The 115,343-nt window shown below is 55.5% G+C and carries 99 protein-coding genes and 1 other RNA gene (2 of these 100 running past the window's edge); 25 read left to right on the plus strand and 75 right to left on the minus strand.

Going from position 1 to position 115,343, the window contains the following annotated elements:
• Positions 1–13: the 5' end (the start) of a hypothetical protein gene (locus MJO47_RS12685; RefSeq protein WP_253961486.1), read on the minus strand. The gene continues 179 nt to the left of window position 1, outside the view; only the first 13 of its 192 coding nucleotides appear in the window; it begins with the start codon at positions 11–13; the stop codon falls past the left edge of the window.
• 94 nt (positions 14–107) lie between these two features.
• Positions 108–1,985 carry an aldehyde ferredoxin oxidoreductase N-terminal domain-containing protein gene (locus tag MJO47_RS12690; protein ID WP_253961487.1) on the minus strand — a complete coding sequence of 626 codons (1,878 nt, stop codon included), beginning with the start codon at positions 1,983–1,985 and terminating at the stop codon, positions 108–110.
• 186 nt (positions 1,986–2,171) lie between these two features.
• Here MJO47_RS12690 and MJO47_RS12695 point away from each other — a divergent pair, with 186 nt between their 5' ends.
• Positions 2,172–3,509 carry an SH3 domain-containing C40 family peptidase gene (locus MJO47_RS12695; protein WP_253961488.1) on the plus strand — a complete coding sequence of 446 codons (1,338 nt, stop codon included), beginning with the start codon at positions 2,172–2,174 and terminating at the stop codon, positions 3,507–3,509.
• Between the two features lie 66 nt (positions 3,510–3,575).
• Here MJO47_RS12695 and ssrA read toward each other — a convergent pair.
• The 16 genes from ssrA to MJO47_RS12775 all read right to left on the minus strand — a co-directional run bounded on the left by ssrA (position 3,576) and on the right by MJO47_RS12775 (position 22,688).
• Positions 3,576–3,931: a transfer-messenger RNA gene (gene ssrA, locus MJO47_RS12700) on the minus strand.
• A gap of 114 nt (positions 3,932–4,045) precedes the next feature.
• Complete coding sequence (gene smpB / locus MJO47_RS12705) at positions 4,046–4,507, minus strand: SsrA-binding protein SmpB (protein WP_253961489.1); 462 nt, start codon at positions 4,505–4,507, stop codon at positions 4,046–4,048.
• Positions 4,508–4,512: 5 nt separating this feature from the next.
• Positions 4,513–4,974, minus strand: coding sequence for a SoxR reducing system RseC family protein (locus MJO47_RS12710; RefSeq protein WP_253961490.1), 462 nt, complete (start codon positions 4,972–4,974; stop codon positions 4,513–4,515).
• Between the two features lie 93 nt (positions 4,975–5,067).
• On the minus strand, positions 5,068–6,336 hold the full coding sequence (locus MJO47_RS12715) for an amidohydrolase family protein (RefSeq protein ID WP_253961491.1): 1,269 nt from the start codon (positions 6,334–6,336) through the stop codon (positions 5,068–5,070).
• Between the two features lie 9 nt (positions 6,337–6,345).
• Positions 6,346–8,007: a pyridoxal-dependent aspartate 1-decarboxylase PanP gene (panP, locus tag MJO47_RS12720; RefSeq protein WP_253961492.1), complete on the minus strand. Its 1,662-nt coding sequence runs from the start codon at positions 8,005–8,007 to the stop codon at positions 6,346–6,348.
• Between the two features lie 17 nt (positions 8,008–8,024).
• A complete protein-coding gene (gene panC / locus MJO47_RS12725) occupies positions 8,025–8,912 on the minus strand; it encodes a pantoate--beta-alanine ligase (RefSeq protein ID WP_256502638.1) in 888 nt (295 codons plus the stop codon).
• An 8-nt stretch (positions 8,913–8,920) separates the two neighbouring features.
• The gene (gene panB, locus MJO47_RS12730; protein WP_253961493.1) at positions 8,921–9,724 is read right to left on the minus strand and encodes a 3-methyl-2-oxobutanoate hydroxymethyltransferase; all 804 of its coding nucleotides are present in this window, start codon (positions 9,722–9,724) and stop codon (positions 8,921–8,923) included.
• Between the two features lie 335 nt (positions 9,725–10,059).
• Complete coding sequence (locus tag MJO47_RS12735; RefSeq protein ID WP_253961494.1) at positions 10,060–10,638, minus strand: flavin reductase family protein; 579 nt, start codon at positions 10,636–10,638, stop codon at positions 10,060–10,062.
• A 26-nt stretch (positions 10,639–10,664) separates the two neighbouring features.
• On the minus strand, positions 10,665–15,425 hold the full coding sequence (locus MJO47_RS12740) for an NAD-glutamate dehydrogenase domain-containing protein (protein ID WP_253961495.1): 4,761 nt from the start codon (positions 15,423–15,425) through the stop codon (positions 10,665–10,667).
• A gap of 210 nt (positions 15,426–15,635) precedes the next feature.
• On the minus strand, positions 15,636–16,514 hold the full coding sequence (locus tag MJO47_RS12745) for a peptidylprolyl isomerase (RefSeq protein ID WP_253961496.1): 879 nt from the start codon (positions 16,512–16,514) through the stop codon (positions 15,636–15,638).
• A 36-nt stretch (positions 16,515–16,550) separates the two neighbouring features.
• Positions 16,551–17,357 (minus strand): 16S rRNA (adenine(1518)-N(6)/adenine(1519)-N(6))-dimethyltransferase RsmA, encoded by an 807-nt coding sequence (gene rsmA / locus MJO47_RS12750; protein WP_253961497.1) that lies wholly within the window; start codon positions 17,355–17,357, stop codon positions 16,551–16,553.
• 10 nt (positions 17,358–17,367) lie between these two features.
• Positions 17,368–17,814 (minus strand): DUF2062 domain-containing protein, encoded by a 447-nt coding sequence (locus tag MJO47_RS12755; protein ID WP_253961498.1) that lies wholly within the window; start codon positions 17,812–17,814, stop codon positions 17,368–17,370.
• Positions 17,815–17,859: 45 nt separating this feature from the next.
• Positions 17,860–18,885: a tRNA (adenosine(37)-N6)-threonylcarbamoyltransferase complex transferase subunit TsaD gene (tsaD, locus tag MJO47_RS12760; RefSeq protein WP_253961499.1), complete on the minus strand. Its 1,026-nt coding sequence runs from the start codon at positions 18,883–18,885 to the stop codon at positions 17,860–17,862.
• Positions 18,886–18,920: 35 nt separating this feature from the next.
• Entirely contained in the window at positions 18,921–20,237 is a 1,317-nt protein-coding gene (locus MJO47_RS12765; RefSeq protein ID WP_253961500.1) for a PhoH family protein, read from the minus strand.
• A 35-nt stretch (positions 20,238–20,272) separates the two neighbouring features.
• Positions 20,273–21,424, minus strand: a complete 1,152-nt coding sequence (locus MJO47_RS12770) for an aminotransferase class V-fold PLP-dependent enzyme (RefSeq protein WP_253961501.1) — start codon at positions 21,422–21,424, stop codon at positions 20,273–20,275.
• Between the two features lie 205 nt (positions 21,425–21,629).
• Entirely contained in the window at positions 21,630–22,688 is a 1,059-nt protein-coding gene (locus MJO47_RS12775; RefSeq protein ID WP_253961502.1) for a diguanylate cyclase, read from the minus strand.
• Between the two features lie 241 nt (positions 22,689–22,929).
• Between MJO47_RS12775 and MJO47_RS12780 the strand changes: the two genes are divergently transcribed.
• The 3 genes from MJO47_RS12780 (at position 22,930) to MJO47_RS12790 (ending at position 27,051) form a co-directional block, all read left to right on the plus strand.
• The gene (locus MJO47_RS12780; protein WP_253961503.1) at positions 22,930–25,158 is read left to right on the plus strand and encodes a vitamin B12-dependent ribonucleotide reductase; all 2,229 of its coding nucleotides are present in this window, start codon (positions 22,930–22,932) and stop codon (positions 25,156–25,158) included.
• A gap of 68 nt (positions 25,159–25,226) precedes the next feature.
• Positions 25,227–25,514 (plus strand): hypothetical protein, encoded by a 288-nt coding sequence (locus MJO47_RS12785; protein WP_253961504.1) that lies wholly within the window; start codon positions 25,227–25,229, stop codon positions 25,512–25,514.
• Between the two features lie 238 nt (positions 25,515–25,752).
• Positions 25,753–27,051 (plus strand): MFS transporter, encoded by a 1,299-nt coding sequence (locus tag MJO47_RS12790; RefSeq protein ID WP_253961505.1) that lies wholly within the window; start codon positions 25,753–25,755, stop codon positions 27,049–27,051.
• 2 nt (positions 27,052–27,053) lie between these two features.
• On the opposite strand, the gene mtaB is transcribed toward MJO47_RS12790, so the two are convergent.
• The 8 genes from mtaB to MJO47_RS12830 form a co-directional block, all read right to left on the minus strand.
• Positions 27,054–28,349, minus strand: a complete 1,296-nt coding sequence (gene mtaB / locus MJO47_RS12795; protein ID WP_253961506.1) for a tRNA (N(6)-L-threonylcarbamoyladenosine(37)-C(2))-methylthiotransferase MtaB — start codon at positions 28,347–28,349, stop codon at positions 27,054–27,056.
• Positions 28,346–29,419, minus strand: coding sequence for a tRNA 2-thiouridine(34) synthase MnmA (gene mnmA, locus MJO47_RS12800; RefSeq protein WP_253961507.1), 1,074 nt, complete (start codon positions 29,417–29,419; stop codon positions 28,346–28,348). Before mnmA ends, mtaB begins: the two co-directional genes overlap by 4 nt.
• Positions 29,420–29,502: 83 nt before the next feature.
• On the minus strand, positions 29,503–29,871 hold the full coding sequence (gene nifU, locus MJO47_RS12805) for a Fe-S cluster assembly scaffold protein NifU (protein WP_253961508.1): 369 nt from the start codon (positions 29,869–29,871) through the stop codon (positions 29,503–29,505).
• Between the two features lie 65 nt (positions 29,872–29,936).
• The gene (gene nifS, locus MJO47_RS12810) at positions 29,937–31,145 is read right to left on the minus strand and encodes a cysteine desulfurase NifS (RefSeq protein ID WP_305882443.1); all 1,209 of its coding nucleotides are present in this window, start codon (positions 31,143–31,145) and stop codon (positions 29,937–29,939) included.
• A gap of 16 nt (positions 31,146–31,161) precedes the next feature.
• Positions 31,162–31,614 carry an Rrf2 family transcriptional regulator gene (locus tag MJO47_RS12815; protein ID WP_253961509.1) on the minus strand — a complete coding sequence of 151 codons (453 nt, stop codon included), beginning with the start codon at positions 31,612–31,614 and terminating at the stop codon, positions 31,162–31,164.
• Positions 31,614–32,306 carry a serine O-acetyltransferase gene (gene cysE, locus MJO47_RS12820; protein ID WP_253961510.1) on the minus strand — a complete coding sequence of 231 codons (693 nt, stop codon included), beginning with the start codon at positions 32,304–32,306 and terminating at the stop codon, positions 31,614–31,616. Before cysE ends, MJO47_RS12815 begins: the two co-directional genes overlap by 1 nt.
• Positions 32,307–32,445: 139 nt before the next feature.
• On the minus strand, positions 32,446–33,954 hold the full coding sequence (gene ilvA, locus MJO47_RS12825; protein ID WP_253961511.1) for a threonine ammonia-lyase, biosynthetic: 1,509 nt from the start codon (positions 33,952–33,954) through the stop codon (positions 32,446–32,448).
• Between the two features lie 41 nt (positions 33,955–33,995).
• On the minus strand, positions 33,996–35,255 hold the full coding sequence (locus tag MJO47_RS12830; protein ID WP_253961512.1) for an acetyl-CoA C-acyltransferase: 1,260 nt from the start codon (positions 35,253–35,255) through the stop codon (positions 33,996–33,998).
• A 209-nt stretch (positions 35,256–35,464) separates the two neighbouring features.
• Between MJO47_RS12830 and MJO47_RS12835 the strand changes: the two genes are divergently transcribed.
• Positions 35,465–37,084 (plus strand): fumarate hydratase, encoded by a 1,620-nt coding sequence (locus MJO47_RS12835; protein ID WP_253961513.1) that lies wholly within the window; start codon positions 35,465–35,467, stop codon positions 37,082–37,084.
• Positions 37,085–37,262: 178 nt separating this feature from the next.
• On the plus strand, positions 37,263–38,948 hold the full coding sequence (locus MJO47_RS12840) for a Na/Pi cotransporter family protein (protein ID WP_253961514.1): 1,686 nt from the start codon (positions 37,263–37,265) through the stop codon (positions 38,946–38,948).
• A gap of 81 nt (positions 38,949–39,029) precedes the next feature.
• Here the strand turns inward: MJO47_RS12840 and MJO47_RS12845 are convergent, their stop codons facing one another.
• The 11 genes from MJO47_RS12845 to MJO47_RS12895 all read right to left on the minus strand — a co-directional run bounded on the left by MJO47_RS12845 (position 39,030) and on the right by MJO47_RS12895 (position 52,471).
• The gene (locus MJO47_RS12845) at positions 39,030–41,825 is read right to left on the minus strand and encodes an MASE3 domain-containing protein (protein ID WP_253961515.1); all 2,796 of its coding nucleotides are present in this window, start codon (positions 41,823–41,825) and stop codon (positions 39,030–39,032) included.
• 238 nt (positions 41,826–42,063) lie between these two features.
• Positions 42,064–42,957 carry an SPFH domain-containing protein gene (locus tag MJO47_RS12850; protein ID WP_253961516.1) on the minus strand — a complete coding sequence of 298 codons (894 nt, stop codon included), beginning with the start codon at positions 42,955–42,957 and terminating at the stop codon, positions 42,064–42,066.
• A 102-nt stretch (positions 42,958–43,059) separates the two neighbouring features.
• Positions 43,060–43,548, minus strand: coding sequence for an NfeD family protein (locus MJO47_RS12855; RefSeq protein ID WP_253961517.1), 489 nt, complete (start codon positions 43,546–43,548; stop codon positions 43,060–43,062).
• A 100-nt stretch (positions 43,549–43,648) separates the two neighbouring features.
• Complete coding sequence (mutM, locus tag MJO47_RS12860; protein ID WP_253961518.1) at positions 43,649–44,470, minus strand: bifunctional DNA-formamidopyrimidine glycosylase/DNA-(apurinic or apyrimidinic site) lyase; 822 nt, start codon at positions 44,468–44,470, stop codon at positions 43,649–43,651.
• Position 44,471: 1 nt separating this feature from the next.
• A complete protein-coding gene (locus tag MJO47_RS12865) occupies positions 44,472–45,833 on the minus strand; it encodes a sodium-dependent transporter (RefSeq protein ID WP_253961519.1) in 1,362 nt (453 codons plus the stop codon).
• A 21-nt stretch (positions 45,834–45,854) separates the two neighbouring features.
• On the minus strand, positions 45,855–46,367 hold the full coding sequence (locus MJO47_RS12870) for a YchJ family metal-binding protein (protein WP_253961520.1): 513 nt from the start codon (positions 46,365–46,367) through the stop codon (positions 45,855–45,857).
• Between the two features lie 38 nt (positions 46,368–46,405).
• The gene (locus MJO47_RS12875) at positions 46,406–47,263 is read right to left on the minus strand and encodes an ABC transporter permease (protein ID WP_253961521.1); all 858 of its coding nucleotides are present in this window, start codon (positions 47,261–47,263) and stop codon (positions 46,406–46,408) included.
• Positions 47,264–47,317: 54 nt separating this feature from the next.
• The gene (locus MJO47_RS12880) at positions 47,318–48,292 is read right to left on the minus strand and encodes an ABC transporter permease (protein ID WP_253961522.1); all 975 of its coding nucleotides are present in this window, start codon (positions 48,290–48,292) and stop codon (positions 47,318–47,320) included.
• A 39-nt stretch (positions 48,293–48,331) separates the two neighbouring features.
• A complete protein-coding gene (locus tag MJO47_RS12885) occupies positions 48,332–49,948 on the minus strand; it encodes a peptide-binding protein (RefSeq protein WP_253961523.1) in 1,617 nt (538 codons plus the stop codon).
• Positions 49,949–49,964: 16 nt separating this feature from the next.
• The gene (locus MJO47_RS12890; protein WP_253961524.1) at positions 49,965–50,756 is read right to left on the minus strand and encodes a DUF4292 domain-containing protein; all 792 of its coding nucleotides are present in this window, start codon (positions 50,754–50,756) and stop codon (positions 49,965–49,967) included.
• A gap of 20 nt (positions 50,757–50,776) precedes the next feature.
• The gene (locus tag MJO47_RS12895) at positions 50,777–52,471 is read right to left on the minus strand and encodes a tetratricopeptide repeat protein (RefSeq protein WP_253961525.1); all 1,695 of its coding nucleotides are present in this window, start codon (positions 52,469–52,471) and stop codon (positions 50,777–50,779) included.
• Positions 52,472–52,679: 208 nt separating this feature from the next.
• Between MJO47_RS12895 and MJO47_RS12900 the strand changes: the two genes are divergently transcribed.
• From MJO47_RS12900 to MJO47_RS12920, 5 genes are all read left to right on the plus strand, one after another.
• Entirely contained in the window at positions 52,680–54,221 is a 1,542-nt protein-coding gene (locus tag MJO47_RS12900) for a bifunctional aminoglycoside phosphotransferase/ATP-binding protein (protein ID WP_253961892.1), read from the plus strand.
• Positions 54,218–54,472, plus strand: a complete 255-nt coding sequence (locus MJO47_RS12905) for a hypothetical protein (protein ID WP_253961526.1) — start codon at positions 54,218–54,220, stop codon at positions 54,470–54,472. Before MJO47_RS12900 ends, MJO47_RS12905 begins: the two co-directional genes overlap by 4 nt.
• Entirely contained in the window at positions 54,473–57,688 is a 3,216-nt protein-coding gene (locus MJO47_RS12910) for a SpoIIE family protein phosphatase (RefSeq protein ID WP_253961527.1), read from the plus strand. It abuts the gene before it with no gap.
• A gap of 94 nt (positions 57,689–57,782) precedes the next feature.
• The gene (locus MJO47_RS12915; RefSeq protein ID WP_253961528.1) at positions 57,783–58,118 is read left to right on the plus strand and encodes an STAS domain-containing protein; all 336 of its coding nucleotides are present in this window, start codon (positions 57,783–57,785) and stop codon (positions 58,116–58,118) included.
• A 26-nt stretch (positions 58,119–58,144) separates the two neighbouring features.
• Positions 58,145–58,564, plus strand: a complete 420-nt coding sequence (locus MJO47_RS12920) for an ATP-binding protein (RefSeq protein ID WP_253961529.1) — start codon at positions 58,145–58,147, stop codon at positions 58,562–58,564.
• On the opposite strand, the gene MJO47_RS12925 is transcribed toward MJO47_RS12920, so the two are convergent.
• The 11 genes from MJO47_RS12925 to pheA form a co-directional block, all read right to left on the minus strand.
• Positions 58,561–59,181 carry an HAD family hydrolase gene (locus MJO47_RS12925; RefSeq protein WP_253961530.1) on the minus strand — a complete coding sequence of 207 codons (621 nt, stop codon included), beginning with the start codon at positions 59,179–59,181 and terminating at the stop codon, positions 58,561–58,563. The two genes, MJO47_RS12920 and MJO47_RS12925, sit on opposite strands and share 4 nt — an antisense overlap.
• Positions 59,168–59,962, minus strand: a complete 795-nt coding sequence (lgt, locus tag MJO47_RS12930) for a prolipoprotein diacylglyceryl transferase (RefSeq protein WP_305882444.1) — start codon at positions 59,960–59,962, stop codon at positions 59,168–59,170. The genes MJO47_RS12925 and lgt overlap by 14 nt, the downstream gene beginning before the upstream one ends.
• A 46-nt stretch (positions 59,963–60,008) precedes the next feature.
• Positions 60,009–60,932, minus strand: coding sequence for an RluA family pseudouridine synthase (locus MJO47_RS12935; protein WP_253961531.1), 924 nt, complete (start codon positions 60,930–60,932; stop codon positions 60,009–60,011).
• Positions 60,933–61,137: 205 nt separating this feature from the next.
• A complete protein-coding gene (locus tag MJO47_RS12940; RefSeq protein WP_253961532.1) occupies positions 61,138–61,419 on the minus strand; it encodes an integration host factor subunit beta in 282 nt (93 codons plus the stop codon).
• A gap of 12 nt (positions 61,420–61,431) precedes the next feature.
• Entirely contained in the window at positions 61,432–62,190 is a 759-nt protein-coding gene (gene sppA, locus MJO47_RS12945) for a signal peptide peptidase SppA (RefSeq protein WP_253961533.1), read from the minus strand.
• Between the two features lie 203 nt (positions 62,191–62,393).
• Positions 62,394–64,130, minus strand: a complete 1,737-nt coding sequence (locus MJO47_RS12950) for a 30S ribosomal protein S1 (RefSeq protein WP_253961534.1) — start codon at positions 64,128–64,130, stop codon at positions 62,394–62,396.
• 102 nt (positions 64,131–64,232) lie between these two features.
• On the minus strand, positions 64,233–65,072 hold the full coding sequence (gene ispH / locus MJO47_RS12955) for a 4-hydroxy-3-methylbut-2-enyl diphosphate reductase (protein ID WP_253961535.1): 840 nt from the start codon (positions 65,070–65,072) through the stop codon (positions 64,233–64,235).
• Positions 65,073–65,089: 17 nt separating this feature from the next.
• Positions 65,090–65,770: a (d)CMP kinase gene (cmk, locus tag MJO47_RS12960; protein WP_253961536.1), complete on the minus strand. Its 681-nt coding sequence runs from the start codon at positions 65,768–65,770 to the stop codon at positions 65,090–65,092.
• A gap of 68 nt (positions 65,771–65,838) precedes the next feature.
• Entirely contained in the window at positions 65,839–67,131 is a 1,293-nt protein-coding gene (gene aroA / locus MJO47_RS12965) for a 3-phosphoshikimate 1-carboxyvinyltransferase (RefSeq protein ID WP_253961537.1), read from the minus strand.
• Between the two features lie 46 nt (positions 67,132–67,177).
• Complete coding sequence (locus MJO47_RS12970; RefSeq protein ID WP_253961538.1) at positions 67,178–68,050, minus strand: prephenate dehydrogenase/arogenate dehydrogenase family protein; 873 nt, start codon at positions 68,048–68,050, stop codon at positions 67,178–67,180.
• 22 nt (positions 68,051–68,072) lie between these two features.
• A complete protein-coding gene (gene pheA, locus MJO47_RS12975) occupies positions 68,073–69,152 on the minus strand; it encodes a prephenate dehydratase (protein ID WP_253961539.1) in 1,080 nt (359 codons plus the stop codon).
• Positions 69,153–69,359: 207 nt separating this feature from the next.
• On the opposite strand from pheA, the gene MJO47_RS12980 reads away from it, so the two are divergent.
• Together MJO47_RS12980 and MJO47_RS12985 are read left to right on the plus strand one after the other, a co-directional pair.
• The gene (locus MJO47_RS12980) at positions 69,360–70,547 is read left to right on the plus strand and encodes a pyridoxal phosphate-dependent aminotransferase (RefSeq protein WP_253961540.1); all 1,188 of its coding nucleotides are present in this window, start codon (positions 69,360–69,362) and stop codon (positions 70,545–70,547) included.
• Positions 70,548–70,570: 23 nt separating this feature from the next.
• Entirely contained in the window at positions 70,571–71,380 is an 810-nt protein-coding gene (locus MJO47_RS12985; RefSeq protein ID WP_253961541.1) for a formate/nitrite transporter family protein, read from the plus strand.
• Positions 71,381–71,390: 10 nt separating this feature from the next.
• Here MJO47_RS12985 and recJ read toward each other — a convergent pair whose 3' ends face one another.
• The 8 genes from recJ to MJO47_RS13025 all read right to left on the minus strand — a co-directional run bounded on the left by recJ (position 71,391) and on the right by MJO47_RS13025 (position 79,212).
• A complete protein-coding gene (gene recJ / locus MJO47_RS12990; protein ID WP_253961542.1) occupies positions 71,391–73,058 on the minus strand; it encodes a single-stranded-DNA-specific exonuclease RecJ in 1,668 nt (555 codons plus the stop codon).
• Between the two features lie 139 nt (positions 73,059–73,197).
• Entirely contained in the window at positions 73,198–73,770 is a 573-nt protein-coding gene (locus MJO47_RS12995; RefSeq protein WP_253961543.1) for a c-type cytochrome biogenesis protein, read from the minus strand.
• Between the two features lie 18 nt (positions 73,771–73,788).
• Positions 73,789–74,703, minus strand: coding sequence for a protein translocase subunit SecF (gene secF, locus MJO47_RS13000; protein ID WP_253961544.1), 915 nt, complete (start codon positions 74,701–74,703; stop codon positions 73,789–73,791).
• A 10-nt stretch (positions 74,704–74,713) separates the two neighbouring features.
• The gene (secD, locus tag MJO47_RS13005; RefSeq protein WP_253961545.1) at positions 74,714–76,312 is read right to left on the minus strand and encodes a protein translocase subunit SecD; all 1,599 of its coding nucleotides are present in this window, start codon (positions 76,310–76,312) and stop codon (positions 74,714–74,716) included.
• A 66-nt stretch (positions 76,313–76,378) separates the two neighbouring features.
• The gene (gene yajC / locus MJO47_RS13010; protein WP_253961546.1) at positions 76,379–76,705 is read right to left on the minus strand and encodes a preprotein translocase subunit YajC; all 327 of its coding nucleotides are present in this window, start codon (positions 76,703–76,705) and stop codon (positions 76,379–76,381) included.
• Between the two features lie 61 nt (positions 76,706–76,766).
• Positions 76,767–77,888, minus strand: a complete 1,122-nt coding sequence (gene tgt, locus MJO47_RS13015) for a tRNA guanosine(34) transglycosylase Tgt (RefSeq protein WP_253961547.1) — start codon at positions 77,886–77,888, stop codon at positions 76,767–76,769.
• Between the two features lie 18 nt (positions 77,889–77,906).
• On the minus strand, positions 77,907–78,938 hold the full coding sequence (gene queA / locus MJO47_RS13020) for a tRNA preQ1(34) S-adenosylmethionine ribosyltransferase-isomerase QueA (protein ID WP_253961894.1): 1,032 nt from the start codon (positions 78,936–78,938) through the stop codon (positions 77,907–77,909).
• A gap of 88 nt (positions 78,939–79,026) precedes the next feature.
• Positions 79,027–79,212 carry a DUF2065 domain-containing protein gene (locus MJO47_RS13025; protein WP_253961548.1) on the minus strand — a complete coding sequence of 62 codons (186 nt, stop codon included), beginning with the start codon at positions 79,210–79,212 and terminating at the stop codon, positions 79,027–79,029.
• 302 nt (positions 79,213–79,514) lie between these two features.
• On the opposite strand from MJO47_RS13025, the gene MJO47_RS13030 reads away from it, so the two are divergent.
• Positions 79,515–81,560 (plus strand): HD domain-containing phosphohydrolase, encoded by a 2,046-nt coding sequence (locus MJO47_RS13030; protein WP_253961549.1) that lies wholly within the window; start codon positions 79,515–79,517, stop codon positions 81,558–81,560.
• Positions 81,561–81,587: 27 nt separating this feature from the next.
• Here the strand turns inward: MJO47_RS13030 and MJO47_RS13035 are convergent, their stop codons facing one another.
• The 11 genes from MJO47_RS13035 to MJO47_RS13080 all read right to left on the minus strand — a co-directional run bounded on the left by MJO47_RS13035 (position 81,588) and on the right by MJO47_RS13080 (position 92,432).
• The gene (locus tag MJO47_RS13035) at positions 81,588–83,399 is read right to left on the minus strand and encodes a YgiQ family radical SAM protein (protein WP_371926702.1); all 1,812 of its coding nucleotides are present in this window, start codon (positions 83,397–83,399) and stop codon (positions 81,588–81,590) included.
• Between the two features lie 92 nt (positions 83,400–83,491).
• The gene (locus tag MJO47_RS13040) at positions 83,492–84,343 is read right to left on the minus strand and encodes an HDOD domain-containing protein (protein WP_253961551.1); all 852 of its coding nucleotides are present in this window, start codon (positions 84,341–84,343) and stop codon (positions 83,492–83,494) included.
• A gap of 178 nt (positions 84,344–84,521) precedes the next feature.
• The gene (locus MJO47_RS13045) at positions 84,522–85,169 is read right to left on the minus strand and encodes a metal-dependent transcriptional regulator (protein ID WP_253961552.1); all 648 of its coding nucleotides are present in this window, start codon (positions 85,167–85,169) and stop codon (positions 84,522–84,524) included.
• A gap of 178 nt (positions 85,170–85,347) precedes the next feature.
• Positions 85,348–87,309: a ferrous iron transport protein B gene (gene feoB, locus MJO47_RS13050; protein ID WP_253961553.1), complete on the minus strand. Its 1,962-nt coding sequence runs from the start codon at positions 87,307–87,309 to the stop codon at positions 85,348–85,350.
• A 51-nt stretch (positions 87,310–87,360) separates the two neighbouring features.
• Positions 87,361–87,795 (minus strand): Fur family transcriptional regulator, encoded by a 435-nt coding sequence (locus MJO47_RS13055; RefSeq protein ID WP_253961554.1) that lies wholly within the window; start codon positions 87,793–87,795, stop codon positions 87,361–87,363.
• An 80-nt stretch (positions 87,796–87,875) separates the two neighbouring features.
• Positions 87,876–88,625 (minus strand): cytochrome c biogenesis CcdA family protein, encoded by a 750-nt coding sequence (locus tag MJO47_RS13060; protein ID WP_253961555.1) that lies wholly within the window; start codon positions 88,623–88,625, stop codon positions 87,876–87,878.
• A gap of 1 nt (position 88,626) precedes the next feature.
• Positions 88,627–89,076 (minus strand): redoxin family protein, encoded by a 450-nt coding sequence (locus tag MJO47_RS13065; protein ID WP_253961556.1) that lies wholly within the window; start codon positions 89,074–89,076, stop codon positions 88,627–88,629.
• Between the two features lie 204 nt (positions 89,077–89,280).
• Entirely contained in the window at positions 89,281–89,742 is a 462-nt protein-coding gene (locus MJO47_RS13070) for a PaaI family thioesterase (RefSeq protein WP_253961557.1), read from the minus strand.
• 110 nt (positions 89,743–89,852) lie between these two features.
• Positions 89,853–89,951 carry a hypothetical protein gene (locus tag MJO47_RS15670; protein WP_371926678.1) on the minus strand — a complete coding sequence of 33 codons (99 nt, stop codon included), beginning with the start codon at positions 89,949–89,951 and terminating at the stop codon, positions 89,853–89,855.
• A gap of 18 nt (positions 89,952–89,969) precedes the next feature.
• On the minus strand, positions 89,970–91,328 hold the full coding sequence (locus tag MJO47_RS13075) for a sigma-54 dependent transcriptional regulator (RefSeq protein ID WP_256502645.1): 1,359 nt from the start codon (positions 91,326–91,328) through the stop codon (positions 89,970–89,972).
• A 3-nt stretch (positions 91,329–91,331) separates the two neighbouring features.
• The gene (locus MJO47_RS13080) at positions 91,332–92,432 is read right to left on the minus strand and encodes a nitrogen regulation protein NR(II) (protein WP_253961558.1); all 1,101 of its coding nucleotides are present in this window, start codon (positions 92,430–92,432) and stop codon (positions 91,332–91,334) included.
• 166 nt (positions 92,433–92,598) lie between these two features.
• Here MJO47_RS13080 and MJO47_RS13085 point away from each other — a divergent pair, with 166 nt between their 5' ends.
• The 9 genes from MJO47_RS13085 (at position 92,599) to MJO47_RS13125 (ending at position 102,614) form a co-directional block, all read left to right on the plus strand.
• Positions 92,599–93,543: an AEC family transporter gene (locus tag MJO47_RS13085; protein ID WP_253961559.1), complete on the plus strand. Its 945-nt coding sequence runs from the start codon at positions 92,599–92,601 to the stop codon at positions 93,541–93,543.
• Complete coding sequence (locus tag MJO47_RS13090; RefSeq protein WP_253961560.1) at positions 93,540–94,550, plus strand: glycosyltransferase; 1,011 nt, start codon at positions 93,540–93,542, stop codon at positions 94,548–94,550. The genes MJO47_RS13085 and MJO47_RS13090 overlap by 4 nt, the downstream gene beginning before the upstream one ends.
• Before the next feature lie 29 nt (positions 94,551–94,579).
• A complete protein-coding gene (locus tag MJO47_RS13095; protein ID WP_253961561.1) occupies positions 94,580–95,197 on the plus strand; it encodes a 50S ribosomal protein L11 methyltransferase in 618 nt (205 codons plus the stop codon).
• Positions 95,198–95,320: 123 nt separating this feature from the next.
• Positions 95,321–95,887, plus strand: a complete 567-nt coding sequence (locus tag MJO47_RS13100; RefSeq protein ID WP_253961562.1) for a TetR/AcrR family transcriptional regulator — start codon at positions 95,321–95,323, stop codon at positions 95,885–95,887.
• 78 nt (positions 95,888–95,965) lie between these two features.
• Positions 95,966–96,538 (plus strand): TetR/AcrR family transcriptional regulator, encoded by a 573-nt coding sequence (locus tag MJO47_RS13105; protein ID WP_256502646.1) that lies wholly within the window; start codon positions 95,966–95,968, stop codon positions 96,536–96,538.
• Positions 96,539–96,643: 105 nt separating this feature from the next.
• The gene (locus tag MJO47_RS13110; protein ID WP_305882458.1) at positions 96,644–97,819 is read left to right on the plus strand and encodes an efflux RND transporter periplasmic adaptor subunit; all 1,176 of its coding nucleotides are present in this window, start codon (positions 96,644–96,646) and stop codon (positions 97,817–97,819) included.
• On the plus strand, positions 97,819–100,992 hold the full coding sequence (locus tag MJO47_RS13115; RefSeq protein ID WP_305882446.1) for an efflux RND transporter permease subunit: 3,174 nt from the start codon (positions 97,819–97,821) through the stop codon (positions 100,990–100,992). The genes MJO47_RS13110 and MJO47_RS13115 overlap by 1 nt, the downstream gene beginning before the upstream one ends.
• A 1-nt stretch (position 100,993) precedes the next feature.
• The gene (locus MJO47_RS13120) at positions 100,994–102,400 is read left to right on the plus strand and encodes an efflux transporter outer membrane subunit (RefSeq protein WP_253961565.1); all 1,407 of its coding nucleotides are present in this window, start codon (positions 100,994–100,996) and stop codon (positions 102,398–102,400) included.
• A gap of 1 nt (position 102,401) precedes the next feature.
• Positions 102,402–102,614: a hypothetical protein gene (locus MJO47_RS13125; protein WP_253961566.1), complete on the plus strand. Its 213-nt coding sequence runs from the start codon at positions 102,402–102,404 to the stop codon at positions 102,612–102,614.
• Positions 102,615–102,718: 104 nt separating this feature from the next.
• Here MJO47_RS13125 and MJO47_RS13130 read toward each other — a convergent pair whose 3' ends face one another.
• The 3 genes from MJO47_RS13130 to MJO47_RS13140 form a co-directional block, all read right to left on the minus strand.
• The gene (locus MJO47_RS13130; RefSeq protein ID WP_253961567.1) at positions 102,719–106,165 is read right to left on the minus strand and encodes a pyruvate carboxylase; all 3,447 of its coding nucleotides are present in this window, start codon (positions 106,163–106,165) and stop codon (positions 102,719–102,721) included.
• Between the two features lie 319 nt (positions 106,166–106,484).
• A complete protein-coding gene (locus MJO47_RS13135; RefSeq protein ID WP_253961568.1) occupies positions 106,485–107,264 on the minus strand; it encodes a slipin family protein in 780 nt (259 codons plus the stop codon).
• A complete protein-coding gene (locus tag MJO47_RS13140) occupies positions 107,261–108,643 on the minus strand; it encodes a nodulation protein NfeD (RefSeq protein ID WP_253961569.1) in 1,383 nt (460 codons plus the stop codon). The genes MJO47_RS13135 and MJO47_RS13140 overlap by 4 nt, the downstream gene beginning before the upstream one ends.
• A gap of 153 nt (positions 108,644–108,796) precedes the next feature.
• Here MJO47_RS13140 and MJO47_RS13145 point away from each other — a divergent pair, with 153 nt between their 5' ends.
• Positions 108,797–110,224: a sigma-54 dependent transcriptional regulator gene (locus tag MJO47_RS13145; RefSeq protein ID WP_253961570.1), complete on the plus strand. Its 1,428-nt coding sequence runs from the start codon at positions 108,797–108,799 to the stop codon at positions 110,222–110,224.
• 35 nt (positions 110,225–110,259) lie between these two features.
• Here MJO47_RS13145 and fetB read toward each other — a convergent pair whose 3' ends face one another.
• From fetB to MJO47_RS13160, 3 genes are read right to left on the minus strand one after another with little or no spacing between them, the layout of a single operon-like run.
• On the minus strand, positions 110,260–111,060 hold the full coding sequence (fetB, locus tag MJO47_RS13150) for an iron export ABC transporter permease subunit FetB (RefSeq protein ID WP_253961571.1): 801 nt from the start codon (positions 111,058–111,060) through the stop codon (positions 110,260–110,262).
• 1 nt (position 111,061) lies between these two features.
• Positions 111,062–111,835 carry an ATP-binding cassette domain-containing protein gene (locus MJO47_RS13155; protein WP_253961572.1) on the minus strand — a complete coding sequence of 258 codons (774 nt, stop codon included), beginning with the start codon at positions 111,833–111,835 and terminating at the stop codon, positions 111,062–111,064.
• Entirely contained in the window at positions 111,832–112,569 is a 738-nt protein-coding gene (locus MJO47_RS13160) for a uracil-DNA glycosylase family protein (protein ID WP_253961573.1), read from the minus strand. The genes MJO47_RS13155 and MJO47_RS13160 overlap by 4 nt, the downstream gene beginning before the upstream one ends.
• A gap of 137 nt (positions 112,570–112,706) precedes the next feature.
• On the opposite strand from MJO47_RS13160, the gene MJO47_RS13165 reads away from it, so the two are divergent.
• On the plus strand, positions 112,707–113,543 hold the full coding sequence (locus MJO47_RS13165) for a zinc dependent phospholipase C family protein (RefSeq protein WP_371926680.1): 837 nt from the start codon (positions 112,707–112,709) through the stop codon (positions 113,541–113,543).
• Between the two features lie 12 nt (positions 113,544–113,555).
• Here the strand turns inward: MJO47_RS13165 and coaBC are convergent, their stop codons facing one another.
• On the minus strand, positions 113,556–114,761 hold the full coding sequence (gene coaBC, locus MJO47_RS13170) for a bifunctional phosphopantothenoylcysteine decarboxylase/phosphopantothenate--cysteine ligase CoaBC (RefSeq protein ID WP_253961575.1): 1,206 nt from the start codon (positions 114,759–114,761) through the stop codon (positions 113,556–113,558).
• 29 nt (positions 114,762–114,790) lie between these two features.
• Positions 114,791–115,343, minus strand: partial view of an MBL fold metallo-hydrolase gene (locus MJO47_RS13175; protein WP_253961576.1) — the 3' portion only. It continues 77 nt past the right edge of the window; 553 of the gene's 630 nt are visible here — the last part of the coding sequence; the start codon falls outside the window, past its right edge; its stop codon occupies positions 114,791–114,793.

A 115,343-nucleotide genomic window follows, 5' to 3' on the forward strand; every position in this document is an offset into this window, starting at 1 on the left:
TCAGAAAGAGCATGAAAAAGAAACCTCCCCAAGAAACTTGGGGGACGATAGCACAGAGCCTTTTTCCCTGGCAACCCCTGCCCTGCCCGCAATCTTACGCTCCGTCTCTAAAAAAACTCCCGCAGGCTCTCGTCGATCCCCATGAGCGTCTCGTACCAGAACTCCCGGGCCGCTTCCACTTTGTCCGTGGCAAACCTCTGCAACCACTCCTCCAGACGGGGGTCCGTCTCGCCATCCACAGTTTTTTTTCGTTTTAAAAAGGTGTGCAGGTAATCGATATTGCGCTCCGACTCCCAGAAGATGGGGCTGTTGCGGCTGTTGAGACGGCTGGCCAGTACGGAGACGGCTCGCTGGTAGGCTTCTTTGCACTCATAGAGCGCCCCCATGACCTCGGGGAGCATTTCTTCGGCCCAGCCCCGGTGGAAACGACAGGTGCCGAGATTGTCGAGGATGAGTTCCTGCTTCATGCGCTCGGCGCACATGCGTCCCAAGGTCCGCGGCGGGATGAAATCGTAACTGTAGATCATGTAGTATTTGCCCATGATGGCCATGGGCGTCAGCACCCCGGCTACCCAGTACTGGTTGGGAACCATCCAGCCCCGACGATTGAAGGCGACATGGACCAGACTGTCATGGAGCTTGACCCCCTTCCGGCGTGAATGCAGGCGGCTCCATTTGCGCACCCCCTCGCGGAAATCGAGGATCCCCCGCCGCTCCAAAATGGCGTCGATAAGATCGCAGCCAAGTGCCGCGTTGTGGAGGGAATCGGCCACGACGTCGAAGGCAGACCAGGTCCAGCGGGGTTTGTCCTTTACACCAAGTTCGGCTGGCGTCAACACCCCTTGATCAAGGAGATCCATCAGCCAGGCCAGCACACCGCCGCCGGAAATGGCATCGAAACCCATGGCGTCGCAATGTCGGTTGAGTTTTTCGGCCGCCCGTTGATCAAAGATTCCGCAGAGGGGCCCCAGGGTCTGATAAGGTTCGTAATCCTTTTTATACTGCCCGTTCAGCTTTTTGCAGACAGCAACACAGGGTTCACCGCAAGTAGCCTGCTGTTTTTTACGGATGGTCTCTTCGTTGAACTGCTTCAGGTAGTGATTCAAAACCAGATTTTGGTGCAGGGCCAGGCGTTCTTCTTCGCTCCAGAAAATGGTGCGGTAGTTAAAAGCCAGAATCCGTCCCCCCATGCCGGCATAGTTGACCCCGAAGGTGCCCCCTGTCTGCAGTTTTTCGTCGTATCGATATTTGGTGGTAACCTCCAGATCCTTCTGCATCAGATGAAGGTTGTATTTGTTACGGAACCATTCGTCGACCACCTTGCGGTCGCGAAAATCCTCGTTGACCGAAGTGCCACCATAAATGATGGCCACGATACCGTGCTGCTGCACCATGGCGCTGCCGAATCCGCCACGCCCGGCCCAGGTATCGACGTGGCTGATTTTCCCTTTGTTGATGGGCACAGACATGATGCCACCCATGTCCGTGGAGGCGGCAGCCGGACCGGCAACCAGAATGCGCGGGTCCTTCTCGTAACGTTGGCCGAACATCTCATAGACCCGGTCGGTCATGGCGTAAACGCCCTGGCGTCCAGATTGCCAGATTGCCATCGCTTCCACCGGAACCACCTCGACCTCGATCTCTTCCCCATGATTGCGGTTGAGAAAAAGCACCGAGGGAACCGGCGCTTTGCCAACGAGGCTGAGCATGTTGATACCCAGATTATCGAAAACCAGTCCTGCTCCCCCCATGGAACTGATGTAATACCCTTGCCAGCAGGGAGAATAGCCCGTCACCATCAGTCGGTTGGATCCAGGAAAAATCGAACCGGCAAAGAGGCCAACGCCGAAGTTGAGACTGCGATACGCCTCAGCCATATGGATACCAAGATCGACCGGCCCAAAATAACGATCGAATCCATACTTTTTAAGGCGATAAAAACCGCTGGCTGCATCGACCAGAAGAACACGCTGGAATTGAGACATCAAACACCTCGGGGTAAAATGCAGGGTGGTTAACTTCCTTAGCCGATATTCTATCCCCTCCTGAAAAAATGGCCAGCCATGATTTCAACAAGAGGACAGTAGCCAAAGCAGAACGAAGGATTTATCATGTTGAGGCAGGCGGTTCTGTTTCCCATCTGCATCTTTCAGCGACAAGGATTCGTCCCGATGATACGCCTATCACGATTTTCAGTCACAATCCTTCTGTTGGTTCTGTCGTTGACGGGATGCCAGCCCAACCTCTCCCAGAGCATCGTCCGGGACCTGATCCTACTGCCCCAAAGCCCTCTCGCCTACCTGCAGGACGACGATAAACAGCGGCCTCTTCTCCCGGAAGAGAAACAACGGGAGCTGGCGGCGCAATTTCTAGAGGAGCATTATCGCCCTTGGCAGACAGAAGAAAAGCGCATCGGCGCCAACCACCCTTTCTGGGCCATTGATTGGATGAGCAAAGGCGAGGTTTACGCCGCCAACCTGCAGCCCCTCGACGCAGAACGCCGGGAGACACTCACTCGTCAGGCCAATGCCGGACAATATCCCAGCCTTGATCGTCGCGCTGTCACCCTGCGGCGGGTCGATGTGCGGGCCCTGCCTACCCACTCCCCCCTGTTTAACGACCCAGGTCAAGCCGGTCAGGGCTTTCCCTTCGATCTGCTGCAGCATGGTGTCCTGCCCGGCGGCACTCCTTTGCGAGTTACCCATCAGAGTCTCGATGGCGATTGGGTTTTCGTGGATACGGCCCTACTCTACGGCTGGATTCCCCTCAGCCAACTGGCCTGGATCGATGTACCCCCCGGTCAGATGACCGCCTCAGCCAGACATGTCGTTATCACCCAGGATGAGGTCCCCCTGCAAGACGCCAACGGCGCCTACCTTTTCAGTGCCAACATCGGCACCATTCTGCCAGTAAGTGACAGCACCCTGTCGAGTGACACCGTGCTTGCTCCCGTGGCCGACCTCAATCGACAGGCCCATTGGGTTGAAGTCACAATTCCCCACGACCAGGCCGAACCCTTCCCGCTGGTGCTGACCCCACACAAACTGGCCAGCCTGGCTGAACGTTTCATGGGACAGCCCTATGGCTGGGGGGATAGCTACGAGGGCCGCGACTGTTCAGGAACCATCCGGGACCTCTTTGCCCCCTTCGGGCTCTGGCTGCCGCGCAATTCCGCCGATCAGGCCCAGGTGGGCAGAGTCGTTCCCTTGGCAGAGCAGACTCCCAAGGATCGCGAAAGGACTATCCTCACAGAAGGAAGGCCCTTTCTTACGCTGATTCAGCTACCGGGCCACATCATGCTCTACCTGGGTGAATACAAGGGGCACCCCGCCCTGCTGCATACCTTCTGGGGCGTGCGCACCAGAACCTTAACCGGTCGGGAAGGTCGCTGGATTGTCGGAAAAACCGTGATCACTACCCTGCAGCCAGGCGCGGAGAAAAACGGCCTCTTCTTAACGATAGGTAGTCTACGCGACCGGGCCATGAACATGAATTTGCTATTTGACTGAGGAAGTTCGTTCAAACTGCCCAAATGCACAAAAGGACGACCCCGGCTGGGATCGTCCTTTTGAATTTGGTGGAGGTGGCGGGAATCGAACCCGCGTCCGAAAACCTTTCACGTAAGGCTTCTACATGCTTAGTCGGTGTTTTGAGTTTAACCCGGAGCCGCTCCCACAGACAGGATTTGAACCGGGCGAGTCTGCTTTATTTCGCCCCTGCACCGCAGTCACTTGCAGAAGCTAGCCCACTAAATTGACGTCTCAGACCCTACGCGGGCGATAAGGAAAGAGACGAGGCAGCAATTAAGCTGCCAGTGCGTACGAAACGTCAGAGTCGGCGTTTGTATTGTTGCCAGTTTTTTAACGAGGCCCACTGGCGTCCCCGGCATGCCACCTTCGCTTCCGATCCCCGTCGAAACCTTGACACCCCCTTTGAAATATACGGAGTTAAGCGAATTGGGTGAGGTGCTACGTCAACACCTCATAAACTTGTTTAACATTTATATCACAAGTGTTTGAAAAACGCCAGAAAAGTTTTACTGGACCTACTCCCCGTGCCTCACGTTCTTAAAGGCCTTGGCCATCTCGCGGTCGGCTTCTTTCTGCTTGAGAGATTCGCGCTTGTCGTGCAGCTTCTTGCCCCGCCCGATCCCGATCTCCAGCTTGACACGGCTGTCCTTGAGATAAATCTTGGTCGGCACCAGCGACAGGCCTTTTTCTTCGACCTTGCGGATGATTTTGTTGATCTCTTCGCGATGCAGCAGCAGTTTGCGTACCCGCGTGGGGTCGACGTTCTCGCGATTGCCCTGCTCGTAAGGACTGATGTTCATGTTGTTGATGAAGATCTCCCCGTCCTTGATGCGGCAGAAGGATTCCTTGATATTGACCTTGCCCAGACGCAGAGACTTGACTTCGGTGCCGGTAAGGACCATGCCGGCCTCGTAGACCTCGTCGATGAAATAGTCGTGGTAGGCCTTTTTGTTATTGGCGATAATCTTGATTCCCATAAATCCTATCCGCCCGCAGGCAGGTCTTCGTCGTCAACAATCTGGGTAATGTGAGGCATGAAGGATTCGCGAGCCAGGGTGCGGGTTCCTATCCGGATAATCAGGAACGATCCGACTAGAAAAGCGACCCCGATGATCGCGGAGAGAAGATTGGGATCGGGACCGTTTTCCAGCCATTCACCGACGGCCAGACCGGCGACAGCGCCGATAACCAGCGCAATCAGGGGAACGATATACAGCATGAAGGACGACTGCAGAAACGTCTTGGTGCTGGTAACGAGACGTACCCGGTCCCCCACCTGGGCACCGAGGCGATTATGCGCTTCGACCAGCATGGACTTGTTATCGTTGCCGACCTGGCACAACCCGTTGGAAGCGCAGTGTTTGCAAAAGGAGCCTTTTTGGCACAGGACAAGGGCCACGGCCTTACCCTTGATCTCGACAACGGTACCAACCTCTTCCATCATGGGACACCTCAGAATATCGTCGGGTTCCAGCGGCGAAGTCAACTTCCACCCTGCCTCAACCCGGTTTTACGAAGGTCGAATTATACGGGGTGATCAGGCTTTTTGCAAGACATCCCTGCCACAGAGGTAGAGGCTGCTGACCTCTTCACTGCGGCCAGGCTGGCAGAGAAAATCAAGGAGCCCAGCCGCGCAAGGCAGCCGTTGCGGACGGAGAATCTGGAAGTGTGCTCCGTAGCCCGCCTGCAGACAGCCCATCTCGCCCTCAAGGCCAAGGGCACGAGCTCCTTCGCTGGTAGCCATGCGCAACAATTCGGCTGGGGTAAGAGTCCTGCCGAACCAGTCGAGGGCGAAGACCATTTCGTCCCAGATGGACAGGGTGTCGCAACTGGCCAGACTGTCGGTGCCCAGCACAAGAGGCACCCCAGCCTGCCGATAAAGAGCCACGGGGGCCTTGCCCACACCCAGGCGGGCGTTGGAGCGGGGGCACAGAGCCAGAGTCACCTTTTTTTGACGCAGCAGACGGATGTCCTCTTCATCCACCTGAACCCCATGCGCCAACAGGGTTGATGGAAGCAGACCACCACGCTCGTTCAGATAGGAGGCAGGGGTGCGATGGGCTGGCGGAGGAACTTCCTGATGCCAGCCGACATAAGGATAGAAAACATTCGCAAGATCGCCGACAGAGGAATCGAGAAAGGCTCTTTCCTCGGCCGATTCCCCCAGATGGATGGACAGGGGAGCCTGCTGACGCCTGGCAAAAGCCACCACCTCTTCCATGTACCGGTCGGATAAAGTGTAGGGTGAGTGAGGCGAGAGCCCGAGAGTCAGGTGCCCCGCCATGCCCTCGCGCAGAATATCGCCGACGGCATGCAGCAGCCGCCGTCCCTGCTCAGGATGACGGCCGAGGGTTTCCAGAAAGAGGGTGCCAAACAGGGGAGCCTGTCGGTAGGCAAGGCGGGCGGGAAACCAGGAAAGGATATCGCCCACGGCACCGGTGCCGGCGGCCAGGCACCGCTGGATGCCGTCTTCCAGGGAAGGCAGATAAAGCTGCGGGTCGAGGCCGCGCTTGACCCGGACGACCTGCAGAATCCAGTCGACAAAGGACGCCGGGGTGGCAGTCTCTCCCTTGCGCCTGGCCCAGTCGGAAAAATGGGTCAGTTCGAGGTGAGTATGGGCGTTGACCAGCGGCGGCAGCAGGATACCATCGGGAAAATCGACTTTATGGGCCTGGGGATAGACTGCCGCCAAATCCGGACGGGAACCGACGGCAAGCAGGCGTCCATCCCGCACGGCGATGGCACCATCCTCCAGCGGTGGCGCACTGATAGGCAGAACAAAGCGAGCAGCATAGAGAGTAACCATGACGAGCGATCAACCGGCTTTTTGGGCCGAGTGCGGCAACCGCAGAATGTCGCGGATCTGCCGCAGCAGCTCCTGAGTCTCCTCATGCTGCACGAGGTCGCACTGTTCCTGCAGGACCTCATCGAGGATGTCGTCGGTAGTCAGAGGATTGGCCAGCACCACCCGGAAGACGGTAAGCGTCGCATGGCCATAGCGGGCAAAGCGAAGACTGGTGCGCGAAACAAAGGTGTTGCCCACTTCACGCTGCTCTTTCTGAATCAGGCGGGTGATCTGGTCGAGCAGATCGTTGACCTGCCCCTGGCTCTCCGGCGTTGCCTGGGCCAGAACGGCCTGCACATCAGCCGGATTGTAGCGATAGGTCAGGATGTTCAACTCCGGTTCGGACATGAGTTCGAAGTCGGGATGCCGGCGAATCTTGTCGGCAAAGGTGCGGGCCCGGGCGAGGCCCATATCGATGAGAAGTTCGTAGCCTTTGCGTCCAATGATGGACAAACCGGCATGGACCAGCATCGACTTGCCGGGCCGGGAACCTTCCAGGGTATGACTGCCCAGATCCTTGGAGCCATGGCGCAGGATATAGGCGGCATGGTGTTCGATAGCGGTCAGGGCGGCGGGGTCCTTGAAGAGCACCATGCCGGCGCCCATGGGGACGTAGAGCTGTTTGTGCGCGTCAATGGTAACCGAGTCGGCTCGTTCAATCCCCCGGAGAAGATGCCGGTGGTTTTTGGAAAAGAGGGTGGGCCCGCCCCAGGCCGCGTCCACATGAAAATGGCAGCCGATTTCCTCGGCATAGTCAGCCATGGCCTCCAGAGGATCGACATTGCCCGTCTCGGTGGTACCGGCGATGCCGATGAGCGCCATAGGACGAATATTTTGGCCCCGCAACCGCTCGACCTGCAGGCGCAGATGACCCATATCCATCCGGTTGTTGTCATCCGTTTCAACCAGCACCAGGTTGTCGCGTCCAATACCCAGCACGTCGGCGGCCTTCCCCAGGCTGTAATGTCCCCGACGTGAGACCAGGATCGCCAGCCCCTGGCAGCCCAGATGCTGTATGGCCCGAAATAGGCCTTCCTGGGCAATGCCGCGAAAATCGCCGGACGGACCGCACAGACGGTTGCGCGCAGTCCACAGGGCCGTGACGTTGGCAATCGTCCCCCCGGAACAGAAGGCACCCAGCGCATGGTCGCTGTCATGTATCCAGCGCGTATAGAACTTGTCGTCTTCGGCGTAAATGAGACGGTGCAGCATCGCCAGCACCTGGCGTTCCATGGGCGTAAAGGCCTTGGAAGTCTCCACCTTGACGAGATTCTGATTCAGTGCCGTCATGATCCGTGACAATGGGAGCATGAAATAGGGCAGCGCCGAGGTCATGTGACCGATGAAGCTGGGCGAGGCCGTGTGAACCGACTGGGCCACCAGCTTCTCCTTGACGAAGTCGGTATAGTCGGAAACGTAGGTTGGATCTTCAGGAATGTGGGAATCGGAAAAATCTTCCTCGATCTCCTCCAGACTGCGTTCCAGGGCGACGATGTGCTCCTGCAGAAAACCGGTAACGTTGTCGGTAATCGCCCTGTCAACCTCGCCGAGGGTGGAATCAGGGCTTTCAGGAACCGTAAAAATACGGTACAGGTTTTCCAGGTTGGCCTTGGCGAGTTCTCGCGGTGTCATCGCATCCTCTTCGGATCTCAGCCTTGGGATGGGGCCGAATCCAGCAAAAAGCCGTTGTCGATCAGGCGGGTCTGTCCGATAAAAACAGCCAGCAGCAGGACGGAATCAGGGTCGACGGTGGCTTGCTGCTGCAGGGTTCGTTGATGGCAGATCTGAAGGTAATCGATGCGGGCGTCGGGCATGGCGGCAATAAGCTGCGTCAGCTCAGCAATAACCGCATCGGCAGCGATTTGGCCCTGGGCAGCCATCTCTCTGGCCATTACCAGAGCGCGGGAAAGCACCAGAGCCTGGCGGCGCTGCTCGGCGCTCAGGTAAACATTGCGTGAGCTCATGGCAAGCCCATCCGCTTCGCGCACAATAGGCATGCCGACGACTTCAACAGGCAGATTGAGGTCGACCGTCATGCGGCGGATCACGGCTAGCTGCTGAAAATCCTTCTGACCGAAGAGCGCCACATGAGGCTGCACAATGGTGAACAGCTTGGTCACCACCGTCGTGACGCCGCGAAAATGGCCGGGACGGCTGGCGCCGCACAGCACCTCTGTCAATCCTTCGACATCGACATAGGTGGCATAGCCGCGGGGGTACATGTCGCTGGCTACGGGCGCGAAGATCAGGTCGGCTCCCGCTGTGGCGGCCAGGGCGGCGTCCCGGTCGAGATCACGGGGATAGTTGTCGAAGTCTTCGCCGGCGCCAAACTGGGTCGGGTTGACGAATATCGACAGAACCAGCACATCCCCTCGCCGGCGGCCTTCCCGCAGCAGGGAAAGGTGTCCTTCGTGCAGCCAGCCCATGGTCGGCACAAAGGCAATGCGCTTACCCGCTTCACGCAGCGCCAGGCAGCGCTGCTGCATCTGGTCGACAGAACGGACAATCTCTGGGGTCTTATTCACGGCGCTGGTCATGCCTGTCCTCACTTGAAGCTGTGCTCGGGGCCGGGAAAAGTCCCGTCCTTGACTTCACGGATATAGTCGCCGATGCCCTGGCTGATGGTGTCGGAGACATCGGCAAAGCGTTTGACGAACTTGGGCGAGTATTTCTCGCAGAGCCCGAGAATATCGTGGATGACCAGCACCTGTCCGTCACAGTGGACCCCGGCGCCGATCCCGATGGTCGGGATAGAAACCGCCGCCGTGATCTGCCGGGCCAACTCGGACGGTATGCCCTCCAGCACCAAGGCGAAGGCACCGGCCTCTGCCACCGCCTGAGCGTCGGCCAGCAATTGCCGGGCCTGTTCATCCTGGCGCCCCTGGACCCGGTAGCCACCCATGCGATGGATGGACTGGGGAGTCAGGCCGATATGACCGACCACGGGCACATCCATGGCAACGATGGCGGCAATGGTCGCGGCGATGTTCTCGCCGCCTTCCAGCTTGACGGCGTGGGCCCCTCCCTCTTTCACCAGGCGACCGGCATTGAGACGGGCCTCCCGTAGATCAACCTGGTAGGACAGAAACGGCATGTCGGCAATAATGACCGCGCTGGAGCTGCCGCGCACCACGGCGCGCGTATGATAGATCATCTCATCCATGGTGACCGGCAGGGTGTTGTCGTAGCCGGCGACCACAGAACCGACGGAATCACCGACCAGAATCATGTCGATGCCGGCCTGATCCATCAACCGGGCGAAGGGATAATCGTAGGCCGTCAGTACGGTGATTTTCTCACCGGATTCCTTCATTTTCTGGATATCGAGAATGGACTTCTGTTTATTCACGCCAACTGGTTCCTTTCGACAATTCAGGCGACCGCCACAAAAAAAGCCTTCCGGACGGGATCCGAAAGGCATGGGGTCAGCAAGGGCGGCAGACGCCCGTCTTCTTCGTTGCTTACCTTCCGTCCCGGTCCAAAGATCCAGGCGGTATCTATTTATGCGGCTTTTCTGACGTCGGGTTCCCCCGGGCTCCGGTACGGGTTCCGGGCCTTAATGAAATCGTAAAAAAGCGTTTCTCCCTATAACATACTGAAAAGTGGAGTGTCCACCGCTATATTGTCCCGACAGACTTCAAACGAGGTTCTTATCGAAAAAAAACATTAAAAATCGGCCCTGTTTCAAGGTTTGAAAAATTTCTTGCCATCACGGTAGGCCTGGGCCTTTTTCTCCCCCAGACTCCAGTATTCGCGAATCCCCCCCAAATAAACCAGAGGGTCAAATGCCAAGGCATCCATCCTCCCGTCGTCTTTAAAAGCCTCCTCACAGGCGTGTATTTCGACAATTTCCCCCAGCAGCAGGCTGTATTCGCCCAAGGGAATTTCGGAGATCAGACGGCACTCCACGCTGAGGGGGGATTCAGCCACTAAAGGCGCCTCGACCAAAGAAGCGGATTCCAGGGTCAGTCCGGTGACAGACGCCTTCTCATCTTCGCGCCCAGATCTAAGCCCGCAATAATCCGCCTCAACCGCAAGAGAAGCCGGTACCATATTGATCACAAAGGATTGAGTCGCTTTGATATTCGCGTAGGTTTTTCGTGAATGGTTCAGCGACAGCCCGATGGTGGGCGGGGTCTTGCTGACAATCCCCACCCAGGAGGCCGTCATCAGGTTGGAGGTCCCTTGGCCGTCCACAGAAGAGACGAGGGTGGTCGGTTGCGGGAAGAAGGTCACAGAGGGACCGAGTTTTCTTTTGAGCATTCATCATCCTTTCTTTGTTTCAGAATTCAGACACACAGCCCTTCAGCAGCGTTCAACAGAACCGTAAAGGGATGGAAGTTAACGGCAACCTGGCCACGCAAACTCTCCCGCAGCCCCTGGTAGCGGCGCAATTTCTGCTTGCGAAGGGAGCAGAGGGCGTCGAGGTTGCCCTGATGTTTGTCCATAACCCCCCGTACTAAATCATAGACGACGGCCTCAAAACCTTCCTGAAGAGAGCGCCGCGCCATGCGGTCCCAGCGGTCGCGAAGAGGCACCCGTTCCACCTCCTTGAGCAGGTCCCCATAACCGAGAAGCTGACGGACCTCCTTGAAAGCTTGGGCGACGGCATAAAAATCTCCCCCAGTCTCCTCCGCGAGGGTCATCAGCGGCAGGAAATCGGCGGCGTGATCCAGCAGGGACAGGTGGTGGGCGACCTCCTCATCCAGCCCGGCTTCAGTCAAAGTCGCCGCCTCGTCCTTGCATCCGGCCCAGATCTCGGCAGGCAGCACACCGCCAATGGTTTTGTAGAACAGGGCGAGATTCTCACGCAGGGTTTCGATCCCCTTTTCAGCCAGAGAGTTCCATACATCGTGCAGAAGCGACCAATGACACAAGGACTGCAGAGCCCCTTCGAGACGAATGAGAAGAGCCTGCTGGCGTTCGGCGGGCAGCACGTTGTCCAGGGCGTATAGGCCCGTACGCAGGCGCTCGCCTTCGAGCATGCGGTCGAAGGTCAAATAAGCGGCGGCCGCGTCGATCAGGGGCTTGCCGGTCTGCTGAACCAGTGTGTTGAGAAAAGCGCTGCCCGCCTGATTAATGATGGTGTTGGTAATGACCGTGGCCGTAATTTCGCAGGCGAGAGGGTGATCGGGAAGCTCGGTCAGGAAAGATTGCCGGATGGGGCCCGGGAAATAGCGCAGCAGAAAATCCCTGGCTTCCGGGCTCTGGGGAAGATCGCTCTCGAGAAGCCCCTGGTAGAGCTGCATTTTACTGTAAGCCATGAGGATGGCCAGCTCAGGCCGGGTCAGCTTCTGCCCCTGCCGCGCCTGAATATCTTTGACGGAGGGGAGGAATTCGCCGCGTCGGTCGAGCAGGCCGCTCCGGGCGAGACTGTCGATCAACTGGACATAAGGTTCGACTTCGCCCTGACTGCGGCACAGATCCAGGGAGAGGCAAAGGTGCTGCTCATAGTTGTTGGCCAGCACCTGGCAACAGACCTCGTCGGTCACTTCGGACAGAATACGGTCACGCTCGCCCTGGGAAGCAATTTTCCCTTTGTCTTTAAGGTATTGCATGAAGATCTTAAGGTTGACCTCATGGTCTGAGGTGTCCACTCCGGCGGAGTTATCTACCGCATCGGTATTGATCCGGCCGCCGTTCTGGGCAAACTCGATACGGGCCCGCTGGGTAAAGCCGAGATTGCCCCCCTCGCCGACAACCCGGGCCCGCAGTTGATTGCCATCGACCCGGACCGCATCGTTGTTGCGGTCACCGGCGTCTTCGTGTTTTTCGCCACTCTCCTTGACGTAGGTTCCGATGCCGCCGTTCCAGAGCAGGTCGACCTCGGCCGTCAGCAGAAGCTTGATCAGGCCGTTGGGATCGATGCTCTCCTGACGGATTCCCAAAAACTTGCGGACTTGCGGACTTAAAGGAATTTCCTTGGCGGAACGAGCGAATATGCCACCCCCTTCGGAAAGAAGATGCCGGTTGAAATCGTCCCAGGAGGAGCGCGGCAGATTGAACAGACGCCGGCGCTCGGCAAAAGTGGCGGTAGGATCGGGATCAGGATCCAGGAAGATATGACGGTGGTCAAAGGCGGCCACCAGGCGAATGTGCGGAGACAGGAGCATGCCGTTGCCAAAGACGTCCCCGCTCATGTCGCCAATACCGACAACGGTAAAAGGCTCCTTCTGGATATTCTGCCCCAGTTCTCTGAAGTGAGATTTGACGCATTCCCAGGCCCCACGTGCCGTAATACCCAACTTTTTATGGTCATATCCGTGGGAGCCGCCGCTGGCAAAGGCGTCATCGAGCCAGAATCGGTATTCTCGGCTGACCGCGTTGGCCGTATCGGGCAGATGCGCGGTCCCTTTGTCGGCAGCGACAACGAGGTAAGGATCTTCCTCGTCGTACGCTACGATCCCTTCGGCGCGAGCCACCGTATCTCCTACCCTGTTGTCCGACAGGTCGAGCAGGCCACGCATGAGGGTCTGGTAGGCAGCCTTGGAGAGCACGGCCCCTTCGTCCCTGTTACTGTACGGGGTCTTGACGATAAACCCACCTTTGGAGCCGACCGGGACAATCAAAGCGTTCTTGGTCATCTGGGTCTTCATCAAACCGAGAACTTCGGTGCGAAAATCGTCGGGGCGGTCTGACCAGCGAATGCCGCCGCGGGCGACCCGACCGCCGCGCAGGTGAATGCCCTCCATGGTGGCGCTGTGCACGTAGACTTCAAAGAGGGGGCGGGGCGCCGGCATGTCGATGATACCCATAGCGCTGATCTTGAACGCGAAAAAATAATCCTTGCTGTCAACCCGTCGATAAAAATTGGTCCGCACGGTCGAATCGATGAGGTTGAAGAGAGCCCGTAGAATATTGTCTTCGTTGACATCCGATACGTCCTGCAAGGCCGTGATCAATTGCATCCGGATGGGAGACAGGGCCTCCTCCTCGCGTGTGAGGGGATCGTCCCAGTCCGGCTTGTCCAGAAAACGCGCTTCAAAATAGCGATACAGCAGATGCGTGACTTCCGCATTGTGAATCAGGGCCATGGCCACCCTTTTTTTGGTATAGGGACAGCCAATCTGGAAGTAATAGTTTCGATAGCCGCGAAAAACGTCGATCTGCTGCCAGGAGAGTCCTGTTAGAACAAGAATGCCGTGGAGATAATCGTTTTCGACATGGCCGCGACGCAGAGCTTGCAGGGCGTCGAGCAGGAGAGGCTTGACCTCGGCCAGAGCCAGGGCGTTCGGGGGCGACGTCCGGATGGTAAAGCTCTTGATGAAGACCTTTTTGCGGTCGAGGGTGACGGTAAAGTCGATTTCATCCTCAACGCACAGATTCAGGTTTTCCAGAAAAGGGATCAGTTCGTTGAGGAAGCTGTTGTGGAGACTGTAGAACTGCAAACGGTATGTTTTACCATCGAAAGGGCCCCACAGATCGAGGACTTCTTCGCCACTCTGCAGAACCTGCTCGATGCCGCGGATGTCCCTCACGGCAAAACGGGGATGCAACAGCGCTTTGTATTCGAGAGGGAAGACATCCTGATAGCGCTTGGCCAGCGTCGCCCCAGCTACCTCACCGAACCGATGCTCCAGCTGGGTGCGGATTTTAAGATCCCAGGGCCGGATTTTCCGGCTCAACCCTCGCTCAAGGCGATCCATATCGAGGACGATTTTCGGTTGATCAATGTGAATATGGACATGAAGACTGATAAAGTCCGGACTGATGTGAATCACCTTGGAGACGACCCGTTGGGTCTGAAAAAAGAGGGAAAGATAATGTTCGATACGGTTCACCCGTTCGGATGAATAATAGTCCCGCGGCATGATGACCAGCAGGGTAATCCCCTGCACCGCCAGACTGCGCGTCGCCACAATCTTGATAGCGTCGTGCCGGTAAAGCAGAGCGAAGGAACGGACCGTCTGGGTCAGTTCTTCGTCACTCATGAAGAAGAGTTCGACCTTGGGGAAGGTATTGAAAATCTCATGGGTTTTACGGTAATCGTGACTACCCGGCAATATGTGAAGACGGCTTAAAACATCTTCGAAGCGCTGCCGAAGCGCCGGCACGTTAAAGGCCAATTCGTCGGCACTTTGGGACGAGAAGAGTCCGAGGAAGATGTGTTCCAACCGCCGCCCGTCGGCCATCTCTTCGCGAACGCCGATATAGACAAGTGGATCCGCCCGGTAGACAAGGCTCACCCGCTCCAGCGTATCCACCACGACATCGCGGTCCCGCTGCAGACGGGCGCAGGTCGGTTCATGACAGTCGTCCAAAGGCCGGGGAGAGGAGAGGTCCACCTCCTCCGGGTCAAAGGGGATGCCAAGGGAATCTTCCACCTGCAGATGCACGGTTGCTGTCCCATGACGGTCTTTGGACAGGACCAGGCCATGGTAGCCGAAAGGCAAAAAGTTGCCGTCCTGCAGCCAGCTCCAAAAATCGGCGAAGCCACCCTTTTGCGCCAGATCCTGCATGTCCTGCAGACGGGACTTCATGGCGGCGCCGTCCTGGTGAACGGCCAGGGTGGCCAAGAGCGCCTTGCGCACCCCTTGTTCGATCCGCAGATAGGTCTCGGAGGATGCGCCTTCGATTTCAATGATGATGAAAGATTCCTTCGGCCCAGCGGCCTCGATGGAGTCGATGGCCACCAGGTGATCCTGCTGCCGGTGGACGGTCAGAATGGGGTGAGCGATCAGGCGAAAATCAATATGATGGCTGAGAAGGTACGATTGCACCGAATCGAGCAGGAAGGGCGCATCCGGAGAATTGGTCACCAGCAGAGCGTGTCCTTCCACCTCCAGAGGCTCAAGGGCGACAACCAACTGCTGCCGCGGCGCTTCAAGCAGACCGAGAAAAATTTCGAGCCACGAAGCGATCTGGTCCTCTGAAGCCGCGGCCATATAAGACAGCGGCGTGGTTGCACGCAGGGACTCGGCCAGGGCGGCCAGACACTGGTACTTTGTATCCTCTACCTTGGCTCGATAACCGCGCAATACGGCGTCGATGCGTTGATCCATTTCCTGGGGCGATACACCTTGGGTTCCGGATACGACCTTGATGTCCATGCAAAATCTCCAGTGGTTCCGGCAAAAGGTCCGGTTCAGCTCAAAGGACGCCTTTGGCGCAGTAATTAACGAGGATATCCGCAGACGAGTCTCAGGCTAAGACTAATGCATGACGGCGGCTTTGACAAGGCAAGCCACCCTGGCCAGCCATCTAATCAAAAAAAGGCGCCAGCTTTGACAGCGGCGCCTTTGGTAAAGAATCAAGTTGCACTAACGAGACATGAATTCAATGGTTGCTCTGGCCTTAAGCTCGCCGACCCATTCCTGCAGGGCATCGGCGCCGGCCTCTTCCTGAAGGAATTGGCGAATCTTGGGGGTCGCCTCCTCCAGCGTCAGGGTTTGCGCCTGCTGGCGGGAAAGCACCTGGATAAGATGGAAGCCGAACTGGGTTTCCACGATGTTCTGCACAATGCCCTTTTCCTGAGAAAACGCCGCCTCTTCAAAAGGCTTGACCATGTCTCCTCGTGAAAAGTAGCCGAGATCGCCCCCCCGTCCCGCACTGGGACAAGCCGAATGTTCCCGGGCCAGAGCGGCGAAATCCTCTTCGGTGGCTTTGTCCAGCAGGTCACGGGCCTGGGCCAGGGCCCCTTCCCGATCATCCTCCTTGACTTTTATGAGAATGTGGCTGGCGCGGACCTTTTCGGGCGACTGCATCTTCTCAGGGTAGCGATGATAGATTTCTTTGACTTTGTCAGCCCCTGGTTCCGGCAGTTTGGCCAATTTTGCGGCGATCATGCGGTTGACCGTCAGATCCTGCTGAATCATGCGCCGATAGACCGCCGGTTCAATGCCGGCCTTCTGCAGCGTGCCGTAGAATTCGTCCTCCGTCGGGAAGTTCCGGACAATCTTGGCCATCTCCTCGGAGACCGCCTTTTCATCGGCAACCGCGCCCTGGGAAAGGGCTTCCTGAAAAATCAGCTCACGGGCGAGCAGTTTTTCCTCGGCGAGTTCTTCCATGGCGTGCAGTTCATCGGCCGAGAGCTGATCCATGGTTTTACGGTAACGGTCCATGGCGTAACCCTGAATGGCGTTCTGGTATTCAAAGGCGCTGATGGGACGCCCATTGACTTTGCAAAAACAATCGGACACGTCATATCCTCCTGCCGCCACCATTTGGCGGGGCGGTTATGGGTTAAAAGATGCCTTGAGTTCACGGGCCAGTTGGCTGAATTCGGACAGGGTCAAGGTTTCACCGCGACGGCCGGGATTGATTTCAGCCTGTGCCAGCGCCCCATCCACCTGCGCGGCCGCGAAGCCGGAACCCGTCAGAGAGTTGCGCAGGGTCTTGCGGCGCTGGGCAAAAGACGCTTTGACCACCTTACGAAAGAAGACGGGGTCATCAATAGCGACCCTCGGTTCTGAGCGAGCCTGAAACTCCAGAACGATGGAATGCACCTTGGGGGGTGGGTTGAAGGCTCCCGGCGGCACGTTCACCACCTTATGGATATCGAACCAGACCTGACAGAGCACCGAGAGAATGCCGTAGTCGCGCGTGCCGGGTCCCGCCGCAAGACGATCGCCCACCTCTTTCTGAAACATCAGCACCAGCCGGGAGAAGAGCTGGCGATGATCGAGAATTTTGAAGAGAATCTGGCTGGAAATATTATAGGGAAGATTGGCCACCAGCTTATAGGGAGGTTCGGTGAGAATATTGTTCCAGTCCAGATGCAGGGCGTCCCCTTCAAAGACGGCCAGGTTCACTTCGGTTCTGTGCTTGAGCCGTTCAACCAGGTTGCGATCGACCTCCATGACCACCACCTGCCCGGCCACGGGCAGCATCCGGTCGGTCAACACGCCGAGACCAGGGCCGATTTCCAGCACACGATCCGCTGAGGACAACTCGGCAGCGGCGAGAATCCGGTCGATTACCTGCACATCGTGCAGAAAGTTCTGCCCGAAACGTTTTTGAGGGCGATGATAGGATTGTTCCATGTCAACTCATTCAGAAAGGACGACGGGGTCTCGGCCAGCGAGAAATCCGTATCGTCTTGACAATAGGGATAAGACGCAGGGTCAGCGCATAGGTCAGCGAAGCGCAGAGGAATCCATAGATGATACTGCCGACAGACAGGGGCAGCAGGACTTCAAATCCCAGACTTTTAAACGCGGCGAAACTGAATTCAGCAGGAAGCCTGGCGTGTTCCATACCCAGCAGAAGTCGACCTGATTCGTATTCAAGGGCGTAGATGATCGGCGCCGTCAACGGATTGGTGACCCACACGCCGACCAGGGCGGCAATGCGGTTTTCACGCAGCAGAAAAGCCAGAAAAACGGCGATAATCATCTGAAACCCGAAAGTCGGGGTCATACCCACCAGGACTCCAAGGGCCAGGCCTTTGGCAATCTCGTCCGGCGACTTGCGTAGGCGGACAAGCAGAAGCAGATTCAACTTAAGTTGCCGGACCAAAGAAAAACGCCGCCACATAAATTAGGCTCAATCTCCAGAAAGCAGGCCGGCCTGATCCAGGGGCCAACTGGCGACAGCGTTGAGATCGAGGGTCCCCCTGCACCCGGACTCCAAGTAGGCATTGCCGGCGACGGCCAGCATGGCGGCGTTGTCGCCGCAGAGACCCGGCGAAGGGAAAAACACCTCGAAACCTTTTTCCACACCCTCTTTTTGAAAGGATTGGCGCAGCCCCCGGTTGCAGGCGACCCCACCGGCGACGACGATGCGCGAGAGTCCGTGTTCTTCTGCCGCCCGCAGGGTCTTGCGGGTGAGAACCTCGACAACGGCGGTCTGGAACCCGGCGGCGATATTTCGCAAAGTCGCTTCATCCACCTGCGATTTCAGGTGGCGAACGTGATTCAGCACAGCCGTCTTGATGCCGCTGAAGCTGAAATCGAGATTTTTCTGGTGCAGGAGGGGGCGCGGGAAAAGGATGGCCTCGGGGTCGCCCTCGGCTGCCAGCCGGTCGATGACCTGACCGCCGGGATACCCCAATCCCAGCAGCTTGGCCACCTTGTCAAAGGCCTCGCCGGCAGCGTCATCGAGGGTCCTGCCTAGCACAGTATAGCGACCGATGCCGTCGACCCTATAAAGGTGGGTATGCCCCCCGGATACAGCCAGCGCGAGAAAAGGAAAATCGATTTCCTGCTCCAGCAGGGGCGAAAGAATGTGCCCCTCAATATGGTGAACCCCCACCATGGGAATGCCGCGGGCAAAAGCCATGGCCTTGGCCACGGAAAGACCGACCAGCAGGGCGCCCACGAGGCCGGGACCGCGGGTAACGGCAATCCCCTCAATCTCCATCAGGGAAACCCGGGCTTTTTCCAAAGCCTCGTCAATAACCACGGAGATGGCCTCGACGTGCTTGCGCGAGGCCAGTTCGGGAACGACCCCGCCATAGCGCGCGTGGATATCGACCTGGGAGGCGATGACATTGGATAAAACCTCGCGGCCATGGCGCACCACGGCGGCGGATGTTTCATCGCAGGAAGATTCAATGGCGAGTACAAGCATTCTTAAAACGTCTTCACAAGGTCTAAGGGTCAGTCCTACAGCAGGTTGGCCGCCAATTCGGCCAACTGGGAGCGTTCCCCCTTGGTCAGGGTGACATGCCCGGCAATTTCCTGGCCCTTGAATTTTTCAACCGTGTAGGTCAGGCCATTGCTGGACGAATCGACATAGGGATTGTCGATCTGGTACGGGTCACCGGTAAGGACGATCTTGGTCCCCTCCCCGGCCCGCGTGATGATGGTTTTTATTTCGTGGGGAGTCAGGTTCTGGGCCTCGTCGACGATCATGTACTGCTTGGGGATGGAACGGCCGCGGATATAGGTCAGGGGTTCGATCTCCATCAGCCCCATGTCGACGAGTTCCTTGTAGCCCCTTTTGCGCTTGCCACGCTCCTCCACCGCCCCCAGCAGCAGTTCGACGTTGTCGAAAATGGGCTGCATCCAGGGCGCCAGCTTTTCTTCGACATCGCCCGGCAGAAAACCGAGATCCTTCCCCATGGGAAAAACAGGACGCGACACCAGCAGCCGGCTGAAGGATCCTTCATCGGCGGACTTGAACAGGCCGGCGGCAATGGCCAGCAGGGTTTTGCCAGTGCCAGCCTTACCGACCAGGGTCACCAACTGGATGTCGTCATCGAGCAACAGGTCCAGAGCGAACTGCTGCTCCCGATTACGAGGCAGAATGCCCCAAACGCCGTCCTTAGGAGGGCGAACCAGGGGATTGAGGCGTTCCATCTTGGCGTTGTAGCGACCAATGGCGGTATGGGAAGGATTGGACGCCTCTGCCAGGGTGATGCCCTGGTTGGGATAATAGGGTCCCGAAAAATCAAGGTAGCCCTGACCGTAGAAGCGGTCGACCTCGTCCTTGTTGACCACAACCTGGGCGGTGCCCGAATAGAGTTCCTCGATGGAGACCTTATCCGACTCGTAATCCTCGGCCCGCAGACCGATGGCATCGGCTTTGATGCGCAGGTTGGTGTCCTTGGTGACAAAGATAACCGGACAGGAACACTGCTTTTTCATGTCCATGGCGACAGCCAGAATTCGGTTGTCACCACGATCCGCCCGCAGTTCGGGCGGCAGGAGTTTCATCGAGCCGTCAGTGTAGAGTTCCACCTTGAGGATGCCACCGCCTTCAAGGGGTACGCCGTCGACCAGGGGAGCCTTTTGCCGAAAGGAGTCGAGAATACGGGAAATCTGGCGCGCATTGCGCCCGGTCTCACTGAGATCTTTTTTGAAATTATCGATCTCCTCGATGACCGTGATAGGGACGATGACGTCATTGTCTTCAAATTTAAAAATAGCCTGAGGATCATGGAGAAGCACGTTGGTGTCGAGGATGAAGGTCTTTTTCATACGATCCTTTCTTTGATCTGGGCAGCCAGGCCGAATCAGGCCTCGGGGCGTGACAGAATGGCATCCACCGCCGTGAGAAAACAATCGATATCGTCAACTGTGTTGAAAAAACCGGGGCTCACGCGCACGGTCCCCCGCGGGAAGGTGCCGATGGTTCGATGCGCGGCAGGCGCGCAGTGCAGGCCGACCCGGCAGCAGATCTGGTGCTCGTGATCGAGCAGAAAACCGACTTCGGCCGGATCCCGCCCGATCAGATTAAAGGAAACGGCACCGCCATGATAGCGGAAATCCCGTGGCCCGTACAGTTCGACGCCTTTTACTTGCCGGAGGCCATCCATCAGGCGTTGCAGCAAGGTTCTTTCGTGAGTGCGAATGGCTTCGATTCCCGTTTCGGCGATAAATTCGACGCCCGCCTTGAGTCCGGCCAGTCCCGGGGTGTTGACCGTTCCGCTTTCCAGATGTTCGGGCATCGATTCGGGCTGGCTCAGGGAATGGGAGGCATTGCCGGTCCCTCCGTAAAGAAGGGGCTTGAGGTTCAAACCAGGATGGACGTACAGGAAACCCGTACCCTGGGGACCATACAGGCCTTTGTGTCCGGGGACCGCCAACAGGTCGATGGCGAGGGCAGAGACATTGAGGGCAAACAGGCCGGCGCTCTGGGCGGCATCGACCATAAAGAGGATACCTTCCTTGCGGCACCAGGGGCCAATCTCTTCAATGGGCTGCAGGGTTCCCGTGACGTTGGAACAATGATTGAGAATGACCAGTCGCGTTTTTTCCCGACAGGCCTTCTTGACGTCCTCGGGATCGATGAATCCCTGCGAATCGGCCGGAACCTGGACGACTTGGACGCCCATTTCCTGCAGGGCAAAAAGAGGCCGCGCCACGGCGTTGTGTTCCATGCCAGAGGTAACAACCCGGTCCCCGGCCTTGAGCAGGCCGAAAAGCGCCAGGTTGATGGCTTCGGTTGCGTTGGCCGTAAAAGCGATACGGGAAGAGTCTTCAATGGCAAAAAGGTCGGCCAGGGCGACGCGCGTTTCATAGACCAGGCGACTGGCCTCTACGGCCAATTGATACCCTCCCCGGCCCGGGCTGGCCCCGATGGTGCGCATGGTCTGTTCAACGGCACGATAAACCGACTCGGGCTTGGGAAAGGAAGTCGCTGCGTTGTCCAGATACAAAGCCATATACACTCGATATAATGTGGGTGACGGGGCCCCTAGCCTGCCTGCGCATTATGACAGGCGGCGGCAAAACAGGCAACCAGACATTGCACAGCATCTATTTTCCGACGCCGATGAAGACGGCATAATTACCATTGCTGGCCGAGGTTGGCAACCTCTTTCGACGGGGAAATTCCACGGAAAGAACGACTTAGGCGAAATAACGGAATCAGATCTCGACGGCGTCGTCGGGCAGGATATGGACCTGACCTGGGACATCGCGGTGGAGGAACAGAAGCGCATCCAGATGGCGCAACAACGTGTTGAGATTTTTACCGTCTTTGGGAAAAGAGACCACGGCGGCGCTGGCCGTTACCGGACCGGCGGCGGAAATAGGCAGATCCCGATGGGACTTCTGCGAAATAAGCTGGCACCCGTTCTGGGCAAGTTTTAGAGCCTCTTCCAGCGGAGTCTCTGGCAAAATCGCGATGAACTCCTCTCCGCCATAGCGAAAAAGGGTATCGAATTCCCGAAAAGATTCCCTGAGCAGGCGGGCTACCGTTTTAAGGACGATATCGCCGTTTGAATGACCGAAACTGTCATTGAAGCGCCTGAAGTCATCCAGATCGAAATGGATGAGAGAAAAGGGAAAGCCATAATACTGGGAACGTGAGAGTTCCTGTTGGAAAAGAGATTTGAATTGACTTTGATTATACAGACGCGTCAGGGGGTCGGTGCGGGTAAAAAAGTCGGCCTGGGCTCGGATTTGCGCATTGTCTATACAGAGAGCGGCAAAAGAGGCAATGATGGAAAATATCTGGATCTGAGAGTCGTGAATCTGACGAGGCTCGAAATCGTCCAGATAAAATATGCCGACTACTTTGTTACGGCATTTAAGGGGAGAAGCCACCAGGGAACGAATGCCCTCTTTTTCCAAAGGCCAGGGTGTCACCGAAAAGGCCATCTGTGTATCTTCAATGACGAAAACTTCGCCCCGCTGGAGTATTCTCTGGGTGACATCCCCCTCTTCAACCACCCAACGGTCGCGGGCCACAAATTGAGGGCTCAACCCTCGGTGCGCGTGCAGAACCAGCTGCCGGGTCTCCTCCTCATACAGGGCGATGCTCCCGGCCGGCATGGAGAGGCTTTCCATACCGATGCGCAGCAGTTTGGCCAGCAGTTCGTCAAGGTCCTGTGGCGACAAAGCCACCTGGGACGCCTTGAAAAGTTCCTGTAGTTGCCGGTTACTGGCCGCCGTTGACTTCAGACCTTCCATCCATCCTTTCATTGGTCACCCCCCCCATAAAACACCGTTTTAACATATTAATGAAAAGTGTAAAGATAATTTTCCTGCCGCAATTAACACCTTTTTGGTTATTTTTAAAAATCACCCAAGGACTTCCTTGACAACCACGACATCTTGTGGAATAAATCTGGACGACCACACAATATTGAGTATCCTGGCAATTTACTGGTCCATGGACCAGCCGCTCTTTGTTTTTCTCAGTTATGACAAAAAAGGACGCCTTATGAAGAAACAGCCCGCCAGCAGCCATCTGCCCCTCTCCAAAAATGCCCTCACCGTACTGGAAAGACGCTACCTGAAACGAAACAGCGACGGCAAGGCGCTTGAGTCGCCGTCCGACATGTTTCACCGGGTCGCCGACGCCATCGCTGCGGCCGAAACGCGTCTAAAGTCGAGCGTCAAGGCGGATGAACTGGCCAAGAAATTCTACGATTTGATGACATCCCTCGACTTTCTCCCCAACTCTCCCACGCTGATGAACGCCGGACGAGAACTGGGTCAGCTCTCCGCCTGCTTCGTCCTGCCCGTCGGTGACTCGATGGAGAGCATCTTCGAGGCCATCAAGCAGACGGCCCTGATCCACAAGAGCGGCGGCGGCACCGGCTTTTCCTTTTCCCGCGTTCGCCCGGCCAATGACGTCGTGCTGTCGACCAAAGGAGTTTCTTCCGGTCCCCTCTCTTTCATGAAGGTGTTCGATGCAGCCACCGAGACCATCAAGCAGGGCGGTACCCGCCGCGGCGCCAACATGGGGATCATGCGGGTCGACCATCCCGACATCATGGATTTCATCATGGCCAAGCGGGACCAGAAGGTGCTCACCAATTTCAATATCTCCGTCGGCTTGACCGAAGCCTTCATGGAAGCAGTTGAAAACGGTGGGGAATACGAGATTATCAACCCCCGCAGCAAAGATGTGGTCAAGAAAATGGATGCCCGCAAGGTGTTCGAACACATCGTCGAAATGGCCTGGACCAACGGTGAACCGGGGATCATCTTTCTCGACCGCCTCAACCGGGACAACCCCACTCCCCAGGTCGGAGAGATCGAGGCAACCAACCCCTGTGGCGAACAGCCCCTGCTCCCCTACGAATCCTGCAACCTCGGCTCCATCAACCTCAGTCACATGGTTGACAAGGGCAAGATGGACTGGAAAAAACTCGGCGACGTCGTCAAAACCGCGACCCGCTTCCTCGACAACGTGATCGAGGTCAACACCTACCCCCTCAAGGAAATCGAGGAGATGACCAAGGCCAATCGCAAGATCGGCCTCGGGGTCATGGGCTGGGCCGACATGCTCATCCTGCTCGGCATCCCTTACAACAGTGCGGAAGCTGTGGCGCTGGGGGAAAAGGTCATGCAGTTCATTACGACCGAGTCTCGTCAGGTCTCCCGCCAGCTCGCCGAGGAGCGTGGCGCCTTCGCCAACTTCAAGGGGAGCCTGTACGACCAGAAGGGGGAGCCGCCGCTGCGCAACGCCACCTGTACAACCATCGCCCCGACGGGCACCATCTCGATTATCGCCAATGCCTCCAGCGGCATCGAGCCCCTGTTCGCAGTCTCCTATGTGCGCCAGGTGCTGGACAACGACATCCTGGTGGAGGTGCATCCTCTATTTGAAAAGATCGCCAAGGAGCGTGGGTTCTACACACCGGAACTGATGAAGCTCATTGCCGAGCACGGTACCATCCAGGACTTCAAACAGATCCCCGAGGATGTGCGCCGCGTCTTTGTCACCGCCCACGATATTACCCCTGAAGACCATATCGCCATGCAGGCGGCTTTCCAGAAATACACTGACAACGCCGTCTCCAAAACGGTCAATTTCCCCCACACCGCCAGCCGGGAGGATGTGTCGCAGGTGTATCGCATGGCCTATCACCAGGGCTGCAAAGGGGTCACCATCTACCGTGACGGCTCCCGCGACCAGCAGGTACTCTCGGTGGGCAAAAAGGATGAAAAGGGCGCCGAAGAGACCATTCCCATGGAGAGCCACAAGGGCAGCCGCAAAAAGGAGCGGCCCCGGGCCCTGCGCGGCGCCACCTACCAGATGGAGACCGGCTGCGGACCGCTCTATGTCACCATCAACGAGGACAGCAACGGTCTCTTCGAACTCTTCACCACCATGGGCAAGGCCGGCGGCTGTGCCGCGTCCCAGTGCGAAGCCATTGGGCGTCTCGTCTCTCTCGCCTGGCGCAGCGGCGTCCAGGCCCGCCAGGCCGTCAAGCAACTCATCGGCATCACCTGCCACAAACCGGCCGGCTTCGGTGAAAACCGCATCACCTCCTGCGCCGACGCCGTGGCCAAGGCGATCCAGATGCACACTCTGACCGAAGGGGAAGAGGCAGCTCAGCTGGTCATCAACGGCGGCGCCTGCCCCGAATGCGGTGGCCCGGTGGAACACGAGGGCGGCTGCAGCGTTTGTCACGCCTGTGGTTATTCTGAATGCGCCTAAACGCCTTTTCCTTCATCAGCCAGGCCCGCAGGGGCCTGGCTTTTTTAGTCCGTTGACAGGTCGGTCACATGTCTGATTCAAAAGAGTGGGAAGAGATCTGCCGGCGCTGCGGGCAGTGCTGTTTCGAGAAGTGGGTGGACGAGAACGGGACGATTTTCCCCACCACCATTGCCTGCCGCTACCTGGACGTGATTGAACGCACCTGCAAGGTCTATCACAAGCGGTTCGAAGTGGGAGAAGGTTGTCTCAAGCTCACGCCGTCCCTGGTAGAAACGGTACAGTGGCTGCCGCCGGACTGCGGGTATGTGCTCCAGCGCCAAAAGCAGGAGCCCGATGAGTCAAAAAAACAGATCTAACGAATGCGGCTTTTTTGACTGAATTCAAGCTTTACAGCCCTGAAAGGTTCTAAGGGCCTGTTCTGACAGGTTCGGCGGCAATTGGCACCGGTGTTGCTAGTAGGCAGAATAAGAACAACTTATTCGCCCCGGTGCTTTCCCTCCTTGGCCCGGGGCATTTTTTTGTTTATGCTCACCCTGACCGCTCGCCGCGCCGGCCCGCCACTCATTCCCATATTCGCCACAGATGGTAGCCATCATGAATGAAGCATCCCGCCGCAAAGCCTGGTTCAGCTGGTGCCTGTATGACTGGGCCAACTCCGCCTATGCCACGGTTATCCTGGCCGCCGTGCTGCCGGTCTATTTTGTCTCCCTGGTGCCGGTCGAAGGCGCCCGCCTCAGCCTTTTCGGCTGGACGCACAACATGCCGGCTTCAGCCTTGTGGGGATATGCCGTTTCCCTGTCCATGCTGCTGGTGGCCATCTCGGCCCCTTTTCTCGGCGCTCATGCCGACCGTAGCGCCTCCAGGCGCCACTGGCTCATCTTCTTCTGCCTGATCGGCTCCGTGGCTACCGCCCTCCTCTTTTGGGCCTCCTCCGGGCGCTACCTGTTGGCCGCGGGGTTGTTCGTTATCGCCAACACCGGCTTTGCCGCCGGCAACATTTTCTACAATGCTTTTTTGCCGGCCCTTGCGGAGGGAAACGACGTCGATCGCCTGTCGGCGCGGGGATTTGCTTCAGGGTATATCGGTGGGGGGCTCGTGCTGCTGGTCGTCTTTGTGATGATCCAGTTTCACGGGGTTTTCGGTTTTGCCGATGCGGGGGCGGCCAGCCGGGCTGGGTTTCTACTGACAGGTCTGTGGTGGCTGCTGTTCTCTCTGCCTATGTTTCACTATGTACGCGAAGACGTCTTCGTCCATGAACCGCAGCCGATGCTGCAGGGGTTTCGGGATTACGTCAAAACCTTTGCCGAAATCCGTCGTTACCGGGATTTGCTGCTCTTTCTGGTGGCTTTCCTTTTCTACAATGACGGCATCCAGACCATCATCGTCGTCTCGGCCATTTTCGGCCGAGAAGAACTGGGCTTGAGCCAGGGTACCATTCTGGGGGCCTTTCTCATGATCCAGTTCGTAGCCATGCCCGGTAGCCTGCTCTTTGGCCGGCTGGCCGAACGTTTCGGCCCTAAACGGTCCGTACTGGCAAGCCTCTTTCTTTTTGCCGGCGTCACCATCTATGCCTTCTTCATGGCGGCAGCCTATGAATTCTGGATTCTGGGGTTTGTGGTGGCCCTGATTCTCGGCGGCAGTCAGGCCATCAGCCGCTCTCTTTTCGCCTCCTTGATCCCCACAGGCAAAAGCGCCGAATTTTTCGGATTTTATGCCATCAGCGGCAAATTTGCCTCCATTTTCGGCCCCATGATCTTCGCCCTGATTGCCGACCTCACCGGCTCGACGCGTCATGCCATTCTGGCCCTGATCGTCTTTTTTGTGGTGGGAATCGTCCTGCTGCTACGGGTAGATATCGAAAGAGGCCGCCAGTTGGCCCGTAGTACCCGTTAGGTTCAGGCCAGTTCGCCGACCAGTCCCTCGCCCTCAAGGCCAGTGAGACGAACCCTCAGCGTTTTATCTGGCAAGTCGTCCCCTCCCCTGAAATGCACCTGCAGGTAGTTGGTCGTCAGACCTTTTCGCCAGCCATTCCGCCCGCCTCCTTCGACCACGACTTCCAGGGTCTGGCCGACAAAACGCCGGGCAAAGATTCGGGTTTTCTCTTCTCCAACAGCTCGCAGACGCGCGGCCCTTTCACGGGCCAGGGCAGAAGGCACCTGCGCGGCCATGCTGGCCGCAGGGGTACCGGGACGGCGGCTGTAGGGAAAAACATGCAGATGGCTGACGGGCAGGCTTTCAACCAGGGCGAGGGTGTTGGCGAACTCATCCTCGGTTTCGCCCGGAAAACCGGCGATGACGTCCAGACCGATGGCCGCCTGCGGCAGACGTCGATGAATGCGCTGCACGAGATCCCGGAAAAAAGCGGTCTGGTAATGACGGTTCATCCGCCGCAGGACCTGGTCGTCGCCGGCCTGCAGCGGGATGTGAAAATGGGGACAAATCACGGACGAGCCGGCCACCAGCTCGATCAGTTCATCGGTAATCTCCGTCGGCTCCAGCGAGCCCAGCCGCAGACGGCGCACGGAGGTGCCCGATTCCAACCGGCGGACGAGATCCGTCAGGGTCAAACTGGGGGTCAGGTCCGTGCCGTAGCCGCCGATATGGATGCCGGTAAGGACGATCTCGGGGTAGCCCGCCTCGACGAGACCGGCTACCTGAGCGACGACCTCCTCCGGCTGCACGGAACGGCTGCGCCCACGGGCATAGGGAATGATGCAGTAGGAACAGAAAGCGTCGCAGCCGTTTTGAATCTGCACAAAGGCCCGGCTGCGCTCGGCAAAGACGGTGGTGGACAGCACCGAGGCTTCGGTTATTTCCCGAATCGGGGAGACCTGCACGACCTGGCCGTCCACACTCTTTTCAATCCACTGCAGAAAGTCCTTCTTCTCATCATTGCCCAGCACGAGGGACACGCCGGGAATGGCCCGCAGGGCCTCGGGGTCGACCTGGGCGTAGCACCCTGTCACCACCACGCGGCAACGGGGATTGAGCCGGCGGGCTCGCCGCACAAGGTTGCGGGATTGGGCGTCGGTGGCACTGGTCACTGTACACGTGTTGACGATGACCAGATCGGCGCCCACATCGAAGGGAACCACCTCGTAGCCGGCTCGCCGCAGATGCTCCTCCATGGCAGCCGACTCGAACTGGTTGGTCTTGCAGCCGAGGGTGGTCAATGAGACACGGCCGTTCATAGGATCCAGCCTCCGCCGAGAATCCGGTCGTCGTCAAAAAAGACCGCGGCCTGCCCCGGAGTGACGCCCTGCTGCGGTTCCTCGAAAAGGACCCTGGACTGGCCATCCGGTCCCGGGGTGATGAGAGCCTTGGCCTCCCGGTGACGGTACCGGATGCGGCAGCGGGCCCGCAGGGGTTCTGGCGGCACGGGGATATTCCAGATGGTTCCCTGCAGGGTCAGTTCGCTGACCGCGAGATGAATTCGCTCCCCCACGATAACGCGGGAAGCCGGTGCGTCGATTTTAAGGACGTAGAGCGGTTCGGGCCAGGCGATGCCAAGACCGCGCCGCTGGCCGATAGTATAGCGAAAGGTGCCCTGATGCCGGCCGAGAACCTGGCCGTTAAGATGGACAATCTCCCCTTCCGGGTGGTCGGGGAGCCCGCGCCGTTCGAGAAAGGAGACGTAATCCCCGTCCGGGATGAAGCAGATATCCTGGCTCTCGGCCTTTTGAGCCACGGGCAGCTGGAAACGGGCGGCGTGCTCCCGTACCCTCGCCTTGTCCATTTCCCCCAACGGAAAAAGAACCTGGCCAAGCTGCTGCTGCGTCAAGGTGAAAAGAAAGTAGCTCTGGTCTTTATGCAGGTTTTTGCCCTTTGCCAGCACATAGCGGTCGCCTTCCTGCAGGATGCGGGCATAGTGCCCCGTCGCCAGAAAATCCCCCCCCAACTCCCGGGCCTTTTCCAGCAGCAGGCCGAACTTGAGGGTCTGGTTGCAGAGGATACAGGGATTGGGGGTCTGACCGGCGAAATAGGTCTGGCAGAAAGGCTCGACAATGCGGCGATAGAATTTGTCGCGCAAATCGAGAACGGTCAAGGGGATATCCAGCGCCTCCGCCACCCGCCGCACATCGGCGGCATGATCCGGGGCCCCCTTGCCGTTTCCGGTCTCAGGAGCGGAATTCTCCTCTTCTTTCCACAGCCGCATATTCAGGCCGGCCACGTCATACCCCTGCTCCTGGAGCAGCGCGGCGGTAACGGAGGAATCCACCCCCCCGCTCATGGCGACGATAACTTTTTTCCGATGTTTCATAGGAGAAGCCTCGATGAAAAAGAGGGCCACTCTCACTAGGAATGGCCCTCTCTGAAAGCTGGAAAATGCTTTAGGAAAGGCGTCTAGGCTTTTGATTCCTTGTAGTTTTTAATGGCTTCATGCAGCGCGTCCGCCGCCAGATTGGAGCAGTGCATCTTGGCGGGAGGCAGACCGTCCAAAGCCTGAGCCACGGCTGCGTTGGTCAGCTCCATGGCCTCGTCGATGGTCTTGCCGATAGCCATCTCCGTCACCATGGACGAGGTGGCGATGGCGGCGCCGCAGCCAAAGGTCTTGAACTTGACGTCCTTGATGACATCGTTTTCGACCTTGAGATAGATCTTCATGATATCGCCGCAGGAAGCATTACCCACTTCGCCGACACCATCGGCGTCTTCGATTTCACCTACGTTGCGGGGGTTGCTGAAGTGATCCATAACCTTGTCGGAATACATATCTTTTTCTCCTTTATCGCGTCTTTTTATTGAGTATTATCCGTGCTGATCCCGTATCGAAGGGGTCAGCATTTCTTGACGATCGGGCAGGTTTCACAGGTCATCGGCTGGCCGCCCCGGTTGTACAGGGGGCTCATATCCCGCAGACGTTGCACGATGGGAGGCAGCACCTCCAGAATGTAGTCGACGTCCTCTTCGGTGTTGTCCGGCCCGAGACTGAAGCGGGTGCTGGAATGGGCCAGCACCACATCCACGCACATGGCGCCCATGACGTGGGAGGGCTCCAGGGAGCCGGAGGTGCAGGCCGACCCGGAGGAGGCGGCGATGCCCTTCATATCGAAATTGAGCAGCAGCGACTCCCCTTCGATGTAGGCGAAGCTGACATTCAGGGTATTGGGTAGACGCAGGGTCGGATGACCGTTGAGCTTGACCTCGGGAATCTGTTCGAAAATCCCTTTTTCCAGGCGATCCCGCAGCGCTCGGATTTTCTCGGCGTGACTCCCCTGCTCCGCTGCTGCCAGTTCGCAGGCCACCCCCAGACCGACAATGCCAGGAACATTGTGGGTGCCGGCGCGACGGTTGCGCTCCTGGTGGCCGCCATGAATGAGCGGAGTCAGTTTGGTGCCACGGCGAATGTAGAGGGCGCCGACGCCCTTGGGGGCGCCCAGCTTGTGCCCGGAGATGACGAGCAGATCCACCCCGGCGGCCTGGACATCGACCGGGATTTTACCGACGGCCTGTACGGCGTCGCTGTGAAAACGGACCTTGTGTTTTTTGGCGATGGCGCCGATTTCTTCAATAGGAAAGATATTGCCCGTTTCGTTGTTGGCCCACATGACGGAGATGAGAATCGTCTTGTCGGTGATGGCGGCTTCGAGATCCTGCAGATCGAGCATGCCGTCGCGGTCCACCGGCAGGTAGGTAACCACGAATCCCTGCTTTTCCAGGGCCTGACAGGTGTTGAGCACAGCCGGATGCTCGACGCTGGTGGCAATGATGTGGTTTCCTTTTTCCCGCAGGGCTTCAGCCGTCCCCTTGATGGCATGGTTGTCCCCTTCGCTGCCGCAGGAAACAAAGACAATTTCGGCGGGGGAACAGTTGACCAGGCGAGCGACCTGCTCTCGGGCTTTTTCCACGGCCGGGCTGACCGCCCTTCCCGCCCAGTGCACACTGGAGGGATTGCCGAAGTGATCGCGAAAAAAGGGAAGCATCGCATCCAAAACCTCCGGCCGCACAGCCGTGGTCGCGTTATTGTCCATGTAAATCCGTTTCAAAACCACATCCTCCATATCATCGTGAAATCTCGTTGAGCCGCCGCTGGCGGTCAAGAATCTTGTCTTTGGCTTCGCGGGTCAGGTCGGCGAGAGTCATGGAGGCCAGAAAGGTGCGTATCCGTTCCCCCAACCCCTGCCACACACTATGGGTCACGCAATGGTCCGTGCAGCTGCAACGCCCCTGGGCATCCATGCAGGAAACGGGTACCAGGGTCTCCTCGACACTGTCGATAATCTGGTCTACCCGGATCTCCTCGGCGGCCCGGGCCAGGACGTAGCCGCCACCGGGTCCTCGCACGCTGTCAACGATTCCCCCCCGCCGCAGTTTGACGAAGAGCTGCTCCAGGTAAGTCAGGGAGATATCCTCCCGGGAGGCAATTTCTTTGAGTGAAACGGGGGATCCCTGCGTGTTGAGGTGCAGGCTCACCATGGCTCTGACCGCATACTGCGCTTTCGTCGAAAGACGCATCAGACCTTCTCCTTTTTCCCCGCTTCAGTCAGCTGACCTTTCAGGCGTTCCTGCTCTTCAGTAAGCGTTTTGACTTTTCTTTCCAGAGAGCGAATCTGATCAAAAAGACAGGAAATCGCCTTGGCTTCGGGGTCCGGCAGCTGGCCGTGCTCCAGGTCGGCCCGGGTAATGGACTGTCCCTCGGACATCACCACCCGCCCCGGAACGCCGACGACCGTGCTATTGGGCGGGACCTCCTTGACCACAACCGAATTGGAGCCGACCTTGCTGTTGTCGCCCACGGTGAAGGGACCGAGAATCTTGGCGCCGGAACCGACAATGACGTTGTCACCCAGGGTGGGATGGCGTTTTTCTTTGGCCCAGCTGGTGCCGCCGAGCGTTACGCCGTGATAGAGGGTGCAATTGTTGCCGATTTCAGCCGTCTCACCGATAACGACCCCCATGCCGTGGTCGATAAAGAACCCCCGTCCGATTTTGGCACCCGGATGAATCTCGATGCCCGTAAAAAACCGGCCCATCTGCGAAACCAGCCGTCCCAAAAAGAAAAAGTTCCTGACCCATAGCGCATGGGCCAGACGGTAAAAAAGCAGCGCGTGAAAGCCCGGATAACAAAAAACAACTTCCAACGAGCTACGCACAGCGGGGTCGCGGTCAAATACGGCTTTGAGGTCTTCCTTCAGGGTAGCGAACACATCAGGCTCCTTGCGTGTGGGATTAACTGACAGTCGCCTCACGATTAACATACCTGAGCGAATCTGTCAATTATTATGTCGGGGCTGTTACGTCAGCCTGACCAACAAGGCAAAACCACGGATCAGCGGGGAATCGACCTTAGAGAAAGAGCTGATAAGCTGGGTTATCGGTCTCTTCCATAAAGCGGTAGCCCAGTGAATCGAGAAATCGCTGAAATTCTGCCTGATCGCCGGCCGGTATTTCAAGGCCGATAAGGACACGCCCGAAGTCGCCGCCCTGCAGACGGTAGTGAAAGAGAGAGATGTTCCAGTTAGCTCCCATGGAAGTCAAAAACCGGCTGAGAGCGCCGGGCCGCTCCGGAAACCAGAAGCGGTAGAGAACTTCCTGCCCGGCCTCGGCGGAACGACCGCCGACCATGTAACGAATATGCGTTTTGGCCAGGTCGTTATCGGTGAGATCGAGGTTTTTATAGCCTTTTTCCGCCAGTTGGCGCGAGAAGGCCGCCCTCTCCTCCTCGTCTTTGATGGAAAGTCCGACAAAGATATGGGCGCCCTGGCGACTGGACAGACGGTAGTTGAATTCCGTGATGTTCCGGCCACCGACCAGTTCTCCGCAGAAGCGCTTCAGCGCGCCGGGACGCTCGGGGATAGTCACCGCAAAGAGCGCTTCCTGCTTTTCTCCCACCTGGGTCCGTTCGGCCACATAGCGCAGCCGTTCGAAATTCATGTTGGCGCCGGAGTTGATGGCAACCAGGGTCTGTCCGGTGATCTTTTCCTGCCGTACATATTTTTTGAGCCCGGCCAAGGCCAGCGCCCCGGCGGGTTCGGCAATGGAACGGGTCGCTTCATAGGTGCTCTTGATGGCGCTGCACAACTCGTCCGTATCGACCCGGATGACCTCATCGACGTATTTGCGGCAGTAATCGAAAGTCAGCTTGCCGACCTCTCGGACGGCCACCCCATCGGCAAAGATCCCTACATAATCGAGAATGACCCGATGCCCCAATTCCAGAGAGCGAGCCATGGCATCGCTGTCGACAGGTTCCACCCCGATGATGCGCACTTCCGGCCGAAGCGCCTTGAAATAGGCGGCGATACCGCTGATGAGACCGCCACCGCCGATGGGGACGAACACGGCATCCAGCCGTCCCGAGTTTTGCCTCAGAATCTCATCGGCCACCGTACCCTGCCCGGCAATCACCAGTTCGTCATCAAAGGGATGGACGAAGGTCATCCCCGTCTGTTCAACCAGTTCCTGGCAACGGGCGGCCGCCTCGGAGTAGTTGTCACCATGCAGTACGACCTCGGCGCCCAAAGCCTTGACAGCTGAAATCTTGATCGCCGGAGTCGTCACTGGCATGACGATCACCGCGCGAACCCCCAGTTGACGGGCCGCATAGGCGACGCCCTGAGCGTGATTTCCAGCGGAGGCGGCAATCACGCCGCGAGCCAGTTCTTCTGCACTCAGGTGCGCTACTTTGTTATAGGCACCGCGCAATTTGAAGGAGAAGATCGGCTGCAGGTCTTCCCGCTTGAGAAGAATACGGTTATTCAGGGAACACGACAGACCGGGTGCCTCCTCCAGAGGGGTCTCCACGGCCGCTTCATAGACGCGAGAGGTCAGGATACGCTTGAGCATTTTCTGCATGATGAAATTCCCTCGATAACATTGAATATCAGTCTAAACAATCAATCTCTTTCGAGAATCATGGCCGCAGCCATGGCGCCGGCGGCACAGATGGAAACCAGGCCATAGCGGGACTTTTTTCTGGCCATCTCGCCGGCCAGGGTGGTGACGATGCGCGCGCCCGTGGCCGCGAAGGGATGCCCGACGGCAATGGAACTGCCGAGGGGGTTGAGGATCGCCTGGTCGACCACACCGATGGCCTCATCCTTCCAACCCTGCTCCCAGGCGGCAAGATTGCAGGCGACCTGGGCACCGAAAGCTTCATGCATCTCCACGATATCCATGTCACGCAAAGACAGACCGGTCCGACGCAGCAAAGCCGGCACCGCCAGGGCGGGGGCCATTAGCAGACCATCGTCGGGATGCAGGGAGGCGAAGTGCACATCGCGGATAAAGGCCAGCGGCTTACGCCCTTCTTTGGCAGCCCGCTCTTCCGACATGAGTAGCACCCCTGCCGCGCCGTCCGTAAGAGGGCTGGAATTTCCGGCCGTCAGGGTTCCCCGACTGGAGCGGTCAAAAACCGGCCGCAGCGAACCGAGTCTTTCCAGGCTCGTATCACCGCGCACGATCATGTCGCGGTCGATGCCTTTTAGAGGGGCGATTTCCGCAGCGAGGCGGCCGTCTGCCGTCGCCTGGGCCGCTCGTAGGTGACTGCGCAGGGCGATCTCGTCCTGAACCTGCCGGGATATTTGCCACTGCTTGGCCATAATCTCGCAATGTTCGCCCATGGACAACCCGGTGGACGGCTCTTTGACCGACAGGGATTCGGGGCGAAAATGCCGTGGACGCAGACGGAGAAGGGCCTTGATTTGTTGGCTGGTGGAGGAAGCCAGACCGGCCTCCAGAAAAATACGGGAAGCCTCCCGGCTGAATAGGATAGGTGCCTGTGACATGGATTCGACACCGCCGGCAATGCCGGCTTCGGACCTGCCGCCGGCGATGGCATCCGCCAGGTTGGCTATGGCATGAGCCGAAGTGATGCAGTTGTTGGAGACCATATAGCCGCGAATGCGCGCCGGCAATCGAAGGTCGAGCACGATCTCCCGGGCAATATTGGAAATCCTGGGGTCATGAATGACTCGCCCCCAGACAATATCGTCCAGACTATCGGCTACTACACCATAACGGGACAACATCTCGGCGACCACATGGGTAGACATCGCCAGAGGAGACAGATCTTTAAAATAGGTTCCCGCTTTGACAAAAGGGGTTCGCAGTCCGCCGACCACAGCGACTCGCCGTCCATTTAAGGATTTACCCATGCAAAGACCTCCTTCCTGCAAAGAGTTCGGCCTATTGTCGGCGACCTGCCGCAGTTTGACAAGGATTAATTCTTTGAAATTTTTTCCCTGATAGCGGACCTTGGTGTCGACAAATATAGCTGACTTATATATACTGCCTTGCTGAATGTTCATTTCAAGCGCAGAGGCCTTCTGCCGCGCGTTTCATATCATGAAAAGGAGAGAAAACCATGCCGGAGTTCACGTACCAGGATCCCTTCCCCGTAGGTAAAGACACCACCAAATACTACAAGATCCCCGATTCGGAAAAATATGTTTCCGTCGCCAACTTCGATGGCAAGGATGTCCTCAAGGTCGATCCCGAAGCCCTCACGGTTCTGGCCAACCAGGCTATGAAAGACGTCTCCTTCCTACTGCGCCCCGAACACAACGAGCAGGTCGCCAAGATCCTGCGTGATCCCGAAGCTTCCCCCAATGATCGCGGCGTCGCCATGGCTTTTTTGCGCAACGCGGAGATCTCGGCCAATTTTGAACTGCCTGTCTGCCAGGACACCGGCACCGCTACCATCGTCGCCAAAAAAGGCCAACAGGTTTGGACGGGCTGCAAGGACGAGCAATATCTCTCCAAGGGCGTTTACAAGACCTACACCGAAGAAAACCTGCGCTACTCCCAGACGGTCGCCCTCGACATGTACAAGGAGAAGAACACCGGCACCAACCTGCCCGCCCAGATCGACATCATGGCGACCGAAGGGGACTACTACAAGTTTCTCTTTATGGCCAAAGGCGGCGGCAGCGCCAACAAAACCATGCTCTACCAGGAGACCAAAGCGCTGCTCACCCCCGAGAAGCTGGAGAAGTTCCTGGTCGAAAAGATGAAATATCTCGGCACCGCCGCCTGCCCGCCCTACCACATCGCCTTTGTTATCGGCGGTACCAGCGCCGACGCCTGCATGAAGACCGTCAAACTGGCCACGGCCAAGGAACTCGATGGACTGCCCACCGAAGGCAATGAGCATGGTCAGGCTTTCCGTGATACCGCCCTTGAAGCCAAGCTTCTGGAGGCCGCGCAGAAGCTCGGCATCGGCGCCCAGTTCGGCGGCAAGTATTTCGCCCATGACGTCCGCGTCATCCGCCTTCCCCGCCACGGCGCCTCCTGCCCCGTCGGCATGGCGGTTTCCTGCTCCGCGGATCGCAACATCAAGGCGAAAATCACCCGCGAGGGCCTCTTCGTCGAAGAGATGGACCGCAATCCCGGTCGCCTCATTCCCGACCAGTATCGCGGCAAGCATGGCCACGGCACCCGCATCGACCTCAACCGCCCCATGAAAGAGATCCTGGCCGACCTGTCCAAACTTGAAGTTGGCGCCCCCCTGCTCCTGCAAGGGACCATCGTGGTCGGCCGCGACATCGCGCATGCCAAGTTCAAGGAAATTCTCGATTCCGGCAAGCCACTGCCCGACTATCTCAAGAACCACCCCATCTACTACGCAGGCCCGGCCAAGACGCCGGCTGGCAAGCCCTCCGGTTCTTTCGGGCCGACCACGGCCGGCCGCATGGACTCCTACGTCGATCTGCTGCAAGAGAACGGCGGCTCCATGATCATGATCGCCAAGGGCAACCGTAGCCAGCAGGTCACCGACGCCTGTAAAAAGCATGGCGGCTTCTACCTCGGTTCCATCGGCGGGCCGGCTGCCGTTCTGGCCGAAGAAAACATCAAAAAGGTCGAATGCATCGATTTCCCCGAACTCGGCATGGAGGCCGTCTGGAAGATCGAGGTTGAAGATTTCCCTGCCTTCATCCTGGTGGACGACAAGGGCAACGACTTCTTCAAAAAGCTTGGCCTCTAACCATCGAGTAAAGATTGCTTTACCCTCAAAAAGCCCCGGAGATCACCCCGGGGCTTTTTCATGCCGCAAACCTTAGCAAAAGCACACGACAACGTCCTTGACAGGTTTGGCTTTTCCGGTTAAAAGGCATGGCGTAACCTAGTACACCAACAGCCAAAACGATTGAGAGACCTACCCTATGCTCGAACCTTTTAAGATGACCTACACGGTCCTGGGCGGCCTCGGAATTTTCATCCTCGGGATGAAATATCTCTCCGACAGCCTGCAGATGCTCTCCGGCGGCCTCATCCGCAAAGCGATCTCCTCCCTGACTTCCAACCGCATCCTGGCGGTGATCGTCGGCTTGTCCATCACGGCCTTTGTACAGTCTTCCTCCATCACCACCGTCATGGTCGTCGGCCTGACCAATGCCGGGCTCATGCAGCTGAGCCAGGCCATAGGGGTTATCCTCGGCGCCAATATCGGCACCACCATCACCGGCTGGATCCTCGCAGTCAAGGTGGGTAAATATGGCCTGCTGCTGGTCGCTCTCGGCATCTTTCCGATGCTTTTTTCCAAGAACGAGAGAATCTCCGCCATAGCCAAGGTTTTTGTCGCTCTGGGTCTTATCTTTTTCGGCCTGGAGATCATGAGCGACGCCTTTAAACCTTTGCGAACCCATGAGGGCTTCATGAACCTCATGCTGCTGCTGGATGCACAGTCGCTGTTGAGCCTGCTGGGTTGCGTCGCCATCGGCTGCGTCATGACCATGATCGTGCAGAGCAGTTCCGCCATGTTGGGCATTACCATCGCCCTGGCCTCCACAGGGGCGATCCCCATTCACACCGCTATCGCTCTGGTCATGGGTGAGAACATCGGCACCACGATCACCGCCCAGCTCGCCGCCATCGGCAGCACCGTGGCGGCCCGGCGAGCCGCCATGGCCCACAGTACCTTCAATGTCCTTGGGGTTTTCATCATCATCACCATATTCTCCCCCTTTGTCGGGCTGGTAGAAATGCTCGTGCCTGGTTCCGCCGATTTCATCAACGCTGAAGGCAACCACCCTTATGCGGCGGCCCATATCGCTCTAGCCCATTCCATGTTCAACGTGACCGCCACCCTGGCGATGTTGCCCTTTCTCAAACAACTGGAGCGTCTTGTCGTCCGCATCATTCCTGAAACGGGTGGAATAGAAAAGGGGCCGTTCAAATACATCGGCCCGCCGGGCAGCATGCCTGTCGCCATGGGAACCTCCATGGTGCTGCAGGAACTGATACGCATGCATACCAGAGTTCACAAGGCTCTTCGTCACGTGGGAAGCCTGCTTCATCGCGATCTTAAGGGCAGGGATCGCTTTTACCAGAAAGTGAAGGAAATCGAGCAGCAAACAGATGTTATGCAGCATGAGATCACGACCTTCACTGTTACCCTCATGCAGGCCGGCAAAGCAAGCAAGGAACAGTCCGACATGGCCTATGGCTACGTGCGGGCGGCCGACGAGCTGGAATCTATAGCTGATTACACAGCCTCCATCTGCTCTTACATGAAACGCCTGGAAAAGCATGAACTGGACTTCAGCGATGACGCCTGGAAAGACCTCATCCGCTTCCATCACGAAGTGCTGGTTTTCTACAACCACGTCAGCGACTCCTTTAAGGAGGAAAAGCCCACGGATGCGGCCAGTATCCGCCAGGAGGCCAGTCGGCTCAATGATCTGGCGGACGAGATACGCAACGCGCATCTCGCCCGCACCAAGGCCGGTGCCTGCGGCGCCCTGCCAGGCCTGACTTTTAGCGACATGGCGGTGGCTTTGCGCCGGATCAAGAACCATACGGTCAACCTGCACGAAGCTCTCTGCTTCGAGACAACCCCCGAAGCCTGATTCTTTTCATTAAAAAAGGAAGGTCCTTTTAACCAGGGCCTTCCTTTTTTAGGGAATCGCGCAATTGTTCACCAGTTTGCTCTAAGCCTCAGGCGGCTCGCCCAGATCCGACGCCATAAAATCCACCAGACTTTTTTCTACCCTCTCCATCTCATCCTGAAGTTGCTGCAGCAGTTCTTCCCCCGTTTTCATCTGCTGCGACTCAGCCAGGCTTTCGATCCTCTGCAGCAGCTCCACGGCCGCGCCAGCCCCGAAAATTCCCACGACCGATTTAAGCGAATGGGCTATTTTTTCGGCGCCTTGACCGTCGCCTTGCCTGAAAGCATGGAGAAGATCATGAAGGGAGTGGGGATAATCATGTCGAAACTGGCCAACGAGATCCGCGAGAAAACGGCGGTCGCCATTGACCGCATAAAGGAAATCGTCCAAATCGATTGCAGCCTGACTCCTTAACCTTGGCACCGGAAGGAGGCGCTCTACAGCGTTATAGAGCGCATCAACCTGAATCGGTTTAGTGACATAGTCATCCATGCCGGCATCCAGACATTTTTGGCGGTCAGCCTTGGTCGCATGGGCCGACAGACCTACAATAGGCAGGTGTTCCCCTCGTGTTTTCTCGGCTTCTCGAATGAGGCGAGTCGCCTGCAAACCATCCATGCCAGGCATCTGAACATCCATCAGGACAAGATCAATGCCCCCCTGTTCAATCAGCGTCAAGGCTTGGCTGCCATCGGAAGCAAGGCGGACAGTCCACCCCCGCTTTTCCAGGAGAGTTCTGGCGAGCAACTGATTAACGCGGTTGTCTTCGACCAAAAGGATGCAAGCTGGAACAGGAGCACAATACTCAGGGTTGACAGTCGGCATCTGCCTATCGATACCGATCTCCTGAGGCTGAAAGTTTTCGATGATGGCGTTAAAGAGTTTTGAGGGTTGAATTGGTTTGACCAGGCAACTTCCCGCCTCCCTCGCCCAGGAGACCTCAGCGTGGGACGAAATATCCGTCGAGGGGAGCAAGAGGATGACATGATCCGGCAGGAGATTTTCCCGACGGAGACGCTCCACAACAGCCTTGCCCCTGATGTCCGGCATGTCTTCATCGATCATCAACAACTGGAAGGGATGACCCTGGGCCGCGGCCTCCCGCAATGATTCGATTGCCTTGTCACCACCTGCAACATCAACTGTTTCGAGCCCCCATCCCGCCAGTGTTTCGGAGAGAAAGCGCCGACTGGTGTGATTGTCGTCGACAATAAGAGCTCTGATGCCCCCTAGATCGCAATGAGGGGTATGAGCCACCGAGCTGTCCTCAACCTCGGCCGCAGACAGAGAGAGGGCAAAGGAAAAAAGGCTGCCCTGCCCTACGTGACTTTCAACCTGGATCTGGCTCCCCATGGCTTCGATGATCTGCTGGGAAATAGCCAGACCAAGGCCGGTTCCGCCATAGTTGCGGGAAACCGAGTTGTCCACCTGACTGAATTTTTGGAAGAGACGATCCAGGCGATCAGCAGGTATGCCTATTCCAGTGTCCTTAATGGAAAAACATAGGGTGTATCGACTCTTATCCGCCTCCACTTCCATCACGGTCACTTCGACCACCACCTCGCCCTGCACCGTAAACTTAACGGCATTGCCAACCAGGTTGGTCAACACCTGCCGGAGACGACTGGGATCGCCGACCAGAGTGAGGGGCACCTCTGGCGCAATATGGCAAACCAGTTCAAGCCCTTTTTGGTGAGCACGCACGGCCAGAGCGCGGCAGGTGTCCTCCACCATGTCCCGCAGAGTAAAAGGACTTGCCTCCAGCTCCAGAAACCCCGCCTCGATTTTGGAAAAATCAAGAATATCATTAATAATCTTCAGCAAAGACTTGCCGGATGACCGGACCATTTCCAGATATTCCCGCTGCACGCGAGTCAGAGAGGTGTCCAAGGTCAATTCGGTCATGCCGATGATGGCATTCATGGGAGTGCGAATCTCATGACTCATCGCTGCCAGGAAATCACTTTTGACCTGACTTGCCTCCTCGGCCCTCTCCTTGGCGCGCATAAGATCTGCAAAAAGGCTTCGATACGGATATCGTAGCGCCCCCCGAATCAGGGCATAATAGATCAGAATCAGGGCCAGGAACTTGAAGACATGACCGAGATAATTAAAGAAACCATACACATCGGCATAGAGGGTAAAACTCATCTCGGCGAGAACGGTCAGAGCGAGCGATCCGACCAGCAACGGAACGATTCGTGAAGCAAACCGGGTACGACGGCGCCAGAAAAGGATACCTGCCGCTATTAAAAGAGCCGAAACGATAAATTCGCTGGCGATCTTGAACGAGGTTAAGCCCTGACCAGCCACGAAACAGTCAGGAAACCAGCCCTGTACGATGGAAATCGTCAAAATCGTTGCAGCGGCCATGGAGCCAACAAGGGTTGAAGCCGCAGGTAGTGGTCTGCGGCCCACCAGCAGAGCGGCGGCGAGCAACCCCAAACCCTGAAAATAGCGAGCGGCAAGCCAGAACTGGGTGGGCTGATTGGAGTTCCAGACCGGGAAGACCCCCATCCCTTTATAGGCCAGGGTGTGCAAAAGATCGAGGCCGGCAACCCCTAGAAAGGTGCAGGCAATCATCAGCAACGGACCGCTGCGGGCAAAGGTGCGGGTGTTCCAGCCGATACTGAAAATCGTGATGGCAACCCCGACACTCAGCATCTCGACGATAGTGTGAAAGAGAAGGTAGTTATGCTGGCTCAGAGGAAAAAGAGGAACGAGAATGGCGAGACAAAGTGTGAATTTAAGCAGAAATGTACGCAGAAGTTTTAATGATGACCCCGAGGGGGTGCCTTGATCTGCATTCAAAGATGCCGGATTGTCGGATAGTTTCATAGGATTGTCTTCTCATGAGAGGTCGATGCGACTATAGCAAAAAATGACCGAACGGCCAAACGGGAAACCAACCCGGGCATGTGACGACCTAAACCGTCTTTTAAAAGGATACAAAAACGGCCAACCTCCACGCTGGGGAAGTTGGCCGTTTTTGTATTCAAAACCGATGAACAGGCTGCCGTTTGTGAAAGTGGCAGGCTGAACCCTCTGCTACGTCAGCCTGTTGGCAGACAGTTCATTACTTCATGCCTTTAAGTCCGAACATTCCCTGTAATGCAGCCGGCAGATCGGCCGGCAGGATCACCGTTTTGGCGTTCTCGGAGACACCCAACTCCTGCAGAGCGGTGATATATTTTTCCCCCAGCAGATACAGCGCCGGCAGTTGTTCAGAACCAATGCCTTGCTGTACCAAAGCCAGAGCATCTTTGGTGGCGTTGGCCAGCACGATACGGGCTTCGGCCTGTCGACGAGACGCTTCCAGATCCCCTTCCGCCGCCAGAATCGAGGCTTGTTTTTTACCTTCGGCGGTTAGGATGGCGGCCTGTTTTTCGCCTTCTGCCTCGGTAATGGCCGCCCGACGAATCCTTTCGGCAGCGGCTTGCCGTTCCATGGAAGCCTGCATGGTGGATGACGGCTTGATGTCCTGAATCTCGATACTTTTGACCGTCAGACCCCAATCTTCCAGATCCGTCGAAATGGCCTGAATGAGTCTGACTTTGATCTGTTCACGGGAGCTGAGCGCATCATCGAGGTCCATTTGGCCGATAATGGCACGCAGATTGGTCATGACCAGGTTGCGGGTGGCGTGCTCGTAATGATCGATCCCGAAAATAGCCTTGTGAGGGGTATGGATGTTGATGAAGGCAATGGCGTTGGTAATGATCACCGCATTATCCCGCGTGATGACTTCCTGACTGGGAATATCTAGGGAGATGTCTTTGCGTGTGACCTTGGCGGCGATGGTGTCGATGTAGGGGATAATGATGTTCAAACCCGGCTTCAGTGTCGATTGATACTTGCCGAGACGCATAATGACAAATTCGTAGCCCTGCGGGACAATCTTGACTCCGGCGGAGATGGTGATGACAACAAGCAACAAAATGGCGCCAATAATAATCAGTGCGATATCCATGATTTTTCCTTTAACTGGAGCGATAATAGGACCCGCCGCAAACAGTCTCGGCGTCAAATGGCGTGGTCAGAACAAACGTGTTTAAACTAGAAGCACCGTCTCTTAGTGAACCTTCTCAACTTTGAGAATTTTTCCATCCCCCGTGCGATCTTCCTCTCCCCCGACTGAAACCAATACGGCCACCACCCGGAGACGGTCCCCGGTGTTGATCGGTTCATCGGCCGTATACGCCCAGGATTCGTAGCCAAGAACGGGGACAGAAAAAACCACGCGACCGCTCTCCCCGGGAACCAGGGCTCTGGTGGCGGCAATGCCGGTCTGGCCGACGGCGAGGTTCTCATCCATCGCGGAGGATAAGTTTCTTTGGCGCGGGCGAAAATAGCGAAACCACCCAAAGGTGAAAAAAATACTGGAGACGGAAAAGACCAGCAACTGCCATTCAAGAGCCAGGCCTGGCAGAACCGCCACTAAAAGACCGGTTAAAAGGGCCCCCAGGCCGAACCAGAAGATGGTAAAGGAAGGAACCACCAGTTCAAGAAGCACCAGAATGATCCCCACCAGAACCCAATGCCACCAGAGTAGAGTTGTCATTGCCCCTCAACTTTAAAAATCCGTGAATTATCCATTGGCTGCGCCGGCATGATTCCACAAACCTGCCGGCAATACCACATAATTCGGACCGACCTGCCACTCATGCCTGGCAGGAGGGACAGAAATAAGTGGAGCGGCCCGCCTGCACGATTTTGGTTATAGGCTTTCCGCATCGGGAACAGTTCTGGTTCTCACGGCCGTAGACAGCGAAAACAAATGGGAAATATCCCGGCTTTTCTCCGGTCACCGGTTCGTAAAAACGGTGAAGAGACTGTTGACCGCTCTCGATCGCACGGCTCAGAACTTTCTTCACGGCCACGGAAAGGCGATCGCATTGCACGCGAGTCAGTTGACCGGCGGCTCGCAAGGGCGATATCCCGGCCGCAAAGAGGGCTTCATTCGCGTAGATATTGCCGAGGCCGGCCACGACCTTCTGATCCATGAGGACATTCTTTACCGGGGCCGATCGACCGCTGAAACGATCCTGCAAAAATGCACCGTCTACTCTCGCGTCATCGGGTTCAGGACCGAGATCAGCCAACAGAGAGTGGCACAAGGGATCACCCTCGACCCATAAAAACGACCCGAAGCGACGCACATCGTTATAACGCAGACAGATATCGTTTTCAAAGACCAGATCCAGGTGATCATGACGATGGGCCGGGCTATCGGGGGAAACCATCCGAAAGAAGCCGCTCATACCCAAATGGACCAGCAAGGTGCCAGCACTCATCCGCAGCAGCAGAAATTTGGCACGGCGCTCCACTCTATGCACCACCTGGCCAGGCAGAATATGTACAAGCCGGGGATCGACCGGCCAGCGCAAATCCGCGTTGCGCAAGACCACATGGCGCACCTGCCGGCCCTGGATGGCGGCGCTTATTCCCTGACGGGTGATTTCGACTTCAGGCAGTTCCGGCATATCAGGGCCTGAACCAACCGATCTGATTGAGCAGTACCAAGGCAACAGCGCCCGGAGCGACATATTTTATTAAAACGTGCCACACCGGGTAGAGCCAGGGCCGATCCTTACCGCCGTCAAGGGCATCCTGCCGCCTGGAGCCTTTCCAGAACCAGCCAGCATAGACGGCGACGAAAAAACCACCGAGCGGCAGCAGATAGGAAGAAACGAGGGCATTGACGAAATCAAAGAAGGTCTGTCCGAAAAAGGGGGTAAACTCAGCGAGGCGGTTGAAGGAAAGAGCCGAGGGAATCCCGACGACGAAGGCGGCGCCGCCCAGTAACAGGGTAGACGCCCCCCTCCCCCAGCCTTTTTCGTCGACCAGGTACGAAACCGAGACCTCAAGCATGGAAATGGAAGAGGACAAGGCGGCAAATGAGAGAAGGAGAAAGAAGAGAACCGCGAGGACGGAACCAAAAGGCATCGTGGAAAAAACGATGGGAATGGTCTGAAAAACGAGACCTGGCCCGCTGTTCGGTTCCAGGCCGGCGGCAAAAACGACGGGAAAAATTGCCAGCCCGGCCAAGAGGGCGACCATGATGTCGAGCAAGGTGATCCGTACGGACAAAGAGAGCAGATCGGCCTTCTGGTCCAGATAGGACCCATAGGTGATCATGGTGGCAGCACCCAGTGAAAGCGTGAAAAAAGCGTGGCCCAAGGCATCCAGAAGTGCAGTGGGGGTGAGTTTGGCAAAGTCGGGCCAAAACATGAACTCAAGACCAGCCCTGGCTCCCGGCGAGAGCATGCCGCGCAGAAAGAGCAGCAACAGCAGCAGAAACAAAAGCGGCATCAGGATTTTACTCCAGCGTTCGATACCACCGCGCACTCCGCCAATCACGATGCCAACGGTAGCCACCAGAAAGCTCCCTTGCCAAAAAACAACCTGGGCCGGCGATGAAACGAGTTGACCGAAAAGTGCATTGATTTCTTCCGCACTGCGCCCTTGGAAGCCACCGGAAGCGGCCTGCAGGACGTAATCGAAGCTCCAGCCTGCCACGACGGCATAAAATGACAGCAGCAGAAAAGAAGAGCACACTCCCAACCAGCCAATAAAACGCCAACGAGTCCGTTTTTTCTCAAGGACAGCAAAACAGCCAACGGCGTCTCTCTGGCCGCGTCGGCCAATATGCAACTCGGCCATCATGATCGGCAGACCAACCAGCAGGATACAGACCAGGTAGACGAGGACAAAGGCGCCACCGCCGTTCTGGCCGGTAATGTAGGGAAACTTCCAGATGTTGCCAAGGCCTATGGCGCTGCCGGCCGCCGCCAGGATAAAACCAAGGCGGCTGGCCCACTGCGCCCGTGCGCCAGAACCCTTCATCTCTCTTCCTTTATCACCTGTCTAGAAATAGACTTTGTCCTTAACCCGATCGAAATCAGCCTTATCCAGATCGACCACAGCGCCGTCATAATCTGTTCGGTCCATTTTCTGACTGGAATGGTACCGCCACTCTCCATCCTCCCGATAGAAGAGCGAGAGTTCGAAACTCTCATTCAAAGTTCCTCGATAAACTGTCTCGAGGTAAAAGATGACGTGGGCGGCTGATTCAGTGATGTCCTCACGGATGATCCGGCACTGCCGGATGGAGAAATCCGAGGATAGATTCGCTTTTCCGTAATGGATATAGGCGTCGCGCTCGGGAAACTGCTGTCGAAAATGGGAATCGCCGTGGTAGGTGTCGTAAATCAGACCGAAATTGCCTTCGTCAAAGGCACGCGCTCTCGCCCGGACCAGACCGGCGGGTGAAAGTCCACGAAGATCCTCTACCGTTTGCCTTTGCAGCAAACAGCACTTTTTGTATTTTTTATCGCTGCCGCAGGGGCAGAGATCATTGCGACTGATTTTGGCGCTCATATAAACCTTGAAACAATAGTTGAAACTGGCCCCCGGGCCTACTCTTTCAGGCGCGGGTCAAGGGCGTCCCGAATGCCCTCACCCAGCAGGTTGTACCCGAGTACCGTAACGAGGATAGCCAAGCCGGGGAAAGCGGAAAGCCACCAGGCGGTGCCCAGGGTCTGTTTGCCGGCAATCAGCATGTTGCCCCAGGATGGCGTGGGCGGCTGCACCCCTATTCCCAAAAAGGACAGCGCACTTTCGGTCAGGATGGCGCCGGCCACCCCCAGGGTCGCCGAGACCAGAACGGGCGATAAAGCATTGGGTAGGATATGGCGAAAAATGATCCGCAGATCCGAACCACCCAGGGCCAGAGCTGCCAGGACGAAATCCCTCTCGCGAAGAGAGAGAAACTCGGCCCGCACCAGCCGAGCGACGCCCATCCAACCCGTCAATCCGATAATGATCATGATGTTCCAAATCGACGGTTCGAGAAAGGCGATGACGGCGAGGATGAGAAAAAAAGTGGGAAAGCAGAGCATGATATCGACAAAGCGCATGATGACGGCATCGACCCACCCCCCGTAGTAACCGGCCAGGGCGCCGACAAAGATGCCGATCAAGGTGGCGATGCCGACGGCAACGAAGCCAACCAGCAGCGAGATCCGGGCGCCATAGAGAATGCGCGTCATGACGTCGCGGCCCAGATCGTCCGTTCCCAGGGGATAGGCCAGGCCAGGAGACTGCAGCCGATGGGGGATATCGATGGCGCCGGGATCACCGCCGATCACAGAGGCCAGAAGAGCGAGAAGGAACATCCCCAGCACTATGGCCAGACCGGCCAGAGCCATGCGGTTCCGTCGAAACCGCGGCCAGAAGACATCGAGAAGGAAGGATTGTTTTTTGCCACTACCCATAGATACGGCCTGTTTCAAGGATACGGACGGCGACCCAGATCAAGACGCTATCCTTCAGGATTTGCGAATGCGCGGATCGGCCAGAGCATAGCTCAAATCAGCGATGAGGTTGCCCACCAGGGTTAAAATGGCGCCCATGACCAGAATGCCCATAATCAGAGGATAATCACGCATCATGACACCATCATAAAAAAGTTTGCCCATCCCGGGAATGGCAAAAATTGTTTCGAAGATAACGCTGCCGCCAATAAGTCCGGGCACGGACAACCCCAGAATGGTGATGACGGGAAGCAGGGCGTTGCGTAACGCATGCTTGTAAATGACCGCCCTTTCCGCCAGTCCCTTGGCCCGCGCGGTCAGAATGTAGTCCTGCCGCACGACCTCAAGCATATTGGAGCGCATATAGCGGGAAAAACCGGCCAGGCCGCCAAAAGCCGATACAAAAACCGGAAAAATCAGGTGATGCACCCGATCCCAAATCTGCTCTGCCCAGCCAAGATATTCGTGCCCCAGTGATTTGATACCGGCAATCGGGAACAATCCCAGCTGCACGCCAAGATAATCCATGAGCAGCAGGGCAAGCCAGAAGGAGGGAGTAGCAAAGCCGACAAAAACGAAAATGGTGGTCAAACGGTCAAACAGAGAATTGCGCTTGGTGGCGGCCAGAACGCCAATCGGCACCGAGACGGCCAGAATGAGGAGGATCGACAAAAGATTGATGAGAATAGTAATAGGCAGTCTCTCTAGAATCTTGTCGAGAACCGGGCGCCGATCCTGCGAAAAGGAGTCACCGAAATCGAGTCGTGCGAGTCTCCCCAGCCATTTGCCATACTGAACCAGCAAAGGCTGGTCGAGATCGTACTGGGCGCGCAGGCGCTCTTTCAACTCGACACTCGCCTCCGGATTGAGGTCGGTCTGCATATCGGTGGGTTCACCTGGAGCCAGATGAATCACGACGAAAGAGATCAGAGTGATCCCCAGCAGCAGCGGAACCATCATCAGGAGTCTTTTAAGGAGATACTGAAACAAGATCGGTCCTTTTCTGGGGCAGTGCCCGCCGGCAAAAGATCAGCGCGTGTACTTATGTTGGCCAGCGGGAACATACCACTCGATAAAATTGTGCATGATGCCGGCGGGTGCGGGCTCGATCCCCCGGAAGCGCTCGGCCACCACGGGTAGCGCGTCAGGAACATAGAGAAAGGTGTAAGGCTGCTCTTCCGCCAGGATTTCCTGAAAGCGGTCGTAAAGCTTTTTGCGCTCTTCCTGCGAAAGGGTCCGCCGCCCTTTCTCCAGCAGTTCATCGACCTCGGGATGGCGGAATTGAACGAAATTGAGTTCGCCGGGTCGGGTCTTGCTGCTGTGCCAGACGTTGTACGAATCAGGATCGGGGGGAATGGTCCACCCCAGGATGGTCGCATCGAAGTTGCCGGGGTTGATAAATTCCTTCAGGAACGAAGCCCATTCGATCACCCGCAAACGGACCTCGATCCCTACCTCACGCAGCCGCCGCTGGATAATCTCACCACTTTTGATGCGCTGATCATTGCCCTGGTTGGTGACGATGGTAAAGGAAAACGGTTTTCCCTCCTTGTCGAGAATGCCATCACCGTCGTGGTCCTGCCAGCCCGCTTCGGCCAACAGGGCCCGTGAGCGCTCAGGATCGTAGGCGTAAGTTTTCACCTGAGGATTATAGGCCCACGACCCAGGTTTGTAAGGCCCCGTCGCCACCTGTCCGAGCCCGAGCAGGACGCCATCGATCAGCTCATTCTTGTCAATCGCATAGGAGATGGCTTGCCGCACCCTTTTATCCTGAAAAAGAGCTTTACGCAGGTTGTAGCCCAGATAGGTGTAGCCCGATGAGGGGTAGCGGTATTTGTTGAAGCGGCGCCGGAAGGCAGGGGTTTCCGTCTGGGTCTCGAACTGAATGGGATTGAGCCCCATGTAATCGAGACCGCCGGAAAGAAGCTCCAGAAACATGGTCGACTGATCAGGAATGACCCGATAAAGAACCCTCTTGATGTAGGGTTTCCCTTCAAAATAATCCTCGTTGGCCTCCAGGACGATCTTTTCGCCGGGACTCCATTCTTTGAACACATAAGGACCGGTACCTACAGGCGCGCGGGACAGGGGGCTCTGGGTGATATCCTTTCCCTCCAGCAGGTGTCTGGGCATAATGGAGACGCCCCAACTGATGAGAGCGGTCGCCAGTGGCTCCTCGTAAGACACCCGAAACGTCAGAGGATCAGGAGCTTCGGCCTTTTTGACCAGACGATATTGCTCCGCGTAGGCGGTAGGTGTGTTGGGGTCGACGTATAACTGGTAGGTGAACAGCACATCGGCTGACGTAAAAGGCGTCCCGTTATGCCAGCGCACATCGGGGCGCAGTTTGAAGGTAAGGGTTCTGTTGTCGTCGGAAATTGTCCAGGACTCTGCCAGCTCGCCCTCGATGGTGAAATTTTTGTCGTAGCGCACCAGGCCGTTATAGATCAGCCCGTTGATATCGGAAGAAGAAGAATCGGAAGCGAGAACAGGCAGCAGATTGCTGGCGTCGCCAATGGAGCCCATCACGATCGTGTCACCGTAAGCCGGTTCGTTGGAAACCTCGTCATCCGGCGACGTTATATTCTGAGGGTCGCAGCCGGATAGAAAAAGGATCAGCGCGAAGAGAAGACAGAAGCGGCTCATGGGGGTCTCCGGAAAATCAGGGCAAAGGCTTTATGGTGACGCCAGTCGGTGCCGTCATCTTGAAACGTTCGTGAGCAATCGGAATATTGACCTCGACCTCCGAAAAGGCAACCTCAGCCTGGGTCTGTCCCGCCGGAATCTCCACACCGATGCGATAGGGGAAAGCCGGCAAGTTCGTATCGAAATCGGCATAGGAGACGGAAAGCAGCTTTTCCGCCTGTCGAAAATAAGCGGAAGACAGCAGCCGCAGATCGGGGCTGAAAACCGCCTCCTGCGAATACTGGTCTTCGGCATAAAGCGTGAGACGGTAATGGCCTTCCGGCGTAGAGGAAACCTCGGTACGCTGAAAATCCACCAGGGGAACCTGATATAGAATGATTTTGACCAGATCCTCCACTTCAAAGGGAAGTCGTAAAAACTTCCCCAGGTTTTCAGACGAGGGCTTGCCTTCATAGAATTCAGCCGAATGGGGAAGATAGACGGACAGGTGATCCCTGTTGCTGGCCAGCACCATGTAGGTCTGACCAAATGGCCCCATCACTTCAGTACGCAGGCTGTGAGGTTTTTCCGCCAGCACGACCTGGCTGACCCTGATCGAGCGATCCCGGGTGGAAACATGGACTTTAGCCAGGCCTTTGAGTGACTGAAAATAATCGCCAGATGCGCGCAGCCGGTCCAGAAGACTGTTTTCGATATTAGCCGGCATGGGTGGAGGCACAAAGGCCACCCGGGGGGCACAGCTGGCCAGGAAAACCAGAAAAAGGAAAAAAAGACCCAGACGCATAAGGCGTCGGTTCGACTTCGACACAATGATCCTCGGTGACACCGCTAGAGCCCCCGCAACTTTTCTTGGACCCCGGCAGCCTCAGGATCAATGCGAAGGACGTCTTCATAGGTCTGCCGGGCTTTGTCGAAGGCTCCGGCGGCCACATAGGCATCGGCCAGATGATGAAGAACCACCGGATCCTGGGGCAAGAGAGCGGCCGCTTCTTCCAGCGCGGTCACGGCCTCGGTAAAACGCTCCATCCTGAAATAAACCCACCCCAGGGTGTCGAGGATATGTCCTTCTTTCTTGACCGTAAGGGCTCTTTGCACAAGCTCCAGGGCTTCATTCAGATTCTCACCGATTTCCGCATAGTGATAGGCGATGAAATTGAGGGCTTCGGCATGTTCAGGGTCAACATCCAAAGCCAATCGCATAGTCTCGAGAGCCTTTGCTCGCTGTCCGTCTTTTTCATGCACAAGTCCCATCTGATAATAGAGATTGGCACTTTCGGGAAAAAGGGCCAGCCCTTTCTGCAGGGTTGAAAGTGCCTCCTCGTAGCGTTTTTCACCTTCATAAAGGGAGGCCAAAAAGGCATAGGCGTCGGCGCGTCCGCCACCGTGAGAAAAAACGTCTTCAAGAACCGTGATGGCTTGATCTGTGCGCTCCAGACGAAAGTAGAGATAACTCATGTGGTAGCGGGCATCAGCATAGAGTTCGGATTCTTCCGAAAGGGCGGAAAAAGCCTCAAGCGCCTGTTGCCAATCTTCCAGTCTCTCAAGGGCCGAGCCCAGGTAAAAACGCGCCTGTTCCAGGTGAGGATTGTTTTTTAGCAATGTCCGGAAGACCGCTGCCGCTTCCGCAAACCGTTCCTGCTCCAGATAGATCAGGCCTATTTTCTGCCAGGCTTCTGCTTCGCTCGGATTCAAGGTGACAATTCTCTGAAGCTCCGACAGCGCTTCGTCCAAGCGATTTTCAAGAATATAGAGACGAGCGAGACGGTTGAGCAGGGCAAAACTTTCAGGCAACGCGGCAATCCCCTGACGATAGAGCTGCAGAGCTTTGGCCGACTCTGATTTCCCCTCATAAAGACTGCCGAGTTCCACGTAGGCCGTTTCGAGATCAGGCCTGTTCCGTATCAATTCCAGATAGGACTCCTCGGCGGGGACGGTCAGGCCAATTTCACGGTAAATTCGGGCTTTGGTGAGCAGGGCCCCGTAAAAATCTGGGTTATCCGAAATCGCCTGCGTGAGAAGATCGATGGCCTTTTCGGTGTCGCCCAGACGAGCATGAGAGACCGCCAGTTCCAAAAGGGCATTTTCTTCCTCTGGATCCAGCTCAACGACCCGTTTGAGGTATTCGACTGCCTGTCTGTTGTTGCCCTTGGCAAAATGGAGACTCCCGAGAAACAACAGGGCATCGATATAACCAGGATCGAGAATAACAGCGTCTTCGGCCGCCCTGAGCGCACCTTCGTCATTCCCCTGATGTATGGCCATCTGCGCCTGGGCATACTTCAGAAAAGCGGAATCCGGGTCAGCCTCCAAGGCGCCTTCAAGCATCGCCTGCGCCCTTTCCAGATCCCGGTCTGCGACGGCCAGGCGATAAAGGCTGAAGTAATGAAGGGCCTTGGCCTGGCTGTCAGTAACCCGGGAGACGTAAGGCGCCTCCCGGACCATTTCCCGAGGGGCGGTAGTGGTCGAAACACAGCCAGCCAGTAAAACAAAAAGAAAAAAAACAACGGATATCCGAAGATTCATAGGAACTCCAGCCATGGGGCTGCGCCACCTTAAAACTGCCAAACCCACTGAAAATACGAGGCAAAACGATACCATACTCCCTATTGGGCGTCAATTTTTTTCCAGTCCAGCCCCTCCCTTTACACCCTTGTCCCTTCTGTTAAAATTTCTCGGTCTCCTATACAGAACAAGGCTCTCTATGGATGCACAGGCACTTCTCCATAAGGCGATGCTCACATCGGACTTTTATCCTGATGAAAACGGCCCGGTGACTTTTACCGAAACGCATATCTCCCGGCTCTATTTCACCTCTGGACACGTCTATAAAATCAAAAAGTCAGTAAACCTCGGTTTTGTGGATTTTTCCAGCCTTGCACAACGGTATCAATACTGCCTTGAAGAAGTCCGCCTGAATCGCCGCTTGTGCCCTCAAATCTACCTTGGCGTCCTGCCGGTTTATTACGGCGAGAAAGGCTATCAGTTAAAGGGACCCGGGGAAATCCAGGAATATGCCGTTCACATGAAACGGCTGCCTGAAGACCGTATGCTCGACCGGCAGATCAATAACAAGATCCCCCAACTCGAAAGGCACATGGAGCGTCTCGGGCACCTGCTGGCTCTGTTTCATAAAAACGCTGAGATAGTCCGTCAGTCCCCCCCTTTCTATCGACAAAAGACCGCCTACAACTGGAAGGAAAACTTTGCTCAGATCGAACCGTATGTGGGGCACACGATAGAAGCAAGAGCAATTGCCATTATCCGCGAATGGGTTGAGGACTTTATCAGCGAGAAAGATGCCGAGCTGGACGCCAGGGAAAGACGGGGCTTCGTGCGTGACGGGCATGGAGATCTGCACGCCGAGCATATCTGCCTGACCGACCCCATTTGTATTTACGACTGTATCGAATTCAGTGAACGCTTCCGTATAGGCGATATCGTGGAAGATACCGCTTTTTTGTTGATGGACCTGGAATTCAGGGGGCGATGGGATCTGGCCGAAACTCTTTTACAGGCCTACAGCGCCCGGATTGATCTGGGCGACGGTTGGGAGGAGCTGCTACCCTTCTTCAAGGTTTACCGGGCTTTTGTAAGGGGAAAGGTCGATTCAATTCTCGCGGGAGAGTCGGAGGCCGCTGAATCAGTCCGCCTGGATGCAAAAGTTCTGGCTCGCCGTTATTTCAATCTGGCCCTGGGATACCTTTGCCCTCAAATTCTAGTGTTAACCTGCGGCCTTATGGGGACGGGAAAAACCACGGTGGCGAGAGGTCTATGCCGGGCAATCCCTGCCCTGCACCTGCGTTCCGACGAGGTCCGTAAAGAACTCCATGGACTGCCTGTTCTAAGCCGGCAGGAAGATGCTTTCAACCAGGGGCTCTATACACGCAGTGCCACCCAGAAAACCTACGAGGCACTTCTTGATACGGCCGAAAGGGCTCTGCAGGAGGGACAATCTGTGGTGGTGGACGCCTCTTTTTCCCTGAACGACCAACGCTCCCGCTTTTTCGAGATGGCCCGCCATCGAGGCATCCCTGCTTGTCTGATCGTCACGGAATGTTCCGCCGAAACCGCCTTGGCTCGCCTTGACCGTCGGCGAGAACAGGAGATAGATGCCTCGGATGGTCGGCGGGAACTGTACGAAAAACAGGCTGCCCGTTTTGAAGCAATCCAGGAGGGCAACGAGGTTATAAGAGTCGACACAACACAAGATGTTGATTATACTATCCAGAAAATCTTGCAACGCATCATAGGTACCGCGGGGTCTCACCCATGAAAGATCACTATCCCATACAGCTCAGGGATGCCTGGATCCTTTTTTTCATCCTGGGTCTGGTGATGATCAACTTCCCCTTCATCCATATTTTCAATAAAGAAACCACCATCTTCGGGATACCTCTGCTTATCCTCTACCTCCTCGTGGGATGGCCTGCCTCCATTGCCGTGGTCTATTTTTTCACCCGGACCCTAAAGACCAACCACAATGGCGCCCCTCCCCAACCTGAAGACGAAAAGGATGCTCGCTGAGTGCTGCCTGTCGCTTTGGTCACATCGGTTACTCTCGCCTACTTCGGCCTGCTCTTCGCTGTCGCCTACTACGCCGACAGGAAGCGAAAAGCGGGGCAAAGCATCATTTCGAACAGTTACATCTATTCTCTCTCCCTGGCCGTCTACTTTACCTCCTGGACCTTTTACGGCAGTGTGGGGCGGGCCGCCACATCCGGTCTCGATTTTCTCCCGACGTATCTGGGGCCAACGCTTATAGCCTTCAGCTGGTGGATTATCCTGCGCAAAATGGTGCGTATCAGTAAAGAGCAGAATATCGTCAGTATTGCCGACTTCATAGCCAGCCGTTACGGTAAATCGGCCTTCCTGGGTGCGGTCGTCACGATTTTCGCCGTCATTGGCATCATGCCCTACATCGCCCTGCAGCTTAAGGCCGTCGCCTACACCTTTGATCTGCTCTCCGCCCCGCCGGAAGCCATTGGGCACGGTCTCAGCGATCTCATACCCGCCCTGCCCCCTTACATTGACACCGCTTTTATCGTCGCGTTGGTGTTGACCCTCTTTGGTATCCTGTTCGGCGCCAGACACCTCGACGCATCTGAGCGCCATGAAGGCCTGGTGGCGGCCATCGCACTCGAATCACTTGTAAAAATCGTTGCTTTTGTGTCCGTCGGTATTTTTGTCACCTACGGGCTCTTTGATGGTTTTTCCGACATCTTTGCAAAATTTCTGGAAACTTTTCCTGAACGCAAAGACCTTATCCTGCTCGGAACGGCTTCCATACCCTACCCCATGTGGTTTTCTCTGACCTTTATTTCCATGATGGCCGTGATGTTTCTGCCCCGTCAATTTCATATCATGGTCATAGAGAACTCCGACGAAAAACACATCAGGGATGCCATGTGGCGTTTTCCGGCCTACATGTTCCTGATGAATCTCTTCGTCATCCCTATCGCCCTGGGTGGATTGCTTCTTACCGGCGGGGAAGCCGCCGGCGCCGACTACTTTGTCGTCAGCCTGCCTCTGGTCACCGGACACCCCTGGCTGGCCATGCTGGTCTTTATCGGGGGATTTTCCGCTTCCGCCGGCATGGTCATGGTGGAGTCCGTCGCCCTCTCCACTATGGTACACAACTATCTGGTCATGCCGGTCATCAACCGTCTCAACTTCGGCGCACGGGATCTATCCCGCCTGCTGATCAACATCAAACGACTCGGCATTTTTGCCGTCATCTTTCTCGGCTATCTCTATTACCGACTGGCCGGCGAATACAGCGCCCTGGTCAATATCGGCCTAATTTCTTTCATGGCCGCTACCCAGTTTGCTCCGGCCATCCTGGGCGGGCTTTTCTGGAAAAGAGCGACCCGCAAAGGGGCTACAGCCGGTCTTATTTTTGGCTTTGCTCTCTGGTTCTACACGCTGCTTCTTCCTGCCTTTGTCCAGGCTGGTTGGCTGGAAAACCACATTCTCACCGATGGCCTGTTTGGACTTTCCTTGCTCAGGCCTCAAGAGCTTTTCGGCCTGTCCGGCTTCGACAAATGGACACATGCCCTCTTCTGGACCATGTTTTTCAATCTCGGGGCCTTTCTGACCTTCTCGCTACTGACCAAGCCCTGCAAAAGAGAGATTGAACAGGCCGACAAGTTTATCAATGCCTTTGAACCAACCAAGGAACCGCCCCAGCGCAAGAGGCTCAGCGGTGCACCTACCCTGGTTGAATTCATCGAACTGATGACCAAGTTTATCGGCGAAAAACAGGCCCACGCCGCCATGGCGGAATACCTTCATGACCGGGATATTGATGAGAAAGGGAGCCTGTCGGAATATGAACTTCCGGCCCTGAAAAGGTTCACGGAACGGACGCTGGCCGGGTCCGTCGGCGCCGCCCCCGCCAGGATCATCATTGAAAACTATCTGGCGACCAAAGGCAGCAAGATGGAGGACGTTTTCGACATCTTTGGAACTGTCACCCTCAGCAGAACAGCCAGTCGCGATCAACTCAGCGTCTTGTATGAATCCGCCCGCCTGGTGGCCAGCGGGGAAAGCCTGAAGATTATCCTGGACAATATTCTTGAACTTCTCCTTCAGCAGTTCAAATTCGACTTATGCGTCGTCCGCTTTCTGGACGACCAGACAAACACCCTGAGTGTGGTCAGCCAGAGGGGCAAAGCACGCACCAGGCGCGCTCTCTCGCCGCGGGGACTGAATCGTGAAACCTGTATCGGCGAAGCGTTTCTGGACAATAAAACCAAAATTGAAAACGACTGCGATTTACTGGACAAGCCGGAAGCCGAAAATATTGCCGGCCCCGAAGGTTTTCAATCCTTCGCCCATGCCCCAATTTCCATCGAAGGGCAGCCCATTGGGGTATTGTCTTGTTTTTCCCGTTCCTCCAAGGGGATATTTACCGAAGAATTCATCGAGCTTTTTGACAGCCTGGCCGGGCAGATCGGCGTTGCCTGGCGTAACGCTCAACAGACTGAAGATCTTATCAAGGCCAAGGAGCATGAACGCGAACTGCAAATTGCCAAAACCATTCAGCTTGGCCTGCTGCCCACAAAAACGCCCCAGATAGACGGAATCAGCCTCGCGGGCTTGTGCGTGCCCGCCCGTCAGGTGGGTGGTGATTACTACGATTTTCTTCCACGGGAAGACGGCAAACTGGATCTGGTGATTGCCGACGTCTCCGGTCACAACATCGGTGCCGCTCTGATAATGGCCGAAACCCGCACATTCATTCAGTCCCGCACCCAGACCATAGGCAACACCAGCGGGGTCATGACGGCCATCAACGAATTTTTTTATGAGGACCTTACTCGCGCCGAGCTTTTCATTACCATGTTTTATGTCAAATACGACCCAACTACCAAAACTCTCATCTATTCAAACGCAGGGCACAACCCCCCACTTATTGCCAACAAGCATCGAGAGACCTGCGAAAGGCTGGACGCCGAAGGACTCATCTTCGGTGTTAAACAGAATGTGGAATTTGAAGAGAAGAAAACCCCTCTGCAAAAAGGGGACGTGCTGCTGATGTACACGGATGGCCTGACGGAGGCAGCCAACGCCGACGGTGAGCTTTTTGGAGAAGAGCGTCTATGCCAACTGCTGGAGGCATCGGAAACCCTTCCTCCGGCTGAGATCATTGAAAACCTGCTGGACCAGATTCGACTGTTCACCGGGAATCGTCATTTTAACGACGATGTATCTCTCGTTGTACTAAAGATCAATGCGTAGGAAAAAAACGAGTCAATTTCCATAAAGTGTCGGATATGTTATAAACATTTCCGTTGGTTATTCAGGCCCATCCATCATCGACAGGAGACGAACTATGATTTTGAACATTGAAGACAAAGGCGCCGTCGTACTTATTGAGATCAAGGAAGAGAGACTGGATGCCCACAACAGCAGCGACCTGAAAGCTCAGATGCTCAATCTTTTTGAGGAGGGCAAGAATGACATTGTGGTGGATCTAGGTGAAGTCCGTTTTGTCGACTCCTCCGGGCTTGGCGCTCTGGTTTCTGGATTTAAAAACGCCAGCGCGCGCAACGGCAATCTCAAACTCAGTGGATTACAACCTCAGGTCCGTTCCATGTTTGAACTGACCCGTCTTCACCGCGTTTTTGAAATTTTCCCGGGAACGGAAGAGGCCCTGAGCAGTTTCTAAACATCCATTTTCCGGGGGGGATTACAATGGAAAAAATAGAGGTGGACATTAAGGTTCCCAATCAGACACGGTACCTGAGCCTGATCGGGAAAATCGGGGAAGGCCTTGCCATGACCCTGGAGCGATACAAGGGAGATCGGGAAGAGCTGGCCTATCACCTGAATCTGGTCCTGACAGAAGCCATGACTAATGCCATACGGCACGCCAACGAAGACGATCCCGGCAAGGAGTTGCACATCACTATCTCCATCATGGAGAAAACCCTTAAAATTCTCGTTTACGACGAGGGACAAGGGTTCGATATCAACTCACTCCCCTCACCTGACTTCAAAAATCTTGATGAACACGGCCGGGGCGTCTATATCATTCGCGCTCTCATGGATCAAGTCGTCTACCGAAAACACGGCAAAGGCCATGTGCTGGTTATGGAAAAGAAGTTTCATTAGCAGGCGAGGTAAGACACAAGTTCAGCATGTCCATGGATGGTGAGATCTCCTGCCATCATCCCTTTATAGGCCACGAATCGGACTCCCGCCCCCCGGGCCGCTTCGTGGTCCAGGTCTGAATCCCCCACAAAGAGCAGATCCCGGCAGGGTAGCCCCAGACGCTCCGCCGCCAGAAAAAGCATATCCGGATAGGGCTTGGGCCTGGGCACGTCCCGACTGGTCACCACCACCTGAAAAAATCGGTCGAGCTCAAAATGGCGAAGAATCTCTTCCATGCTGTTGCCGCGATTGGTCGCGACAGCCAGAGGGAAATTTTGCGCCAATGTTTCGAGGGTTGGGTAAAGGTGGGGCTCTGGGACCATAAAAGGGATAAACTGCCGGTAATCGAGTTGCGAGGCAACCTCTAAGGCAGCATCCACGCGAGCCGTCCCCAAAAGAGCTTTAAAGACCTGCGGGCTGGCTGCCGTGTGGCAAAGATGGGCGCGGCTGGTGTCTTCCGGTGTGACTTCATCGACGCCAAAGTGGGCAAGCACCCGGTTATAGTAAGCCAGGTTGGCAGCCCGGCTTTCAAAAAGAACCCCGTCACAATCAAAGATGAGACCGCTAACCTTGGACATGTCGTTTATTTCCTTGGTGGATAGCCAAAAGGCCCATCACACCGACCAGGACCATCGGCAGGGACAGCAACTGCCCCATGGTGGCACCGGCCCAGAGAAAACCGAGATGTTGGTCCGGTTGCCTGAAAAATTCGACCACGAAGCGAAACAATCCATACAATAGGAAAAAGGAAAAAAAAGGGATGCCGGGACGAGGATTTTTTCGGTGCAATAGCCACAGGACCACAAAAAGGACGAGCCCCTCCAGGAAAGCCTCATAAAGCTGACTGGGGTGTCTGGGCAGCGGACCGGCCTGCGGAAAAACCATGCCCCAAGGCACATCCGTCACCCGCCCCCACAATTCGCCGTTAATAAAATTGCCGACCCGACCCAACCCGAGACCAACCGCAGCGGCAGTGACCAGGATGTCACCAGTCAGCAACACGGAAAGCTGTCGACGCTTGCAAAACAACATCACCGAGACCACCACACCGAGCAGCCCCCCGTGAAAACTCATGCCACCTTCCCATATGGCCAGAATTTCCAGCGGATGCGAAAGATAATAGGAAAATTTGTAAAACAGGGTATACCCAAGCCGCCCCCCCAGGATAACCCCGAGGGCGGCATAGAAGAGCAGATCAGAAACTCCATCATGATCAATCCCCAGACTGCGCCGGCGAGACAAATGCCCGATGATGAAATAGGAAATAATGAATCCCAAAAGGTACATCATGCCGTACCAGCGAACGGCAAGGGGCCCGATTTGAAAAATGATCGGATCTATCTGAGGATAAGTCAACATGGGGCGTCCTTAAATGTTTGTATCATTCCAACAGAACAAAGCCTGATTATTCCGCCTGGGCCGAACTCGAGAGGGTTTCAATCAGACTATTCATATCGGGTGGCACAGGTGCCTCCCATTCTTTGATATCTCCATGCACGGGGTGAGGAAGAACTATCTTCCAGGCATGGAGCATCTGTCGGCCAATAGGCACAGGACCTAGTCGGTCAGGGCCACCATACCGGGTATCCCCGAGAAGGGGGTGTCCGATTTCCTTCAAATGGACACGAATTTGATGAGAGCGGCCGGTTGGGATTTCTACCTCAAGCAACGAACAGTCTGAAAATGACTGCAGAACTCGATAACGCGTCAGGGCTTGTTTACCTCCCTTTTCGACCGACTTCATGAGGTTGTCGGCTCGTCTGCGCGCTAAAAAAGATTGAATTTCTCCTTGGTCCTTCTCAGGGCAGCCATTAACCAGAGCAAGGTACCGTTTTTCAACCTGATGAGAAGCGATGGAATGGGTCAGGTTTTTGTGAGCTTTGCTATGAATAGAAAAAACAAGGACACCTGAAGTATCTCGGTCCAGGCGTTGAGCCATGCCGATTTCAGGTGTATCCTGAGGACGGAAAGGATTGGCCAGGTGTCGCAGAAGGGCCTCATAAAGTGTGCCTTTATAACGCGCGGGAGTGGGCTGGGTTTCGACTCCGGGAGGCTTATTGACTATAACGATATAGGAGTCCTGATAAATTATGTTTTTAGGGTTCAGGGAAAAGATGTCGAGCGGACGCCCATCAACATAAACTTCGATTTGTTCACCCGTCTGAACGGGGTAAGAACATTTTCGAAGTCGCCTGCCGGCGACGTGAACGCCGCCTATATCGATAATTTTACGAATTTTACTACGGGAAAAAGAATCATCCACAGCGGGAATAAATTGATCGATGCGCTGCCCGTGGTGTTCTTTCTGAGGAACAAATCTAAAAACCATAATCAACCCGCGCCAGGGGAAGAATCATTTTTCAAAGCATGAAATGGATTTTCCACCAGCAGTGCACCTGAATCGATCTCGTTTTTACGCCTATTCAAAAGCCCTATCCATGACATATGGACAGGGCTTATTTCGCTGACATACCAACAGAAAAGAACAAATGGTAGATTCACGAGAAGTGATTCACGGCTGTCGTGTCAAAAAATCAATCGGTATTGACTTTTTCTCTGAGTTCTTTGCCCGTTTTGAAAAAAGGAGTTTTTTTGGAGGGAATCTTGACGATTTCACCACTTTTGGGGTTACGGGCTTCGCGGGCATCTCTTTCACGGACGGTGAACGAACCAAAACCGCGAATTTCAACGCGTTCACCATCAATGAGCGCCCCACCAATACTGTCAAAAATTGTATTTACGATCAGTTCGGATTCTTTTTTGTTGAGAGAGGTACTCTCAAAAGACAAACGCTCAATCAATTCACTTTTGGTCATGACAAATGCCTCCTAATTTAAACCTTCCCAGATAAACTGCATCCCGCCAACAGATTGTTCCTGCAATCCTTGACGCATAGAATGAAGGGTTTCTTCCACCAGATAGTTAAACAATTTCGGTTTGGACTCACGGGGATAGATAACACGCGGTTTACCTTCGATCTCGGCCAATTCAGCGGCCAGATCGATGGCGTCCTGCATATTGCCGAGCCTATCCACCAGACCCGCTTCGAGAGCCTGCCTCCCGGTATAAATTCTTCCATCGGCCAGAGTTTTCGCTTTATCAAGGGGAAGGTCTCGCCCTTGGGCCACGGCGGAAACGAATTGGGAGTGTACATCATCAATAAGAGACTGCAGGATCTGCCGATCATCAGGGGTCATGGGGCGGACAGGGGAACCGATATCCTTATGTTCACCACTTTTTACGACCTGACTTTTAAGACCGATTTTCTGAAGAAGTTCCTGAAAATTGGTGAATTCCATAATGACACCAATACTGCCGGTGATGGTGCCGGGGTTGGCGACGATCTGGTGTGCCGGGATGGCTATATAGTAGCCCCCTGAGGCAGCGACAGACCCCATGGACACAACAACGGGTTTTACCTGGGCAAGTTTCTGAACTTCTGTATAGATTTCCTGGGACGGTCCTACCCCGCCGCCGGGAGAATCAACACGCAATACCACAGCTTTCATGCTGCTGTCATCGCGAAGGTGCGTCAGTCGTTGAATAACGTCCTCAGACGTCATGATCGCCCCCTTGACTTCAACCACACCGATCTTTTCGCCGATGGGGAGGGAAGTCGAAGTTCCCGTCATGCTGGATATAAGACCTACAATGATAAGAAAAAAAAGAAAGATGGCTCCAAGGACAATCAGGGCCATCAAAAATGGTCTTTTTTTCATGCAAATCGCCTGAGATGGAGGAGCCCCCGCCTTGACAAGCGGGGGCTCCGGATGGTCATCGTCAGAAAGAATCAGTCTTCAGACTTGTCTTCGCCGGCCTTGTTCAAGGCACCCTGCAGCAAATCCCCGAAGTTGGAGGTTGCACTCTTTTGGGCGCCAAGGAAAGCATCGACCTCGGCTTTTTCTTTCTGGGTAGCCAGATGTTTGATTGAGAGGGCGATTTTGCGATCAGCCGTGTCGACGTTGAGCACAACGGCCTCGATTTCATCCCCGACGTTGGCAAAGCTTTTCGGAGAATCGATCTTCTCTTTGCTGATTTCCGAGACATGGATCAGGCCTTCGATGCCCTCCTCCACTTCGACGAAGATGCCAAAATCGGTTACGGAGGTTACCTTGCCACGGATGATGGTACCGGGTGCGTAGCGGGTAGGGATGGTTTCCCAGGGATCCATGGCCAGCTGTTTGATACCGAGAGAGAATCGCTCGTTTTCGCGATCGATATTGAGAACGACCGCTTTAACGATGTCACCCTTTTTGTAGATTTCAGAAGGATGCTTGATCCGCTTGGTCCAGGAAAGATCAGAGATATGCACCAGGCCGTCAATCCCTTCGTCAACACCAACGAAGATACCGAAATCGGTGATGTTCTTGACCTGCCCTTCGATGACGGTACCGGCGGGGAATTTCTCGCCAATCACATCCCAGGGGTTGGGCTCGACCTGTTTGAGACCGAGGGAAATGCGACGGTTGGGGATATCAAGGGCCAACACGACGGACTCGACTTCGTCGCCAATGCTGAGGACCTTGTTGGGATGCTTGATGCGCTTGGTCCAGCTCATCTCGGAGACATGGATCAGACCTTCAACCCCTTCATCCAGTTCCACAAAGGCGCCATAATCGGTAAGGCTGACAACCTTGCCGGTGACACGCATCCCCACGGGGTATTTAGACTCGACTTCCAGCCAGGGATCAGGCGTGATTTGCTTGAGACCCAGAGAGACCCGCTCTTTTTCGCGGTCAAACTTGAGAACCTTGACTTTGATTTTATCACCGACAGACAGAATGTCGGAGGGATGGCTGACCCGGCCCCAGGACATGTCGGTGATGTGCAGCAGACCGTCGATGCCACCGAGGTCGATAAAGGCACCGTAATCGGTAAGATTCTTGACGATACCTTCGAACACCTGACCCTCTTCCAGCTTTTCGAGAGTATCGGCGCGCAGGTTTTCCCGCTGATCTTCCAACAAAACGCGACGGGAAAGGACGATGTTACCACGACGCTTGTTGAGTTTGATGATTTTGAATTTGTAGGTTTCGCCGATCATCTTGTCCAGGTTGCGCACGGGACGGAGATCGACCTGCGAACCAGGCAGGAAGGCGATCACACCGATGTCGACAGAAAGCCCGCCCTTGATACGAGAAACAATGCGTCCCTCAACATCGGCTCCCTCTTCCAGGGTATTCCATATTTTCATCCGATCGGCTTTTTCTTTCGACAGGCTGATCAGACCGTTTTCGTTTTCTGTACGCTCGATCAAAACATCAAACTGGTCGCCGACTTTAAGGTCAGTCTTCACCTGACCGTTGTCATCAAGGAATTCGGCGATCGGAATAAGTCCTTCCGACTTACCGCCAACATCAACAACCACCGAATCAGGATTGACCTGAACGATGGTGCCGGTGACCACGTTCCCAGCCTTCAATTCCTTCAGGCTGTTCTCAAAAAGAGCTTCGAAGCTTTCTTCCATGCTCCCAAACTCGTCTTCGTTCTCCATCAGTTCGTTTACGTTTTCGTTGTTTTCCACCATTAAAGTGTTACCCCCTAGCGAATTTCCTGTCATTTTTCAGACAGTATGGCCCAAGCCATGACGTCGGAACTTAGCACAAAGTCTTTAAAAAAACAAATCATTTTATTTTTTCAACCCGGAAACCCTATCCACCACTTCATCGATGATCCACTGGGGTGTTGAGGCACCGGCAGTGATCCCTACGGTTTGAACGCCATCAAACCAGGCAGAATCGATTTCGATAGCCGTTTCGACATGATAGGTTCGGGGCTGGATCTCTGAACAGAGTTGGGCAAGGCGGTTGGTATTGGCGCTATTGAACCCACCGATGACCAACATCAGGTCGACCTGTCGAGCAATATCCCGAGCCTCCCCCTGACGGACGGAGGTAGCATCGCAGATCGTATTAAAAACGCGAAGTTCCTTGCTTTTTCGCAAACAGACGTCGACAACCTGGCGCAGATTCTCGAACGGCTGGGTCGTCTGGGCGACCACGCCTATCTTCTTGCTGCGAGGTATCCCTTCAGCCTTCGCCTGATCAGGGACGACGTAAACATCAACGCCTGCGGCATAAGAAACAATACCCTGTACCTCAGGATGCTCCTCTTCACCAACCAAAACAACCACATACCCCTCGGAGCTGAGCAGGGCAGCGTGATCCTGAGCTATTTTGACAAAAGGACAGGTCGCATCCACGACCTCCAACCCCTTGGTGGCAAGGTCGGCCATTTCATCGGCCGTGATGCCGTGGGAACGGACAATGACAGCTCCCTCGTGGATATCCTCCACACGCCCCACCACACTGACCCCCTTTTCTTCCAGTTTTTCAACCAGTTGCGGGGAATGAATAATGGGGCCTAAAGAACAGATGCGTTCGTGGGAGTCAGCAGAATCAAAGGCCATACTGGTGGCTCTTTTGACCCCGAAGCAGAACCCGGCGCTCTTTGCCAGAATGATTTTCATCCGTAGACTGAAGCCTCCTATGCTGTCGCCTGCCGTTGTCGCACGACCCGAAGCATTTCACCCAACACCTCATCGATGGTCATCCGGGTCGTGTCGATAGCAATGGCGTCAGCGGCCTGCAGAAGAGGTGCTTCGGCACGGGCACTGTCATCGGCATCGCGTTTTTCCACTTCGGCGATGGTCTGCTGGAGATCCACCTCAAGCCCTTTGGCCTTAAGCTCTTCATAGCGGCGTCTGCCTCGCTCCGCCGAAGTGGCCACGAGGAAAAACTTGACCTCTGCATCAGGAAAAACCACGGTGCCGATGTCACGCCCCTCCAGCACCACCCCGCCCTTCTCGCCCATACGGCGCTGCAGATCAACCAGAGTGCGTCGCACAGCGGGCCAAGCAGCGATGCGGGAAGTAAGGAGGCTGATTTCAGGCGTTCGAATATCGGCGGTGACATCCTGCCCGTTGAGAAGAACCTTTTCCTGCGCCCCCTCTCGGGAGAATTCGATCAGGACCTGCGGACACAGTCGAGCCAAACCCTCTTCATCCGCGGGGTCGATTCCTTTTTTTTTGGAAAACAGGGCAAAGGCCCGATACATGGCGCCGGTATCGATATTGATATATCCCAAGTCTTCGGCCAGGCGTTTACTGAGCGTACTCTTGCCGGCACCCGAGGGTCCATCTATGGCTACGATCAATCCTTTTTTCACGTAAAAAAGCTCCACATACGCACAAACAGGCGTGCTAATTAAAAACGACTTGCGAACTCTACTTTCCTCTAATGCCGAATACTCTCCAGTAATTCCCAAAAATTCGGAAAGGATGTCGCTGTACACTGTACATCGTCAATCGTTACGGGGCCGGCGGCGACCAGCGCCGCAACAGCCATGCTCATGGCAATGCGGTGATCGCCGTGGGAGGTGACGCGCCCGCCCTGCAGCGGCTGCCCACCGATAATCACCATGCCGTCCTCGCGGGGTTCGACAGAAGCACCCAGCCTGGTGAGTTCCGAGGTCATCGCCGCTATACGATCCGTCTCCTTGACACGCAGTTCCCGAGCGTCGCGAATAACCGTCTGCCCCTGGGCAAAACAGGCGGCGACACTGACAACAGGAAATTCATCGATGGCCCGCGGCACCAGTTCTCCACCAATGTCGATACCCTGCAGGTCGCTGCTCCTGACGTGTATGTCAGCGACCGGTTCGCCCGAATGCTCACGGGGGTCGAGGACACGCAGATCGCCGCCCATGGCTTGCAGGATATCGATAATACCGCTGCGAGTTGGGTTGATACCGACATTGCGGATCAAGACATCGGAACCGGGGGTAACCAGGGCCGCGACCATAAAAAAGGCGGCCGAGGAAATGTCACCAGGGACGTGAACCTCCCGCCCCTTGAGGGCAGGCCGGGGGAAAATGCGCACACCGCCGGCAAATGGCTCGACTTTGGCCCCGAAATAGGAAAGCATGCGCTCGCTGTGGTCCCGGGACAGATGCGGCTCTTTCACAGTGGTAGGACCCTCGGCGTAAAGACCAGCCAAAAGCAGGGCGGACTTGACCTGGGCACTGGCAATAGGAGAATCATAATCGAGCCCTGCCAGCTCCCCCCCCTGTAGAGCCAAAGGAGCCAGCTGTCCCCCCTGACGGCCCCAGATGCGTGCACCCATGCGGGAAAGGGGCTCAACCACCCGGCGCATGGGCCTTTTGCGCAAATAACGATCCCCCGTGAGGACACTGAAAAACTGCTGCCCGGCGAGCAGGCCGGTCATCAGTCGGATAGTCGTCCCCGAATTGCCGCAGTCGATCACATCGGCCGGCTCTTGCAGGCCATCCAGTCCCCGCCCGTGGATTTTGAGAACGTCACCCGGCAGGTTCTCAATCTCAACCCCCATGGACCGAAAAGCATTGAGGGTAGCGTGATTATCTTCCCCGTGCAAAAAACCATGGACCACCGTAATCCCCTCGGCCAAAGAGCCTAACATGATAGAGCGATGAGAAATGGATTTATCGCCGGGGACCGTAATCTCCCCCTTCAGGCCGGCAGCCGGGCTCACTGTTTTGGATTGCGACATATGAAAACTCCCTCAAGCAAAAGGATGGCGTCGATTCATGGGAAAATTAGAGAATGGCGTCCCGGCTCTTTTTGGAGCGCATAAAAAACTCGAAAAGCTTCTCGCCGTCGCCATCCCGGACATCCTTTTTCAATTCGGCAAAACACGCCTCGAAATTCTCCATCATTTCAACCAGGGCTTCCCTGTTGGTCATGGCGATGTCACGCCACATGGTGGGGTCCGAAGAGGCGATGCGCGTGAAGTCCCGAAAGCCGCCGGCGGAGTAGTCCAGGATATTCTCCGGATAGCGGTCATAAGAACCGACCGAGTTGACCAGCGAATAGGCCACCATATGGGGGAGATGGCTGATGGCGGCCAGAATCCGGTCATGCTTTTCGACATCCATAAGCACGACCTCGCTGCCGGCCTTTTCCCAAACCCTTTTCACCAGATCCAAAGCGGCCGAGTTGGTGGCTTCTGTCGGGGTAAGGATGCAGCGTTTGCCCTGGTACAGCGTCGCAAAGGCCGCCTCGGCGCCGCTCTTCTCGGTGCCGGCAATCGGATGCCCCGGCACGAAATGGACGCCGGCGGGCATCAGCGGCTCAATGGCCCGGACCACCTCGGCCTTGACGCTGCCGCCGTCGGTCAGCACCGCCCCAGGCTTCATGGACGGGGCGATGACGGCCGCCACGGATTCCAGGGAGCGGACAGGGGTGGCCAGAAAAACCAGATCGGCGTCAGCGACGCCGGTGCGGGGATCCTGCTCGATGCGGTCCACTATACCCAGGTCGATTGCTTTTTCCAGATTGGCGAGCCCTCGCCCGATGCCGATAACCTCTCCAACAGCCTTGGCCGCCTTCAGGGCCAGAGCCAGAGAGCCGCCGATGAGCCCAACGCCGACCACGGCCAACTTGGGAATAAAAACCGGATTATCTTTCATTGCAAAAAAACATCCTTCACGCTTAACGGATTCTCGGGTAGGAGCCAAGAACCTTGAGGAATTGGCAGTACTGGCGCAAATCTTCAACGGCCTCCCTCACCCGGTCATCCTCCAGGTGCCCTTCAATGTCGAGGAAAAAGATATATTCCCAGGCTTTTTTCTTCAGAGGTCGGCTTTCGATTTTGGAAAGGTTGATTTTGCGTGTGCTGAAAGGTTCAAGCATCCGATATAAAATACCAGGCTCGTCCTTGACACTGAACATGATGGAGGTTTTGTCCTGGCCGCTGCGCGCCGGCCTTTTCCGGCCGATGACCAGAAAGCGCGTGTAATTGTTAGGGTTGTCCTCGATCTTCTTTTTGGTTACACGCAGCCCGTACAGGGAAGCAGCCATTTCACTGGCGATGGCGGCGGCGGAATCATCTTCAGCCACCATCTGGGCCGCCAAAGCGGTGCTGCCAACATCAACCAGAGGGATATCAGGCAGATTGTCTTCCAACCATTTGCGGCACTGGGCCAGGGCCTGGGGGTGTGAAACCACCTTCCTGACGCGCTCAAGGTCACCCGAGAGGGAGAGCAGGTCGTGAGATATCTCCAGCAGGATTTCCGCGTTAATCTGCAGATCCGAATCCATGAACATGTCAAGGGTGTGAGAGACGACACCCTCCGTCGAATTCTCCACAGGGACAACGCCATAGTGGCACCGGCTGCGCAACACCTCATCAAAGACCGCCGGAATACTCTTTTGCGGCACGAGCTGAGCGGAAAGGCCGAACTGCTGGAGGGCGGCGGCATGGGTAAAGGTCGCCTGCGGGCCTAAAAAAGCCACTCTCATCGGATGCTCAAGGGCCAATGAGGCCGAAATAATCTCCCGGAAAACCCGGCGGATGGCCTCAGAGGGGAAAGGTCCGGGGTTTTGGGCGGTCAAGCGCTGATAGATGGCCATCTCACGGCTGGGAACGTAAAATTCCTGCCTGTCACCCTCTTTAGTCTTGCCGACTTCGATGACGACTTTGGCCCTCTCATTCAGCAGAGCCAGAATGTCGTCATCGATGGCATCGATGCGATGACGCAAATCGTCGAGCCTGCCTTTTTCCTTTCCCATATCGCCCCCTGCACCTGGAAGATAAACCGAAGCCGAAAATCTAGAACATCAAACCGAAAAATGCAATAAAAACCAGGACAATATATGGAAACGGCACGTTACACGGCAAGGTCAGCAGAACCCGCCCTCACTCCCTTTCCCCTTGACCCTGCCCTATCGTCAAAGATAAACTGAGCCCCTTTTTTAATCACCCCGAAGGAGTCACTCATGTCCATATCTGTCAAGGTGTCCAGCTTCATTGAAAAGGCTTCCTGGATTCGTAAAATGTTCGAAGAGGGAGCCATGCTACGCAAAATCCATGGCGAAGAGAATGTCTTCGATTTCACCCTCGGCAACCCCTGCGTGGAACCGCCCGAAGCTTTTCGCGAGGAACTGCTCAAGTTGGCTACCAACCCCATCCCGGGGATGCACCGCTACATGAACAACGCCGGTTATGAAGAAACCAGGGCGGCCGTCGCCGACGTGGTATCCGAAAAATCACCTCAGCAGCTGACCGCAAGCCACGTGGTGATGACCTGCGGGGCCGGCGCGGCCCTCAATGTCGTCCTTAAAACCGTCCTCAATCCCGGCGATGAAGTCATCGTACTGGCCCCTTTCTTTGTCGAATACCGATTCTACATCGACAACCATGGCGGCACGACCCGGGAAGTGCAGACGCTGCCGGACTCCTTCCAACTGGATCTGCCGGCCATCGAAAAAGCGATCACCGAAAAGACAGCCGCCATTATCATCAACTCGCCCAACAACCCCACCGGGGTTATTTACCCGGCCGAAGATCTTCAGCGGCTGGGGCAACTGCTCGCGCGCAAGGAGAAGGAACTGGACCGCCAGATATTCCTTATATCCGACGAACCGTACGCCCGCATTCTTTACGATGACCAACAGGTTCCCGGCATCTTCCATCATGTGAAAAACGCCGTCATCGTCACCTCCCATTCCAAGGATCTCGCCCTGCCTGGTGAAAGGATCGGCTACCTGGCCGTCAATCCCGCCATGGACAATCTCAACGTTTTCATCGAAGGCGCCGTTTTCTGCAACCGCGTTCTTGGCTTCGTCAACGCTCCGGCGCTGGTTCAGCGGCTGGTCACCCCTCTGCAGCGGGAAAGTGTCGACATCAAGGAATATCAGGCCAAACGCGACCTTCTTTACGATAATCTTACTGCCATGGGCTTCAAAATGGTTAAACCTGGTGGAGCTTTCTATCTCTTTCCCCGCTCCCCCCTGCCCGATGATGTCGAATTCGTCCGGTTAGCCCAGAAACACAATATCCTTCTGGTTCCGGGCAGCGGCTTCGGCGCCCCCGGTTTTTTCCGAATCGCTTACTGCATCGATACAGCCGTCATCCATCGCAGTCTGCCGGCCTGGGAGAAATTGGCCCAGGAAGTTGGCCTCTAGACCGGACCGTGGAAAGGACCCCCATGGAAAAAAGATTTCTGCCCCCCCGGGAAACGGCTCTGGCCATTGTGGAAAATGGCAAGCGCGTCACGACGCAGCCCATCTCCCGAACCGTCGTCCTGAGCCTTTTGGCCGGTTTTTACATTGCCTTTGGGGCCCAACTGGCGACCGTCATCACGCAGGACAGCGCTACCTACCTCGGTCAGGGGCTCAGCCGCCTGCTGGCGGGGAGTGTTTTTTCCATGGGGCTGATGCTGGTAGTCATCTGTGGGGCAGAACTGTTCACAGGCAACAGCCTGTTGACCAAATCGGCTTTCCAGGGCCAGATACCCTGGCATAAAATCTGGGAAAACTGGTTCATCGTTATTTTAGGGAATCTGATCGGTTCCCTGTTCTTCGCCTGGCTTATGCTGCACTCGGACCTCTGGAAAAGCGGCAATGTCGCCGACTATGCCATCAGCATTGCCGCCAGCAAGTGCGAACTCTCTTTTTCCGTGGCGCTGGTTCGGGGGATTTTCTGCAACTGGCTGGTGTGCCTGGCGGTATTCATGGCGACTGCGGCGAGGGATATTCCCGGCAAGATACTGGCCTGCTATGTCCCGATCATGACCTTTGTCGCCAGCGGGTTTGAGCACAGTGTGGCCAACATGTACTTCATCCCCACCGGCCTGCTGCTGGCGGATGAACTGGGACGGGAAGTACCCGGTCTAACCTGGGGAAACTTTCTGACAGGGAACCTGCTCCCCGTGACGGTGGGTAACATTCTGGGCGGGGTCGTCTTCGTGGCGCTGACCTACTGGTTCATCTACCTGAGAGGCAACACCCAGAAATGATCCGAGGCGCCTAATCGTTGCAGGGTCGGATATCCTTGACCCTCAGCTGCAGTGAGGACCTTCCTCGCCATTCGTTGATGGAAGGGGTGAACAGCATATCAAACTCGTTTTCCAGTTCGTCCATACGCGCGGCCATGCCGAAGGCAATACAGGGATGCACCACGCCGTTCTGGCAGGCTTTCCAGCGCAGATGCTGTTCCTTGAGTGTCTCTACCCCCAACGCCCGCACCCTCCTGGCCACAAAGACAGGCTCAGGGTTACCGGCGCCAAAAGGCTGCATCAACTCCAGTTCCTTCACCAGTTCAAATGAAAGCTCCTCAAAACAAATCTCTTCATCAAAATAGACCAAAGGGTTAAGATCATCCTCCCTTAAGACCTTTTGAGCATAGGCATCAAAAATCTGAACAAATTCAGGAAATTTTATCGACTCAATACTGAGTCCGGCGGCAAATTCATGGCCGCCATACCCTGACAATACATGCCCGCAGGTCTGCAGGGCCCGGTATAGATGAAAACCGGGAATCGATCGGGCCGAGCCCTTGCCCTGCTCGCCGTCCAAAGCCACGAGTACAGAGGGGCGGTGATAGCGCTCCACCAGACGACTTGCCACAATGCCAATAACCCCCGGATGCCAGCGTTCATCGGCAAGGACGATGGCATGAGACAACTGGGCTCCACCGGGCTGTTCAAGCTGTTGTACTGCCTGTTCGAAGGTCTCCTTTTCGATTTTTTGCCGCTGCTTGTTAAAACCGTCGAGGAGTTCGGCCAGCTCCATGGCTGGCACACCCTCATCCATCAGAAGAAGATCGACGCCTAGAGCGGCATCTTCCAATCGGCCAGCCGCATTGAGGCGGGGGGCCAGCTGAAAGCCTACCGTACCGCTGGAAATTTCACGAGTGCCGGTCACTTTCTGCAAGCAGGAGATGCCTGGTCGAGGAGAGCTGTTCAAAAGCCCCAGCCCGACTTTAGTTAGGGTTCTGTTCACCCCTTGCAGCGGGACTATATCGGCGATGGTGCCGAGCGCTACCAGGTCAAGGAGCAGGCGCAGATCCGGTTCCCGATGTTTTGAGAAGAAGCCGTTGTCGCGAAGGTGCTTCCTTAAAGCGACCAGGAGGAAAAAAGCGACGCCGACTCCCGCGAGCGATTTAAATGGAAAACGGCAATCCGGCACTTGAGGATTGATCAGGGCGCAGGCCGTGGGAAGAATGTCGGGTGGCTGGTGGTGATCGGTGATAATCAGATCAAGCCCAAGTTCCTGAGCCAGGGCAGCTTCCGACACCGCACTTACGCCACAATCCACGGAGATAACGAGGGAAGCACCGTTTTGAGCGGCGGCGGACAAGGCCTGCCCAGAAAGCCCGTAGCCATCTTTGAGCCGTAAAGGGATGTGATAATCGACCTGCCCCCCGAGATCGCGCAGGCCCTGGACCAGCAAAGCCGTGCCGGTAATACCATCCACATCATAATCCCCATGAATGACAATCGACTCCTCTTGTTCCAGGGCACGGGCGAGGCGTTTTACACCCTTGTCCATGTCCGGGAGCAAAAAAGGATCGGGCAAAGAAGCCAGCAGGCATTCGATATATTCCTTACCCGCCAGTTCTTCAACAATGCCGCGTCGGTACAAAATACCGGCGGTGATCTCGCCGATTTTAAGGGCGGAGACCAGGGCTGCCACTCGACCTGCCTCTGGTCTGGAGCCTCGCTCTGCCCATCTTTTTCTGACAACCGGATTCATCATGACGGCCACATTAAGGGATCGATACTCCTGACACAGCAAAGCCGGGAGAGCCCCGGCTTTGCTGTGTCACTCACATTTATTTTGAGGGGGCGCCTGCTGGGTGCGCCTCGATGAACTGCAGCTCCCGGCGGATCTGATCCGCGCCGGGTCCGGTCGGATTCAACTCCAGAAACCGGGTCCAGACTTCTTTGGCTTTGGCAAAGTCCTGGACGTCATACCGATAGACAATGCCGAGGTTATAAAGGCTTTGGGCGTGGTTAGGATTGATGTCACCGGCCTTGATAAAATTGTCGATCGCCCGGTCATACCATCCTACCCGCCGAAACATAATGCCCTGATCGGTAAGCACATCGGCATCCCGAGCATCAAGCTCAAGCGCCTTGGCGTAGGCCTCGATTGCCTTCATTGGCTGGTCGGAATCAAAATAATTATGGCCAAGCTTAACCCAGGCTTGCCGGTTGGCAGGCTCTCCGGCCACGATTTTCTCCAGCAAAGCAATCTCTTTCTGATGATTGACCACGGGAGCGGGCGAGGCAACAGGTGGAGGCGCGGTTGAGGACCCCTTCCCTCCTTTACTGAGGAGCACGCCGACTAAAAGACCGGCGATAAAGGCAATGACAACCAGCAGTACAGTTTCTTTGTTCTTCATAAGGAACATTTCCTTCCTTTAGCTTGCCGCCTTTTTGGTAGAGCGGTAATTATCCCAGAAGACGAGAATTGCACTTGCCACAAATATAGATGAATAGGTACCAACGATGATCCCGACGAGAAGAGCAAAAGCGAAATTGTGAATAACTCCTCCTCCGAGAGTAAAAAGCGCCAGAACAACGAGAAGGGTCGTTCCCGAGGTCAGGATTGTTCTCGAGAGGGTTTCGTTAATACTGCGATTGACCACGGAGGCAAAACCATCTTTGCCATGTTTGCCCATATTCTCGCGAATGCGGTCATAGACAATAATGGTGTCGTTGAGCGAATAACCGATGATGGCCAGAAAGGCGGCAATGATCGGCAGATCGATTTCCTTGCCGAAAAGGGAAAAGGCACCCAGAGTAATGAAAACATCATGGGCCAGGGCGATGATGGCCCCGACGGCAAAACGGAATTCAAAACGCCAGGTTACATAAATAAGTATGCCGACCAGGGCGTAGAGGATGGCCATGAGTCCCTTTTCGCGCAGATCTTTACCGACCTGAGGTCCTACCATTTCTGCACGGCGAACCTCAACCTGCCCTTCGCCATAGCTTTTTTCAAGAACCTGGGAAATTTCAAGAGAAAGGCCCTTGAGTTCGGTGGAGGTGTTCTGGGACCGAATGAGAAATTCATTGCCTTCATCACCAAACTGCTGCACGACGACGCCCCCCAGATCAAGTCCGGTAAGGGAAGACTTGATTTCGCCGGCGCTGGTCGTCTGATTGAACTTAACCTGCACCAGCGTTCCGCCGGAAAAGTCGATGCCATAATTGGGGCCACCGTGCATAATCAGGGAAAGAAACCCCACGACCAGAAGAACCGCGGAAAAGAGAGCGGCCAATTTACGTTTGCCGACAAAATCGAGATTGATATCTGGTTTGATAAGCTGCATCTCGAACTCCTTATATGCTCAGCCGTTTGATATTACGGCCTTCCAGAATAAAGTCAAAAACAGCCCTGGAGACGAAGATGGCCGTAAACAGGGAAGACAGGATGCCGATGGAAAGGGTTACGGCAAAGCCTTTGACCGGCCCGGTTCCAAACTGAAAAAGAACCAGTGCCGCTATTAGCGTGGTAACGTTGGCATCTACGATCGTCCAGAACGCTTTGGCATATCCGGATTCAAGCGCATTGTGTGCAGTTTTTCCAAGACGAAGCTCTTCGCGTATCCTCTCAAAGATCAACACGTTGGCATCGACAGCCATGCCGATGGTTAACACGATCCCGGCGATGCCCGGCAGAGTCAGGGTAGCCTTGAAAAGGGAAAGCATGGCCAGAATGAAAAAGACGTTGAGAATCAAGGCCAGATTGGCAACAAGTCCGGACAGGTTGTAGTAAACCAGAATCGCGGCGATGACCAGAATGCTCCCGACGATAACGGAGAGAATTCCCTTGTTGATGGAATCCATCCCCAGGGACGGACCGACTGTACGATCTTCCAGTATCTTGACCGGTGCCGGCAGGGATCCGGCCCGCAGGACAATGGCGAGGTCCGTTGCTTCCTGTTCGTTGAAAGAACCGCTGATCTGGGCGCTGCCACCGGCAATACGCTCACGAATGACAGGTGCCGAGTAAACCGAGTCGTCCAGCACGATAGCCATACGCTTACCCACATTGGCAGCGGTGATCTGCTCAAAGCGCTTGGCGCCCACGGCGTTGAAGTCAATGGAAACATAGGGCTCATTGAAACGCGTATCGATGCGAACCTGGGCATCGGCAAGCAGATCACCGGTCAAAGCCGTCTTATCGTAAACAACGATGGGCCGTTCGGTGACCACCCCGGTGCGCGGATCAGCGTCTTTTTCGTAAAGCAGAACGGTGCCGGGCGGCAGTATGCCCTTGAGTGCATCCTGGATGTTCGCATCTTCGGCCACCATTTTAAATTCAAGTCGAGCCGTCTTACCCAGCAGGGCGATCGCCCTCTCGGGATCTTTGATACCGGGAAGCTGGATAAGAATCCGGTTGCCGCTCTGCCTCTGCAGGGTCGGTTCACTGACCCCGAACTGATCGACGCGGTTTCTCATGGTTTCAAGGGCCTGTCGTACGGCATAATCCTTGGTCGCTGCGATATCACTATCGGTCAGGCGATAATTTTTCTGGATGTAACCGCTGGAATCCTGGATTGTCATGGCTTCCAGGTTGGGAAAGGTCTTGGCCATAATATCATCGACCTGTGCGCCGGCGTTTTCATCGTAAACCGTAATGGCCAGGCGCTGACCTTCGAGACGCTCCACTCGCTTGAATATAACGTCCTTTTCAACCAGAAGAGATTCCGCCTGATCAACAAAGCTGTCCAGACGACTTTCAACGGCTTTGTCGACATCGACACCGAGGACAAGATGCATACCACCCTGCAGGTCGAGGCCAAGGTTGATAGGATCAAAGTTCCTTGTCCACCATCCCGGCAGGCTGTTGGCGAAGAAGGTCGGTGCCAGGGAGACCATTGAAATCACAAGACAAAGGAATATCAGAAGTAGCCGCAGCTTTAGGCTTTTGGACATGGAGGTCTCGTTCTCCTTTCGGAATCTTTAAGCTTTAAAAAGCCAGGTCGACAAACAGACAGGACGTTACTGCTCCTGTTTGCTGCTGACAATAGATGTGCGATTAACCCTGATTTTAACGCCGGTCGCCACCTCCAGAGTGACCACGCCCTCCTGGATGGCAGCTACGCGGCCATGAATGCCGCCAGCGGTAACCACCTGGTCACCAGCCTTGAGAGCGTCGATAAGCTGCTTGTGCTGCTTGGCTCTCTTCTGCTGAGGCCGAATAAGCAGAAAATAGAAGATGGCGAACATGATGACCAGCATGAGAATTCCCTCGTAACCGGGACGTTCTCCCTGGGCACCGGTACCTCCTGCCATTGCAAACGCTTCAGATACACCGAACAGATTCATCGTTGGTTCCTCCTTGGTTAATAAAAACTCGTGTTAAAATTAAGATCAAGAATAGACAGTATCAGTCATTGCCTTGCCTAAGACGATAAAAATCTTTTTTGTAGTCCTGAAAAGACCCGGAAGCGATAGCCTGCCGCGCACCTTCCATCAACTTCAGATAATAGTGGACATTGTGATACGTATTCAACACCGATGACAGAATTTCCCCGCTCTGGTACAGGTGCCTCAGATAGGCACGGCTGTAGTGCCGGCAGACATAACAATCGCAGGCAGGATCGACGGGAGCAGGGTCATCGACGTAGCGGGCCTGCTTTATGCTGATTTTCCCGAAAGAAGTAAAAAGCACGCCATTGCGGGCGTTGCGGGTCGGCATGACGCAGTCGAACATATCGACACCACGATCTACCCCTTCGATCAGATTTTCGGGTGTTCCCACTCCCATGACATACCGGGGGCGATCTTTCGGAAGCAGCGGCAGAGTCTGCGCCATCATGTCGTACATGAGTGGGGCTTCTTCCCCAACAGACAAGCCACCAACGGCATACCCGTCAAAACCGATGTGCATGAGTTCTTCGGCACTTTTCCTTCTAAGATCGGAGTACATGCCCCCCTGAACAATACCGAATAGAGCCGAGCCATCGGTGCCATCGTGTGCCTTTTTACATCGCTGCGCCCATCGACTGGAACGATCCGTGGAATCCTGCACGTACTCTCTCGTCGCCGGATATGGAATGCACTCATCAAAAGCCATGATGATGTCGGCTCCGAGCGCTTGTTGCACGGAAATGGAGGATTCGGGCGTCAGCACATGCGAAGAACCGTCAAGGTGAGACTGAAAACGGACCCCCTCCTCGGTAATTTTGCGCAGATCACCCAGACTGAAAACCTGAAAGCCCCCACTATCGGTCAGGATGGGCTTGTCCCAGTTCATGAAGGCATGAAGGCCCCCAAGGCGTTTAACCAGTTCATGACCAGGCCGTAAAAAAAGGTGATACGTGTTGGCCAGAATGATCTGAGCCCCGACTTCCTTGAGGTTTTCCGGAAGCATCGCCTTGACGGTAGCCTGCGTACCCACCGGCATAAAAATAGGTGTTTCGATGACACCTCGACGGGTATGAATGCGGCCGCGGCGGGCCTGGGAGTGTGGATCGGTATGTAAAAGATCGAATTTAAATGAATTCAAAGTGGGCTGCATTACTGCCTATACAATCATCATGCAATCGCCATAGCTGAAAAAACGAAAACGTTCCTCAACCGCTCGGCGATATGCTTCCAAGATAAAATCACGCCCGGCAAAAGCGGAGACCAGCATCATCAAGGTGGAACAAGGAAGGTGGAAGTTTGTAATCAACGCATCGACAATCCTGAACCTGAAGCCTGGATAAATAAAAAGATCACTGATACCTTCACCTGCTTTGACCATATTTTCGCCGGACAGGGCAAATTCGAGAGTGCGGGTCGTTGTCGTACCCAGGGCGATTACGCGACGCCCTTCTTTTTTTGCCAGATTAATGATATCGGCCGTTGCTTCGGGGATATGGAACGATTCCCCATGCATACGGTGTTCCAGGATATTCTCAACCCTCACAGGCAAAAAGGTTCCCAAACCGACATGCAGGGTCAGAGAGACGATTTCAACCCCTTTTTCCTGCAGCGAGGCAAGAATGTCCCGGGTAAAATGCAGACCGGCAGTCGGGGCCGCCACGGCGCCCTTCGAACGAGCGAAAACTGTCTGATATCGTTCCCGATCCACCGAGGTGTCTTCCCGACGAATATACGGAGGCAAAGGAATCCGTCCAACCTTCTCCAGCAGTTGGTGGAAATCCCCGGCACAGGTGAAACGAATAACCTTATAGGGCGCCTCCCCGTCAGCGAGAACAGTTCCTTCAATTTCACCGCCCAGCAGCAGACGACTTCCGACCTTGGGAGCTTTGGAGCATTTGGTCAGACAGATCCAGTCTTCCTGGTTTGATTCGAGGCGTCGTACCAGGAAGACCTCGATCTTGCCTCCAGTCGCCTTGGTTCCATGAAGCCTGGCAGGAATGACTTTAGTGTCATTGAGGACGAGAACATCACCAGGGCAAAATTGATCAAGGATATCAGGAAAATTGCCGCAGAGTATGTTCCGGTGAGGCCTGTCCAAAACCATTAGACGAGATTCTTCACGGGAATCGGGGGGATACTGCGCTATGAGTTCTGCCGGCAGTTCAAAATCGAAATCTTCAAGACGCATCATCTAAAATACCAGCGGCAGTGCCATCCCCAAAATTCAGGGTGTAAATGAACCATAAACGCTTAATACTGTCAACGCTTTTCGCAGGTTAACCGGTACCGAGATAAACAAGAAAAAGCCCTGTGAGCATAAACAAAAACCCCATCAAACGCATGCTTTTTCCGGGTATCCGAAGCAATTCCCGCAAAACCCGCTTGGTGGATTCGGGGGAAAGAAAATAGGGGGCGCCTTCAAGAACAAGGACAACACCCAAAACGACCAGCAAGAACTTCATACCTCGATCCTGTCAATGATCAACTTGAGGTAAATTACGACCATACAAACGCGGGTTATCTTATGTTCTCCACACAGTACTGTCAAGAAGGAGAGGATTCCCGTTGCTGCTAAAATCCATACAAGATCCCATCTATATGTATATGGTTTTACAGCAGCAAGGATCTGCAGTTTCTTTTAATAACAAACCAAATCCGGATTTTTAAATTGACACAAATATCCTACATCGTTAAAGTCTGACAATATAATTTTTTGCTGAAATTCCAAATAATTAAGACATACTAAGATCCACTATGGGTCGCGATGAACTCCCTGAAATTTAAAATCCTGGGACTGACCATTGCCATCATGATTGGCGCCGTCTGTTTGACGGTTTGGCATAACCTGAAAACACAAAAAGCCCTCCTTTCACAAATCGCTACGGAAAACAGTCGTATTCTCGGCGAAACCATCCGCACCAGCATTACCACCAACACCAACCACGGTAACCTTACTGAAATAATCACGCTTTTTGAAAAAATAGCCAACGAACCAGCCTTCAAGGGAGTTCGTATATTTGACGAAGCCGGCCGCATCCTCGTTTCCGCCGATCCCACCGAGGTCGGTGGGCATGTTCCGTCCAGGGATCTGATGGCCTACCAAAAGGGCCAAGTCAGCTATTCAAGGATTGTCTTCGGCAACGAACACCAGAAGACCTTCATTCCCATACCAAATTCCAGCAACTGTCACGGTTGTCATAGCCCTGAGAGGGCGTTCGTAGGTATCCTCGAAGTGGATATGTCTTTAAGCGAACTGGACGCTATCCGCAGCAAAGGCCAGAAAACGACCTTACTCTCCTCCATGGGAATGCTGGCCGTACTGATTTTGACCCTAACCTCCTTCATTCTGTTTTATGTGGATGCACCGCTACGGAAGCTGATGAGTTCCATGGAATTCGTCGAGAAGGGACATTTTGACCATGCCCACACTGAAATTCACAGTTCTGCCGAAATGTCCGAGCTTACAAACAAGTTCAATATGATGGTGGATCGCTTAAAAGAACTAATAGACACCAAGATCAGGCACGAGCGGGAATTGGCGGTCAGTCAGGAAAAGTTGGCTTTTCATGAGGAAATCCAGGAGATGAACCTCACCCTGGAGGAGCGGCTTAAAGAGATTGAATATCTCAACATCACCCTTGAGGAGCGACTTGAAGAAATCGAGGACGCTCATTTTCGTATTACGGACTTGGCCAGTGAACTGGAGCACAAGAATGTGACGCTTGAGCAGGCCGTTTCCCGCCTGTCAGCTCTCAATAGAATGAGTTTCGCCCTCAACTCAACGATGGATTCCGAAAGACTCTTCGCCCTTATGACAAGCAAGACCCTGGAGGCGGTAAGCGCCTGTATAGGTTATATTCTTTTGATTGAAAAGGGTGGGGATGAACTGAGAATCGGAGCCACTGTCGGGCTCCCGCCTCACATCACGGCTGGAACCCGGATCCCCTTGCGCGTAGGAGGCATATCCAACTGGGTCATACAAAACCGCTGCCCCCTACTGCTTAAAGATTTCAAGGATTCGCCACGCTTTGACGAATTCAGTTATTTCGGCTTCAAAAGAGAAACGGTCATGTACGCCCCCCTGATGGTTAAAAATGAAGTCAGTGGAATTATTTGCATGGCCAACAGAACAGATGGGATTGCCTTCGCCTCGGAAGATCTCGACCTTCTGTCGACCATCGCCTCCCAGGCCAGTGTGGCTATCAACAATGCCAACCTCTACCAGGAGCAGGAAGCAACCTACCTTAGTACCGTCCAGGCACTCGTTTCGGCGATAGAGGCCAACGATGCCTATACGCGCGGCCATTCAGATCGCGTTCGACGATACAGCATCGAATTGGCCAAGCATATGGGCCTGCATGAATCATCCGTGAGACGACTGGAGCAGGCCGCCATTCTTCATGATATCGGGAAAATAGGCATCGCCGCGACCATCCTGCACAAAGAGGAAGCTCTTTCCCCTCCAGAGATTGAAGCCTTGCGGCAGCATCCAGTGATCGGTGTCCGCATTCTGGAGCCCATTCGTTTTTTCGGTGACATCACGAAGATCATCGAACAGCACCATGAACAGTTTGATGGCAACGGTTATCCCCACGGCATAGCGGGAGACGACATCTGCCTTGAGGCCCGCATTCTCGCGGTTGCGGATACATTTGACGCCATGACCTCAGACCGCCCCTACCGGAAAGCACTCTCCTGCGAGCTGGCCATTGAAGAGATCGAAGAGCAGTCAGGCATTCAGTTTGATCCGGAAGTCACAGAGGCGTTTATCGAACTTTGCCGTAAAAACCGCTACAAATATTGCGCCTGACCCGACAGGATCAACATCCCGCCTTCATCATTTTCTTTTCAGTTGTCGTTTCTTTCCCTTTTCCTTAAATCCACGACCCGAATCGGCCAGATCCAGCAGCATCGAACCATCATCCAGCCGGCCTGTCAATTTCAGCGCTTCGAGGATATCCTGGCGGCTTTCGGGCAGATGCCATAAGAGGAGGGACTTCTGCAGTCTACGTTCACGGGCAGAGCGTGGCACATAAACCTCCTGGCCACTGAAAGGATCTACTCCAGTGTAATAGATGCAGGTTGACAGGGTTCCAGGAGTCGGGGTGAATTCCTGGACCTGCTCCACGCGCAAACCATTTCTGCACAAAAAAAGGGCCCCATCAACCATAGCGGGTAAAGTACTGCCCGGATGTCCGGAGATAAAGTAAGGGACGATGCCCAACCGAGTCGCCTCTGAACGGTTAAATTGACGAAAGGCCTGAAGAAACTCCTCGAAAATACGGACAGGAGGCTTGTGCATCAAAGCTAAAACATCATCCGAGGCCGATTCCGGGGCCACTTTGAGTAATCCGCCGACATGGTGTCTAAGCAGCTCGTCTAAATAAGCCGGCTGCTTTGCAAACAGATCGAACCGGACGCCGGAAGCCACAAAGACATGCCGCACCCCCTTTGTCTCGCGGATTTTTTGCAAAAGATGAACCGCCTTGCCGTCACGGGTATCCAGGTTCGCACAGATTCGCGGAAACAGACAGCTGACTCGGCGACAAGCCGTTTCAGCCTCCGGGTTTTTGCATTTCAGCCCATACATGTTGGCGGTAGGCCCACCGACATCCGTGATCGTCCCAGAAAATTCAGGATCTCGAACCAGGCGACTTACTTCTGCCAGGATGGAGGCTTCGGAACGAGATTGTATCGACTGGCCCTGATGACCGGCAATCGCACAGAAAGAGCATCCACCAAAACAGCCGCGGTGGGAGGTAATGGAATGACGGATCTGGATAAACGCCGGTATAGCCTCCGTATAGTCCGGATGTGGCCGTCGAGTGAAAGGCAGGGCGTAGATGCGGTCCATCTCCTCTTGGCTGAGCGGCCTTTGAGGTGGATTGACGATGACTTGTCGATTTCCATGCCCCTGGCAAAGCGCGCGCCCCCGAAAAGGATTTGATTCTTCCGACACCTGTCGGAACGCTTGGTTGAAAGCGTTTTTGTTTTGGCTGACCTCTTCAAAGGATGGCAGGGCAACGCTTTCCGTTGGACAGTCGCGACCGATAAAAGCCGTTCCCCGCACATCCTGAATCGATTCAAAAGGCTCGCCTGCCTGCATGCGCCGGGCAACTTCGAGCAAGGGCTTTTCGCCCATTCCGTAAATCAGCAAATCGGCCTTAGTATCGACAAGAATAGAACGTCGCACCGCATCAGTCCAATAATCGTAGTGGGCCAGCCGGCGAAGACTCCCCTCAATGCCGCCCAGGACAACGGGCAGTCCTTTGAACGCAGCCTTGACAGCGGCCGTATAGGTTATGAGGGCGCGATCAGGACGGGCACCGGCACGGCCACCGGGCGTATAGGCATCGTCGCGGCGCCTTTTGCGGGCGGCGGTATAATGATTGACCATCGAGTCCATTGCCCCCGCGGACACGGCGGCAAACAGGCGAGGACGCCCCATCACTGCAAAGGCCTCGCGTTCCCGCCAATCAGGCTGGGCGATGATTCCGACCCGAAAACCGTTGGCGAGTAGATAACGGGCCAACAGAGGAACGCCAAAAGAAGGGTGGTCGACATAGGCGTCACCACTGACAAAAAGGACATCGAGTTCGTCCCACCCCCTTTTTTTCATATCTTCCAGACAGGTTGGCAAAAAATCGATGCGATGGGTCATACTTCTTTATCCGTTTTAGACATAAATGTTTTCCGGAATTTTACCGCGATTAGGTTGACAGGGAGAAGCAGACGGAGGTATCAGGAGAAAAATAGCCCGCGATTTTCGGCATAGACTTTCCTGAATTGGGCCACCAGATCATCCAGATCGCCCTCATCCATCCCAAGGGCCTTGGCCCCTGCAGTCTTGGAAAGATCCAGGTCTTCCTCCGGCGAACGCTGTCCAATCCCTAGCTTTCGACACATGGTGCCAGCTAGATTGATGGCAGCGGTGAGGCGGTAGGCATTTGGATCTTCGTCAGGGTCCACATCCAGGTCTTCATGATGCAGCGTACTTTGAATCAGTGCCGGTGCGAAGTTCCACTTGTCGAGAACAGCGGCCCCGACAACAGCATGATTATGGGGAAAATAGTGTTTTTCCAGTTCGGAAAAAGTCCCTTCCCCGTTATATACAGCCTGTATAATACTGGTAAATTCATCGTTATTGTTATTGCTGCGTACAACTTTACCGATATGACGGAAAAGGCCGGCCAAAAAGGCCTCCTCCGGATCCAGTGAACGCAGATGCTGAGCCAGCAACCGTCCGGCGATGGCGGCGCCAACGGAATCTTCCCAAAGCATTTTTTCCTGCAATCCGTATTTGCGGTGCATCCCGGTCAGGCTGGCCGCAAGAACCAGGCTTCTCAAAGTCTTCTGCCCCAAAATAACGATAGCGGCTTTCAGGGTCGACACCTGACGCTGCAATCCGTAAAACGAGGAATTGGCAATTTTAAGGATACGGGCTGAAACAGCGGGGTCAGCGGAAATGGCATTGGCCAATCCATCAGCAGTGCTCTCGGGATCCTGCAGCAGTTCCATAACTTTGACGGCTACCGCGGGCATGGGGGGCAAATCGCCCACGGTCGCCACAACAGATTTCAAATCAGCATGCATTCTTACTCTCCTGCCAAGGGAAATGATGTCGGAAGACGACAGGGTTACCGTATACTCGACCCATGAATAGTTATCAGGAAATATGCATCAAGTAAAGCGTTTTTGCAGCCTCACACACATCAGGAACACCCGGAAATGGCACCTGGCGATATCCGAAAACCCTTTCACTGAGAACTGATCAGATTTTTCTGACAAAAATTTCCCTCGCCAGGTCTTCGTCGACGGCAAACTCGGAATTTCCAACCGTGAAGACGTAGGCCGGAAAAGTCCGCGCCAGCCGCAACTGATTGCCGGGCAGGACTCCTAGACTCATCAGTTTTTGCATCTTTTTGGGATCGGTCACGGACAGATAGGCAATCTCTCCCTTTTGCCCCGCATTGACCTCCGTGAGGGGTACAACGCCGGCCTCCCCGCGCGCCTGGGCTTCAAGGCAACATTTGCCCGGGGGAATAGGTTTTCCATGCGGGCAGGTGGTGGGATGATTGAGCAGCGTGCAGATTTTGGTATCTACGCCCTGGTGAAGAAGATGTTCAAACTCACAGGCCTTGGCGTCACCGCTCGCCCCCTTGATATCCAGCACATCCATCATGAGGCGTTCGGCCAGACGGTGGCGGCGAACAGTCATTTTGGCCTCTTCCCGGCCTTCCTGACGCAGGTGCACACGCTCTCCCCTGACCTCAATGTAGGCCAGGCGATCCAGTTCCCGAAGGCCTTCGTCATCAGGGCCGACATCGAGGGTTTGGAAGTGGGCGCCATTCTCCCCTTCTTCTTCGGTCGCTATCCATAGCGCCTCAAGAATTTCCTCGGCTTTTTCCGAAAGCTTCATTGGGATCCTCCTTGATCGTCTTTTTTCCTGGCCAAACGTTTTAAATAGGAAGGCATAACCGGGTTGTCATAGCCGCAGAAGGGGCAGTGTATCTTCCGGCAACCCCCGGGGCACAGACCACACCGAGGCTGTTTTTCAAGAGCGTCATGCGGCAGCTCTTTCTGGCAAAAACCACATTTCATGCCAGTACACCCGTAAAGAGCAGCATCTTATTGAGAAGCCAGCCGACCCCAAACGCGAGAAGCGTAACGAAGATAAAAATCCCGAAGGCAACCTTCCATCCCCTCTCTTTATTCATAACCAGAAACTGGGCCACACAGGGCACGAAAAGAGTCAAAGTAACCGCGGCAACAGTCAATTGGACCGGCGAAAGCAGACCGGATGTCTGCATGTCATAAAGCCCGGCCGCGCCGAAATCCCGCCGAAAGAATCCGAAAATAAAGGCGGCGGAGGCCTGGGAGGGCAGCCCCAGCATCGTCATGACGGGCTCCATCTCCTTCACCACCCAGGCCAGGGCCCCACTGAGCTTGCCGGCCCACAACAGCACGGAAGCGATAATGAACAAGGGGAATATCTCGACAAAGTACCATTGCATCCGGGTCAGCGTCTTGGTTATCACGTTGCGCAACTGGGGCATGCGCAAGGGAGGGATCTCCATGTAAAACATGGGCTGCTCCCCCGGCACCAGACGGGCAGCCAAAAACCCGATGAGCAGAAAGACGAGAGCCATGCTGAGGGTCCAGACGGCCAAGGCCCCGGGCACGCTGGATAAAAGGCCGAGAATGACGCCAAGTTGAGCCGAACAGGGGATAGCCAAGGCCAGCAGGACTGTGGCGATGATTCTCTCCCGTACGGTTTCCAGGGTGCGTGTAACGATCGTGGCCATGGTGTCGCAGCCAAAACCGAGCACCAGAGGAATGACCGCTCGACCGTTCAGCCCGATTTTTTTGAAAATCCGATCAACCAGCATGGCCAGACGCGGAAAATAGCCGGTATCTTCAATAATGGAGAAGGCGAGAAAAAAGGTACCGACGATAGGCAGCACAATGGCGACGGCATAGCGTATGGCCAGCGTAAATATGCCGTATTCCCCCACCATGAGTTCGTGCAGCCAGTACCAGGGCAGAAAGCGATCCCCCAGGTGCAGGAGCCAGGGGATGAGGTACGCCTCAAAAAGCGTCGACTCTAGAAAATCGACCACAGTACCGGCACCAAAGCCGCCGACAAACTTGTACAGCCCGAAATAGAGGGTAGCCAACAAAAAGGGGAACCCGGTCAAGGGATTCATGGTCAGGGCAGAAAGACGGTCCGACATCGACGGTTTTCTGCCCCCTTCCTGGGTCAGAACTCCGTTAAGAAGATTGCGGGTAATTCTTTTGCGCTCCAGGCTGATATGCAGGTGAAGATCAGAACGTCGGGCAAAGGCAACCTTCTTGACGCACTCCATCAGCGGCTCAGTCAACTCCCCTTCCCTGTCCCCAACCAGTGCCTGGATATGTGTGTCCTTCTGCAAAAGAAGCAGCGCGAGCGAGCGGCGGCTGAGTCGGTAATCGCTCTGAAAACAGGTTGATATTTCCTGAATATCATCTTCGAGGTCGGGGGAGTAGGAAAACGGGGCACCGACGCAGAAATCCTGATTGCCAATCGCCTGCCGAATTTCCTGAAGACCTCGGCGGCGCGCCGTCGCCGCCCCGATCACGGGAATGCCGAGTCGTTCACGCAGCGCGGGAAAATCAATCTGGATGCCCAGTCGCTCCGCCTCATCCATAATATTGATGACCAGCATCATGGGAAGGCCCGCTTCGACTAGCTGAAGGGTCATGGGGAGCATGCGCTCAACATTGCGGGCATCGATAACGTGAATGACGACGTGGGGCGTTTCGTTCAGCAGGATATCCCGCGCCACCTTTTCCTCTTCGGAAATCGGTATAAGCGAGTACATGCCAGGCGTATCGAGGACCTCATAGCGGGTCCCGGCGATATCGCAGTGCCCGCGGGAAATCTCGACGGAGGTACCAGGATAATTTGAAACGGTGGTGTACGTTCCGGTCAGCTCGTTGAACAGAGAGCTCTTGCCGACGTTGGGGCTGCCGACAAGAATGATACGGGGAGCGTCTTGGCCTTTATCAACGGCGGCCATGGGGGTGTCCTTCAGGAGTATGGATGAATGAGGTCATGGTCAATCTGGCTGTTATTTTTTTTGAGTGCATTTGGAGCAGAGGCCATAGAGTTCGAGTCGATGATTTCTGATCGTGAAGCCATGGTCCCTGGCAACTTCATCCTGCAGTTTCTCAATGCGCGGGTCGTAGAATTCCAGTATGGCGCCACAATCGGTACAAACGAGGTGGTCATGATGCTTTTCATCGATACAGGACTCGTAGCGGGTCTGCCCGTCCCCAAAGTTATGGCCTTCGGCCAGACCGCATTCGGCCAGCAGCTTCAGCGTGCGGTGTACGGTTGCGTAGCCAATCTGGGGATGTTTTTTGCGTAGTTTGAGATAGAGGTCTTCGGTGGAGGGATGGGATCCGAAACGGAGAAACTCGTCAAGGATGATCTCCCGTTGTCGGGTACTTTTAAGCCCCTGCTGGGCCAGGTAGTCGTGAAAGATTTTTTTGACTTCCTGCATACGTCACCCCTCTTACCTGAAAATGATTTTCAAGATAACAGGGGTGACGACATCAAGTCAAGATTCTTTAGCAAGGATCCCTAACCAGCCATGGGAAGCCAGCGGTAGAGGTAGCCGGAAAGCTTGCCGAACATATTGAAGAAGAGCATAACGCCCACAATCATGAGCAGCAGGCCGGTAACAATTTCCATGATCCGGATATGCTTGCGAAACTTGTTGAAAAACGACAGAAAGCCATGAAAAAGCACACCGGAGATAAGAAACGGAATCCCGAGCCCGGCCGAGTAGAAGGAGAGCAGAATCACCCCACGCGCATAGCCGCCGGAAGAGCTGGCGGCCAGCGTGAGTATGCCGCCGAGAATGGGCCCGATGCAGGGGGTCCAGCCCGCAGCGAAAGCGAGTCCGACCAGAAAGGTTCCGACAAAGCCACTCGGTTTTCGTTGGACATGGACGCGCTTCTCGCCAAGGAGAACCCCGAAATGAAACAGGCCGCTCATATGAACGCCGAAGAGAAAAATGAGAATTCCGCCAATCCGTTGAATCCAGATGAGCCCCTCACGCATGTGAGTCTGGAAGGTGGATGAAGCCACCCCGGCTATGGCCCCCAGGGCAATAAAAACGACGGAGAAGCCGGCGATGAAGGTCAAGGAATGCAGAAAAACCGTCACCCTGACTTTAGTGCTGGGATGCGCCTCTTTCAGCTGCCCGAAGGAAAGCCCCGTGATGTAGGTCAGGTAGGAGGGAATAAGGGGCAGGACACAGGGGGAAAAAAACGACAGTATCCCGGCGGAAAAAGCGATCCAGATGGTGATATCAGCGGAACCAGTCATATTATTCCTCGTTGATTAGAGAAAGGATTTCCTTAAGAGTGTACACGGAAGACCAGTCGTAGGCACCCAGAAAACGATCGACCACAACACCTTTTTTATCGATCAGAAACGTCTCCGGTATGGCCGTGACACCGTAGCGCATCTTTTCCTGACCTTGCGGATCAAAGAGGATAGGAAACGTGTAGGGATTTTCTTTAAGCCATTCAGGCACAGAGCGCGGACCGTCATCCTCTACATTGACCGCCAGCATGACAAAATCGCTGCTGCCGAACACCTCGTTCAACCGTTCCATGGAGGGCATTTCCTCACGGCAGGGCGGACACCAACTGGCCCAGAAATTGAGAAAGACCACTTTGCCGCGAAACTGCGCCAAAGAGACCGGTTCGCCCTTCAGATTTTTCAGGGTAAAATCAGGGGCGATGCTCCCGACAACCACGCGTCCTGCCGGCACAGAGGTCTCCGCAGTCAATGAAACGCCCGGAAGCACAAAGGTGAAAAGAAGTAGAAATGCGGTCATCAATCGAATCATATCTATGGGCCTTTCATCATATTCAAAAAGGGGAATCACTGCTGGTGTTCTACCCGTTGCTTTTAAAAAAGTCAAGGTCCCATAGGTGGTTAAGCCTTATAAACCGGGTTGGACAGGTTTCCTTGATCAGTCGTCGAAGCCTTGTCCTCGGGCCACTTTGAACTGGGTTTTAAGCCGCGCCACGACCCGTCCGTCGGCATCGAACAGAGTGGCGGCTCCCTGAAAAATACGCTGTACCGGTCCGGTGACGACCGCTTCCGCCGTCACGGTGCCTTCCTTGACGGGAGCGATAAAATCCAGGTGCAGCTCGGTGGTGGCAAAGATCGAATCTGGCGGCAAAAGGGATTTTATCGCCATCGCCACCGCCGTGTCGCCAAGGGTTGTCAGCGCGCCGCCATGCATGAAGCCACCGCCTTGCGCCAGTTTGACGGTGAAAGGCATGGTGAGAACAGCTCTGCCCTCCTCGGCCTTTTCAATATGGATACCCAGCAGGTCCTCACAGGGGGCACAGGCAATCCAGCCCTCCATGCGGAACTGAGTCTCCTTGGAACGCCGAGGCACGTTGCCGTCAACCAGAAGTTCTGCCATAAAATCTCCTTTTCAGGGCAATTCAATGTAATAGCCCCGGTTGCCCCGTACGATAAGAAACTTGGTGGGAGTGTGTCCTCGAAGACCGACCATGTGCCGGAAGAAGTCTTCTATAGAAGCCGCACGCCACCGGCCACTTCAGCCATTCTGTCCCCTGGGCGCAAACCCGTTCTCTCGGCGGCAGAGCCGGCTTCCACGCTGGCGATCATCAAACCGGACGAAGTAAATTATTTTTCACGCGTAATTCCATACTTCTCAATCCGGTAAATAAGAGTGTGCCTGGGAATCTGTAGAAAAGCGGCGGCACGGGTCTGGTTCCAGTCGTTGCGGCGGAGCGCTTCTTCAACAGCCTCTTTTTCCAGTTGTTCCAGGGAATATCCCTCGTCGGGAAGATGGAGGACCGCGTGACGGGAACGGTTAGTAGCGCCAATTTTCGCCGGCAAATCCTCTTCGTCGAGCGTATCGGAGCGGCGAAGAATCGTCAGGCGCTCCATGGTGTTTTCCAATTCACGAACATTCCCGGGCCAGTCATAGTCGCAAAGACGCTTGAGAACACCCTCAGAAATGGAGATGGCGACATGGCCGGCGTATTTTTCCAAAAAATGCCTGGCGAGCAGAGGAATGTCCTCTCTCCGGGCCCGCAAAGGGGGAAGCTCGACCGGAATGACGGACAGCCGGTAGAAGAGATCCTCGCGAAAAATCCCCTCGGCAATAGCCGCTTCGAGGTCCTGGTTGGTCGCCGCCACCACACGCACATCCACTTTTCGCGGTATCCCTTCGCCAACCGGCTCAATCTCCCTTTCCTGCAGCGCTCGCAGGAGCTTGGGCTGCAGATCAAGGGGCATGTCACCCACTTCGTCCAGAAAGAGCGTGCCGCCATTGGCCTGTTCAAACTTGCCTTTCCGGTCTTTGATCGCCCCGGTAAAAGCCCCCTTGACATGACCGAAAAGTTCGCTTTCGAGGAGATCGGCCGGGATGGCCGCACAGTTGACAGCCACAAAAGGCCCGGCATGACGTTCACTGTTGCGATGAATCGCCTGGGCAATCAGCTCTTTGCCGGTGCCGCTCTCCCCGGTGATCAACACATTGGCTTCCGTCGGCGCTACCCGGCGCACCAGATCGAAAACGTGCTGCATCTTATCGGAAGTCCCCACCATCCGGCTGAAATCGGCCTGATGGGAGATCTGCTCCTTCAGGCGCAGGTTTTCCTCTTTCAAGCCCCGAAAAGACAGGGCCTTTTCTACGGTAAGGCGCAACTCCTCGCGGCCGAAGGGCTTGGTCAGGTAATCATAGGCTCCGAGCTTCATCGCCTCGACCGCTTTCTCCACCGTGCCGAAGGCGGTGATGACAAGGACCAGGGTTTCAGGACTCAGCTCTTTGATGCGTTTGAGCACATCGTAGCCTGACAGCCCTGGCATCTGGATATCCGTAATGACCAAAGCCGGCTGCTGTTCCTCGAATTGACGTAATCCCGAAGTCCCGTCGGCGGCGGTCAGTACGCGATACCCTGCTTCCTGCAGGGTGAATTCCATAACACGTCTCAAGGAGACATCATCGTCAATCAGTAAAATCGTCTTATCTGCCAAGGCTTACTCCTGACCATCCATGGCTGGAAGGCAAAGGGTGAAGGTCGTGCCTGTCCCGGGCTGGCTGTCCACGGTGATGCGTCCGCCATGTCCCTGGATAATGCGAGCGGAAATGGCCAGTCCCAGACCTGTTCCCTTTTCCCGGGTGGTGAAAAAGGGGTTGAAGATTTTGTCGAGGTTTTCCGAAGGGATACCGGCGCCCGTATCGCTGAACCGGATTTCGATTTCAGCCCCGGACCGACCGGTACGGATATCGAGCGTCCCCCCTTCCGGCATGGCCTGCAAGGCATTGAGGGTGAGGTTGAGAAATGCCTGCTTGAGATGCTCCTCTTTGCCATACACATAAAGATGGCCCTCAACCGGAAAAGTGATGTCGATACCGGCGGTGGTGGCCTTTTGCCGAACCAGAACAAGGATGTCGGCTAAAACGGCATTGACATCCACACGATCCCGATCGATAGGTGCCGGACGAGCAAAATCGAGAAAATCCTGCACTACGCGGTTCAAGCGGTCCACTTCCTGAATCATGATGCGGCTGAATTCGTAGCGACGGTCGCTTGGGTCCATCCCTTCCTGAATAATTTCCGCCGTCCCCCGGATGGAGCCAAGGGGATTGCGGATCTCATGGGCCATACCGGCAGACAGCTCGCCCAGAGCCGAAAGGCGATCAGCCCGGCGCAGCTGCTCCTCGATTTCCAGAATCTGGTCAGCCTTGTTCTTTAGCTCGCTGTAGCTTTCGCGCAATTGCTCTGCCGTCTGCTGATAGCGATCCTGCTGTTCGTTTTTTTTGGAGGTCAGATACCCGGTCAGCAGGCCAATCAGATTATACAGCAGAATCTCAAGGTACTGTTCCAGGCGAATTTGCGGATGATGACTCCATTGAATGAGAACATGAGGGATATACAGAATAGAAACGGTCATCGAGGTCAGTAGACCACCGCGCAGGGCGTACCACATCCCGCCCAGCACAATGGGAATATAGTAAAGGCGCCGATAAATATCGTGATATTCGTGGCGATGGGTCGTGGTCAGATAATGCATGGAGGTGACCAGAAGAACCAGTGCTACAATCGTCAGCAGGCGAAGTCGGGGGGAATTTTTCATGGTCACCATTTTTAATTCATACCCCAGACAATCGCAAGAATTTTCCCTGGTCGCTCCTTCGATCTTCGAAAGTCGGACCGACAGGGCTGCGGTGGGCCGGCAATTTATGTTGGACAGAGCAAAAGAGGTTCATGTATTCTGACCGCCTTCATTCGAGGAGAATACCGTGTCTCTTTTCCTGGAAATCCTTACTATTGTCATTCCGGTATTTCTGGTCATTCTGTTGGGATATGGCCTGAAGCGTCTGAACCTGATCGACGCGACCTTTCTCTTTCAGACCAACCGTCTCGTCTACTACATCTGCCTGCCGCTGTTGCTTTTCTACAAAATCGGCACCGCCGACTTCTTCAGTAACTTCAATGGTCGATTAGTCACTGGCTCGGCTCTCATCATTGCCCTCGGTTTCTTCGCCTCTTATGGCTACGCCCTTATTCGCCGCTATCCCCCCGAAGCGGCAGGCTCTTTCAGCCAGGGGTCGTTTCGCGGTAATCTGGCCTACATGGGGCTGGCCATTGTGTTCAACGCGTACGGACCCGAAGGCTTTACGCGGGCAGGCATACTCATGGGTTTTCTGGTACCCGTTCTCAATTTTTTTGCCATCCTCGCCCTGCTGCTGCCCCACCGGGGGCAGGACGACAACCACGGACTGTCTTTCTGGGTGAAACAGATCGCCCTTAACCCCCTCATCGTCGCCTCCTTTGCCGGTATCGCCTGGAGCTTTTTCAGCCTGCCCTTGCCGATCATTCTGGACCGCAGCCTCGATATCGCCACCGGCATGACCCTGCCCCTTGCCCTGATCGCCATCGGTGGCTCATTCTCTCTCGAAAAACTCAAAGGAGATCTGGTGCGGGCGGCCTTCGCCACGGGCATCAAAATCGTCTGGCTGCCTCTACTGGGGGCTTTTTTGCTTTACGGCATGGGAATTCGGGGCATGGATTTGGGGATCGGGGTGCTGATGGCAGGAACCCCCGCCGCGACTGCTACCTACATCATGGCCCACCAGATGAAAGGCGATGCCGAGCTGGCCGGCTCCATTGTCATGATGTCCACCCTGATGTCGGCCCTCACCTACAGCATTGCGCTTTTTGCTCTGCGCAGCCTGGGTCTATGACCTCACCCGCCGTATCGCTTCTGCTGGCTGTGCGCAATGAAGAGCGTTTCCTGCCCGCCGCCCTCGCTTCCATTTTTAGACAATCATTCACCGATTGGGAATTGGTCGCCGTGGATGACGGTTCCACAGATGGCACTCCCGCTATCCTCGCCCAGGCCGGGCAGCACTTTCCGGATAAAGTACGCATCATACGTCAGCCGGCCAAGGGCCTTGTTGAGGCGCTCAACCTCGGACTTGAGAGATGCCGCGCCCCTTTGGTGGCCCGTATGGATGGGGACGACGTCTGTCATCCGCATCGGCTTTTCGCTCAGCACGCGTATATGCAACACCATCCCGAGGTGGCTGTCGTCTCCTGCCAGATAAGACATTTTCCCAGGCCCCAGCTTTCTGAGGGGATGAAAACCTACGAGGCCTGGCAGAACAGCCTGCTCACGCATGACGATATCCAGCGCGACCGCTACGTCGAGTCCCCCCTGACTCACCCCAGCGTCATGTATCGACGTCAGGCGGTCTTGGCGGCGGGCGGCTATCGTGAGCTGCCCTGGGCGGAAGACTACGATCTTTGGCTTCGTCTTATCCGCGCCGGTGCCCGCTTTGCGCGCCTTCCCCGCACCCTCTTCTACTGGCGCGACCGCCCCGACAGACTGACCCGTACGGCCGCGAACTGTACGCTGACAGCCATGCGGGACTGCAAAATCCACTATCTCTGTCACGACTACTTAAAGGACCACGGAGAGGTCACTCTCTGTGGGGCCGGACTCGAAGGCAAAGCCTGGCGGAGAGCCCTCCTGCGCCAGGGCATCCACGTGGTACGTTGGGTGGATATCGATCCCCGCAAAGTGGGCCAGACCATCCATGGGGCTCCGGTCATCGCCCCTACAGAACTTCGACCGGATCAAGGCAAAATGCTCATTACAGTAGGTGTCGCCGGCGCCCGCCAACAAATCCGCCAGTGGGCCGCTCGAAACGGCCTCAAGGATCAATACGATTTCGTCTGTGTTACCTGACCTGGAAAAGTTTGAAAGGATATTCCCTTATGGGACGCGAGTATGCCCCCTTTACCATCGGACACCGTTTTTGTATAACCCCCCCTGACGACACCCCCATTCGGGATGACCGTCTGCCCCTGGTTATGGAATCCGGCGCCTTCGGCTCAGGCGAACACGAAACCACCGCCAGTTGTCTGGAAATCCTGGAAGATCTCCCCGATCTGATCGGAAAAACCCTGCTCGATTTGGGTAGCGGCACTGGCATTCTCGCCATCGCGGCTCTCAAACTCGGGGCATCCCACGCTCTTTGTGTCGATATCGATCCGACGGCGGTCGTCACCTGCCAACACCACAGTCATCTCAACGGCGTCGTTGATAAAATTGACCACCTGTGCGGTACTCTGGACCAGGTCGCCGCCGGATCTTTTGATCTCATTCTGGCGAATATCTATGGCGACATCCTCCTCTCCGTCGCTGACGCGCTTGTGTCAAAAGCGGCTCCAGGCGCTCATATTTTATTGTCGGGGATGCTCTGGGAATATAACTATGATGTCCGCCAGAAGTACGAACGACTCGGCTGTCAAGTTATCCGCAACCGAATGCTGGATGAATTCAGCACGGTTCTGATGCAGAAATCAACTCCGTTGGGCCTTCCTGCTGTGTAAAAACTCCTGCCTATGGCGGACACTATGAAGTCAAAAGGTTTTAGGACCGTTAAATTTTGCCTTGACAAAAAAATTGAATGCCCATATTTTTAACTGACTAGTCACTCGGTTTTCGGAGATTTTATGTCAGGGAAAAAGGAACAAAAACGTCGTGCCCTGCTCCAGGCGGCTTTGGAGCTTTTTGCCGAGAACGGTTTCAATGGGGCCTCTACCGCTCTCATCGCCGAAAGGGCCGGTGTGGCCAGTGGCACCCTTTTCTTTCATTTCAAGAGCAAAGAGGAACTGATCCATTCTCTGTTCAAAGAAATTCGTGAAAAAATCGATACCGAGGTTTTAAAAGATGTTTCCGCCGACCTCTCCATTCGGGAACGACTCCACCGCATGTTGTTCAATCTCCTGCGTTATTTCCTCGACAACCCTGCCGAATTCAAATTCGCCGAACTCTATCATTACTCCCCGCTCAACGATCAGGGTCAGGGCTTTCGTGAGGAAAATCAGGTTTTTCATGCCCTGCTCCTGCAAGCCCGCGAACAGCGCATCATTAAGAACTTTCCCCTTTTGTGCCTTGAGGCGTTAGCCTTTGGCCCCCTGTCTTCGCTGGCCAAAGAACACGCCAATCGTGGTACTCCCGTCGATGACGAGATGGTCCGGTTAACTATCTCATCCTGTTGGGAAGCCCTGAAGAGTTGAATTTGCCTTAAAACTGCCGAAAGCCAAAAAGACTCGGCATTTTATTGACTGACTAGTCAGTTAAGTGGAGTTTCGTTTATGCACACGGATGACAGGCGGGAAAAAATCCTGCAGGCCGCCTTGGAGGTTATCTCCATTCATGGTTTTCACGATTCGCCCATGTCGGTCATTGCCAGTCAGGCTCAGATCGCCATGGGCACGATCTACCGCTGCTTCCAAAATAAAGAAAGCTTGATTCACGCGGTGTACCAAACCCTGGAACAACGGTTTCACTTGGCGGTAACGAAGAATTTGCCTGCAGATCTGCCCTTGCAGGAGCGTTTCCTCCACATCGGCCGTTTCTTTATGGATTACTGCCAGCGGGCTCCCATGGATTTTCGCTTTTTGGAGCAATTTCAGAATTCGCCTTTCGGCGCGACCTATCGCCGAGATCGCATTCTGGGCCCCTCCGGCTCAGGCTTTCTACACGGCATCCTGATAGAGGCTTTGACAGAAAAAACGCTCAAACCCCTGCCCATCGAAATCCTTTGCGCTCTATTTTTTGGTCCCTTGATCTGCCTACTCCGGGATCAGGATCTCGGCTTCATCGTGTTGAATGATTCATTGATCGACAAGACGGTAGCCGCCTGCTGGGATGCCATCCGAAAATAATCATCAACCATTAACGTCGTTCCCCTGGTTTCGGCCGGGGGCTATTTTCACTACCAGAGGTGTCTCATGCAAAAAATTTTAACAGGACGCGTAATTTTGTTTTTCATGGTGCTCTCCCTGGCCCTTTCCGGATGCCAGAAAACAGGAGAACCCCAGTCATCTGGACAGGCGGCCCCGGCAGCGCCCAGGGTGGGCGCCGTAAAAGTCAGCGTTCGTAGCGTATCGCTGTCAACGGAACTTCCTGGGCGCACCGCCGCCTCCAAAATGGCAGAAGTACGCCCTCAGGTCACTGGCATCATCAAGCAGCGTTTCTTTACTGAAGGTGAAGACGTCAAAGCCGGGCAACTCCTCTATCTGATCGATCCGGCGACATACCAGGCTGCCTACAACAGGGCCAAGGCCGAACAGGCACGTGCAGAAGCAGACCTCAGAACGATTCGTTTGCGGGAGCAGCGCTACCGCGATCTGGTCGATATCAATGCGGTCAGCAGGCAGGAGTACGATGATACACTGGCAGGCCTTGGTCAAGCCGAGGCACAGGTGGAAGCCGCCCGGGCCGCGCTGGAAAGTGCCCGCATCAACCTCGGCTACACGGAAGTCAAAGCGCCTATCTCCGGCCATATAGGCCGTTCCGCCGTAACGGTTGGTGCCCTGGTAACAGCCAACCAGCCGTCGGCCCTGGCCGTTATCCACCAACTGGATCCGATTTATATCGACGTCACCCGTTCAACTTCGGAACTACTCGATCTTAAGCGGAAACTCGCGGGCGGCCGATTGACCAACGGAGGCCCTGGGTCAACCGAGGTTTCTCTGCTCCTGGAAACAGGGGAAACCTATCCCCAGCCCGGTCGTCTGCAATTTTCCGATGTCAGTGTCGATCCGAGCACCGGTTCGGTTGTCTTGCGTACGCTCTTTCCCAATCCCGATCGCCTCCTTTTGCCCGGCATGTTCGTCAGAGCCGTGGTCAAAGAAGGAACCATGGATCAGGCCATCCTGGTGCCGCAACAAGGGGTGGCCCGCAATCCCAAAGGGGAGGCCGTGGCCATGGTGGTAAACGAGGAGGGCAAGGTGAAACAGAGACAACTGCAGGTGGGGCGAGCCATCGGGGACCAATGGCTTGTTGTCTCCGGCCTGTCTGTGGGTGACGATCTCATAGTGGAAGGCTTGCAGAAAGTGCGCCCCGGCGATCGGGTCGAGGTGGAGCTCATTCAGGATGAAGGCGAAAGTGTCGTCGAAGCCATTGGTCAGACCTCCGCCGCCCTCAAAGAAGGAGGGGCCTGATGTTGTCACGATTCTTTCTCGCCCGTCCGGTTTTTGCCTGGGTTATCGCTATCATCATGATGGTGGCCGGCGGCCTGGCGATCTACAATCTGCCTATTTCCCAGTATCCGCCCATCGCGCCACCCTCCATCGCCATCACGTCTTTTTATCCAGGGGCTTCGGCGGAAACCGTGGAAAACAGCGTCACCCAGGTCATTGAGCAGAAGATGACCGGTTTCGACAGAATGCTTTACATGTCGGCCACGAGTGACTCGGCGGGCGCTTCCCGTATCGAACTGACCTTCGCGCCGGGGACCGATCCCGACATGGCCTGGTCTCAGGTACAGAACAAGTTGCAATTGGCCATGGCAAGCCTGCCGGAGGTCGTACAACGCCAGGGGGTCAAGGTCAGTAAGTCGATCCGTAACTACCTGCTGGTTGTCGGCTTGATTTCCGAAGATGGCAGCATGGACGGCAACGACTTGCGCGACTATGCCCAATCCGACCTGGAGAAGACCCTCTCACGGGTGCCCGGTGTTGGTGAGGTCGAGGTCTTCGGCAGCCAGTATTCCATGCGGATCTGGCTTAACCCCGACAAACTGGTGGAATATCGATTGACTGTGGATGAGGTCGTCACGGCTCTTCGTTCTTACAACGTTGAGGTTTCGGCCGGTCAGTTCGGTGGCGCCCCGGCGGTTGAGGGGCAGCGCCTCAATGCCAGTATTATTGTTCAAAGCATACTGCAGACGCCGGAAGAATTTGCCGACATTCCCTTGCGGGTGAATGAAGATGGTTCCGTGGTGCATATCAGCGATGTGGGACGCACCGAGCTAGGGACCGAATCCTACGACATCGAGGCATTTTACAACGGCATGCCGACTGCCGGTCTCGCTATTCGCCAGGCGGCCGGCGCCAACGCCCTGGAGACCGCTGACGCTATTCGCAACACGCTGGATGAAATGAGTCGTTATTTCCCTCCCGGCATGAAGGTGGTCTACCCCTATGACACGACCCCCTTCGTGGAGGTGGCCATCGACAGCGTGGTCAAGACGCTGTTCGAAGCGATCCTGCTTGTCTTCCTGGTGATGTATCTCTTCATGGGGAACATCCGCGCCACCCTCATCCCCACCATGGCGGTGCCGGTCGTTATTCTAGGTACCTTTGCCATCCTCGGTCTGTTCGGGTTTTCCATCAACATGCTTACCATGTTCGCCATGGTCCTCGCTATCGGTCTGCTGGTGGATGACGCCATCGTCGTAGTCGAAAATGTCGAACGCATCATGGCTGAGGAGGGGATCGGTCCGCGCGAAGCGACCTATAAATCAATGGGCGAGATTTCCAGCGCCCTGATCGGCATCGGTCTGGTGCTCTCGGCCGTTTTCGGTCCCATGGCTTTCTTCAGCGGCTCCACCGGGGTCATCTATCGCCAGTTTTCCGTGACGATCATCTCGGCCATGATGCTTTCCGTGGTGGTAGCCCTGGTTCTGACCCCGGTTCTTTGTGCTTCGATGCTTAAACCCATCACCAAAGGTCATGAACCCTCGGATAATGCCATCTGGTTTCTGCGGCCCTTTTTCCGTTGGTTTGACAAAATATTTTACAAGAGTCGCTCAATTTACGTTCGCATCGTTGGTCACGCTTTGCATAAAAAGCTGCGCTACATGCTCGTTTTCGGGCTGATTGTTGTCGGTCTCGGCCTGATCTTCCAGCGCATGCCGACCGCCTATCTTCCGGATGAGGATCAGGGGACCCTGATGGTCCAGACGTTGCTGCCGGCCAACTCGACCCTGGAACAGACCCAGGAAGTCATGGATCAGGTTCGCGACTATTTCCTTCAGGATGAGGCCGATGCGGTTGAATCGGTCATGACCATTTCCGGCATCAACTTCTCCGGACGCGGCCAGAACGCCGGTTTGGCCTTTGTTCAACTCAAAGACTGGGCTTTGCGAGAAGAGACGCGCCTGAAAGTGGACGCGGCAGCGGGGCGAGCCATGGGCCAGTTTTCTCAAATCCGCAACGCCATGGTGTTTGCCTTTGCACCACCGGCGGTCGTTGAATTGGGACAAGCTCAGGGATTCGATTTTCAGCTCATCGACCGCGGCGGACTGGGTCATGCCAAATTGATGGAGGCTCGCAACCAGCTTCTCGGCATGGCGGCGCAGAGCGATGTTCTGACCAAGGTCCGCCCCAACGGCATGGAAGACGTACCCGAATACCGCGTCAATGTCGACTGGGAAAAAGCCGGGGCTCAGGGCGTTTCCATCAACACTATTCACAACACCATCTCCGCGGCCTTTGGCAGCGCATACGTCAACGATTTTATTCAGCGCGGCCGGGTCAAGCGCGTCTATGTGCAGGCCGATGCGCCCTATCGCATGCTGCCGGAACATCTGGAAAAACTATACGTCCGCAACGATAAAGGGAGGATGGTGCCATTCAGCGCTTTTGCCACCGGCAACTGGAGTTACGGCAGTCCCAGTCTGGAACGCTTTAACGGTTTTCCTTCGATCAACATCCTGGGGGAACCTGCCAAGGGATACAGTTCCGGCGAAGCCATGGCCAAAATGGAGGATTTCGTGACTAAACTACCGCAAGGGGTTGGCTACGACTGGAATGGCCTCAGCTATCAGGAACGGCAGGGCAGTTCGCAAACAGGGCTCTTGTACGCTTTTTCGGTGCTGGTTATTTTCCTGTGCCTTGCGGCCCTGTACGAAAGCTGGCCCATACCCTTTTCCATCCTGCTGACTCTGCCGTTGGGAGCCATCGGTGGCGTTATCGCCTCGACTCTGCTCGGCAAACCTAATGACGTATATTTCCAGATCGGTTTGCTGACGACTTTGGGCTTGACCACCAAAAACGCCATCCTCATCGTCCAGTTTGCCAAGGACCGAGTGGATAGCGGCATGGACCTGATAGAAGCCACTCTAGAAGCCTCCAAACTCAGGCTGAGGCCCATCATCATGACATCGCTGGCCTTCGGTTTCGGCGTGTTACCGCTGGCGCTGGCCAGCAGCGCCGGCGCTGGAGCGCAGACCGCCATCGGTACCGCGGTTTTAGGCGGCGTTGTAACCTCAACCTTCCTGGTGACGATTTTCGCTCCTCTATTTTACGTACTGATCAAAAAGACCTTCGGGCGCGATAAGGCCCGCGCAGAGGCCAGAGCAGCTGCAGCCCAGGCAGCAAAGGGGCATTGATATGAGAAAGTTACTGGCAATTATGATTTTATGCGTAGGTTCGGCCTTGTCCGGTTGCGCCACCCTGGCACCTGACTACCAACGCGCCGAGACCCTCGTACCCCAGGATTGGCCCCAAGGCGCGGCCTATCAAAGCAGGATCGAACATTCAGCGGACAAGACATTGGCCAAGGCGCCGTGGCAGACGTTCTTCACCGACCCGAACCTGCGCACCCTCATCGCCCGCGCGCTGGAACATAATCGCGACCTGCGTGAAGCCACCCTTAACATCGAGCGCGTTCGAGCCCAATACCGCATCCAGCGAGCCGAACTGTTCCCGGCAGTTAATGCCGGCGCCGGATTCTTGCGTCAGCACGATCCCGGCATTTTGACCGGCAGCGAACGGACATGGGAACAATTCGACGTCAATTTAGGGATAAGCTCCTGGGAAATCGACTTTTTCGGACGCCTTCGCAACCTCAAAAAACAGGCTCTGGAAGCCTATCTGGCCAGCGAGGAGGCTGGGCGCGCAGCCCAGGTTTCCCTGATTTCCGAGGTGGCCGCAAGCTATCTCAGGCTGGCCGCCGCCCACGAACAGCTCACCTTGGCAAAAGAAACACAGAAGAGCCATCAGGCGACATACGACCTGACCCGGCGACGCTTCGAGGCCGGGGTTGCCTCCGAACTGGAAGTGCGGCAGGCCAGCACCACGGTAGAAGGGGCCAGGAGTCAAATCGCCTATTATACCCGGATGGTGGCGGAAGGAGAAAACGCCCTGCGACTATTGACCGGCATAGACCTGCCAACCGACCTGCTACCGGATAGCCTGATCCAGGTCGTCGACAGCAACCTTGTATCAGCTGGCCTTCCTTCCGAGGTCCTGCTGAACCGGCCTGACATTCTGGCCGCCGAGCACAGCCTCAAGGGTTCCTACGCCAATATCGGTGCGGCCAGGGCCGCCTTTTTCCCCCGCATCTCCCTCACGGCCTCGGCTGGGTTGGCCAGCACCGAACTGTCCGACCTTTTTGATTCTGACTCTCGTGCCTGGACTTTTGCGCCAGGACTGACCTTGCCCATTTTCAATGCCGGCAGCCTGCGAGCCAGGCTGGCCGTATCCAGGGTCGATCGAGATATTCTGCTCACCCGATATGAAGGCGCCATTCAAGCCGCTTTTCGGGAGGTCAGCGATGCGCTCGCTCAGCGAGGGACCATTGATGAAGAGATTGCCGCACAGACAGCGCTGGTGGAAGCGACAGCGGCAACCTACCGGCTGTCGGAAGCCCGTTTCAGTAAAGGGATCAGCAGTTTTCTCAACGTCCTTGATTCTCAGCGCGCTCTCTTCAGCGCGCAGCAGAATCTCATCAACGCGCTTTTGGCCCGTCAGGCCAACTTGGTAACACTCTACCGGGTTACGGGAGGCGGAGTCTGAGATGAAAGCGGTTATCGTAGGCGGGGGGCTATTGCTCGTTCTTTTCGGTACCGGCTTCAATCGGATCGTTGGCGATCCGTTGATCCTCTATGGCGTGTTGCTGGCCACCACCTTTCTTTTGATCGCTCTGACGGCTTTCATCTACCCCCTCAGCCGAAAACGACATGAGATAGATGAGGAGGACAATCCGGTGTCTGACGACAACTCCGGCTAGAGGAGCTGATTTCTTTTGCAAGGTGAAGAAAGTTGCGCAACAAAAAACAGGAGGCGACCCCGAAAGGCCGCCTCCTGTTTTTTTGTTTTAGAGACAGGCGCAGATTATTCCAGCACAATCAGCAGATCGCCCTGCTGCACCTGCTCCCCTTCTTTAAAGAGAATTTCACCCACCACGCCATCCTTTTTGGCCTTGACGTTGGTCTCCATCTTCATGGCCTCTGTTGACAGCAAAGTGTCCCCGGCGACAACCTCGTCGCCGACATTGACCAGAATCTTGAAAATCTTACCGGGCATCGGGGCGCCAACCTGTTTGGGATCGTCCGGGTCTGCCTTTTTGTGGGAGACCTCGCCGGTTTCGATGGAGAGATCCTTGACGGTGACCTGCCGGGGCTCGCCATTGAGTTCAAAATAGATGGACCTGGTGCCGTCTTCCTGAACGCGACCGATGGCGTTGAGTTTGATGATCAGGGTCTTGCCCGGTTCGATGTCGATGCTGGTCTCGTCACCGACGCCCAGGCCATAGAAGAAGACGGGCGTGGGCAGAAACGAGGTGTCGCTGTACTCCTGGCGATAGCGGTCGAACTCTTCAAAAACACCGGGATAAAGAACGGCGGAAAGGACTTCGCGGTCACTGATGGCATGTCCGAGTTTCTTTTCCACCTCGACCTTTTTGGCGGAGAAATCCACCGGCTCCAACAGCTCGCCCGGCCGGCAGGTCAGCGGCGCCTCCCCCTTGAGAATGATCTTCTGCAACTTCTCCGGGAAGCCGCCGTAGGGCTGGCCAATCATCCCTTTGAAGAAATCCACCACCCCCTGCGGGAAGGTGAGTTCTTCGCCCCGCTCAAAGACATCTTCGGGCTGCAGGTTGTTCTGCACCATGAACATGGCCATGTCGCCGACAATTTTGGAGGAAGGCGTCACCTTGACCAGATCCCCGAACATGTCGTTGACCTTGCGGTACATCTCCTTGCACTCTTCCCAACGGTGACCGAGGCCGAGCCCTTCGACCTGCGGCTTGTAGTTGGAATACTGCCCGCCGGGAATTTCATGATAATAAACCTGGGCCGTACCACTGCGCAACTCTGACTCGAAGGGCGCATAGTAGGGTCTGACCGTCTCCCAGTAATTGGCCAGCTTCTGCAGACCGTCTTCATCGACTTTGGGGTCCCAGATGGTTCCCTTGAGCGTGGAAACCAGGGCATTGAGGTTGGGCTGGGCCGTCAACCCCGATACGGAAGAGAGGGCGCAGTCGACAATATCCACGCCAGCCTGCGTCGCCATAAGCAGCATGGCGCCGCCGTTGCTGGAAGTATCGTGGGTATGCAGATGAATGGGAATGCCGATCTCGTTTTTCAGGGCCTTGATCAGCTTCTCGGCCGCGAAGGGTTTGAGAAGCCCGGCCATGTCCTTGATCGCCAGAATATGGGCCCCCATCTTTTCCAGCTCTTTAGCCAGATCGACATAGTACTTCAGGGGATATTTATGCCGCTTGGGATCGGTAATGTCGCCGGTATAGCACATGGCGGCCTCGCACACAGCGCCGTTTTTGCGCACGGCATCCATGGCGACGCTCATCCCTTTGGTCCAGTTCAGGGAATCGAAAACCCGGAAGATATCGATGCCGCTTTCGGCCGCCTTGGCCACAAACTCCTGCACCACGTTGTCCGGGTAGTTGGTATACCCGACCGCGTTAGAGCCGCGCAGCAGCATCTGGAACAGAATGTTAGGAACCTTCTTGCGCAGGCGATCGAGGCGCTCCCAGGGATCTTCCCGCAAAAAGCGCATGGAGACATCGAACGTCGCCCCGCCCCACATTTCCAGGGAGAAGAGCGAACCGCCCAGATGACTGGTCGCTTCGGCAATCCGATCGAGATCGAAGGTACGGAAGCGTGTCGCCATGAGAGACTGGTGGGCATCCCGCATGGTGGTGTCCGTCAGCAGCAGCTTTTTCTGCTTCAGCGCCCAATCGGCCAGCCCTTCCGGCCCCTTGTCGAGCAGGATGTCTCTGGAGCCGCGGGGATGGGCCTGACCATAAGGGATATCGGGCACCTCGGGTTCGCGCAGATCCTTGAACTGCAGCGGCACTTTGAGGCCGGGATAACCGTTGACCACCGTGTTGCCGATACAGCGCAAAATCTTGGTGGCGCGATCTTTCTTGGCCGGCAGCACGAAAAGTTCAGGATGGTTGTCTAAAAAGGAGGTGTCGCATTTGCCCGCCAAAAAGGTCGGATGGGTGATGACCTTTTCCAGAAAACCGATATTGGTCTTCACTCCACGGATACGGAATTCCTGCAGAGCCCGATTCATGGTGCGGGCAGCATCGGCAAAAGTCAGACCATGGGCAGAAATTTTCACGAGCAAAGAGTCGTAATGCGGTGTAATCTGGGCTCCGGCGTAACCGGCCGCCGCATCAAGTCGCACACCGAAACCGGCCGCGGTGCGGAAAGCTTTAATGGTACCGAAATCGGGGGCAAAACTATTCTGGGGGTCCTCCGTGGTAATACGGGACTGAATAGCATACCCGCGCATCTGGATATCGTCCTGTCCCTGAATGCCGATCTCCGGGTCGGACAGTTTGTGCCCTTCGGCGATACGAATCTGGGCCTGAACCAGGTTGCGGGAGGTGACCATCTCTGTCACCGTGTGCTCAACCTGAATGCGGGGGTTGACCTCGATGAAGTAGAAATGTCCGTCCCGGTCCGTCAGAAATTCAATCGTACCCGCATTGACATAGCCCACCTCGCGGGCAATCTTCATCGCATATCCGCACAGTTCGGCTCTTTTTTCCTCAGAAAGGTAGAGGGACGGCGCCATCTCGATAACTTTCTGGTGCCGGCGCTGGATGGAACAATCCCGCTCATAAAAATGCACGATATTGCCGTGTGAATCACCCAGAATCTGCACTTCGACATGCTTGGGGTTTTCAATGTATTTTTCCAGAAAGACCGCCGCATTGCCAAAAGCCGCCTTGGCTTCGGAAGCAGCGGACTTGAGCCCTTCCAGCAGTTCTTTCTGGTTGCGAACGACGCGCATGCCCCGACCGCCTCCGCCAGCAGAGGCTTTGACAATGATAGGGTAGCCGCACGACTTGGCGAAGATCAAAGCTTCCTCTTCGGTGGCGATCGGTTTCTCGGTGCCGGGAACGACGGGCACATCGCAGGCCAGGGCTACCTGCCGCCCCGAGACCTTGTCACCCAAACGCCGCTGAATCTCCGGAGTAGGTCCGATAAAGGCAATACCGGCCCGAGCGCAAGCTTCGGCAAAATCGGGATTTTCCGATAGAAAGCCATAGCCGGGATGAATGGCATCGACTTCTTTGCGTCGCGCCAGGTCGATAATCTCGTCAATTCCCAGGTAGGCGTCGATAGGGCCCTTACCCTTTCCAATCAGGTAGGCTTCGTCCGCCTTATAGCGGTGCAGGGACAGTTTGTCCTCTTCCGAATAAATGGCGACGGTACTGATTCCCAGTTCCGTACAGGCCCGGAAAATGCGGATGGCAATCTCCCCACGGTTTGCAGCCAGTATTTTTTTGAATTTCTTGACGGACATTCAACCTCCTCCAGCAGAAAATGAATTTTTCAACCGCACGAAAAGTCTTTATCAAAAATAAAACACTTACAGGCGTACTTAAAATTTAGTTTCAATGATTTTTTTTACGTAAATTTAAATGCTTATGCCGACAGACAAGATGACGCACATATAACCAAATGGCAAATACTCTTGTCAATATAAAATATTGTTCTATATTTTAACGTCTTGATTCCACTGCACAAAAACAACCTCATTTCACAACTCATCCCATATTTCGCACGCACAAAAAACATCAGAACCTCCGGAGAAATAAAATCTCAGGAGGTTCTGATGGCTGTCAATCCGAAGAGGAAGCCCCCTTTTTACGGGAATCCAGAAAGGGCTGAATGAGATCGATGGGGACCGGGAAAATAATGGTCGAGTTCTTTTCAGTAGCGACTTCAGTGAGAGTCTGCAAAAAACGCAACTGCAAAGCCGTCGGTTCACCACTCATCACTTTAGCCGCCTCGGACAATTTCTGGGAAGCCTGGAATTCTCCTTCGGCGTGGATCACCTTGGAACGCCGTTCCCTTTCCGCCTCCGCCTGCCGCGCCATGGCCCGCTGCATCTCCGCCGGCAGATCGACATGTTTTATCTCGACATTGGAAACTTTGACCCCCCAGGGATCGGTTTGCCGGTCGAGAATATTCTGCAGCTCCTGATTGATGCGCTCCCGGTGCGACAGCAGATCATCCAGATCGGACTGTCCAAGGACGCTGCGCAGGGATGTCTGAGCCAACTGGCTGGTAGCGTAGAGATAGTTCTCCACCTCGATCAGGGCCTTCTCGGGGGAAAGAACCCGGAAGTAGAGAACGGCGTTGACCTTGACGGAGACATTGTCCTTGGTGATGACATCCTGGGGTGGCACATCCATGGCCACTGTGCGCAGGCTGATCTTGACCAGGCGGTCGACAAAAGGAATGATCAGCCGCAGGCCTGGCCCTTTGACCGAGGAAAATCGCCCGAGGCGAAAGACGACTCCCCGTTCATATTCCATAAGAATCTGAACCGCCTGAATGATAATAAACAGCAACAATCCTAAAACGACCGCCCAACCGATGAGGCCAACGGGTATCATGAATCCTCCTTGTTCATCGTTATGTCCTGCCCGGGGTCAATAGAGCCATTTGCCGCTAGAGGGTGAGCCACAGGTTCACTGATTGGCCAGGGAGCTACCTCCATGCGAAGGTTGCCCTCAAGGCGGACTACCACAATATCCTGATTCTTGCTGATAGGCTGTTTGGAAAAAGCATTCCAGTATTCCCCGTGGACGAATACCTTCCCTTCCTCCTGGATGGCCGTCACGGCCTGCCCTCGTTCCCCGACCATGCCCTCGGCGCCGGAGAAAAAACGACTTTTCTGCGTTCGCACCACAAAAAAGAGGACCAGCAGGAAAAATCCTCCAAAAACGGCCACGGTGGCCGCGATAATGGCACGGGATATCTGCAGATAGGGCTCGGAACTCTCGATGAGCATCAAGGACCCCAGCGTCATGGCGACAAGTCCACCGATGGAAAGCATGCCGTAGGAGACGATTTTGACTTCCAATATAAAGAGAATGATAGCCAGCAGAATGAGCAGAACGCCGGCATAATTGATCGGCAGGGTCTGGAAGGCAAAGAGGGCCAGCAGCAGAGCGATGGCACCTAAAGCCCCCGGCAAAATCCCGCCGGGTTGGGAGATCTCGAAAAATATCCCCATGATTCCGAGCATCAGAAGCATATAGGCAACGTTGGGGTTGCTGATGGTCGCCAGGATTTTCTGCCGCCAGCTCATCTCGGCCACGCTCAGCTCGGCACCGGCAATATCCAACACCAGGGCCTGCCCCTGGCGCAGGTACCGACGGCCATCAAGCCCCGCGATCAGTTCCTTTTCATCGGCGGCGATGAGGTCGATGACTTTTAGCTGCAGTGCTTCGGAGGCCGGTGTGGACATACTCTCCCGCACGATGCGCTCGGCCCAGTCCGTATTTCTCCCGCGCTGTTCAGCGAGACTGCGTGCATAAGCAACCGCGTCGGCAAGAACCTTGTCCATCATGGTCGTGTCCTGCTGTCCGCCGGCGCCGACGGACACCGGATGGGCGGCCCCGATATTGGTACCGGGGGCCATGACCGCGAAATCAGCCGCCAAAGTAATGAGCGCTCCGGCCGAAGCAGCTCTCGCTCCGGGGGGATAGACATACACGATGACAGGGATGCGCGAAGCCAGCATCGCCTTGATAATGTCCCGCATGGCGGTGTCAAGCCCTCCCGGCGTGTCCAACTCCAGCAGAAAGGCCTTGTCCGGGCGCTCATTGGTCCCGCGAAGTTCAGTCGCGATAAAGTCGGCCACGGTAGGAGTGATCGCCTCGTTGACGCGCACCACCCGGATAACGTCTGCGGCGTATCCTGCCGACGCAGAGCCCCAAGCCAACAGCAACAGCATCAAAAAGAGGCCTGTTCGCATGTATCTATTCATGCTGAAAAGCTTACCCCAGGCCCTCTGGCCTGTCAAAAAGAGGAACCCCCTCCTTGATTACCCTGGCAAGGCATCTTGCCTCCCGATTCGCCCTGTGCTAAGGTACAAACCGTCAAAGATATGACGCCCCCTTCCCTCCTTCCCGGAGATGCCATGAACAACCTTTCACAGATTTTGATCATCGACGATGAAGCCAACAACAGGGATGCGCTGTCTATGCTGCTGACCAGCGCCGGTTACAGGGTCCAGTCGACGGATTCCGGTGAAGAAGCGCTGCAAATCATGCAGAGCACTCCTTTTGAGATCGTCATAACGGATCTTTTTCTGCCGGGCGTCAGCGGCATCGACATCCTCAAAAAGGTCAAAGCCGACTCCCCCTACACCAATGTCATCCTGATTACAGGAAATGCCTCAGCCGAAACGGCCGTCGAGGCCATGAAAGAAGGGGCGTTCGACTACATCACCAAACCGTTCAATATCGAAAAGCTCAAGGTGCTGGTGGCCAAGGCACTGGAAAAAAGCCAGCTGGTCGCCGAAAACCTGTATCTGCGTCAGCAACTGCGCGGCAAATACAAGTTTGAAAACATCATCGGCAACAGCTTGGCCATCCAGCAGGTTTTTTCCCGCATGGAAAAAATTGTGCAGACCGATTCAACTATTCTTATCCTGGGTGAATCGGGGACCGGCAAGGAACTTGTCGCCCGCGCCATCCACTACAACAGCAGCCGCAAGGAGCAGCCCTTTGTCGCCATCAACTGTGGGGCGATTCCGGCCGATCTGCTCGAAAGCGAACTTTTTGGCCATGTGCGTGGCTCTTTTACCGGCGCGGTGCTGGACAAATCCGGCAAATTCGAAGTCGCCAATAATGGAACGATCTTTCTGGACGAGATCGGCACCATGCCGATGCATCTGCAGATGAAGCTGTTGCGGGTATTGCAGGAACAGGAAGTCGAACGGGTCGGCGGGAGTAAAAAAATCAAACTCAACGTTCGGGTCGTGTCGGCGACCAACGCCAACCTGGAAGAGCAGGTCAAAAGGGGATTATTCAGGGAAGATCTCTATTACCGCCTCAACGTCATCCCTATCCTGCTACCACCGCTGCGGGACCGCCGCGAGGATATCGCCTTGTTGGCGCGGCATTTTCTGCAGAAAACCTGCAAGGAGATGAAGCGGCCCCTCATGTCCCTTTCCCCCGAGGCCATGCAGGCCCTTGAAAGGTATGATTGGCCGGGGAACGTCCGCGAGATGGAAAACGTCATTGAACGAACCGTTGCCCTCACGGACGGAGAGAGCATTGAGAGGCGGGACCTGCCTCAGCACGTCGGCGGCGGTGACTATAAAGCCTCGGGCCCTGACTTCATGACCCCGAAAGTGGGAGGATCAGGGCTCGACATGGAGCAGGTCCTGGCGGATATCGAACGGGGAATGATTCTGGAAGCGCTGGAGTTGAGCCAGGGGGTCAAGGCCAGGGCCGCAGCGCTGCTGCAGATCAATCGCACAACCCTGGTGGAAAAAATGAAGCGGCTGAGCCTCGACAACCCCCATCACAAACCACGCTCTGCCGAGTCGAGCCGCATCTGAACTTCTGCTCACACAGGAGTCAGCCAATCGGCCCATCAGGATCTTGGCGCTGAAAGATCAAGAAGCTGGTGCGCCCGGGAAAAGTAGGCGCGATAACCCCGGTGCACAATCAGAAAAGTCGTGATGGCTACGGCACCGGTAATGGCGCACATGATGGCGATCTGGTATTTGACGGCCACAACGGGCTCGGTGCCCGACAGGATCTGACCGGTCATCATGCCTGGAAGAGAAACGATTCCCATGGCGGCCATGGTATTGGTCGCTGGAATCAGGGCCGCCCTGAAGGCGCTGCGCATGGCCTCCTGCGAAGCCTGTCGAGCCGACGCCCCCAGGCAGAGGGCCGTTTCAATCTCGTCCTTTCTCTCCGCCAGTTCGCTATGCAGTCGTTCGGCCGCCAGACTGGCGCCATTCATGGAATTGCCGATGATCATCCCAACCAGGGGAATCAGATAGCGCGGGTCGTACCAGGGAGTGAACCCCACCACCACCAGGCAGAAATAGAAAGAGACCAGACCACAGCCAACAAGGATGGCGACACCGACGACCTTGTAAAAGCCGGGCATCTTTCCTTTGACGCGCCCGGCCATGACCTGGACAGAAAACCCGGCCATGACCAGCAGGATGAGCAGAACGGGCAAAGGGCTGCGGATGGCAAAAACAAGGTGCAAAGTATAGCCGATGGCCAACAGTTGGGCGACCATGCGCACAGAGGCCCACAGAAACTGTTTTTCCTGCCCAACCTTCTGCAGCCTCGCCAGACCGAAGGTCAACAGAATCAGGCCGTAGGCCCAGACCAGGTCAATGGTGTCAAGAACAATGAGTTCCGCCTGTTCCATCCTAATTCTCCACCGCGCGTTCCCAGGGTTCCGCCAGGAAGCGGCGAAGCGAGTCGGTCTGGGGACGACTCAGGACATCGTCGGCGCTTCCCTCCTCCAGGATAGAACCACCATCAAGGTAGTAAAGATAATCCCCGATGTGTTCGACCATGCGCAGGTCATGACTGACCATAACCAGCGTCAGGTTGCGCGTCCGGCAGATGTCTTTCAGCATCTGCCCCAGGCGGTCCCCTGTCGGCCGGTCAAGCGCGCTGGTCGGTTCGTCAAGAAGCAGTACTTCCGGATCGGTTATGAGTGTTCGCGCCAGACAAACCCGCTGCTGCTGCCCGATGGACAGCGCGCGGGCCGGCCGGGTCAGCATCTCGCGGGAAAGGCGACAAGCCTCCAGGACGGTGAGGATCTCTGTACTATCCACGGAGGGCGGAGCCTGACGGCGATAGGCGAAGGGGCGTTGCAGATTGTCCAGTACGGTGCCAGGAAACATGAAGGGCCGCTGCGGCACGAGCCCGACACGCCGGCGCAAAAGAATAGGATCCAGACGAATGACATCTTCTCCGCCAAGAAGAATTTTGCCGGCGCTCGGTTCTTCAAGCCGATTCAACAGCCTTATTAGAGTCGACTTTCCGCCGCCGGAAGGGCCAAAGACCACGGTCAGCCGGCCAGGCTGAGCCCCCAAGTCGATATCCCTGAGAATGTCGACGGACGACCCTTCGGCGTCCCGGCGTGTGACACCGACACCCTGTATCTCCAACAAAGATCCCTTGGCGGCCGTCATCCCTGCTCGCTCTGCTGAAGCCGCTTGAGCACCTGCTTCATATCCTCCCAGACCTCCTGCTTTCCTGAGGGATTTCTCAGCAGATAGGCCGGGTGGTAGGTGGGCATGAGAGGAATACCGTGGTAATCCTTCCAAGTCCCCCGGAGGCGGGTGATGGAGGTTTGGTCCCGCAACAGGGTCTGGGCGGCAAATTTGCCGAGAGCCACGATCACGCTGGGCCGTATGGATGCCAATTGACGGATAAGAAAGGGTTCGCAGGCCTCGATTTCTTCCAGGCGAGGATCGCGGTTGCCAGGGGGGCGGCATTTTTCCACGTTGCAGATATAGACCTGGTCGCGCCCCAGCCCCATGGCGTGAAGAATTCGGTCCAAGAGTCGCCCTGCCTCGCCGACAAAAGGTTCTCCCTTCTCATCTTCCTCACGCCCTGGCGCCTCCCCAACCAGGACCAACCGCGCCTGCGGATTGCCCACACCAAAAACAATATTTTTACGACCCTCACAAAGGGGACAGCGACGGCAATCGCCGAGATCCGTCAGAATTTCCTCAAGACTCTCCCGCTGACAAAGCACAGCCGCCCCCTGCCCTCCTCCACTGGGGGGGAGCTCGCAGCGCGGCAAGGCTTCAGCCCGGGGAATCACGGGGATTTCGTGGGTTCCCGATAAGGCTAAATCCTCGAGCAGGCTTTTCGTCTGCCCTAAAATTTCCAGGATTTGTTGTTTTACATCGTTCCCCATAAGCCCTTTACATCACGCCGGTGGTGGACTAATCTTTAGAAAAAACCGAGACATTTTAGCCTATGGCTTTTTCCACGATACTACTCTTTTTTTTATTCCTGTTATTGCCTGCAGATGCCTACGCCTGGGGGGTCGGGGTGCACCTGCAACTGGGGTCGCATATTCTCTCCAACCTCTCCATCCTGGCCCCCGCCCTGCAGACTCTGCTCTCCGCCTACCCCAACGACTACCTCTATGGCTGTATGAGCGCCGACATCACCCTCGGCAAAAAGCACACCCACTATCTCAATCATTGTCATAGCTGGCGAATGGGCAAAAAAATTCTGGAGGCAGCCAAAAGCGACTCCCAACTGGCCTGCGCCTATGGCTATCTGAGCCATCTGGCCGCTGACACCGTGGCGCATTCCTATTTCGTTCCCTTCAAGATGGTGCGCACCTTCAACACAATTCTGCTGAAACATGCCTATTGGGAGCTTCGATTGGAGGCCAAGGTCGATCCGGCCATCTGGGAATTGGCCCGGACAGTGGCCCGGAAAAACTTTCAGGACAATGACCGCATGCTGCGATCGGTGCTCTCGGACACCATCTTTTCTTTCACGACCAACAAGAGGCTTTTCAATTCACTGCTGCTGCTCAACCGCCTGCAGCAATGGCAGAAAATGATCCGTTCCCTGTCCACAACTTCCAAATGGGTGCTTCCCGAGGAATATCACGAGGAATATCTCGGCTTGGCTCGCGAGGCAACGGAAAGCGTCCTGGTCCACGGCGAGGGCAGTCCCTACTGGAAAGCCGATCCGACGGGAGAACGGGCCCTGCATGCCGCTAAAATGATTCGCAAAAACCTCAATCTGCTCTGGCTTGACGGCAAGTTGCCGGAAAAAGAAGCGGAAAACATCATCACCGAATTGCGTCCGCAATTTCGGGCCGGCATCACGCAGCCGGATCAGCTCCTCGCCATGCTTTCCCAGACCTGACAGCCAGCCAACTCAATTATTGCGCTGTTCCTTCAGACGTTTGATCCGATCGAGCAAGGCATGGGCCACTTCATCCTTGCTCATCTGCGGCAAAGCCTCCCGGCTGCCATCGGCGAAGAGAAACCTGACGACATTCGTATCGACATCAAAGCCGGCACCCGCTTCGGTGACATCGTTGGCGACAATCAGATCCAGATTTTTATCCCGAAGTTTGCGGGCGGCGTTTTCCAACAGATCATCCGTCTCCGCCGCAAAACCTATTAAAAGGCGCTTCCCCTTGTTCTGACCAAGTTCTGCCAGAATATCGGGGTTTTTTTCCAGGGTAAGCTGGAGATTGTCGGTCTGCTCCTTCTTGATTTTGCGCAAAGAAGCCTGGGCGGGACGATAATCCGCCACGGCGGCAGCCTTGATCAGGATGCTGGCCTCATCGGCAAATTGCCGCACGACCTGCTGCATTTCACGGGCGCTGCCGACACGATGGAACTCCAAACCGCAAGGAGGAACAAGACAGGTAGGACCTGAAATCAGCACGACACGGGCGCCGCGCAGGAAAGCGGCCCGAGCGATGGCATATCCCATTTTTCCGGAAGAATAGTTGCTGATGTAGCGGACTGGATCTATTTCCTCTCGGGTAGGACCAGCCGTGACGAGGACCGTTTCTCCCGCCAGGTCCCGCGGGTGGAGCAGTCTTTCGGTTTCGGCCAGGATATCGGCAGGATCGGGCAGCTTCCCCTTCCCTTCCCAGCCACAGGCCAACATACCCAGAGCCGGCTCCATCACCTGGTAACCGACAGATTTGAGCTTCTCTTCATTTTGTCGATAGAGGGGATTTTCCCACATATTCACGTTCATGGCGGGCACGAAAAGAACCGGGGCCTTGGTGGCCATGATGGTGGTGGTCAGCAGGTCATCGGCTATGCCGCCAGCGACTTTGCCGATCAGATTGGCCGTAGCCGGGGCGAGGACAAACAGGTCAGCCCGGTCGGCCAGCGAAATATGACCTATCTCTTTTTCCTGGAAAAGATCGAACAATTCCGTGTGGACGGGATTGCCTGACAGGGTCTGGAACGTAAGGGGAGTCACAAACTCCTGAGCGTTTTTTGTCATGATCACAAAAACATCCGCCCCAGCCTTCACGTAAAGCCTCAAAAGTTCAACAGCCTTGTAGACGGCAATGCCACCGGACACGCCCAGAACAATTTTTTTCCCTTTCAGCATTCCACATTCTCCCTTCGGCCTTAAAAGTTTCAGCTGCCGAACCCGACAAAAGGATTGGATCGCTTTTCCCTTCCGATCGTCGTATCGGGGCCATGGCCGGTATGGACAACGGTCTGTTCCGGCAATACAAGCAGCTTCTGCCTGATGCCCTGAATCAGGATGTCGTGATCACCGCCAGGGAGGTCCGTTCGGCCCACAGAACCGGCAAAAAGGACGTCGCCAGCGAAAAGATGCCCCTCCCCATAGAGGCAGATGCCACCGGGAGAATGTCCGGGCACGTGGAGCACGGAAAACGCCAGATCGCCCAGATTCAGCACCTCGCCCTCAGCCAGCAGGCGTTGTGGTTCTGGCGAAGAAGTGGTTTTCAACCCGTAAATAGCGGCGTGCTGTGCGGCATTTTGCAAAAGAGGCAAATCGTCACGGTGAATCATGAGAGACGCCCCGGTTTTTTCAACCAGGAAACGGTTGCCACCAATGTGATCGAAGTGTCCGTGGGTATTGACGATAGCCGTCAGAGTCCAACCCTTTTTTTGAAGAAACTGCCAGATGCGCTCTCCCTCATCCCCCGGATCCACCACCATG

The sequence above is a fragment of the Desulfuromonas sp. KJ2020 genome (genome assembly GCF_024197615.1).
GTDB lineage: Bacteria > Desulfobacterota > Desulfuromonadia > Desulfuromonadales > SZUA-540 > SZUA-540.

What these genes read in the sequence shown, in the direction of transcription:
- MJO47_RS12690 (WP_253961487.1), bottom strand. Translation starts at nt 1,985, where the DNA reads ATGTCTCAATTCCAGCGTGTTCTTCTGGTCGATGCAGCCAGCGGTTTT.
- MJO47_RS12695 (WP_253961488.1), top strand. Translation starts at nt 2,172, where the DNA reads ATGATACGCCTATCACGATTTTCAGTCACAATCCTTCTGTTGGTTCTG.
- smpB (WP_253961489.1), bottom strand. Translation starts at nt 4,507, where the DNA reads ATGGGAATCAAGATTATCGCCAATAACAAAAAGGCCTACCACGACTAT.
- MJO47_RS12710 (WP_253961490.1), bottom strand. Translation starts at nt 4,974, where the DNA reads ATGATGGAAGAGGTTGGTACCGTTGTCGAGATCAAGGGTAAGGCCGTG.
- MJO47_RS12715 (WP_253961491.1), bottom strand. Translation starts at nt 6,336, where the DNA reads ATGGTTACTCTCTATGCTGCTCGCTTTGTTCTGCCTATCAGTGCGCCA.
- panP (WP_253961492.1), bottom strand. Translation starts at nt 8,007, where the DNA reads ATGACACCGCGAGAACTCGCCAAGGCCAACCTGGAAAACCTGTACCGT.
- panC (WP_256502638.1), bottom strand. Translation starts at nt 8,912, where the DNA reads ATGACCAGCGCCGTGAATAAGACCCCAGAGATTGTCCGTTCTGTCGAC.
- MJO47_RS12735 (WP_253961494.1), bottom strand. Translation starts at nt 10,638, where the DNA reads ATGCTCAAAAGAAAACTCGGTCCCTCTGTGACCTTCTTCCCGCAACCG.
- MJO47_RS12740 (WP_253961495.1), bottom strand. Translation starts at nt 15,425, where the DNA reads ATGGACATCAAGGTCGTATCCGGAACCCAAGGTGTATCGCCCCAGGAA.
- rsmA (WP_253961497.1), bottom strand. Translation starts at nt 17,357, where the DNA reads ATGGAACAATCCTATCATCGCCCTCAAAAACGTTTCGGGCAGAACTTT.
- tsaD (WP_253961499.1), bottom strand. Translation starts at nt 18,885, where the DNA reads ATGCTTGTACTCGCCATTGAATCTTCCTGCGATGAAACATCCGCCGCC.
- MJO47_RS12765 (WP_253961500.1), bottom strand. Translation starts at nt 20,237, where the DNA reads ATGAAAAAGACCTTCATCCTCGACACCAACGTGCTTCTCCATGATCCT.
- MJO47_RS12770 (WP_253961501.1), bottom strand. Translation starts at nt 21,424, where the DNA reads ATGGCTTTGTATCTGGACAACGCAGCGACTTCCTTTCCCAAGCCCGAG.
- MJO47_RS12775 (WP_253961502.1), bottom strand. Translation starts at nt 22,688, where the DNA reads ATGAAAGGATGGATGGAAGGTCTGAAGTCAACGGCGGCCAGTAACCGG.
- MJO47_RS12780 (WP_253961503.1), top strand. Translation starts at nt 22,930, where the DNA reads ATGAAGAAACAGCCCGCCAGCAGCCATCTGCCCCTCTCCAAAAATGCC.
- MJO47_RS12785 (WP_253961504.1), top strand. Translation starts at nt 25,227, where the DNA reads ATGTCTGATTCAAAAGAGTGGGAAGAGATCTGCCGGCGCTGCGGGCAG.
- MJO47_RS12790 (WP_253961505.1), top strand. Translation starts at nt 25,753, where the DNA reads ATGAATGAAGCATCCCGCCGCAAAGCCTGGTTCAGCTGGTGCCTGTAT.
- mtaB (WP_253961506.1), bottom strand. Translation starts at nt 28,349, where the DNA reads ATGAACGGCCGTGTCTCATTGACCACCCTCGGCTGCAAGACCAACCAG.
- mnmA (WP_253961507.1), bottom strand. Translation starts at nt 29,419, where the DNA reads ATGAAACATCGGAAAAAAGTTATCGTCGCCATGAGCGGGGGGGTGGAT.
- nifU (WP_253961508.1), bottom strand. Translation starts at nt 29,871, where the DNA reads ATGTATTCCGACAAGGTTATGGATCACTTCAGCAACCCCCGCAACGTA.
- MJO47_RS12815 (WP_253961509.1), bottom strand. Translation starts at nt 31,614, where the DNA reads ATGCGTCTTTCGACGAAAGCGCAGTATGCGGTCAGAGCCATGGTGAGC.
- ilvA (WP_253961511.1), bottom strand. Translation starts at nt 33,954, where the DNA reads ATGCAGAAAATGCTCAAGCGTATCCTGACCTCTCGCGTCTATGAAGCG.
- MJO47_RS12830 (WP_253961512.1), bottom strand. Translation starts at nt 35,255, where the DNA reads ATGGGTAAATCCTTAAATGGACGGCGAGTCGCTGTGGTCGGCGGACTG.
- MJO47_RS12835 (WP_253961513.1), top strand. Translation starts at nt 35,465, where the DNA reads ATGCCGGAGTTCACGTACCAGGATCCCTTCCCCGTAGGTAAAGACACC.
- MJO47_RS12840 (WP_253961514.1), top strand. Translation starts at nt 37,263, where the DNA reads ATGCTCGAACCTTTTAAGATGACCTACACGGTCCTGGGCGGCCTCGGA.
- MJO47_RS12845 (WP_253961515.1), bottom strand. Translation starts at nt 41,825, where the DNA reads ATGAAACTATCCGACAATCCGGCATCTTTGAATGCAGATCAAGGCACC.
- MJO47_RS12850 (WP_253961516.1), bottom strand. Translation starts at nt 42,957, where the DNA reads ATGGATATCGCACTGATTATTATTGGCGCCATTTTGTTGCTTGTTGTC.
- MJO47_RS12855 (WP_253961517.1), bottom strand. Translation starts at nt 43,548, where the DNA reads ATGACAACTCTACTCTGGTGGCATTGGGTTCTGGTGGGGATCATTCTG.
- mutM (WP_253961518.1), bottom strand. Translation starts at nt 44,470, where the DNA reads ATGCCGGAACTGCCTGAAGTCGAAATCACCCGTCAGGGAATAAGCGCC.
- MJO47_RS12865 (WP_253961519.1), bottom strand. Translation starts at nt 45,833, where the DNA reads ATGAAGGGTTCTGGCGCACGGGCGCAGTGGGCCAGCCGCCTTGGTTTT.
- MJO47_RS12870 (WP_253961520.1), bottom strand. Translation starts at nt 46,367, where the DNA reads ATGAGCGCCAAAATCAGTCGCAATGATCTCTGCCCCTGCGGCAGCGAT.
- MJO47_RS12875 (WP_253961521.1), bottom strand. Translation starts at nt 47,263, where the DNA reads ATGGGTAGTGGCAAAAAACAATCCTTCCTTCTCGATGTCTTCTGGCCG.
- MJO47_RS12885 (WP_253961523.1), bottom strand. Translation starts at nt 49,948, where the DNA reads ATGAGCCGCTTCTGTCTTCTCTTCGCGCTGATCCTTTTTCTATCCGGC.
- MJO47_RS12895 (WP_253961525.1), bottom strand. Translation starts at nt 52,471, where the DNA reads ATGAATCTTCGGATATCCGTTGTTTTTTTTCTTTTTGTTTTACTGGCT.
- MJO47_RS12900 (WP_253961892.1), top strand. Translation starts at nt 52,680, where the DNA reads ATGCTCACATCGGACTTTTATCCTGATGAAAACGGCCCGGTGACTTTT.
- MJO47_RS12905 (WP_253961526.1), top strand. Translation starts at nt 54,218, where the DNA reads ATGAAAGATCACTATCCCATACAGCTCAGGGATGCCTGGATCCTTTTT.
- MJO47_RS12915 (WP_253961528.1), top strand. Translation starts at nt 57,783, where the DNA reads ATGATTTTGAACATTGAAGACAAAGGCGCCGTCGTACTTATTGAGATC.
- MJO47_RS12920 (WP_253961529.1), top strand. Translation starts at nt 58,145, where the DNA reads ATGGAAAAAATAGAGGTGGACATTAAGGTTCCCAATCAGACACGGTAC.
- MJO47_RS12925 (WP_253961530.1), bottom strand. Translation starts at nt 59,181, where the DNA reads ATGTCCAAGGTTAGCGGTCTCATCTTTGATTGTGACGGGGTTCTTTTT.
- lgt (WP_305882444.1), bottom strand. Translation starts at nt 59,962, where the DNA reads ATGTTGACTTATCCTCAGATAGATCCGATCATTTTTCAAATCGGGCCC.
- MJO47_RS12935 (WP_253961531.1), bottom strand. Translation starts at nt 60,932, where the DNA reads ATGGTTTTTAGATTTGTTCCTCAGAAAGAACACCACGGGCAGCGCATC.
- MJO47_RS12940 (WP_253961532.1), bottom strand. Translation starts at nt 61,419, where the DNA reads ATGACCAAAAGTGAATTGATTGAGCGTTTGTCTTTTGAGAGTACCTCT.
- MJO47_RS12950 (WP_253961534.1), bottom strand. Translation starts at nt 64,130, where the DNA reads ATGGTGGAAAACAACGAAAACGTAAACGAACTGATGGAGAACGAAGAC.
- ispH (WP_253961535.1), bottom strand. Translation starts at nt 65,072, where the DNA reads ATGAAAATCATTCTGGCAAAGAGCGCCGGGTTCTGCTTCGGGGTCAAA.
- aroA (WP_253961537.1), bottom strand. Translation starts at nt 67,131, where the DNA reads ATGTCGCAATCCAAAACAGTGAGCCCGGCTGCCGGCCTGAAGGGGGAG.
- MJO47_RS12970 (WP_253961538.1), bottom strand. Translation starts at nt 68,050, where the DNA reads ATGAAAGATAATCCGGTTTTTATTCCCAAGTTGGCCGTGGTCGGCGTT.
- pheA (WP_253961539.1), bottom strand. Translation starts at nt 69,152, where the DNA reads ATGGGAAAGGAAAAAGGCAGGCTCGACGATTTGCGTCATCGCATCGAT.
- MJO47_RS12980 (WP_253961540.1), top strand. Translation starts at nt 69,360, where the DNA reads ATGTCCATATCTGTCAAGGTGTCCAGCTTCATTGAAAAGGCTTCCTGG.
- MJO47_RS12985 (WP_253961541.1), top strand. Translation starts at nt 70,571, where the DNA reads ATGGAAAAAAGATTTCTGCCCCCCCGGGAAACGGCTCTGGCCATTGTG.
- MJO47_RS12995 (WP_253961543.1), bottom strand. Translation starts at nt 73,770, where the DNA reads ATGAAGAACAAAGAAACTGTACTGCTGGTTGTCATTGCCTTTATCGCC.
- secF (WP_253961544.1), bottom strand. Translation starts at nt 74,703, where the DNA reads ATGCAGCTTATCAAACCAGATATCAATCTCGATTTTGTCGGCAAACGT.
- secD (WP_253961545.1), bottom strand. Translation starts at nt 76,312, where the DNA reads ATGTCCAAAAGCCTAAAGCTGCGGCTACTTCTGATATTCCTTTGTCTT.
- yajC (WP_253961546.1), bottom strand. Translation starts at nt 76,705, where the DNA reads ATGAATCTGTTCGGTGTATCTGAAGCGTTTGCAATGGCAGGAGGTACC.
- queA (WP_253961894.1), bottom strand. Translation starts at nt 78,938, where the DNA reads ATGCGTCTTGAAGATTTCGATTTTGAACTGCCGGCAGAACTCATAGCG.
- MJO47_RS13025 (WP_253961548.1), bottom strand. Translation starts at nt 79,212, where the DNA reads ATGAAGTTCTTGCTGGTCGTTTTGGGTGTTGTCCTTGTTCTTGAAGGC.
- MJO47_RS13030 (WP_253961549.1), top strand. Translation starts at nt 79,515, where the DNA reads ATGAACTCCCTGAAATTTAAAATCCTGGGACTGACCATTGCCATCATG.
- MJO47_RS13040 (WP_253961551.1), bottom strand. Translation starts at nt 84,343, where the DNA reads ATGCATGCTGATTTGAAATCTGTTGTGGCGACCGTGGGCGATTTGCCC.
- MJO47_RS13045 (WP_253961552.1), bottom strand. Translation starts at nt 85,169, where the DNA reads ATGAAGCTTTCGGAAAAAGCCGAGGAAATTCTTGAGGCGCTATGGATA.
- feoB (WP_253961553.1), bottom strand. Translation starts at nt 87,309, where the DNA reads ATGGCCGCCGTTGATAAAGGCCAAGACGCTCCCCGTATCATTCTTGTC.
- MJO47_RS13055 (WP_253961554.1), bottom strand. Translation starts at nt 87,795, where the DNA reads ATGCAGGAAGTCAAAAAAATCTTTCACGACTACCTGGCCCAGCAGGGG.
- MJO47_RS13060 (WP_253961555.1), bottom strand. Translation starts at nt 88,625, where the DNA reads ATGACTGGTTCCGCTGATATCACCATCTGGATCGCTTTTTCCGCCGGG.
- MJO47_RS13070 (WP_253961557.1), bottom strand. Translation starts at nt 89,742, where the DNA reads ATGGCAGAACTTCTGGTTGACGGCAACGTGCCTCGGCGTTCCAAGGAG.
- MJO47_RS15670 (WP_371926678.1), bottom strand. Translation starts at nt 89,951, where the DNA reads ATGATCGCCAGCGTGGAAGCCGGCTCTGCCGCCGAGAGAACGGGTTTG.
- MJO47_RS13080 (WP_253961558.1), bottom strand. Translation starts at nt 92,432, where the DNA reads ATGAAAAATTCCCCCCGACTTCGCCTGCTGACGATTGTAGCACTGGTT.
- MJO47_RS13090 (WP_253961560.1), top strand. Translation starts at nt 93,540, where the DNA reads ATGACCTCACCCGCCGTATCGCTTCTGCTGGCTGTGCGCAATGAAGAG.
- MJO47_RS13095 (WP_253961561.1), top strand. Translation starts at nt 94,580, where the DNA reads ATGGGACGCGAGTATGCCCCCTTTACCATCGGACACCGTTTTTGTATA.
- MJO47_RS13100 (WP_253961562.1), top strand. Translation starts at nt 95,321, where the DNA reads ATGTCAGGGAAAAAGGAACAAAAACGTCGTGCCCTGCTCCAGGCGGCT.
- MJO47_RS13105 (WP_256502646.1), top strand. Translation starts at nt 95,966, where the DNA reads ATGCACACGGATGACAGGCGGGAAAAAATCCTGCAGGCCGCCTTGGAG.
- MJO47_RS13110 (WP_305882458.1), top strand. Translation starts at nt 96,644, where the DNA reads ATGGTGCTCTCCCTGGCCCTTTCCGGATGCCAGAAAACAGGAGAACCC.
- MJO47_RS13115 (WP_305882446.1), top strand. Translation starts at nt 97,819, where the DNA reads ATGTTGTCACGATTCTTTCTCGCCCGTCCGGTTTTTGCCTGGGTTATC.
- MJO47_RS13120 (WP_253961565.1), top strand. Translation starts at nt 100,994, where the DNA reads ATGAGAAAGTTACTGGCAATTATGATTTTATGCGTAGGTTCGGCCTTG.
- MJO47_RS13125 (WP_253961566.1), top strand. Translation starts at nt 102,402, where the DNA reads ATGAAAGCGGTTATCGTAGGCGGGGGGCTATTGCTCGTTCTTTTCGGT.
- MJO47_RS13130 (WP_253961567.1), bottom strand. Translation starts at nt 106,165, where the DNA reads ATGTCCGTCAAGAAATTCAAAAAAATACTGGCTGCAAACCGTGGGGAG.
- MJO47_RS13135 (WP_253961568.1), bottom strand. Translation starts at nt 107,264, where the DNA reads ATGATACCCGTTGGCCTCATCGGTTGGGCGGTCGTTTTAGGATTGTTG.
- MJO47_RS13140 (WP_253961569.1), bottom strand. Translation starts at nt 108,643, where the DNA reads ATGAATAGATACATGCGAACAGGCCTCTTTTTGATGCTGTTGCTGTTG.
- MJO47_RS13145 (WP_253961570.1), top strand. Translation starts at nt 108,797, where the DNA reads ATGAACAACCTTTCACAGATTTTGATCATCGACGATGAAGCCAACAAC.
- fetB (WP_253961571.1), bottom strand. Translation starts at nt 111,060, where the DNA reads ATGGAACAGGCGGAACTCATTGTTCTTGACACCATTGACCTGGTCTGG.
- MJO47_RS13155 (WP_253961572.1), bottom strand. Translation starts at nt 111,835, where the DNA reads ATGACGGCCGCCAAGGGATCTTTGTTGGAGATACAGGGTGTCGGTGTC.
- MJO47_RS13160 (WP_253961573.1), bottom strand. Translation starts at nt 112,569, where the DNA reads ATGGGGAACGATGTAAAACAACAAATCCTGGAAATTTTAGGGCAGACG.
- coaBC (WP_253961575.1), bottom strand. Translation starts at nt 114,761, where the DNA reads ATGCTGAAAGGGAAAAAAATTGTTCTGGGCGTGTCCGGTGGCATTGCC.